101 protein-coding genes and 8 pseudogenes (2 of these 109 cut by a window edge) are annotated in these 115,343 nt (G+C 58.0%); 40 read left to right on the top strand and 69 right to left on the bottom strand.

From position 1 onward, the window contains the following. Window positions 1–607: the end of an extracellular solute-binding protein gene (locus FJW03_RS00800; RefSeq protein WP_140762434.1), read on the top strand. It extends 659 nt beyond the left edge of the window; 607 of the gene's 1,266 nt are visible here — the last part of the coding sequence; its start codon lies beyond the left edge, outside the window; its stop codon occupies window positions 605–607. Window positions 608–659: 52 nt separating this feature from the next. Next, window positions 660–1,745 carry a PLP-dependent aminotransferase family protein gene (locus FJW03_RS00795; RefSeq protein WP_226890542.1) on the top strand — a complete coding sequence of 362 codons (1,086 nt, stop codon included), beginning with the start codon at window positions 660–662 and terminating at the stop codon, window positions 1,743–1,745. A gap of 313 nt (window positions 1,746–2,058) precedes the next feature. Here FJW03_RS00795 and FJW03_RS00790 read toward each other — a convergent pair whose 3' ends face one another. Together FJW03_RS00790 and FJW03_RS00785 are read right to left on the bottom strand one after the other, a co-directional pair. Further along, window positions 2,059–3,381, bottom strand: coding sequence for a M24 family metallopeptidase (locus FJW03_RS00790; protein WP_140762428.1), 1,323 nt, complete (start codon window positions 3,379–3,381; stop codon window positions 2,059–2,061). 65 nt (window positions 3,382–3,446) lie between these two features. Then, a complete protein-coding gene (locus tag FJW03_RS00785; RefSeq protein ID WP_181173210.1) occupies window positions 3,447–4,664 on the bottom strand; it encodes an extracellular solute-binding protein in 1,218 nt (405 codons plus the stop codon). 245 nt (window positions 4,665–4,909) lie between these two features. On the opposite strand from FJW03_RS00785, the gene FJW03_RS00780 reads away from it, so the two are divergent. Continuing rightward, window positions 4,910–5,668 carry a GntR family transcriptional regulator gene (locus FJW03_RS00780; protein WP_226890734.1) on the top strand — a complete coding sequence of 253 codons (759 nt, stop codon included), beginning with the start codon at window positions 4,910–4,912 and terminating at the stop codon, window positions 5,666–5,668. Here FJW03_RS00780 and FJW03_RS29995 read toward each other — a convergent pair. The 3 genes from FJW03_RS29995 to FJW03_RS00770 all read right to left on the bottom strand — a co-directional run bounded on the left by FJW03_RS29995 (window position 5,665) and on the right by FJW03_RS00770 (window position 8,333). After that, the gene (locus tag FJW03_RS29995) at window positions 5,665–5,892 is read right to left on the bottom strand and encodes a hypothetical protein (RefSeq protein WP_264296536.1); all 228 of its coding nucleotides are present in this window, start codon (window positions 5,890–5,892) and stop codon (window positions 5,665–5,667) included. The two genes, FJW03_RS00780 and FJW03_RS29995, sit on opposite strands and share 4 nt — an antisense overlap. After that, window positions 5,825–7,282 carry an ABC transporter transmembrane domain-containing protein gene (locus FJW03_RS00775; protein ID WP_264296507.1) on the bottom strand — a complete coding sequence of 486 codons (1,458 nt, stop codon included), beginning with the start codon at window positions 7,280–7,282 and terminating at the stop codon, window positions 5,825–5,827. Before FJW03_RS00775 ends, FJW03_RS29995 begins: the two co-directional genes overlap by 68 nt. A gap of 451 nt (window positions 7,283–7,733) precedes the next feature. Then, the gene (locus FJW03_RS00770) at window positions 7,734–8,333 is read right to left on the bottom strand and encodes a hypothetical protein (RefSeq protein WP_226890541.1); all 600 of its coding nucleotides are present in this window, start codon (window positions 8,331–8,333) and stop codon (window positions 7,734–7,736) included. 449 nt (window positions 8,334–8,782) lie between these two features. Between FJW03_RS00770 and FJW03_RS00765 the strand changes: the two genes are divergently transcribed. Then, the gene (locus FJW03_RS00765) at window positions 8,783–9,097 is read left to right on the top strand and encodes a hypothetical protein (RefSeq protein ID WP_319022899.1); all 315 of its coding nucleotides are present in this window, start codon (window positions 8,783–8,785) and stop codon (window positions 9,095–9,097) included. Between the two features lie 457 nt (window positions 9,098–9,554). Here FJW03_RS00765 and FJW03_RS00760 read toward each other — a convergent pair whose 3' ends face one another. The 7 genes from FJW03_RS00760 to lysA form a co-directional block, all read right to left on the bottom strand. Next, window positions 9,555–9,761, bottom strand: a complete 207-nt coding sequence (locus FJW03_RS00760) for a hypothetical protein (RefSeq protein ID WP_140762415.1) — start codon at window positions 9,759–9,761, stop codon at window positions 9,555–9,557. 325 nt (window positions 9,762–10,086) lie between these two features. Further along, entirely contained in the window at window positions 10,087–11,157 is a 1,071-nt protein-coding gene (locus FJW03_RS00755; RefSeq protein WP_140762412.1) for an ABC transporter ATP-binding protein, read from the bottom strand. 16 nt (window positions 11,158–11,173) lie between these two features. Continuing rightward, window positions 11,174–13,012, bottom strand: coding sequence for an ABC transporter permease subunit (locus FJW03_RS00750; RefSeq protein ID WP_226890540.1), 1,839 nt, complete (start codon window positions 13,010–13,012; stop codon window positions 11,174–11,176). Window positions 13,013–13,045: 33 nt separating this feature from the next. Continuing rightward, entirely contained in the window at window positions 13,046–14,035 is a 990-nt protein-coding gene (locus FJW03_RS00745; RefSeq protein ID WP_140762409.1) for a succinylglutamate desuccinylase/aspartoacylase family protein, read from the bottom strand. 90 nt (window positions 14,036–14,125) lie between these two features. Continuing rightward, on the bottom strand, window positions 14,126–15,229 hold the full coding sequence (locus FJW03_RS00740) for a polyamine ABC transporter substrate-binding protein (RefSeq protein ID WP_140762406.1): 1,104 nt from the start codon (window positions 15,227–15,229) through the stop codon (window positions 14,126–14,128). Window positions 15,230–15,321: 92 nt separating this feature from the next. Next, on the bottom strand, window positions 15,322–16,215 hold the full coding sequence (gene dapF / locus FJW03_RS00735) for a diaminopimelate epimerase (RefSeq protein ID WP_140762403.1): 894 nt from the start codon (window positions 16,213–16,215) through the stop codon (window positions 15,322–15,324). Continuing rightward, window positions 16,215–17,576, bottom strand: coding sequence for a diaminopimelate decarboxylase (lysA, locus tag FJW03_RS00730; protein WP_226890539.1), 1,362 nt, complete (start codon window positions 17,574–17,576; stop codon window positions 16,215–16,217). Before lysA ends, dapF begins: the two co-directional genes overlap by 1 nt. Before the next feature lie 126 nt (window positions 17,577–17,702). Here lysA and FJW03_RS00725 point away from each other — a divergent pair, with 126 nt between their 5' ends. Continuing rightward, window positions 17,703–18,629, top strand: a complete 927-nt coding sequence (locus FJW03_RS00725) for a LysR family transcriptional regulator (RefSeq protein ID WP_140762400.1) — start codon at window positions 17,703–17,705, stop codon at window positions 18,627–18,629. Window positions 18,630–18,736: 107 nt separating this feature from the next. Here the strand turns inward: FJW03_RS00725 and FJW03_RS00720 are convergent, their stop codons facing one another. Beyond that, window positions 18,737–19,132 (bottom strand): DUF3085 domain-containing protein, encoded by a 396-nt coding sequence (locus tag FJW03_RS00720; RefSeq protein WP_140762397.1) that lies wholly within the window; start codon window positions 19,130–19,132, stop codon window positions 18,737–18,739. A 991-nt stretch (window positions 19,133–20,123) separates the two neighbouring features. After that, window positions 20,124–20,828 carry a GntR family transcriptional regulator gene (locus FJW03_RS00715; RefSeq protein WP_181173208.1) on the bottom strand — a complete coding sequence of 235 codons (705 nt, stop codon included), beginning with the start codon at window positions 20,826–20,828 and terminating at the stop codon, window positions 20,124–20,126. Between the two features lie 112 nt (window positions 20,829–20,940). Between FJW03_RS00715 and FJW03_RS00710 the strand changes: the two genes are divergently transcribed. The 4 genes from FJW03_RS00710 to phnE all read left to right on the top strand — a co-directional run bounded on the left by FJW03_RS00710 (window position 20,941) and on the right by phnE (window position 24,856). Next, complete coding sequence (locus FJW03_RS00710) at window positions 20,941–22,125, top strand: NAD(P)/FAD-dependent oxidoreductase (protein WP_181173207.1); 1,185 nt, start codon at window positions 20,941–20,943, stop codon at window positions 22,123–22,125. Window positions 22,126–22,250: 125 nt separating this feature from the next. Next, entirely contained in the window at window positions 22,251–23,066 is an 816-nt protein-coding gene (phnC, locus tag FJW03_RS00705; RefSeq protein WP_140762388.1) for a phosphonate ABC transporter ATP-binding protein, read from the top strand. A gap of 12 nt (window positions 23,067–23,078) precedes the next feature. Then, complete coding sequence (phnD, locus tag FJW03_RS00700; protein ID WP_140762385.1) at window positions 23,079–23,975, top strand: phosphate/phosphite/phosphonate ABC transporter substrate-binding protein; 897 nt, start codon at window positions 23,079–23,081, stop codon at window positions 23,973–23,975. 47 nt (window positions 23,976–24,022) lie between these two features. Further along, window positions 24,023–24,856 carry a phosphonate ABC transporter, permease protein PhnE gene (gene phnE, locus FJW03_RS00695; protein WP_181173206.1) on the top strand — a complete coding sequence of 278 codons (834 nt, stop codon included), beginning with the start codon at window positions 24,023–24,025 and terminating at the stop codon, window positions 24,854–24,856. 453 nt (window positions 24,857–25,309) lie between these two features. Here phnE and FJW03_RS00690 read toward each other — a convergent pair whose 3' ends face one another. From FJW03_RS00690 to ehuB (FJW03_RS00670), 5 genes are all read right to left on the bottom strand, one after another. Continuing rightward, a complete protein-coding gene (locus FJW03_RS00690) occupies window positions 25,310–27,118 on the bottom strand; it encodes a phospholipase D-like domain-containing protein (protein ID WP_226890538.1) in 1,809 nt (602 codons plus the stop codon). A gap of 767 nt (window positions 27,119–27,885) precedes the next feature. Further along, complete coding sequence (locus FJW03_RS00685; protein WP_140762378.1) at window positions 27,886–29,154, bottom strand: NAD(P)/FAD-dependent oxidoreductase; 1,269 nt, start codon at window positions 29,152–29,154, stop codon at window positions 27,886–27,888. 355 nt (window positions 29,155–29,509) lie between these two features. Continuing rightward, window positions 29,510–30,697 (bottom strand): trans-sulfuration enzyme family protein, encoded by a 1,188-nt coding sequence (locus FJW03_RS00680; protein ID WP_140762375.1) that lies wholly within the window; start codon window positions 30,695–30,697, stop codon window positions 29,510–29,512. A gap of 68 nt (window positions 30,698–30,765) precedes the next feature. After that, entirely contained in the window at window positions 30,766–32,226 is a 1,461-nt protein-coding gene (locus FJW03_RS00675) for an MmgE/PrpD family protein (RefSeq protein WP_140762372.1), read from the bottom strand. A 393-nt stretch (window positions 32,227–32,619) separates the two neighbouring features. Then, window positions 32,620–33,477 carry an ectoine/hydroxyectoine ABC transporter substrate-binding protein EhuB gene (gene ehuB / locus FJW03_RS00670; RefSeq protein WP_181173205.1) on the bottom strand — a complete coding sequence of 286 codons (858 nt, stop codon included), beginning with the start codon at window positions 33,475–33,477 and terminating at the stop codon, window positions 32,620–32,622. A gap of 336 nt (window positions 33,478–33,813) precedes the next feature. On the opposite strand from ehuB (FJW03_RS00670), the gene FJW03_RS00665 reads away from it, so the two are divergent. Further along, a complete protein-coding gene (locus tag FJW03_RS00665) occupies window positions 33,814–34,980 on the top strand; it encodes a M24 family metallopeptidase (protein WP_210240580.1) in 1,167 nt (388 codons plus the stop codon). Window positions 34,981–35,227: 247 nt separating this feature from the next. Further along, complete coding sequence (locus tag FJW03_RS00660; RefSeq protein ID WP_140762366.1) at window positions 35,228–36,235, top strand: succinylglutamate desuccinylase/aspartoacylase family protein; 1,008 nt, start codon at window positions 35,228–35,230, stop codon at window positions 36,233–36,235. A 352-nt stretch (window positions 36,236–36,587) separates the two neighbouring features. Here the strand turns inward: FJW03_RS00660 and FJW03_RS00655 are convergent, their stop codons facing one another. The 5 genes from FJW03_RS00655 to ehuB (FJW03_RS00635) all read right to left on the bottom strand — a co-directional run bounded on the left by FJW03_RS00655 (window position 36,588) and on the right by ehuB (FJW03_RS00635) (window position 41,283). Further along, window positions 36,588–37,988, bottom strand: a complete 1,401-nt coding sequence (locus tag FJW03_RS00655; protein ID WP_140762363.1) for a cysteine desulfurase-like protein — start codon at window positions 37,986–37,988, stop codon at window positions 36,588–36,590. Window positions 37,989–38,230: 242 nt separating this feature from the next. Next, window positions 38,231–38,968, bottom strand: coding sequence for an amino acid ABC transporter ATP-binding protein (locus tag FJW03_RS00650; RefSeq protein ID WP_140762742.1), 738 nt, complete (start codon window positions 38,966–38,968; stop codon window positions 38,231–38,233). 75 nt (window positions 38,969–39,043) lie between these two features. Further along, a complete protein-coding gene (locus tag FJW03_RS00645; protein ID WP_140762360.1) occupies window positions 39,044–39,706 on the bottom strand; it encodes an amino acid ABC transporter permease in 663 nt (220 codons plus the stop codon). Continuing rightward, entirely contained in the window at window positions 39,696–40,355 is a 660-nt protein-coding gene (locus tag FJW03_RS00640; protein WP_140762357.1) for an amino acid ABC transporter permease, read from the bottom strand. The genes FJW03_RS00645 and FJW03_RS00640 overlap by 11 nt, the downstream gene beginning before the upstream one ends. A gap of 31 nt (window positions 40,356–40,386) precedes the next feature. Next, complete coding sequence (gene ehuB, locus FJW03_RS00635; RefSeq protein WP_140762354.1) at window positions 40,387–41,283, bottom strand: ectoine/hydroxyectoine ABC transporter substrate-binding protein EhuB; 897 nt, start codon at window positions 41,281–41,283, stop codon at window positions 40,387–40,389. 154 nt (window positions 41,284–41,437) lie between these two features. On the opposite strand from ehuB (FJW03_RS00635), the gene FJW03_RS00630 reads away from it, so the two are divergent. The 3 genes and pseudogenes from FJW03_RS00630 (at window position 41,438) to FJW03_RS00625 (ending at window position 42,860) form a co-directional block, all read left to right on the top strand. After that, a complete protein-coding gene (locus tag FJW03_RS00630; protein ID WP_140762351.1) occupies window positions 41,438–42,178 on the top strand; it encodes a GntR family transcriptional regulator in 741 nt (246 codons plus the stop codon). A gap of 289 nt (window positions 42,179–42,467) precedes the next feature. Next, window positions 42,468–42,545: pseudogene (locus tag FJW03_RS30290) on the top strand (helix-turn-helix domain-containing protein); the annotation flags it as partial. Window positions 42,546–42,599: 54 nt separating this feature from the next. Then, window positions 42,600–42,860, top strand: a complete 261-nt coding sequence (locus tag FJW03_RS00625; RefSeq protein ID WP_413466452.1) for a LysR substrate-binding domain-containing protein — start codon at window positions 42,600–42,602, stop codon at window positions 42,858–42,860. Between the two features lie 124 nt (window positions 42,861–42,984). Here the strand turns inward: FJW03_RS00625 and FJW03_RS00620 are convergent, their stop codons facing one another. The 9 genes and pseudogenes from FJW03_RS00620 to FJW03_RS00580 form a co-directional block, all read right to left on the bottom strand. Next, window positions 42,985–43,419 carry a PIN domain-containing protein gene (locus FJW03_RS00620; protein WP_140762348.1) on the bottom strand — a complete coding sequence of 145 codons (435 nt, stop codon included), beginning with the start codon at window positions 43,417–43,419 and terminating at the stop codon, window positions 42,985–42,987. Beyond that, window positions 43,416–43,718, bottom strand: coding sequence for a hypothetical protein (locus FJW03_RS00615; protein ID WP_140762345.1), 303 nt, complete (start codon window positions 43,716–43,718; stop codon window positions 43,416–43,418). Before FJW03_RS00615 ends, FJW03_RS00620 begins: the two co-directional genes overlap by 4 nt. 544 nt (window positions 43,719–44,262) lie before the next feature. Next, the gene (locus FJW03_RS00610) at window positions 44,263–44,565 is read right to left on the bottom strand and encodes a DUF982 domain-containing protein (protein WP_140762342.1); all 303 of its coding nucleotides are present in this window, start codon (window positions 44,563–44,565) and stop codon (window positions 44,263–44,265) included. A gap of 339 nt (window positions 44,566–44,904) precedes the next feature. Then, window positions 44,905–45,585 (bottom strand): transposase, encoded by a 681-nt coding sequence (locus tag FJW03_RS00605; protein WP_181173204.1) that lies wholly within the window; start codon window positions 45,583–45,585, stop codon window positions 44,905–44,907. A gap of 526 nt (window positions 45,586–46,111) precedes the next feature. Next, complete coding sequence (locus FJW03_RS00600; RefSeq protein ID WP_140762340.1) at window positions 46,112–46,579, bottom strand: DUF2285 domain-containing protein; 468 nt, start codon at window positions 46,577–46,579, stop codon at window positions 46,112–46,114. A 157-nt stretch (window positions 46,580–46,736) separates the two neighbouring features. After that, window positions 46,737–46,913 (bottom strand): annotated as a pseudogene (locus FJW03_RS30285) (transcriptional regulator domain-containing protein); the annotation flags it as partial. Between the two features lie 106 nt (window positions 46,914–47,019). Beyond that, a complete protein-coding gene (locus tag FJW03_RS00590; protein WP_181173203.1) occupies window positions 47,020–47,586 on the bottom strand; it encodes an acyl-homoserine-lactone synthase in 567 nt (188 codons plus the stop codon). Between the two features lie 90 nt (window positions 47,587–47,676). Continuing rightward, window positions 47,677–48,396 (bottom strand): helix-turn-helix transcriptional regulator, encoded by a 720-nt coding sequence (locus FJW03_RS00585; protein WP_140762334.1) that lies wholly within the window; start codon window positions 48,394–48,396, stop codon window positions 47,677–47,679. A 168-nt stretch (window positions 48,397–48,564) separates the two neighbouring features. Continuing rightward, window positions 48,565–48,849 carry a hypothetical protein gene (locus FJW03_RS00580; RefSeq protein ID WP_140762331.1) on the bottom strand — a complete coding sequence of 95 codons (285 nt, stop codon included), beginning with the start codon at window positions 48,847–48,849 and terminating at the stop codon, window positions 48,565–48,567. A gap of 404 nt (window positions 48,850–49,253) precedes the next feature. Between FJW03_RS00580 and FJW03_RS00575 the strand changes: the two genes are divergently transcribed. The 6 genes from FJW03_RS00575 to FJW03_RS00550 all read left to right on the top strand — a co-directional run bounded on the left by FJW03_RS00575 (window position 49,254) and on the right by FJW03_RS00550 (window position 55,962). Beyond that, the gene (locus FJW03_RS00575) at window positions 49,254–49,955 is read left to right on the top strand and encodes a response regulator transcription factor (protein WP_140762327.1); all 702 of its coding nucleotides are present in this window, start codon (window positions 49,254–49,256) and stop codon (window positions 49,953–49,955) included. Between the two features lie 308 nt (window positions 49,956–50,263). Continuing rightward, entirely contained in the window at window positions 50,264–51,523 is a 1,260-nt protein-coding gene (locus tag FJW03_RS00570; RefSeq protein ID WP_140762324.1) for an aminotransferase class I/II-fold pyridoxal phosphate-dependent enzyme, read from the top strand. A 121-nt stretch (window positions 51,524–51,644) separates the two neighbouring features. Then, on the top strand, window positions 51,645–52,982 hold the full coding sequence (locus FJW03_RS00565) for an aspartate aminotransferase family protein (protein ID WP_140762321.1): 1,338 nt from the start codon (window positions 51,645–51,647) through the stop codon (window positions 52,980–52,982). Window positions 52,983–52,999: 17 nt separating this feature from the next. Further along, on the top strand, window positions 53,000–53,917 hold the full coding sequence (locus tag FJW03_RS00560; RefSeq protein WP_140762318.1) for a DMT family transporter: 918 nt from the start codon (window positions 53,000–53,002) through the stop codon (window positions 53,915–53,917). Window positions 53,918–53,939: 22 nt separating this feature from the next. Beyond that, on the top strand, window positions 53,940–54,503 hold the full coding sequence (locus FJW03_RS00555) for a GNAT family N-acetyltransferase (RefSeq protein WP_140762315.1): 564 nt from the start codon (window positions 53,940–53,942) through the stop codon (window positions 54,501–54,503). 46 nt (window positions 54,504–54,549) lie between these two features. After that, window positions 54,550–55,962, top strand: a complete 1,413-nt coding sequence (locus FJW03_RS00550) for an amidohydrolase family protein (RefSeq protein ID WP_181173202.1) — start codon at window positions 54,550–54,552, stop codon at window positions 55,960–55,962. Here FJW03_RS00550 and FJW03_RS30280 read toward each other — a convergent pair. Beyond that, a complete protein-coding gene (locus tag FJW03_RS30280; protein ID WP_413466524.1) occupies window positions 55,918–56,253 on the bottom strand; it encodes a hypothetical protein in 336 nt (111 codons plus the stop codon). The genes FJW03_RS00550 and FJW03_RS30280 overlap by 45 nt on opposite strands. A gap of 287 nt (window positions 56,254–56,540) precedes the next feature. Here FJW03_RS30280 and FJW03_RS00545 point away from each other — a divergent pair, with 287 nt between their 5' ends. Together FJW03_RS00545 and FJW03_RS00540 are read left to right on the top strand one after the other, a co-directional pair. Then, complete coding sequence (locus tag FJW03_RS00545) at window positions 56,541–56,852, top strand: DUF1778 domain-containing protein (protein WP_140762309.1); 312 nt, start codon at window positions 56,541–56,543, stop codon at window positions 56,850–56,852. A gap of 2 nt (window positions 56,853–56,854) precedes the next feature. Then, window positions 56,855–57,379: a GNAT family N-acetyltransferase gene (locus FJW03_RS00540; protein WP_140762306.1), complete on the top strand. Its 525-nt coding sequence runs from the start codon at window positions 56,855–56,857 to the stop codon at window positions 57,377–57,379. A 74-nt stretch (window positions 57,380–57,453) separates the two neighbouring features. Here the strand turns inward: FJW03_RS00540 and FJW03_RS00535 are convergent, their stop codons facing one another. From FJW03_RS00535 to FJW03_RS00500, 8 genes are all read right to left on the bottom strand, one after another. Next, the gene (locus FJW03_RS00535; RefSeq protein WP_140762303.1) at window positions 57,454–57,657 is read right to left on the bottom strand and encodes a zincin-like metallopeptidase domain-containing protein; all 204 of its coding nucleotides are present in this window, start codon (window positions 57,655–57,657) and stop codon (window positions 57,454–57,456) included. Between the two features lie 513 nt (window positions 57,658–58,170). Continuing rightward, a complete protein-coding gene (locus tag FJW03_RS00530; RefSeq protein WP_140762300.1) occupies window positions 58,171–58,761 on the bottom strand; it encodes a type II toxin-antitoxin system VapC family toxin in 591 nt (196 codons plus the stop codon). After that, complete coding sequence (locus tag FJW03_RS00525) at window positions 58,751–59,047, bottom strand: hypothetical protein (RefSeq protein ID WP_140762297.1); 297 nt, start codon at window positions 59,045–59,047, stop codon at window positions 58,751–58,753. The genes FJW03_RS00530 and FJW03_RS00525 overlap by 11 nt, the downstream gene beginning before the upstream one ends. Before the next feature lie 213 nt (window positions 59,048–59,260). Further along, window positions 59,261–60,667, bottom strand: coding sequence for an amidohydrolase family protein (locus tag FJW03_RS00520; protein ID WP_140762294.1), 1,407 nt, complete (start codon window positions 60,665–60,667; stop codon window positions 59,261–59,263). 50 nt (window positions 60,668–60,717) lie between these two features. Beyond that, window positions 60,718–61,497 (bottom strand): SDR family NAD(P)-dependent oxidoreductase, encoded by a 780-nt coding sequence (locus FJW03_RS00515; RefSeq protein ID WP_140762290.1) that lies wholly within the window; start codon window positions 61,495–61,497, stop codon window positions 60,718–60,720. Continuing rightward, window positions 61,497–63,236 carry an acetolactate synthase catalytic subunit gene (locus FJW03_RS00510; RefSeq protein WP_140762287.1) on the bottom strand — a complete coding sequence of 580 codons (1,740 nt, stop codon included), beginning with the start codon at window positions 63,234–63,236 and terminating at the stop codon, window positions 61,497–61,499. Before FJW03_RS00510 ends, FJW03_RS00515 begins: the two co-directional genes overlap by 1 nt. Beyond that, complete coding sequence (locus tag FJW03_RS00505; protein WP_413466451.1) at window positions 63,236–64,606, bottom strand: aspartate aminotransferase family protein; 1,371 nt, start codon at window positions 64,604–64,606, stop codon at window positions 63,236–63,238. The genes FJW03_RS00510 and FJW03_RS00505 overlap by 1 nt, the downstream gene beginning before the upstream one ends. A 97-nt stretch (window positions 64,607–64,703) precedes the next feature. Continuing rightward, the gene (locus tag FJW03_RS00500) at window positions 64,704–65,381 is read right to left on the bottom strand and encodes a GntR family transcriptional regulator (RefSeq protein WP_140762724.1); all 678 of its coding nucleotides are present in this window, start codon (window positions 65,379–65,381) and stop codon (window positions 64,704–64,706) included. 302 nt (window positions 65,382–65,683) lie between these two features. On the opposite strand from FJW03_RS00500, the gene FJW03_RS00495 reads away from it, so the two are divergent. The 5 genes from FJW03_RS00495 to FJW03_RS00475 all read left to right on the top strand — a co-directional run bounded on the left by FJW03_RS00495 (window position 65,684) and on the right by FJW03_RS00475 (window position 71,355). Then, entirely contained in the window at window positions 65,684–66,784 is a 1,101-nt protein-coding gene (locus tag FJW03_RS00495) for an ABC transporter substrate-binding protein (RefSeq protein WP_181173200.1), read from the top strand. A gap of 111 nt (window positions 66,785–66,895) precedes the next feature. Continuing rightward, window positions 66,896–67,999, top strand: coding sequence for an ABC transporter ATP-binding protein (locus FJW03_RS00490; protein WP_413466450.1), 1,104 nt, complete (start codon window positions 66,896–66,898; stop codon window positions 67,997–67,999). Between the two features lie 2 nt (window positions 68,000–68,001). Beyond that, window positions 68,002–68,892: an ABC transporter permease gene (locus tag FJW03_RS00485; RefSeq protein WP_140762280.1), complete on the top strand. Its 891-nt coding sequence runs from the start codon at window positions 68,002–68,004 to the stop codon at window positions 68,890–68,892. A 28-nt stretch (window positions 68,893–68,920) separates the two neighbouring features. Beyond that, the gene (locus FJW03_RS00480; RefSeq protein ID WP_226890731.1) at window positions 68,921–69,736 is read left to right on the top strand and encodes an ABC transporter permease; all 816 of its coding nucleotides are present in this window, start codon (window positions 68,921–68,923) and stop codon (window positions 69,734–69,736) included. 44 nt (window positions 69,737–69,780) lie between these two features. After that, window positions 69,781–71,355, top strand: a complete 1,575-nt coding sequence (locus FJW03_RS00475) for a M81 family metallopeptidase (protein ID WP_181173199.1) — start codon at window positions 69,781–69,783, stop codon at window positions 71,353–71,355. A 26-nt stretch (window positions 71,356–71,381) separates the two neighbouring features. Here FJW03_RS00475 and FJW03_RS00470 read toward each other — a convergent pair. Beyond that, window positions 71,382–72,291 (bottom strand): annotated as a pseudogene (locus FJW03_RS00470) (nucleotidyltransferase and HEPN domain-containing protein). 383 nt (window positions 72,292–72,674) lie between these two features. On the opposite strand from FJW03_RS00470, the gene FJW03_RS00465 reads away from it, so the two are divergent. Continuing rightward, a complete protein-coding gene (locus tag FJW03_RS00465) occupies window positions 72,675–73,376 on the top strand; it encodes a response regulator transcription factor (protein WP_226890537.1) in 702 nt (233 codons plus the stop codon). On the opposite strand, the gene FJW03_RS00460 is transcribed toward FJW03_RS00465, so the two are convergent. The 5 genes from FJW03_RS00460 to FJW03_RS00440 form a co-directional block, all read right to left on the bottom strand. Then, the gene (locus tag FJW03_RS00460; protein ID WP_140767463.1) at window positions 73,357–73,614 is read right to left on the bottom strand and encodes a hypothetical protein; all 258 of its coding nucleotides are present in this window, start codon (window positions 73,612–73,614) and stop codon (window positions 73,357–73,359) included. The two genes, FJW03_RS00465 and FJW03_RS00460, sit on opposite strands and share 20 nt — an antisense overlap. Before the next feature lie 279 nt (window positions 73,615–73,893). Next, window positions 73,894–75,072, bottom strand: coding sequence for a M24 family metallopeptidase (locus FJW03_RS00455; RefSeq protein ID WP_140767464.1), 1,179 nt, complete (start codon window positions 75,070–75,072; stop codon window positions 73,894–73,896). 489 nt (window positions 75,073–75,561) lie between these two features. Beyond that, window positions 75,562–77,013 (bottom strand): M20/M25/M40 family metallo-hydrolase, encoded by a 1,452-nt coding sequence (locus tag FJW03_RS00450; protein ID WP_140767465.1) that lies wholly within the window; start codon window positions 77,011–77,013, stop codon window positions 75,562–75,564. Window positions 77,014–77,024: 11 nt separating this feature from the next. After that, window positions 77,025–77,399: a hypothetical protein gene (locus tag FJW03_RS00445; RefSeq protein WP_140767466.1), complete on the bottom strand. Its 375-nt coding sequence runs from the start codon at window positions 77,397–77,399 to the stop codon at window positions 77,025–77,027. Between the two features lie 2 nt (window positions 77,400–77,401). Next, window positions 77,402–78,766, bottom strand: a complete 1,365-nt coding sequence (locus FJW03_RS00440) for an acyclic terpene utilization AtuA family protein (RefSeq protein WP_140767467.1) — start codon at window positions 78,764–78,766, stop codon at window positions 77,402–77,404. Between the two features lie 156 nt (window positions 78,767–78,922). Between FJW03_RS00440 and FJW03_RS00435 the strand changes: the two genes are divergently transcribed. The 4 genes and pseudogenes from FJW03_RS00435 (at window position 78,923) to tnpC (ending at window position 82,669) form a co-directional block, all read left to right on the top strand. After that, window positions 78,923–79,858: a LysR family transcriptional regulator gene (locus tag FJW03_RS00435; RefSeq protein WP_140767468.1), complete on the top strand. Its 936-nt coding sequence runs from the start codon at window positions 78,923–78,925 to the stop codon at window positions 79,856–79,858. Window positions 79,859–80,208: 350 nt separating this feature from the next. Then, on the top strand, window positions 80,209–80,697 hold the full coding sequence (tnpA, locus tag FJW03_RS00430; protein WP_319022897.1) for an IS66-like element accessory protein TnpA: 489 nt from the start codon (window positions 80,209–80,211) through the stop codon (window positions 80,695–80,697). Next, window positions 80,694–81,050: an IS66 family insertion sequence element accessory protein TnpB gene (tnpB, locus tag FJW03_RS00425; RefSeq protein WP_127242249.1), complete on the top strand. Its 357-nt coding sequence runs from the start codon at window positions 80,694–80,696 to the stop codon at window positions 81,048–81,050. Before tnpA ends, tnpB begins: the two co-directional genes overlap by 4 nt. A 69-nt stretch (window positions 81,051–81,119) precedes the next feature. Continuing rightward, window positions 81,120–82,669, top strand: a pseudogene (gene tnpC, locus FJW03_RS00420) (IS66 family transposase). A gap of 57 nt (window positions 82,670–82,726) precedes the next feature. On the opposite strand, the gene FJW03_RS00415 reads toward tnpC, so the two are convergent. The 8 genes from FJW03_RS00415 to FJW03_RS00380 form a co-directional block, all read right to left on the bottom strand. Further along, a complete protein-coding gene (locus FJW03_RS00415; protein ID WP_140767521.1) occupies window positions 82,727–83,089 on the bottom strand; it encodes a hypothetical protein in 363 nt (120 codons plus the stop codon). A gap of 100 nt (window positions 83,090–83,189) precedes the next feature. Beyond that, the gene (locus FJW03_RS00410; RefSeq protein WP_226890536.1) at window positions 83,190–83,486 is read right to left on the bottom strand and encodes a hypothetical protein; all 297 of its coding nucleotides are present in this window, start codon (window positions 83,484–83,486) and stop codon (window positions 83,190–83,192) included. Between the two features lie 440 nt (window positions 83,487–83,926). After that, window positions 83,927–85,498, bottom strand: a complete 1,572-nt coding sequence (locus FJW03_RS00405; protein WP_226890535.1) for a M24 family metallopeptidase — start codon at window positions 85,496–85,498, stop codon at window positions 83,927–83,929. A 674-nt stretch (window positions 85,499–86,172) separates the two neighbouring features. Continuing rightward, a complete protein-coding gene (locus tag FJW03_RS00400; RefSeq protein WP_140767246.1) occupies window positions 86,173–87,060 on the bottom strand; it encodes a polysaccharide deacetylase family protein in 888 nt (295 codons plus the stop codon). Between the two features lie 175 nt (window positions 87,061–87,235). Beyond that, entirely contained in the window at window positions 87,236–88,327 is a 1,092-nt protein-coding gene (locus FJW03_RS00395; RefSeq protein WP_226890534.1) for an ABC transporter ATP-binding protein, read from the bottom strand. 21 nt (window positions 88,328–88,348) lie between these two features. Next, a complete protein-coding gene (locus FJW03_RS00390) occupies window positions 88,349–90,121 on the bottom strand; it encodes an ABC transporter permease subunit (RefSeq protein WP_140767245.1) in 1,773 nt (590 codons plus the stop codon). Further along, entirely contained in the window at window positions 90,106–91,269 is a 1,164-nt protein-coding gene (locus FJW03_RS00385) for an ABC transporter substrate-binding protein (RefSeq protein ID WP_140767244.1), read from the bottom strand. The genes FJW03_RS00390 and FJW03_RS00385 overlap by 16 nt, the downstream gene beginning before the upstream one ends. Before the next feature lie 244 nt (window positions 91,270–91,513). Next, entirely contained in the window at window positions 91,514–92,596 is a 1,083-nt protein-coding gene (locus tag FJW03_RS00380; protein WP_140767243.1) for an ABC transporter substrate-binding protein, read from the bottom strand. 1,313 nt (window positions 92,597–93,909) lie between these two features. Between FJW03_RS00380 and FJW03_RS00375 the strand changes: the two genes are divergently transcribed. Together FJW03_RS00375 and FJW03_RS00370 are read left to right on the top strand one after the other, a co-directional pair. Further along, a complete protein-coding gene (locus FJW03_RS00375; RefSeq protein ID WP_140767242.1) occupies window positions 93,910–94,701 on the top strand; it encodes an IclR family transcriptional regulator in 792 nt (263 codons plus the stop codon). A 548-nt stretch (window positions 94,702–95,249) separates the two neighbouring features. Beyond that, window positions 95,250–95,568: pseudogene (locus tag FJW03_RS00370) on the top strand (IS110 family transposase); the annotation flags it as partial. A 369-nt stretch (window positions 95,569–95,937) separates the two neighbouring features. Here FJW03_RS00370 and FJW03_RS00360 read toward each other — a convergent pair. The 6 genes from FJW03_RS00360 to FJW03_RS00335 all read right to left on the bottom strand — a co-directional run bounded on the left by FJW03_RS00360 (window position 95,938) and on the right by FJW03_RS00335 (window position 100,617). Next, on the bottom strand, window positions 95,938–97,113 hold the full coding sequence (locus FJW03_RS00360; protein WP_140767241.1) for a M24 family metallopeptidase: 1,176 nt from the start codon (window positions 97,111–97,113) through the stop codon (window positions 95,938–95,940). Window positions 97,114–97,223: 110 nt separating this feature from the next. Then, entirely contained in the window at window positions 97,224–97,547 is a 324-nt protein-coding gene (locus tag FJW03_RS00355; protein WP_264296535.1) for a M20/M25/M40 family metallo-hydrolase, read from the bottom strand. Between the two features lie 4 nt (window positions 97,548–97,551). Next, window positions 97,552–97,767 carry an aldolase/citrate lyase family protein gene (locus FJW03_RS30275; protein ID WP_413466449.1) on the bottom strand — a complete coding sequence of 72 codons (216 nt, stop codon included), beginning with the start codon at window positions 97,765–97,767 and terminating at the stop codon, window positions 97,552–97,554. Then, entirely contained in the window at window positions 97,768–98,232 is a 465-nt protein-coding gene (locus tag FJW03_RS00345; protein ID WP_140767239.1) for a MaoC family dehydratase, read from the bottom strand. Between the two features lie 9 nt (window positions 98,233–98,241). Beyond that, a complete protein-coding gene (locus FJW03_RS00340; RefSeq protein WP_140767238.1) occupies window positions 98,242–99,408 on the bottom strand; it encodes an acyl-CoA dehydrogenase family protein in 1,167 nt (388 codons plus the stop codon). A gap of 6 nt (window positions 99,409–99,414) precedes the next feature. Further along, window positions 99,415–100,617, bottom strand: a complete 1,203-nt coding sequence (locus tag FJW03_RS00335) for a CaiB/BaiF CoA transferase family protein (RefSeq protein WP_140767237.1) — start codon at window positions 100,615–100,617, stop codon at window positions 99,415–99,417. A gap of 153 nt (window positions 100,618–100,770) precedes the next feature. On the opposite strand from FJW03_RS00335, the pseudogene FJW03_RS30270 reads away from it, so the two are divergent. Both FJW03_RS30270 and FJW03_RS00325 read left to right on the top strand, forming a co-directional pair. Next, window positions 100,771–100,869: pseudogene (locus tag FJW03_RS30270) on the top strand (IclR family transcriptional regulator); the annotation flags it as partial. Then, entirely contained in the window at window positions 100,869–101,558 is a 690-nt protein-coding gene (locus FJW03_RS00325) for an IclR family transcriptional regulator (RefSeq protein WP_226890746.1), read from the top strand. The pseudogene FJW03_RS30270 and the gene FJW03_RS00325, both read left to right, overlap by 1 nt. A 140-nt stretch (window positions 101,559–101,698) precedes the next feature. Here FJW03_RS00325 and FJW03_RS00320 read toward each other — a convergent pair whose 3' ends face one another. Then, window positions 101,699–102,607 (bottom strand): nucleotidyltransferase and HEPN domain-containing protein, encoded by a 909-nt coding sequence (locus FJW03_RS00320; protein WP_226890729.1) that lies wholly within the window; start codon window positions 102,605–102,607, stop codon window positions 101,699–101,701. Between the two features lie 381 nt (window positions 102,608–102,988). Here FJW03_RS00320 and FJW03_RS00315 point away from each other — a divergent pair, with 381 nt between their 5' ends. Next, window positions 102,989–103,690 (top strand): response regulator transcription factor, encoded by a 702-nt coding sequence (locus tag FJW03_RS00315; protein WP_140767232.1) that lies wholly within the window; start codon window positions 102,989–102,991, stop codon window positions 103,688–103,690. A gap of 154 nt (window positions 103,691–103,844) precedes the next feature. On the opposite strand, the gene FJW03_RS00310 is transcribed toward FJW03_RS00315, so the two are convergent. The 5 genes from FJW03_RS00310 to FJW03_RS00290 all read right to left on the bottom strand — a co-directional run bounded on the left by FJW03_RS00310 (window position 103,845) and on the right by FJW03_RS00290 (window position 110,635). Further along, entirely contained in the window at window positions 103,845–105,491 is a 1,647-nt protein-coding gene (locus FJW03_RS00310) for an MFS transporter (protein ID WP_140767231.1), read from the bottom strand. A 245-nt stretch (window positions 105,492–105,736) separates the two neighbouring features. Further along, window positions 105,737–105,847 carry a hypothetical protein gene (locus FJW03_RS00305; RefSeq protein ID WP_226890728.1) on the bottom strand — a complete coding sequence of 37 codons (111 nt, stop codon included), beginning with the start codon at window positions 105,845–105,847 and terminating at the stop codon, window positions 105,737–105,739. Window positions 105,848–106,121: 274 nt separating this feature from the next. Then, the gene (locus tag FJW03_RS00300; RefSeq protein WP_140767234.1) at window positions 106,122–107,477 is read right to left on the bottom strand and encodes a Glu/Leu/Phe/Val family dehydrogenase; all 1,356 of its coding nucleotides are present in this window, start codon (window positions 107,475–107,477) and stop codon (window positions 106,122–106,124) included. A gap of 151 nt (window positions 107,478–107,628) precedes the next feature. Next, complete coding sequence (locus FJW03_RS00295) at window positions 107,629–109,044, bottom strand: aldehyde dehydrogenase family protein (protein ID WP_140767229.1); 1,416 nt, start codon at window positions 109,042–109,044, stop codon at window positions 107,629–107,631. Window positions 109,045–109,210: 166 nt separating this feature from the next. Next, window positions 109,211–110,635 (bottom strand): aspartate aminotransferase family protein, encoded by a 1,425-nt coding sequence (locus FJW03_RS00290; RefSeq protein ID WP_226890533.1) that lies wholly within the window; start codon window positions 110,633–110,635, stop codon window positions 109,211–109,213. Window positions 110,636–112,256: 1,621 nt separating this feature from the next. Here FJW03_RS00290 and FJW03_RS00285 point away from each other — a divergent pair. After that, window positions 112,257–113,282 (top strand): NAD(P)-dependent oxidoreductase, encoded by a 1,026-nt coding sequence (locus FJW03_RS00285; protein WP_140767226.1) that lies wholly within the window; start codon window positions 112,257–112,259, stop codon window positions 113,280–113,282. 362 nt (window positions 113,283–113,644) lie between these two features. Here FJW03_RS00285 and FJW03_RS00280 read toward each other — a convergent pair. Then, a pseudogene (locus FJW03_RS00280) lies at window positions 113,645–114,363 on the bottom strand (transposase); the annotation flags it as partial. Between the two features lie 7 nt (window positions 114,364–114,370). Between FJW03_RS00280 and FJW03_RS00275 the strand changes: the two are divergent. Continuing rightward, window positions 114,371–114,586, top strand: a pseudogene (locus tag FJW03_RS00275) (IS256 family transposase); the annotation flags it as partial. 293 nt (window positions 114,587–114,879) lie between these two features. Then, window positions 114,880–115,343 carry the start of a M24 family metallopeptidase gene (locus FJW03_RS00270; protein WP_140767233.1) on the top strand. Its footprint extends 637 nt past the window's final position, so 464 of the gene's 1,101 nt are visible here — the first part of the coding sequence; the start codon lies at window positions 114,880–114,882; the stop codon falls past the right edge of the window.

Raw genomic sequence — 115,343 nt, 5'->3', positions numbered from 1 at the left:
GAAACTGCTGATCGACAATCGCGATGGCGGGTGGACGATGGACATGCTGCGCAAGTTCGGGGAAGCGGGTCAGTTGGACATGTCGCGTGACAATGCCCGCCAGGCTTTCGTAGCCGGCACGCTCGGCATCTATCAGAATACCAGCAGCAATCTCGGCAATTTCGACAAGTCGATCGGCGATCGCTTCGCCTATGCAATGGTTCCGGTGCCTCTCTATGAGGGCGGGCGGGCGCCGGCGGCCGGCAACGGCATGGTGATGTTCAGCAAGAAGGACGACCAACGCGATGCCGCCTGGAAATATATTAAGTTCGCCTCCGGCCCGAAGGGGCAGGCGATCATGGCCAAGATGAGCGGCTACGTGCCAGTGAACGACCGGGTGCTGGAGAACGCCGAAATGAAAGCGTTTTACGCCTCGCACCCGAATTATGCGGTAGCGCTCACGCAAATCAAGGACCTCACCGGCTGGTACCTTTTCCCTGGCGAAAACGGCGCGAAGGCCAACGAGGCCTTGACGGTTGCCATGGGCGCTGTCGTGACGCTGAAGAAGACGCCAGACGAAGCACTCTCGGACGTCACCACCCATATTCGCAAGCTGATCGGCATCTGAATGATCGGAGCGGCGGGGGCCCAAATCCGCTGCCGCTCAATTGAACATCATGATGACCATTGACCTGACCCGTACGGTCGCACCAAGGACTCCCCTCCTCCAATCGATCGTATCCGAGGCACTCGGCCGTCTGATGCGAAGAAAGGATCTCGCCGAGGCCCTGCGCCTTCACCATTTCCACGGGACGGACAGCGAGCGCGATATCGCTGCTCGCTGGGTCGGGCGACGCCTCGACTTGCTTTCACCGGAAAGGCTGCTTCTGACGAGCGGAACGCAGATCACGTTACAGATCCTGTTCGCAGCCCTGGCGACGGAAGGCCGGCCGATCTTGTCGGAGGCCCTGTCCTACACGCCTGTGGAACAAATCAGCTCCCGCCTCGATCTGAGGAATATCGGCGTGAGCATTGATGATGAGGGGCTAATCCCCGAGGCGTTCAACGACGCTTGCCGCCGCCATGGACCTGCGCTTGTTTATTGCAATCCAACACTCCACAACCCGACCACCTCTGTCATGCCACTGGAGCGGAGGCAGGCGATCGCCGAAATCGCCCGCCGTCACAATGTGACAATCATCGAAGACGACGTCCATGGAATGCTCGACGATGTGGGCCTGCCCCCGCTCTCCGCGCTTGCGCCGGAACGCTCGTGGTATCTGCAGACGCTCAGCAAGACAGTCGGCCTCGGCCTGCGGGAAACCATTCTGGTGTGTCCAGATCCGGTTGCCGCACAGAAGCTGATCGCCTCCGCGCCCGTTTTTTCCGGCTGGTTCGTTCCCGCTCTTTCGGCCATGCTGCTCGCAGATCTCATGGAAGGTGGAGAGATCGACCTGATCGTGCGCGACGTGGGCGAAGAAATTCGCCGCCGCCAGTATATCGCCGCGTCCATACTGGGGCACGTGCCAGGTCTCAGGACAAAGCGCACCGCAATGAACGTCTGGCTGCCACTCTCCCCTGGCCGGTCGATGGACGACGTCGTGCTTCAAGCCGAGAAGCATGGCGTGTGCATTCGCCACAGCCGCTTCTATGCTACGCGCGATCGTCCTGTCCTGCCTCATGCTGTCAGGCTATCCGTTACTGCGCCGGACAGTTCCGAGGACCTGGCTCGTGGCCTTGAGATCGTCAAGGGTCTGTGCGGGTAGGCGGCGCCTGCGGGGGGATCGGCAAAGGGGTCGTTCCAGGCCGATGCCGCACCGGAGGCGACGTCGAGCCGCCCGTGGTCACTCTGGGCTAACCCGGAGCACCGCGAGTCCCCATCGCAGGTCGGCAGCCGCAAATCCGTGCTGCTGCGCTAATAGGCGGTGAGGAACGCGGGCCATGGACGGTTTAGAAACGTCCAACAATCCTGTCTCTCAACATCTTTGGTTTTGTCATCGTTCTTCTTTCCCTGATCTTTTCGGTCGCTTGGGACCAGGCGCAGTCCGCTTGATATGTAAGGGCCGCACCGGAGCTCGATTAGCCGCAGAAGTCAGGATCGTAAAGCGAGGACGAAAGCCGTTCCGGGCCATTGGCTCTGATGACAAGCTGATGCTCCAGCTTGACACCCTCCCCTCCGCTCTTCAGTCCGGCGAAGGTGCCCACGCACAGAACCATACCTTCTTCGACGTGTCCCTGATGGATCGATCCGCTGGCAAAGCCAGGTCGGCGTCCGATCGCGGGATATTCGCCCGTGCTCATTCCGTTGCCGTGCGAAACGCGGTGCCACTGGTGGTATTCATCGGGAAGATGGCATGCCTTTTCGATGATCTCGGAAAAGGAGACACCGACCTGAAGCAGCTCCGTGTTGAACATGATCTGATCAAGGGCTCGCCGGTACAGGTCCTTCTGCGTTGCATCGGGCTGCCTCCCGCAGACGAAGGCCCGAGAAAGATCTGCACCATAACCGAGCGGGCCGATGAGATCGCAGTCAAACGTCACCATTTCGCCTGCCTGGATTTCCTTGTGGCTTGCCTCCTGATGCCAGGGGTTTGTCCTTGGGCCGGAGGTGAGCAGGCGGGTCTCGATGTATTCTCCCCCCAGTTCGATATTGGTCTGATGAAACACGGACCATAGAGACAGCTCGCTGATCCCGGGCCGCAGTTCCTGCCTGATGCGTCCTATCCCCGCCTCGCAGACGTCGATCGCCATTCGCGTCGCCGTCACCTCGTCTTCCGACTTGATGCTACGCGCATGCTCCATAAGTTTCTGCGCGTCGTCGGTAGGCATCAGACCGCTCTCTTCGAGCGCGATCAGGCCTTGTTGATCAATACGATCAATGCTGATACGTGCCCGGGAGCGCGCCACGATTTCCGCCACCTCGCCCGCGAAGCTTCTGACGTGGGTCGCGGCTTCCGGTCCTGCGTAGTAGAAGAACCACGGTTGAGCTGTCCGCACCTCGTCGACGATCGGCAGGCCGGCGGCATGATGGACCCGGCGGCCCATCTCGAACAGGATGACGCGGCCCGTGCGTAGGACGAGACAATACCGGCCAGGGTGGCGCATCGTCCAAATCTGCATGTTCCGGGCACCGGTCGCGTAGCGGATGTTGACGGGATCGAAGAGCAGAACCGCGTCGCAATCTGTGGCGTCCATGGCTGCCTGGATTCGGGCGATGCGATAGCGGTGGAGTCGCTCGACATCCAGCTCGTAACTCTTCTCCGCGAGACCGTACTTTTTCAGAACGCTCGCGGGAGGAAAGGCATCGGCGACAGAGGACGACCCAGCTTCCAAGGTCCAAGCGGTATTGTTTTTATAATCGACCTCTGGCCGACCTGCTTCGACAAGCGCATCGTGCGACATTCAGTATTCCTACAATGTTCAGGATGGAGAGCGGTTCAGCGAACGCTCCCGGAGATATCGGCGGTTCACTCGATCAGAGCGCGAGTATCCTTCGCCATGCCAGCCAAAGCGACATCGGGAGCCAGCACGCCAGTGTAGACCTTCTGCATATAGTCGATAATGAGTTGATGAATCTTCAGACCGTTCGGACCGGGAAAGCTTGGCCAAGCAGTTGCGTTCTTCACGCTTTGCGCCGCGACTTTCAGTTCCGGGCGCTGGTCGTAATAGTCGCCGAGCTTGTCGGCTTGCTTCATCGCCGTTTCGTTGAACGGTAGGAAGCCCGTCATCCTGCCGACGTCGGTCTGGCCGTCGACTGACGCGGCATATTTCATGTAATCCCATGCGAGCTTCTGCTTTCCGCTATCCTTGGCAGTCAGAACGCCCGCCATTCCAGAGGCAGGAACCTTGCCATCGCTGGATATCGGGAACGGAACCACCAGCAGGTCGAACTTCCCGTTAGCCGCCCTCTTGTATGCGGCAAGGCCGCTCGAGGAGTCGACAAGGATGCCCAAAGTTCCAGCATTGAAGGATTGCCGCTGCTGGGCTTTCGTAAGGTCTATATGAGCGCGGGCTGCACCGATATCGGCGACGATTTGAAGCGCTCTGAGACCAGCATCGGAATCGAAAGCGATATCCTTCCCGTCCGGGGTGAGGATCTTGCCACCCTGGCTTAAGACCAGCGTCATGAAGCTCCAGCTCGACGACGCCTCGTAGTTCAACGCGATACCGCCACTTTGACTGTGGATCCTTTTAGCCAAGGCAATAATTTCCGGCCAAGTTGTAGGAAGATGGCCGGGATCGCCGCCGGCCTGCTCGACCAGCTTCTTGTTGAAGATGACAACCATGTAGGACGCGCTAAAGGGAATGCCGTAGGACACGCCTTTGCATTTGGCGACATCCAGTGCGGAATCCGGCATTCCGAGTGTCTTCCAGTCTGGATCCGCATTAATGATCGGGTCGAGTGGCCTGGGAATACCGCGTTCTGCGAGGAAGCAGATATCCGAGATGCCGTAGTAGCCGACATCCGGAAGGATGCCGATGATGGACCCGCGCAGGGTCGATGCCATGGCATCGGGATACTCGAGCGTCGGCTCGAACTTTACGCTCACGCTCGAATGCTTGCCTTCGAAGTCCTTCTTGAAGGCATCGTGCACCGGAACCATGAGGTTCGAAGCGGAGTAGAGGATCTTCAAGTCCTCGGAATGAGCTTGGGAGGTGATGCCCAGCGCCAGCGGCACTGCCATGAGCGCGCCGACCAGCCGACTTTTCCTAGATGATAAGTGTCTCATTCGATGACCTCCGGTTCAACAAGGGACATGTGGGCGAACGCCGGCGATGAAGCCTCTGAACCGAATTCATCCGCTTTCATAGTCGTCTGGTGATGCGGACGAATATATGAATGGATCTTTCTTGTCACGTGATATTTTTGTGACGTACAAGCGTGATCAGGACCTGGGCCCTTGTTTCAGATGGAAAGCTGACGAATGCGATGAACGTTAGACCGGGTGAGACTGGGGTAACTCTGTGGAGAGAAGTGTACGAAAGGCTCGCACGGGAGATTCGGGGCGGAGCATTTGCGCCTGGCCAGCAACTCCCTCCGGATACCGAGCTCGCCAAGGACTATGGTGTTGCGCGACAGACGATGCGTCGTGCGCTGAGCGCTCTTCGGAATCAGGGCATGCTCCGCATCGAGCAGGGCAGAGGTACTTTCGTCACCGATCAACCATTGGCCTTTCGGATCGGTGGCACGATCTTCCTCGATCAAAACCTGCGCGCCCTCAACATTCTAGGCAGACGTCGAATTCTCGGGATTGAATTGAGCACAGCGTCTTCCGACGTCGCCAGAAAGCTTGGAGTGGGAACCGGCGATTCCATAACCGGCGTTCGTGTGAAAGCCACGGCTGACGGGCAGGACATCGGCGTTGGAGAGAATGTCTTCGCTGTCTCGAGTTTTCCGGATTTAACACAGATATGCGAAGAGCTGTTTCAAACTCAGGCGCACCTTTCGTTCCCGGAGCTGATCAAGAACTGCGGCAGAAAAGGCCTTCACAGGGCAACCATCCGGATCGGGGCCAGGCCACCGACCTTGTATGAAGAGCAGTCCTTGAACATCGACCGGACTGAGTACGTGATAGAGACAATTTCGTCGATCGTGGATGGCGACAAGTCGCCATGCTTCCTCTCTTTCATGAGCTACCCGAGCAGCCGAGTGTGCTTCCATCTCGACGAGGAAATATCGCTAATTTAGGTGCAGTCCCGGCCTCTGGAGCCGGCCAGACCACCGCCAATGAGGTCGATAATCTTATCGGCCTGGGTAATCACACTTCGCCGATGGGTGATCGCGAGTACCGTCACATCCGTGGCGAGCAAGCGGATATGCTCCATTATGTCGCGCTCGGTCGCCTCATCGAGTGCCGAGCTGGCCTCGTCGAGAAAAAGGATCGCTGGATCGCCGTAGAGTGCGCGGGCAATGGCGATGCGCTGACGCTCGCCCCCCCGACAGCTTCAGGCACCGTTCGCCCACCGTCGTCTCGAAGCCTCCGGGCAAGGCTTCGATGAAGGACAGTAGCGCCGCCTTCTCGGCGGCCCGGCGCAGGCGCATCTCATCGCGCGGACGGCCGAGCAGGATGTTGTCGGCCAGGTTTTCGTTGAGCGGCACGGCGTCCTGCGGCACGACCGCGACCGCGCTGTACCAGTCAGGCCGGCCAATCGTCGCAAGATCGACGCCGTCGACAAGGATACGGCCCTGAGCAAGCTCGGCCGACTTGAGGGCCAACTTGAAGAGGGTCGACTTGCCAGAGCCCGTCTCGCCGACGAGGAAGGTGACGCCGCCGCGCTCGGCCGTAAAGTCGATAGCCGCTACGCCACGCCCGTTGGCATAGTTGTAACTAACACCCTCAAAGACGATGCGCCCCTCGCTCGGCATGAAGGTCGGCGCATGCAAGACCTGCCGCTCCTCGGGCGCCGCCCACATGGCTGCGAGCGGGACAAGCGCCGCCCGCGAGCGTGCAACGTCGTCGATGGCGTGGGCGATCATCTCGAAGGGCATGTTGAGCTGCAGCAGCAGTGTGTTGAACAGCACGACATCGCCGATCGTCAGCGTCCCGGCCCCATAGCGCGGCAAGAGCAGCAGGAACGTGACTGCGAACTGGACGGAGAGACCCAAGCCCAGCACCGCGATGTACGCGACGCGCTGCAGCACATAGGCGCGCCAGTTATCACGCACCTCCTCGGCTTTCGCCGTAAAGCGCCGGCTCATCCAGCCATGGCTGCCGAAATGCCTGAGCGTTTCCATGGCGTTCATGGCGTTGCCAACAAAGCGGGCATTCTCCTGCCCGGCCTCGATAGCCTTGTCGAGGAAGACCCGGGCGCGACGAGCGGAGATCAGCGAGAGCGTGACGGCGGCAACGCCATAAATCACGACGATCGCCGCGACCTCGGCATTGATCAGCGTGCCGAGGGTAGCGAGCGTAAGCAGGATCTGCGTTGCGCCGGGGATAAAGACGATAAGTCCGAGTTGCACCAGCGTCGTCAACGCGCTGCGGCCGCGCTGGCTCGCATTCTGGATCTCCGCCGGGTTGTGTTCGACGAAGAAGGTGCTGGTCTTCTTCAGGATGCGTTCAAAGAAGCGCGTGCCGTTGATGAATCCGAGATTCTCCGCGCTCATGAGGGAGAGGTACTGCACCATGTGCTGCAGCGCCGAGGACAGCCCCAAGAGCACGGCATAGGCCACGAAGCCCCAGGCGAGCACCGTCGGGAAGCTGTCCTGCGGCAAGCGGTCGATCAGGCGCGAGAAAAGAAGGGGAGCGGCGATGCTTGCAACACTGGAGAGCAAGACGACGACCGTGACGACGAGCAGCATCCAGCGGTCTGACTTCCAGTAGGCACGCAGGATCTCGGAGATCGGAGCGAGAATGGCACGTTTTGTCATCGGTCAGCACGAACCCGATTTAAGTACAGCCAGGGTCTCGGCCGCGGAACAATGCGGGTCTGGCATCCTTGTTGGGAGGAGACTGTGCTCTCCAGGCACGGCGACCCGTCGACAGAGAGCAGTCAAGTTGATGATTCGGATTGTGACCCGCGTTTGTGTCAGTTGTCAGGTGTCCCTTGTCTATCCGGGCGTCGCCGTATCCGCGATTGCGGCAATCGGCCTCTCAGCACTCGCTCGCATTTGTTCATCCATTTCCAAGCTCCAGCCCGTCAAAGCAGGCCGATATCCCGAACAACATATCCACCCGATCCGGAGCAATTATCGAGTGCGCGGAACTTTTGTTCCTGGCGGTACACAAAAGGCGGCAGCGCGGACTGCCGTTTCAGAGCCCAGGTGAGGCAACAAGTCGAGATGCCAATTCTCTTGCCAGACGGTCGGCGCCTTTAAAGTCGGTGACATCAACCACCTCAATCTTGTTTCTGACGGCAGTTTCAGCCAGGGCTTCATTTTCGCGGACGGACCGTTCCGTGAACTTGTCTATTGCGACTTTGATGGTGTCGTTCTGCTGCGAATGGTTGCTGCCCGTTCGGATGCGCTCCCGCAGGGAATTGGGTTCGACGTGCAGACACACAGCCAAGGCTTCTCCGATCTGCCAGTCGCCAAGGTATTCCGGGCGAAGAGCGGCCCCTTCTAATATGAAGCCTTCACCCGTTTCCCGCACTGCCTCTATTTTAGCACCGATGAGAGGGCGCATGTTCTCATGGTGCACCTGTAGGAACCAGTGAATAGCATCATCCGACATACGATGATAAAATTCGAGAACGGCATCCGGCACACCCGTCCAAGGCCGACCGGGGTGACGTCCCAGCATGTCGGTCGAAATAACAGGGCATCTGATGGCGCTGCCAATGTTATTGGCACATGTCGACTTTCCAACGTGCGACGTGCCGATTAGAAGTAAGCCGTTTGATCCGGATGTCATGGATTATCGTCTCTCTTGAATAAATTAGGCTTGGGTAATCATCGGTTCTTGTCGACGGCAGCGGCGGATGACAGCCGAGGTGTTGCTTGCTTCAGCCACGGACACTTATCAGCAAAGCTGGCAGGCGGATCGGCCCTTCCGATCTGGTTAGCCTTCAATGTTGCGATGCATACGCTGTCCGGAGTCTTCCCCGGGTCCAAAGGAGATGATTGAAACGGCGACTACCGCAGAGGACGGCGCGCTGCAACTATCGGATACGCTTTCGCTGATAGTCGCCCCAGCTAATTCGTGGACCGCTCACGCTGACAGCTTCTGGACTCATCTGGAGACAGCGCTGGCGGTCGAGATCACGGCCAGTGATTCAAGCCGGGCAAACGCTAACTAACATGTAAGTGCACAGGTTACGCAAGGGCCTAGATTCGACCAAATTGAGCGTCAGCGGAACTGCAATGCCGAAGCAACAGGGAGAAATTTCTACGATGACAGGCAATATTCGGCTCATGAAAGCAGACGACATCCCCGCGTTCGTCGCCCAGGTCATCGCTGCCCGCTGCGACATCTGCGCTATTGGCCACTATGGCTATGTGCTCGGCGAGCCCCGTGAGACGGGTGCGGCAGAGGACGAACTCAGGCGCATAAACGAAGAGTTTGGTGACCGTGATTACCTGCTTCCAGAGATCGTCACCTATCTGCGCTCACTCGGTCGATATCTGGACCCCGGCTCGCCGGCCACGCATTGGACCGAGAATCGGAGAATACAGTAGCTGGGGGTTCGTCCGACCTGCATAGTACCACAATGACAATCCGAGAAGTGTTGGCGGTTTTCATGCTGATAGGAGGCAATTGATATTCCACCAAAAACATCGGATTTGACCTACGGCAAATTCGATCGCATTCCTTTGGAGTAAGCTACTCACACCTTGAATATTGAAGGAGTGTGGCTTTATTAACCTTCCATTTGCTTTCCGCTAGGGAGCGGACCAGGACATTCGGGCTGAAGGAGGAGCCAGGCTGGACCGGGCGGGAGGTGGCCTTGCAGGCAGCGATTCTGCTTGTCCTTGGCGACTACAGTCGCCGATCCGCCGTTTCGACCAATCAAGTGATCCAGACGGTGAGGCAACAGTTGGCTGACTGTGAGGCCCGAGATCAGGAACTCGCGAGTTTGATCAGAGAGGCAGCATTGCTGCTCGAGCTGATCCCGGTATTCGATCCGGGACGCGTTTACAGATGATCGAATTGCCGCAGACCGATGCGAGCGCCGCGTTTCACGACCAGACGGTAACCGGAAAATTGAACAAGTGATGATGCCAGCCGGGCGAGCGTTTCGCCAGAGATTGCAGACTTCACGACAAGCTCGCCAGCCTTCAGGGCGGCGGAGCCGATTTCGAAGCGGCCGAGAATGCCAATGCTCCAGTGGGATCCAGTCACCGAAGGTATTGGGCCAGCTGTGCTGCATGCGGCACGCTCGAGACAATGATGTTTGAGCTTTCCATCACGGGGCGAGCAGAACCGTGCAGCTCTGTTTGAAATCCCATGGCATGAGCACAGGACTTTTGCGCGATCGGCTTGCGTCGCATGAAGGCATGAATTAGGGACCAGCGGAGACAGCTTTCGAAACAGCTGCAGACGCGTAAGCTTACACTCCGCACGCGACGAAGCGCATACTGCCTGAGTGTTTGTGACATGGCCGGCAGCGCAAGCGGAATGGGGGCGGCCCACGCATCTAAAACGTCGATCGTGCCTTCCCTGGCCTTCAGTTCAAGACGATGCAGTTGTCGGCTTTCCAAGAAACGGTAACCGGTGTTCCGCCCGCAAAATGGGCCTGCCCGCGATTCTGCTGCTTGACGGTGATGATCTCCTCTCCACAGCGGATGGCGTAGCGTGTCATTTCGCCCAGGAAGAGCGCATCCTCGACGATGCCTTCGAGAGCATTCTCAACGTCGGAGGTCGCACCGCGCGGGTCGATGTCTACATGCTCCGGTCGCACAAACAGCCATCCCGCTTGGCCTCTCGTCTGGCCGGATAGGCGCGCCACCCCTGGGGCACGCTCGGCGATGGTCACCTTGCCTGCACCGTTCTCAACGCGTTCGATACGGCAGGGTAGAAGGTTGGACTCGCCGACGAATGACGCGACGAACCGATCCTGCGGGCTGTAGTAGAGGCTCCGGCTGTCGGCGACCTGGACGAGCCTGCCTTCGTTGATGATGGCAATCCGGTCGGACATGATGAGCGCTTCGTCCTGGTCATGGGTGACGAAGACCACGGTGATGTTCAGCTCCTTCTGGATTCGCATGATCTCGATCTTCATATGTTCGCGCAGGTTGCGGTCGAGAGCGCCCAGCGGCTCGTCCATGAGCAGAACGCTTGGATTGAAGACGATGGCACGAGCGAGGGCGATGCGCTGTTGTTGCCCACCGGACAGCTGATTGGGGTAGCGGTCGCGATACTCTGCCATCTTGACCAGCCGCAGTGCGCGCTGGACCTTCTCCTCACTTTCCGCCCGCGCGACCTTGCGCACCGTCAGGGGGAAGGCAACGTTCTCGGCCACCGTCATATGCGGAAAGAGCGCATAGTTCTGGAAGACCATGCCGATGCCGCGCTCATAGGGAGGCACATCGACGATCGAGCGCATTCCGAGCAATATGTCACCGGAACTGACCGTTTCGAACCCCGCAATCATTTTCAGCGCCGTCGTTTTACCCGAACCGGACGGCCCGAGGAAGGTTACGAACTCGCCCGGCTCGATATAGAGATCGAAGTCCCGCACGACGTGGAGCGCGCCGTAAAATTTCTGTATGCTTTTCATTTCAAGGCTGGTGGACATTGTTATCTCCAATCGCTCACTCGCTGACGCTAGCCGATGTCCGCTTCTCATGCCGTACCCTGATCCACTGCGCCAGCAAGATCGCCACAGTCACGAGCAGGACAATGAAGGTCGAAGCGGTGCTGAGCAGCGGGTCAATCTGGTACTTGATATCGCCCCAGAACTTGATCGGCAGTGTCGGCGTCTGCCGCCCGATCAAGAAGATGGCGACCAGCAACTCATCGAACGAGGTCAGAAAAGCAAGAAGACCTGCGGTAAGGAGTGCCGGCTTCAGGATTGGCAATGTCACGAGGCGGAGCACCTGCAGCGGACGCGCGCCGTGGATGGCAGCCGCCTTTTCCAGCGACTGGTCGAAGCCGCGCAATGCCGCGGCCATGATCACGATGACATAGGGTACGGACAGAAGGACATGCCCGATCACCAGCCCGGCGAAGCTGCCAAGCAGATGAACGTGCGCCTCGAAGACATAGAGCGATGTCGCGATAATGACCACAGGCACCATGAGAGGTGCCAGCGAGAAGAGGAAGAGCGCTCGCTTGATGGGCAGCGTGGTGCGCACCAGCCAGAAGGCCCCCATCGTGCCGATGAGAGTCGCAAAAGCGGCGGCAGTGATCCCGAGCTTCATCGAAAAGAGGAAGGCTGCATGCCAGTCGGTCGCGTTCGCCAGCTTCACCCACCATTGCAGCGATAGGCCTGGAGGGGGAAAGACCACGAATTGCGACGAGCTGAACGAAAGGAGGACCACGACGATCAGGGGCGCCGTCAAAAATACGATCACTCCTATCGTATAGGCCCAGAGCCAGCGCGATTTGTGGGTTAGAAGCGGTTTGGTCGCCGCATGAACCAGCGTTTCGATAGCGCTAAGGACCGGATTCAAGGTCCGTTTGGCCCCCGACACCAGGCGGGATTTTGCGCGTGGCTTTCGGTTCGACAATTCGGCAGTCGCGGAAGACCAGATCATCTCGAGAGGAATGAACAGGCTTGCAAGGAAAAGAATGCCGATCGTGACGAGAAGAAGCAAGATCGACGACGCGTAGCTGAGCTCGAAATTCAACAGCGTCGTCATCTGCGTGACGATCAGCTGAGATATCATTGTATCACTGGGGCCCCCGAGAAGGGCCGGCGTGATATAGAATCCAATTGCAACGATGAAGATAAGGATCCCCGCGGAGAAAACCCCCGGAAGTGACATTGGGAAATAGACCCGCAGGAACGCTTGGACCGGCCTTGCGCCAAGAATCTGCGCCGCGCGCGCGAAATCGTGGTTGATCCGCACCATTGACGAATACATCGTGAAAATCGCCATGGGGATGAACACATGCACCATCCCGATCACGACGGCGAAAGTGGTGTTGAGGAGTGGCAAGGGCTCGCGGATTAGGCCGAGCCAGATGAGCGAATTGTTGATTGGCCCCTGGCGGCCGAGGATGATGATCCAGGCATAGGTCCGGATCAGAAAGGCCGTGAACAGCGGAATGAGAATGAAGACGGTCACAGTCGACAACGCGCGAGACCTTATCTGCGTCAACAGATAGGCAACCGGATAGCCTGCCGCCAGAGAAAGGACGGTCACGATCAGCCCGATCCTGAGCGTGTAAAGCAGGATCTTCAAGTTGAGTTCATCGGAGACTATGCCCGCGTAATGCGCAAAGGTCAGCTTGGTGCCTTCGATGCTGCCCCACACGATGATCGACAATGGAATGAGGAGGAAACCGACCAGAAGGATGATGAGCGGCCCGGCAACAATGGCGCCACGGATCCAGTGATTGGCCAAGAGCCGGTTCATGTAATCATGCCTCTTGGCCACTCTTTCCACGGTGTAAGCGGCAGCTCTTCGTGCGTCCAGCAGCGTCATATTAATCGCGTTCCTTCGCTGCGTGCTCTATGCCTAAAGCGGCTTTTCCGCGACTGCAACAGCAAGCACCGGAGCACTTTTCGGAATCGACGGATGCGTTATGCGCCACAGAAGGAGGCCCTCTTCAGGTGCGCCAATCTCGACCAGCGTCTCGCCGAACAAATCGCGCATGGTGCCGAGGCGCTGGCCCTTCTTGATCCTCTCGCCCGGCTCGACCTCGGCATGGAACTCACCGTCCACCGGGCAGTCGACCCAGAGGTAGTCATCGCATTGTACACGGGCGTTTCGGAACGGGGCCACGGGCGTATCGAGGATCCCGAGCGTGCGGGCGATGTTGAGCACACCCTCGACGTGGAAGCAGATCGCTCCCTCGTCCAAAAGCCCGTTCGAACCCGCTTCGGACATCAAGGCAAGCCGGCCGTGCCGGGCAAAACCGGTGGGAGGCCGGCCAGGCTTCTCCATATGGGCCGCCGGCAGCCCCATCACGATGTCGGCATCGAAGCACATCGCAACACGCCGCCCCAGCGCGTCGAGTTCGGCGTTTTGCGTATGCTGGAAAATGGAAAACCTCGCCACGTTCTCCCGCAGGTCTCCGCCATGCAGGTCCACATAGCAGTCGGTGCCGGCGCACCATTCGTTCATGATCGCGTCGCACAGCGCCTCGGAGAACGTTCCGTCGCTCTTGCCGGGAAAGGTGAAGTTGATGTTCTTATCATCGATCGGGCAGACATATTCGGAGTATTTGTACATCGCGGGCTGATTGATCAGGGGAATGATCGAGACGGATCCCTTGATCGTTTCCGGATCGAACAACCGTTGCAGGCGCACGGCGGCTTCGATGCTGGAGACCTCGTTGACATGGACTCCGGCCGATACGCAGAGCCGGGGACCCGGCCTCGTGCCGCGGACCTCGCAAAGCGGCCAGCTGTAGCCGGAAAGTCGAGCGTTACCGAAGTGCAGATGCCCGCGGAAAATGCCTGGCTGCCCGTAGGCGCAGCTATTGTTTAAGGCAGTGACTTGCATCAATTTTTCCCTGTCGGCCGGTCGGCCGAGATTGTCCTCGCCAAGGCGGTCGCCGCGGGCACCGCATGGCCCCGCAGCGACTCTCGGTGTTCACTGCGACAGAAGCGCAACGCAGCGCTGGAGCGCAGCGTCGTAATTGGTTTGGCCGTCAGGCCGCTTCTCGCTCCACCATGCGTAGTTCTGGAACACCTGCTTCTTCACAAGTTCCGGCGCGCCCGGGAGAATTTGCGCGACGTCCTTGGGGATGACCTTGTAGGCCTCGTTGTTCACTGGGCCGTAAGAAATTGCCTCAGCAAACGCCGCCTGCGGCTCCGGACGAGAGATATAGGCAAGGAACTTGAATGCGTTTTCCTTGTTGGGCGTGTCCTTCATGACAATCCAATAGTCAAATTGAACCAAGGACTGGTCCCACGAAAACGCGAGCGGTGCGCCTTGCTTCTTCGCAGTATTGATCCGACCGTTATAAGCTGCCGCCAAATCAACCTCGCCGTCGATCAGGCTTTGCGGAGCGTCGGCGCCTGCCACCCACCAGCGCCCCACATCGGGCATCAACTGCTTGACCTTAGCGAAAGCACGGTCCATGTCGAGGGGATAGAGCTTATCCGGGGTGACGCCATCGCCAAGTAGGGCCCCCTCAAGCAAGCCGCCATCGAGAATTTTGTCGCATTTCGGCAACGCCCGCTTTCCAGGGAATTCCTTAACGTTGTAGAGATCCGCCCAGTCCTTCGGATGCTTCCCATCCTCCGGGTACTTCTTGGTGTTGTAGGCGACGCCAATAGAGTAGAGCAAAGAGCCAACGCCATACTCAGCCTTCATCTGCTCCGGCATGCCGGTCAGTGTTTCCTTGCCAAAGTAGCGGTAGTCAAACTTCTCGGCAGCGTCCTTGCCGACCCAAGCCGACAGTTCACCGCCGGGTATGTCGGTGATGTCGGCCGCGGGCTGCCCAAGCTTGACCGAGGCCAACAGTTTGGCGTGATCCTCAGGAACCAGCACCACTTTGATGCCAGTATCGCGCGTGAACGGATCAAAGAATGCTTTCTTCTGGGCCTCCTCCCAGGTTCCGCCGCCCGACGTGACGACGACTTCGCCTGTCCCCTTGAGGTTGTTTGGGACATCCTGCGCTTGCGCAGCACCTGGCAGTGCCGACACGAAGAGCGCAGCGCTGAATGCAAAAGAAATGGTCGTGGCTTGCATCGTTCATTCCCCTGTTTGTTGTGGTGGTGGCTCTCTAACGCCTGTATTCGGTACCGCGACGATCCGAGCCATGATCCGCGGCGCATTCGTGACTAGCGCTGCTTGCCTCCTTCTATGAATCCGTGGCAGCAAAACGCGACTGGTCCGGTCATGATGACCCGATCGTCGCCAAGAAGTTCGATTTCCAGCTTTCCGGCAGGAAGATGAACTGCGATGGACGTCGAGGTCACGAGACCTCGTTTGCGCGCCGCATATGCCGCGACACACGCACCGGTTCCGCATGCCGTCGTCAATATGCCGGGGCGTTCCCAGACCACGAGCCTGAGCGTCCGTTCGTCCAGGACCTCGGCCGCGCCTACGTTCGCGCCCTCAGGGAAGAGAGGATCATTTTGCACTGCGGGTGCATAGCGGGGCATGTCGATGTTATCGAGCCGATCTACGAAGAAAACGGCATGCGGGTTGCCGACATTGAGCGCGATCCCGTCCTTGAGTGGCCCGCTTTCCACCGGTAGGTGGTGCGTATTAGCCTCCCGGGATAAGGGAATCTTGCGCCAATCCATGCTGATCGGACCAAGCGTGACGCTGATCTCGCTCAGTCCGGCCCTACGGCATAGCAGGACATCGGCTGTGGTTTCTATCCTCACCTCGTCCTTGCCGGTCTCCTCGAGTAGCAGATAGGCCATGCAGCGTGTGGCATTGCCACAGGCCCCAACTTCCTGGCCGTCGATGTTGAAAATCCTCATCGCCGCGTAGGCGCCGGCGCTTAGTCCCTCACTCGACGGCCGCTCGATGGTCAGCAATTGCTCACCGCCAGGCCCGGTGTTAGCGCTGCATATGCGAATGACGTCTTCGACATCAAATCGCTTGTTACCGTCGCGCCGGTCGAGGATGACGAAATAGTTCTGAAGACCGTGCATCTTGACGAATGGCCAGTGCAGCGGGGTTTCAACCGATGCAGGTCGCGATAGAAATTCGATGTGTTTCATCACGCTGTCTGCCTAAATACGCGTTCGACGTCCTTTGCAGGCTCTGCACGAGGTATCTGCCACTCAGATCCCTCCTCCAGGGCTAGCATCGCCTCGATGGTTTGCCTGCGCCGAATAACCCGGAAACGATCGCCATCGACGAGGACTTCAGCCGCCAGATCGCGCGAATTATAGGTCGATGCCATGGAGGCGCCGTAGGCACCGGCGCAGCCAAACACGAGCCGGTCGCCCAACTGCAATGGCGGCAGGGCCGCATAGGTGCCGAAGACATCGGAACTCTCGCAAACTGGGCCCGCAATCTGATAGATGTGCGAGTTTACCTGGCGATCGTGTCTCAGGGGCAGAACAGGATGAACAGCGCCATAAAGCGCCGGCCGCATGAGGTCGTTCATGCCCGCATCGACAATCGCGGTGAGCCGATCGCCCGTTTCTTTGACGTAGAGGACTTCAGTCACGAGAACCCCTCCGGGCCCGACCAGCCAACGCCCTGGCTCAACAGTCAGTTCACATCCGATATCGCCGACTGTCTCACGGACGATTTCCGCGTATTCGCCGATCTCCCGACCTGCGTTTTGATCGTAAAGAATGCCGATCCCACCGCCAAGATCGAGACGATGCACGGGGAGCCCCCGGGATCGCAGGGACGCAACAAGATCTGCCATACGGGAATAGGCTTCCCGATAGGGGGTGAGATCCAGAATCTGTGAACCGATGTGGACGGCAAGCCCCACAACATCGAGTTCCGGCGCAGCAGCTGCCTTGGCGAAGAGAGCGGGTATCATCTCGATCGCAATGCCGAATTTGTCCTCCCTCCTCCCTGTGCTGATCTTAGAATGGGTGTGGGCATCGACGTCCGGATTAACTCGCAGCGCGACGGGCGCGCGCAGGTCGAGGGCGGCTGCTACGGAGATAACAACGTCGAGTTCCGCAGCGGATTCGACGTTGATCTGGTGGATCCCCACCTCCAGTGCGCGGGCGATCTCGGCCCGTTTCTTGCCGACGCCAGAGAATATAATCTTCGAAGCCGGCACACCTGCGGCGAGAGCGCGCTCGAGTTCGCCGCCCGATACGATGTCCATGCCGCTTCCCAATTCAGCTAGCAGGCCGAGAACGGACACATTGCAGTTCGCCTTTACGGCAAAGCAGACCGAAACGCCGATGGGGCTCAACGCGCGCGACAGGGTCCCGTATGCCTCTCTTATTGCGGCGGAGGAGTAGCAATAAAAGGGTGTTGCGACTGCCTGGGCAATCGCATCAACGCGAACGCCCTCAATATGAAGGACCTCATCGCGATAGACCAATGGGTCGCGCTCGCCGGTGCCGCCGTCCGGCTCAACCAGGGTCATCGAATGTTCGGCCATAAAAGGCTCCCATCGTCTCGCGGATGCGGTTTTGCGACTTCGAGGGATCATTCCAGAAATTTTTCAGACTGGAAAATACATTATTGCCATGCTTTAATTCATTTCTGATATGTTCGGGAAGGCAATATGCGGCTCAGCCAGCGCCAAATGGAAATCTTCAATGCCGTCATGGTCCACAAAAGCACGACAGCAGCGGCGGCCTCTCTAGCGACATCGCAACCGACCATCAGCCGCGAGTTACGCGAATTAGAACAGCATATCGGCTTCGATCTATTCAGTCGGTTCGGCAGGCGCTTGACCCCGACAAGTCAGGCGCAATTGCTCCACGCTGTAGTGGCGCGGTCATTTGTCGGCATGGATGAGATCGGCCGCGTAGCGGCGGCGATCAAGGGGTATGATGCCGCGCACCTGCGGATCGCGTGCATCCCTGCCTATGCGGAAGCGATTTTGCCTGTTGTAGCCAATCGCTTTTTGAAAAGCCGCCCGCAGGTCCACCTCTCCGTGCACTCACTCGAAGAAGTAGCGCTACGTCATGACCTCACGACGCAGCTTTTTGACATCGGGCTAACTGAAGGAAGCTATGACTACGACGAGGCCGCCACTGAGACGATCAACGTGGGCGAACTCGTGTGCGTGCTTCCTGCAGGACATCGCCTGACCTCGAAATCGGTCCTGGACCCGCAGGATTTCGAAGGGCTCGCTTTCGTTTACTTCTCCCAAGAGGATCCATATCGGCGCAAGCTCGACCAGATTTTCGATGCGGCGGGTATATCCCGCCGGTATTCAGTCGAGACCACCACTGCCACCGGCGTTTGCTCGATGGTTGCCGCCGGGGTTGGCGTTTCGATCGTCAACCCGTTAACGGCCGCACATTACGCGACCAGAGGGATCGTCCTGCGAAAGCTGAGCGTCCAGATCACCTATCAGCTGAATCTCTGGAGGCCTGCCAAGGCACTTCGATCCGCCCATGGTGACCAGTTTCTTCGAGTGTTGCATCAGGTCGCGGAAGAAATTAGGCAACGGTTGATCATATCACTGGCGCATCCGGCATGAGATAAGCTGTTTCAGCCGATCATCGCAAGCATTCGTGCGGACGCGGACGGTCTTGGCCTTGGCGGATGAGGATCGGTCGGAGCGAGCGTGATGATCAAAGGAAGAGATCAGCGCGCGATCAAAGACAGCCCGATGTCGGATCCGGCGAGCTGTACATTGAGGTGGGTTGCCCGGAAGTTGCGGTCGAAGAGCGGGATCAACCGCTCGGCCTCGATGAACTCCATACGGGCTGCCCCGCCGAAGTGACGGCGCTTATAGTCCCGCCAGTCGGGATTGCCAATCGGGTGGCATTGCTCCGAGTAGAACAGCGTGGGTGAACCCTCGGCGAGCTTGCCGTTGGACATAAGGTAGACACCCTCGTCATTGATGAGCCAGAGGCCGGGCCGGTCGCCCTCATTGCACCGCGTCCTGAAAAACGGATCGCGGAACCCGCCATTAGCGGCAGCATCGGCAATGCCGCGGTCGATAACTTTGCGGACACCAAGAATGGGAAAAGTGAACATAGACTTGACCGTCTTGAGAACGTGATGCCGACGGTTCCTTCCTGATCGTGGGCTTCCCGGAAACGTTTGGCATCCAATCGAACAATGGACGTTGCGGTCCTCAAGATGTGGAGCAGCAGGAGGAAAGGGATGGACTGCTTAGCCGTCCCTTCGGCAAAGAATTTGATGGACTTTCCGGTTTCCGACCGGATGTGGCGCACACCGGAACTGATTTGGGCCCCAAAAAGATTTTTTGCCGGTTGGCGGTTCCCTCAGGAAGTCTCGGCTGCACCATCAACGCCCCATTGGCGGCGGCCGTGAAAACAAACATCGGCTGCGAACCCTCTACACACGTATTACGAAGCATTCTTCACCTTGTAGGTGTCCTTCTCGTATAATTTGATGATTCGTCACAACTCGGATGAACTTAACCATGGCTATCCTTTCCAAAATTCTTGATCGCACAAAACACAAATGCAAGCCCCCCCAACACAAAGCACCTCGGTCACCCACCACTTTACCGGCTTCTCGCGGTCTTCTGCCCTCGTTCCGCTGTGACTCGGTAACATACACATGATGGACTGTTAATAGCTCGGTGCGATTAATTTATAATTCTCAGTAACTCTAGAGATGCCTAATAGAATTTGTTGATCGTTTCAAAGTTTGGCAGATGAGATATAATCACCGCATGGTACAAGTACGCATGTTGTTCCATGCGATCACATTCTTGTCTTGCACAGATTTTCCACGGCGCTGTTGAGTCGCTGCCCTCTGCGCAGGCAAGAAGTATCTACGAACGGGGTTCGCGCGATGCGTCTTCACTCATGCTACTCAATTCTCCCCGCCGGGAGGCCAAACTCTCCGAGGGTCGGCAGTGATGATAAGGTAGGGGTGCAGCAAGAGCACGAATTCACGGCGAGAGCCGGGCGCGTTGCGGGTCGCTGAGGAGCGCCGCAGCTCGGAGGACGAAGACAAGCGCGGCAGTCGATGAATGACCTGTCGACGCTAGGCGTCACCTTTCCAGAATAAGCCGCACGCGATTGGAAGCGAAACACAAAACTTCTACCCAGCTTGGCACTCCAGACTGATCGACAACCATGTTCTCTACTTCAGTGATTGGGCTGGTTCTCGGTTGCCGAAGAAGCCTAGCCTGCTCCGCGCTGGGCAAACGACTACCGATTTCCGTGTGTGTCCGGTGTTGCGTGGTCATCTCGTATAGCCTCAGCGCGGCGGAGAGCGATTGTTTCCGTTCGTAGGCGTCGCCGATGCCAGGGAAGCGAGCAGCAGACACAAAATTCGATGCCACAAGAAGAGGAAGTCCCTGTGCGAAGCTCACAACTTCAATGAGCGCAAGCTTCTCGGTCGGCTGCAAACCAAGCAGGCGCCCAATTCGGCCATTCGCATCGACGATCCCGTTTCGCACTGTCTCGCGAGCCTCATAAACGCCCAGGCCATCCAGCGTGTGAGAGAAGCGGCTGCCGCGGGAAAGTTCATAGGGATAAATCGCCTCCTGTACAAAACTGCCACGCCCGTGCTCGGTGCGCACAAACCCTTCTGTCTGTAGGGCCGCCAGTGCCCTTCTGACTGTCCCTCGCCCAACCCCAAAACGAGCGGCGAGCGCGCTTTCACTGGGCAACTGCATGCCCGGCTTGGCGACTCCACTTGCAATTTCTTCCTTGAGTGCTTGGCCTACTTTTTCGCGAGCAATGATCGTCAAAATGAAAATTTCCTCGAGGGATGGTCCGGAACCGGCCGAGCAGATCCGCCAATTGTCATGCCGGTGTTACAGTTTTCCCATACTTGTTCGAATATGTGAAGCAGGAGCGAATATGAAAATCGTCATCATCGGAGCCGGGATCGTTGGTGCGTCACTTGCGTATCATCTTAGCGGCAAAGGGGCAGACGTTGAAGTCATCGAGGCGGTGCGCCCAGGCTACGGCACGTCGACCTCCACATTCGCTTATCTCAATGCCGTACGGTTTTCCGGTCGCTATGCGATGCTGAGGCTTCGCGCGCTTCGCTATTGGCACGAGCTTGCTGGAAGACTTGGCGCTCGCGACATCGTCCATGGCGATGGCAGCATTTTTTATACGAACAACGAAGCTGATGCTGCTCAGTTGGAAAAGCACCTGGCCGCTTCATCGGAGGCCGGGCTCAGATACGAGCGCTGGACCGCGAAGCGGCTCATGACCGACTTGGAGCCCGACCTTATTTTCCCTGAGACGGACTATCCAATTGTCCGAATGCCAGAGGAAGGACGTCTTGAACCGGCTCCAATGATTGGACTGCTTCTGCGTGCTGCACAGGATCTCGGTGTCAAGGTATCGAGCGGCGAGCGAGTTCTGAATATCGAACACACGCCAACGACCGTCCGGGTTCTAACCTCCGGGCGGATCCTCGATGCGGACCAGGCCCTCGTCTGCAATGGGCCGGATTCGAAGGCCCTTCTGGACCAGATCGGGGTTTCGCTGCCAATCAATACACAGCCGGGCGTGACACTCGTTACACGACCGCTGCCGGTTCGCCTGAGACATGTCGTCTATGCTGGGCAGGTTCATTTCAAGCCAGAAGGTGGGGGGCGGATTCTGGCTGGCCGCACTGACTACCGCAAGGAAATACCAAGCGCAGCCGAGGCACAGAGCTATGCCCAAGAGACTGCCTTGCTTGTCAAGCCATGGATCCGAAATTTTGGCGAAAATGAAGTTGAAACCGTCCGTGTAGGAGTGCGCCCCATTCCTGGCGACGGGTTGCCGATTGTGGGCCGCATTCCGCAAATGCCGAACCTCTCTATCGCTGTCATGCACAGCGGGATCTCCCTTAGCGGCTTGGTCGGCAAGCTGCTCGCTGGCGAAATAATCGATGGGAACGACAATCCGGACCTAGCTGACTACCGCCCGCAGCGTTTCCTGGATGGCGCCGTACAACTCCGTGACGAGTTTGCACCCTGGGGGCCAGGAGATCAGGTGAGGGCTTCTCCCCCGAAAAACGATGCTACCGCAACGGGACACGTCTGATGGCTTCACGGCCTAGCGGGACGCCTATCGCGCCGGACGATCATCTGCCTGCTCGAGAAGGGCTGCGACATGGTCGACCTATCTCTGCGGCCTCCCAATCAGACGAAAACGCGAAGGGAGCAATAATGAGCGCGGGCCCGGATACATCGCGCAATTTCGCTATCCGACTGCGTTCCGTGAGCCACCAATACCCGAATGGCCGACAGGCGCTCAGCAACGTAAGTTGCTCTTTCACCCAGCGCAATATCACCGCGCTGGTTGGCCCATCTGGCTCGGGTAAATCCACGCTACTGCGCTTGCTAAATGGGATGGTGCGAGCAAGCTCAGGCGAGGTTTGGGTGGGGTCGCTTGAATTGCGCCTGAGCGGAGAGCGTGAACTCCGTCAACTACGGCGCAACATTGGCATCATTTCTCAGCAATTCAACCTCGTCAAGCGTCTATCCGCGATCGAGAACGTTCTGCTCGGGCGCTTGGGCTTCAACTCCTGGCCCAGAACGGTGGTCGGTGCCCACCGCCGGGAAGATGTCGGACTGGCAATGCACTTGCTTGACAGGGTTGGCCTGTCCACGCAAGCCAAACAGCGTTGCGACACCCTTTCCGGCGGGCAGCAGCAGCGCATTGCCATCGCACGAGCATTGGCGCAACGGCCCAAGATAATGCTCGCGGACGAACCGATTTCGTCGCTTGACCCATCGAGTTCACAGCGTGTGATGGAGCTTCTTCGCGAAATCAACGACGTCGACAACATCCCAGTCATTGTCAACCTGCACTCCATCCAGGTCGTCAAGGACTACGCACATCGCGTGGTTGGCATTCGGGATGGCTCAATCGTGTTCGACCGCCCAACGGCTGAGCTGACAGCTGAGCTGGTCGATTCGCTCTATGGCCCATCTGCGAGTGATGATGGCCCGGCTCTCGTTTCGGCTTCACCAGTGTTCTGAAAGGATACCTCCATGCTTGCAACGTTGACACGGCGCGCCACCTTGTTCGGACTGGCCGTCATGAGTTCATTCGTGCTTGTTGAGCCAGGACTTGCTCAGGATCGCACAGGCTGGCCAAAAGAGCTTCGCTTTGCGATCGTTCCCAACGAGGGCGAAAAGGTGATCGACGCCTATACGAAGATTCTTGCACACGTTCAGAAGCAGATCGGAATTCCAATAACCACCTATAAGGTAACAGATGTCGCAGCCGTCATTGTCGCGATGGCAAATGGACAAGTCGACGCTGGTCGCATCGGTGCGGAGGCTTATGTCCTAGCCCAGAAGAATGCGGGTGCAGAAGCAATAGCCGTCGAATCGACCAAGGCTGGCGGTACGGGATATCGCGGGTCGCTTTGGGTGCGTGCCGATTCCGGCATAGAGAGCCTTGAGGCAGCTCGGGGCAAATCGCTTGCTTTCAGTGACCCGAACTCAACCAGTGGCTACCTCGTGGTGATGGATCATTTCATCAACAAACTGAATATACGGCCTGAAAACTACTTTTCGAAGGTCATTTTTGCGGGCGGGGCGCTACCCTCTATTGAAGCCTTGGTGAACGGGAAGGTCGATGTCGCGGCCTTCTCGGACACCTACAAGAGCGTCGCGGTTAAACAGGGCGTTGCCAAAGAGGCAGACCTACGCGCGGTCTGGACCTCGGAACTGATCCAGAATCCTCCCTACGTCCTTCGGGCGACGCTGCCGGCAAGCCTAAAGAAGGCGTATCAGGACGCGCTTGTAAGTTTTGCCGATCCGGTCGTTCTGGATGCGCTGCCCGGCGGCGTTGCGAAGATCGTGATCGCGACCGACAAAGACTACGATTCTACGCGAAAACTCGACGAGGTTAAAAGGACCCTCTCATCAATTAAAAAATGATTCTCCAAAGAAGAAAAAGAGATATGGCCGCACCATGGCATTCAAAGATGATGATGCTTGCAATGCAGGATCGACTCTCGTCAATGGTCGTCGATCGCCTTAGACGTGTTCCAACCCTTGGTTATGTATGGATCGTAGTGCTAGGATTGCTTGCCTGGTCATACGGGCAAGCGGAAATAGACATGGTCGGCTTGTTCTCTGGATTGGGGCAGGCGTGGAGATACATTTTCGGCTCACCTGACCGTCCAGGCTCGGGATACTTTCCCCCCAGTCTTGACCAACTTCCTGAGTATTTGGACGAGATGATTGTGACCGTGAAGATGGCGGTGTGGGGCACAGCGCTAAGCGTGCCGCCTGCACTGCTGCTGGCATTCCTTGCGGCTCGGAATGCTCAAAAGAGCTATGGAATATATCTGCTTGCACGCCGGACTCTCGATTTTCTTCGTTCGCTCAACGAGCTCATCATCGCCTTGATATTCGTTGCCGCCGTCGGCCTGGGTCCCTTTAGCGGTGTAATGGCCCTTGCTGTCGGAGGAATTGGCTCTCTCGGAAAGCTCTTGAGCGAAGCAATCGAAGGACTTGATATGGGGCAAGTTGAAGGTGTGCGCGCGACAGGTGCCAGCCCGCTGCAGGTCATCGTCAAAGGCTTTGGGCCGCAGCTTATGCCGTTGTTTACGTCGCTTGCGCTCTACCGCTTCGAGGCGAACGTGCGGGCCGCAAGCATTCTCGGACTGGTCGGCGCCGGCGGCATTGGATACTATCTGCAAGTGTCGATGCAGTCTTTCGAAAATCGCAACGTCTGCACCATTCTTATTGTGATCGTCGTATTCGTCGCGGTGATCGACAGCGCCTCGGCATCCATTCGAAAACGACTGGTATGATTTTCGACCTATCGCGGCCATGAAGATTGAATTTGAGGTGTCAGAAAACCGAAGCTTTCTCGTGCCCTGGACATCACTTGCTCCGCGTCCTCCGCGAACAGCCCGCCATGCGCCCAGCGAATCACTTTCTTATCAGGCCGAAACGCGGCTTGAGGAGGACGAAGACACCCTTTTTTTGGTCTTCGGTGAAACCGACGGACGCCTGACAATGCCGACGAGGCGCCGGTATCGCGTTGGTTCTCGTTAGCCTCGCATCTGGCGCCAAGGTGGGCTGCCCCAAATACGCGACGTCGCAGTTGTCTGGCGTCGGAATCCTGCGCCCGTGTCATTGGTGAAGACGACAGGCTTATGTCGGAACTTCAGGAACGACGGCCGTTGTGGGACCGGCCTGACAGGTCTGACCTGGACACCGGCCCCAGCTCGTTCAGCTCGCGCTTTCCGATCATCATGGCATCACTCCATGGCAGGGCCTGCCGCAAACATCTCGCGGTCGCGGCTGTGCAGGTCCTTAGGATCGAAATACTTGTCGGCCCATTTGCCGTCGGTGCCTAGGAACCACTCGGCTTGGACGGCAGCCGCGCGCTTGTCGGCGGGCGGCTCTTCGGTCTTGGCTTCCGCGCCTTTTCCTTTTGGCGCCTTGGCGGTCTGGTCCAGGAAATTGAAGTGGTCGATCAGCAGCACGGCCTCGATGGTGAAGGCGGTGACAATCTTGTCGTCGTGGATGCAGAGCAGATTATCACCGTTCACGTGCTCGGCGGCCAAGGCGAGGTTGGAAGAGCCGCAATAGACCACAGGGTCGTGCCCGCCAAACCCGCACACCACGAACTTGTGGTGGATCTGATGGGCTTCCGCCGAGAGGATATTGGGGACCTGATCGAAGGGCGGCGGTAGCTGGGTATATTTCGGTTTGCCCGTAACCAGCACCCCGTGCTTTTCGCCGACTGGATAGAACGCAATACCACTAGGGTTATCGGAGATGCCGTAGCTGAAGAGCCGCGTGTCTTCGTGCAGGGCGGTGAGCTTCTCGTAGACGGGATTGGGCGACGTGCTCGTGGTCGTCATCACGGCGAAGAAGACGTTGCCGCCCTTCTCTGCTTCAGAATCACATCGCTTGACGATCTCATCGAGGCGCGCAGCAGCGGCGTCCTGTGGTCGGGGTGAAAACGTCACGTCGAACGCTGGCACGCCGTCCTTGTTTGGGAATGAGAAGGTCCGATTGGCGAAGTTGCTCGCCGTGAACTTGGGCGCCTTCACGTCATCGTCCCACGCCTCCTGGAAGAGCCCGGCATAGAGGTGGGCGACGTCCGGGCTATCAAAGACGACAACATGGTTGGCGTTCACATAGAGGCCGGTCACCGAGAAGTTGGTCGAGCCGGTAAGAACGCTTTGCGCCTTCCCGCCTTTGTAGACGACGAAAACCTTGTCATGGGCATAGCGGCCGAACCGGCCGCGCTTGATGGCGTCGCGTCCCGCTGCCTTGATGAAGAGTTGCTCGAATTCGTCTTCCGGCTTGGGGTCGGCAGCATCGTGATGTAGGTCCGCATTGTCGAGGATGATCCGCACCTTACCCGCCTCGCCGAGCTTGAGAAGCAAGCGGACCACGTCGGGCTCGTTGAGGTCGTAGCAGAAAACATCGATCTTCGCATCGGCGGCCTTGTCGACGGCATTCAAGAGATCGAAGACCCGACTTCGCGCCGTGAAGCCCAGCCACTGATATTGCTGCTCGTAGGTATAAGGTTTGCCTTGCGGGTCTTTGCCTGCCTGCTTGCTCGTGTCGTAGTTCAGCGGGCCATTGGTGGGGCGGGTGGGAAGCTTCGGTCCGAAATGATGGACGAAGGCCTGGCTCTGCACGAAACCGCGTGTGAAGCCGAGGTTGACGGCGCCTTCATCGAACGGCTGCAGCAGTACGGTGACCTTGGCGCTTTGGGCCGGCTCCAGCGCGGTCATGTGCTGGTTGCCATCAAAATAGCGCGGAGTCACCGTGTAGGTGTAATCGCCGTAAGGTGGCTCCAGCCCCTGATGGTCGAGGCCGGGGACGTGGACCCAACGGAACTTGTGGATCGGTGCATTTGCTGTGGAATAGGCTGGCTCGCCCTGCAACTGCGCATGCGCGCTCGGGTCTTTGAACTGAAGGTCGTTCCAGAGGAAGTAGGGCTGCTTCCCCGGCGGCGTAACCTGAATAGTGAAGCCGGCAAGATTGTCTGGCTTTGACTTCAAGTTGAAGGCGAGCATGACCTTTGCGTCGCCCGGATAGCCCGCCAATGCAAATCCACCGTTAATGTCCTGGTACCTCGGCATAAACTCCCCCTGCTTCACGCATCGTTTATCAAATAGACATCGGCTTTGTGACATTCGGGTGAAATACCTAGGGGTAGCAGTCGTTTTTTGTTGTCTCGTGTTCGTTAGGCAACTACCGCGCATACGTGGCGTATTATGAGCGAACTAACGCCAACGATGCCACAATGACCTATCGACCTACTTCTTTCCGCTTGCGCAGGGGTGCCCCCGGTTAGAGCCATTGCAGCGGCGCTCGCGTGGACCGCTGGATCATTCTAACGGCACATCTCGCTATGCAGCGAGCTTGGGAATTGTCTGTTCAACCAATCGCAAGAATCGGGTGTTGCGAGCCCGCGCAACTAAAACTGCGCTCTCTGCAGCGGCCGCCAGCGCCAGAGGCCGCCTCACATCTCTGTTGCGCGGGCTCGCAGCCAACGATTCTTGCGATTGGTTGAGTCCGCTATTACGCGATTGGCAGCATAGCCCATCCCCTATCGATCGCTGAACAACACTATGATGCTCGCGAACTCCGGGTTTGTGTCGCGCGTCATAGCAAGAAACCGCCGGGCGCCCGATGCCCGCGCGGATGCGGGTTGCCGACGCGCAGAAATCGAAAGCGTTCCCCGAAATTACACCATCTGCGCGGACGCTATCTCGGAAGGGACAGACGCGATGAGCCGGGAAATCCGGGCCAGAGGGTGACATACGTGCCGTGCAAGCCGACCATCGCAGCAGCAGTGGCAACGCCGCCCTCAATGTCGATAGGCTGTGAGTGTATCGCGCATTTGATATGCGGTGTATGTGAGCTGTGCCGCCGCAAGACCGGCTATGCCGAACGTCCGGGTGAGGCCGAACATGGCAAAGCTATCCGGTATAGGCCTTCCCTCGGCTAGCGCGGCGGCGAGTAGCTCGCCTGCGACCGTTGTTGGCGCCAGCCCGTGCCCGCCAAACGCGATCGCATGCCAGATGCCGTCAGCATCGCGGCCAATTTGCGGCATCTTGTGGCGCGCATAACTCATCAAGCCGCCCCATGCGTACTGAATTTTGACGTCAGCAAGCTGCGGATATACGCGCACAAGATCTTTCTTGAGCAAACGCGCGATGGTTCTCGGATCGCGGTCGAGTACCGAAATCCGGCCACCCCAAAGAACTCGTGTATCCCGCAATGGGCGATAGTAGTCGAAGGCGAAACGTGTATCATAGACCGCATATGGCGCGTCGATTGCGTCGATGAGGTGAGCGCCAAGTGGTTCTGTTGCAACTACATAGGTGGCGATCGGAAGCACCGCGCGCTCAATGCGGGACAACAGCCCACGCGCGTAAGCACCGCCCGCGAACACCACATCTCTCGCCTGCACCGCGCCTTTGGGCGTCCGCACGACGTAACCCGCGCCGTCGCGCTCAATCGCGCGCGCGGGCGATTGCTCGAAGATGCTCACGCCGCCCTGTATGGCAGCTTTGGCGACACCCAGCGCGTACTTGAGCGGATGTAGGTGGAAAGCGTTGGGTTCGAAAAGGCCTCCGTGATAGCGCGCGGTCTTGAGCTGCGCACGCAGCTTCTCTGTCGCGACCGGCTCCCAATCGACATCAAATTCGCGTTTCATCAGCGCGCGCATGCGATCAAGCTGAGACCAATCGTCGAACCAGTTCGCGAGCATAACGCCGCGGTCAACGATGTCGCAATCGATACCGTAGCGGGCAATTCTCGTTCGGATCATATCGACGGCATCCATTGTGAGCCGATATAGGCGGCGGGCCTCGTCGCGCCCGAGTTTATGCAGCAAATCCGTGTTGCTCAGACTGTACCCGCCGAAGACGAACCCCCCGTTTCGGCCCGATGCACCAAAGCCGACCGTCTCGCTATCGAGCACCACGACGTTGCGCATGCCGCGTTCCACAAGTCCGAGCGCAGTGCACAGTCCGGCAAGACCGGCGCCAACAATGCAGACTTGCGCATCGAGCGTGCCAGTCAGTTGCCGGTAGGGCCGGCGGGAAACAGTGGCTTCATAGAAGTTCTGCATTTGAACCCTGGTTTGGAAATATCGAAAGCGTGGACCGCGTGGTTTCGGGCGAACGTGCACTCCAAGCCCTAGCCAGTCAAAAGACGACATCTCCGTCGTCACATTCTTCTTCCTGCAGTGACCCCACGGACGACATTAGATATCAGTCTCGGTGTGTTCTCCTGTTGTTGATCCGTCATTCGACCTCCCTTCAGCTCGATTTAGCCAACTCAGGATCTGAACTGCTCGCCATTATCCCGGCGGCGGCGAAAGCCCGCGACTTGCCGACACCCACATGGCCGCAATACCTTCTTCCCATCGAACACCTCCAGTTTGTGATATCCACCGGCGGAAAGCTGTGGAAATCAGCTCGGGATCAAAATTCACTGCGTCGCAGCAGTTCGAGAACCCGCTGCAGATCGGCCCAGAGGTCATCCGGGTCTTCCAGGCCGATGCTGATGCGCAGGTACGTGGTGGTTTTTCCGGAGGGAATGATATGGCGATCGTGAGCGATCACCATTGGAGCAATAATACTCCTCGTCCCGCCCCAGGAATTCCCGATGACGAATGTTTTCAGGCTATCCAACGCTTCGTCGACCGCCGCAGCGGAAACACCGTCCAGTCGCAGACTGAAAACGCCTGAACTGCCCTTGAAGTCGCGCTGCCACACGCTGTGACCGGGAAAATCGGATAGGCATGGATGCAGCACGGGAAAATCGCAATTCTCGGCCAGGCGACGAGCGAATTCCTCCGATGTCTCGCCGATATGCTTCAGACGCAGGCCCATGGTCTGAATGCCCCGCAGGGCAAGTGAGCACTCGTCTGGCGAGACGCCGACGCCCAAAGCGCTCAGCGTGCCTCGTATCCGCGTGTAGAGCTCCATATCCCGGAGGATGATTGCGCCCAGCAGGATGTCGGAATGGCCTCCAACATATTTGGTCAGCGCCTCGGCCACGATGTCGACACCCAGATCGAGCGGCTTACACAAAACACCGGTCGCCCAAGTGTTGTCACACCCTAGGTAGGCCCCCGCAGCCTTGCTTAAGCGGGAGATCGCTGGAATGTCGCAAATCTCCATACTGGTGGAGCCGGGCGACTCCAGCCAGACCAGCTTGGTGCGTCCCGGACGAAGCCGTGACTCCAGGTCTGTCAGCCGGGTCGGGTCAAAGAATTCGGTCTCAATGCCCTGGCCCGCTAGAATTTGCTGGGCAAAATCCTTGACCGGCGGATAAACGTTGTCGGTCACCAGCAGATGATCGCCATTTTTGAGCAACGACATCATAGCGACCGAGATCGCGGCCTGACCGGACGGCACGATGATTGTCCGTTCCGCCTTGTGCAGGGCGGACAATTGGCCTTCCAAGGTCCGAGTGGTTGGTGTCCCAGACAGCCCATAACTGTAGCCATCTGGAGACCGGAAGCCCCGGCTGCGGTAAGCGGCAGCGTCCGGAAACACGATCGTGGAGGCGCGATAGACGGGAACCGCAAGGCTGGCGAACCCCTCGAGAGATGTCTCCGGCGGGATAACGCAAAGTGTGTCGTCGAGTTCGGGGGTATTCCGCATCTTGTCTCCTGCAATTTCAGCTGAGAGGCCCTCACGCCTCTTTCCGGACGACTGGGCCTTAAACCGGTCTAAGCTGCGGGCACGCGCAAAAGCTCGCTGATTTCTCCTAGCGAGCTCAGCCGATCGACATTCATCAGCTTTTCGATGATCTGGGGCCCACGTTCCTCGAGTGAAGTCGCACGTACGTTGCGAAGAAATTTGTCTTCGATATCAGAATCGCGAAACGGTTTAGTGTAGTGCCCAGGAGGACAGTCGACCGTTATGCTGAACGACTGCGCAGCCTTCGTAAAAATTGACACCGAAGACTCGAGACTATGGCTGGTCCAATACGCCTTCTCGGCTCCTGGATCGACTTCGACGTCAATCTTGCTCATTAAGTCTGCTACGCGGGAACTTGTCCTTATCGCGGGTGAATACCATTCTCTTCCCGGCTGGATGGACAGCGCAGCCATTGCGGAAACGTATTCGACAGAAAACTGGCCATCAAGATCAGAAAGAGAATCCGAATAAGAAAACCACTCAGATACTTTTCGGGAACAGCCAACGAGGATTCTGTCGATTTGTCCCGGTTCGATGTTGTTGGTCCCTATTAGGGTGGACACTGCATGAATGGTTGAATGTAGCGCGTAACAGGCTGGATATCCCTTAAAGCAGGTCTCCCTCATTCTCCAAATTTCGTTCAGCTTGTCTGATAGTTGCGTTGGGTCGAACTGGTCCGATCCGATGATCGCCGCAAAGCCCCGCTTAGGATCACTCAATAGCGCGAAGGGACCGATGATATTTCGACGGGCGCAAAGTGCAGCATCGACGCCGCCTAGCGCCATCTGGCCATAGTTGGCTTTGAGAGCGTGCGCTGGCCGACCGTACTCGACATACCAAAGAGGAATGTTGGTGTTTGCAGCGGCATGGCCAAGGGCGGACCGAAACTGCTCTTCTGATCCGCCCGACACAACCATGGCTGCTGCACCGGCCGCCACCCCATGCCAGGCGTGATAGGATGCAAATCGACGGTATGCTTCTGGGCTCGCCCGTGTGGCATCATGGAGCCGAAGACCCGCTTCATACCCTGCCACGATTCCGGTGAGAAACTGCTTGGGCGGCGCTTCCAGGTGCTGCGCTACAGCCAGTGCTGCAGGTATAACAGTCGCGCTGGGATGACCTGAGGCGGTGTCCTCATAATCGAGCACGTCGGACAGCCAGCCGTTTACCTTGGCCGCGATGGAAGGGGCGAGCTGTACGGAGGTGCCAGGAACGCAGCAGCCGTTTGACTGAATGCCCGTGCCGTACGCGGCAAGGATCTTCTCTCCTAGAGGCGTGGCTGTCGCAGCAACGATGCAACCGATCGTATCGAGCGTCACGAGCTTTGCGAGGTGAAGAACATCGCTCGGAATCTTTTCATAACTCAGGTCAGTGAGAAAGCGCGCCAAAAGCCCCGCGTTGTCGTGCGTTGGGTCGCGGGGAAACAGGATATGCTCCACCGGAGAGGGTGTCTTGATTTGCTCGCGCATAACGATGGATTCGATTGACATTTTTCATTCCGCTTGTTGGTTGCTCCGGTAGAAGCAGAACCGAAATCGTCCGGCTGAAGCCGACGCGCATTGATGGGCGTTCATCCCAATCCATCTGCAGGTTGTGGGCGACCGAGTCACAGGCCTTCGCAAATGTCCTGATGCACGCAGTGCAACATTTCAAGCGGAGCGAATGGGATAGCGCGGTTCACACCACAGGATTTGGATAATCCTAAACAGTAGTTCTGTGGGCTTCCCACGTTGCCAAAGACAGTCCCAGTCGCTCCGCCCCTGCGATTAGCGGTAGCTGTCTTCGCAGACGTCCTTCGCGGCCACACCGTTCGGTTTGCGTCCTCTTGAGTCTTCTGCGCGAGCATATCGCCCCCTTCTCGGTTGGCTCTCTGGTCGGCTATTCTATTTGCAAAGGTCTGCCGCGGTCAGATCGGCAGGCGGCAGATCGGTTTCGGTGAAACCATAAGCCTTCACGATATCGAGGAGCTTGCCGCTCTCTCTCAGCTTCTTAAGCTGATCGTTGTACGCATCCCGAAAATCCGAATCTGCTTGGCGGAATGCCAATGCCGGGTAACCGTAAACAGTCTTGCCGTCAGCGCTCACGGGCTGGGTGAAAGGCAATGCACGTTCCACTTTGTCCGACGCAGGAGCCAGGGCGTTTACGGTAGCAGTCGTTTCGGCCATCGCGTCAACGCGTCCAGATAGCAATGCCGACAGCTCAGCGGTGGTGTCTGGAAACGCGAAAAGCCTGTTTTTTGGTATCCCGGCGTCGAGGGCAAACTGATACTCCACAGAGCCTTTGCCGGCGGAAAGGTTTACATCATTTTTCTGCGCAACGTCGGCATAGCTGTGGAGGGATTTGGGGTTGCCCTTCAACACCAGAAGCGCGTCGCCCATCCTTAAATCTGGGTTGCCGAAAGCTACTTGCTTGCAGCGCTCGGGCTTGATGTACAGGCCGGCTGCAATGACGTCGAACCGGCCGGCCTGAAGCCCGGGTATGAGAGCCCCGAAATCCGCCACGACAGCATCCACTTTGGCAATGCCGAGCGGCGCGAATGCTGCCTTCAGCACATCCACGGACTGCCCTTTTATCTCACCGTTGGCATCGACGAAGCCCCAAGGCGCCTGATTAAAAATTCCAACTGTTACTTGGCCGGTCTTCTGGGCTCGCGCCAGCGCCTCCTGGGCGTCTGCTGTTGAGGCTCCTCCTAGCGCGACTGCCAAGGCGGCAAACACCGCGAGTGTTCTCCCGATCGTCACTGATTTGTTCCTCCCTTTTAGTTGCCAAAGTAGTCGGCTACGGGTATATATCGTATAGTAGGTATATTAGGCATGTCAAGCGGGGGCGAGGAGAGGACAGAAGTGGCCAGCAGCGATCACCAGCAGGCGCGTAAACAGAGCAGGTATCGAGCCGGTCGGCCCTCACCGTGAACGCGATAGCGCCGAACACGCGCACGTACCGAGCGACTAGAAGCACCGGCGCGCGTATCGCAAATGCAAATCAAGTCAAGTTTCAAAGCCATGCATGCTGACGAACTCCGTGGCGCAATGCTTGACTCAGTCACGAAGCAAACAACTATCCATGGAGTAGAAAAAATGGCTGATAATATTCCCGCATGGCCTGAAGAATCTGAAGTGAGTTCCAGGATCACGCAGCTGAAACAAAACATGGTCCGGGCCGAACTGGATGCGCTCGTCATCACATCCCAGCATAATTTTGAATACTACACGGGATTTCGCACCCTGTTCTGGCTTTCCGATACACGGCCACTTCTGGCAATTGTTCGACTGGACAAGCCCGGAATTTCAATCCTGATAAATCGTGGCGAAAACGCCACGACGTACGCGGATGTGCATACAATTCCGTATCACGGCTTCACCGATGTCGCGCTGGATACCACAGCGAGATTCCTGAGCGATCTTCCAACCGGGTCAGCGATTGGCCTGGACTATGGTCGCGATATGAACGGCCGTGGATCGGTAGGTCTGCTTGAGTTTCTGCGGGGCGCACCACGCAACTTTCGGCTGTCAGATGCCGCAGATCTGATTTGGCTCCAGCGCCTCATTAAGAGCGGGCATGAACTGCATTCGAAGAGAACTGTGTGCAAAATTGCCACCGATGGGTTCTTTGGTGGGCTGGCGGATCTTCGACTTGGCTTGAGTGAGTATGAGTTTGGACAACTGCTCAAGCAGCGGATGATCGGTCTCGGTGCAGAAAGTGTCGATTGGCTTCCGGTCCGCTTCGGCCGCGAAGGCATGAACTATGCACAGCCGAACGCCGGCCAAAAGCTACAGCATGACGACTTTGTCTGGGTCGATATGGGTGTACGCAGAGCGGATCAGATCAGTGATCTAAATCGCGTGGCCAAGGTCGGCAAGCCCACCTCGGAACAAGAGGCGTGCTACGATTTTGTAAGGGGCGTCACTCTCCGGCTCGCTGAGGGCATCCGTCCAGGAATGACCGGCGACGATGCCTTTAAGCTGTTCGAAACGCTCTGGTCTGACGGAAAGCCCTCGCAACTCGGCAAGCTGGCCATCGCGGGGCGCGTCGGACACGGGTCGGGAATTGCGCTGACGGAACCACCGTCGCTTATGGCCGGGTCCGACGAGATCATCCAAGAAGACATGGTCTTGCATGTGGAACCGAAACTCGAGGCAGCCGGCGGAGTATTTCAAACCGAAGAGGTGTTCAGGGTTACGCCGAATGGTCCCGAGTTCCTAAGTACCGTTTCGCCCGCAAGGTTGCCGATGGTGGAACTCTAGACACCGCTCAAACCGCACCATGTGCACGTTCGTAGGTCGACGCTTTCGGCGAATCGGCGTCGACCTCCCATCCTGGAACAAAGGGCGTCTAATGTCGCGACAAAACTCTCATCTGACCAGCACGTCGACTGCGCGCGACTCACACAGGCTTACGAATGCGGGGCTCTGGAGCTCGACGTCGGAGACACTGCGTTCGGCATTGGCAGCGGTCCTCAGCGCCGTTCACAATCAAATCTGGTAAACTTCAATGAAAAATCCTGTTTGGACTACAATCGACTTCGACGCCCCTGGAATCCAAAGCGACTTCGCGCGCGTTCCACACTCTTCCGACACGTCCGCATACGGCTGGATTCCGGTACCAATGTTATGCCTCAATGGTGGCAGAGGCGGGCCGACGGCACTCTTCACCGCAGGCACCCATGGCGACGAATACGAAGGCCAGGTCGCACTTCGCAAGCTTGTGCACGATCTTGCAAAAACCAAGCTGCAGGGCCGCGTCATCATCCTGCCTGCTCTTAACCGACCCGCAGTTGCGGCCGGCCGCCGCAATTCTCCTCTCGATGGCGGCAACCTCAACCGAGTCTTCCCCGGAGATCTGCAAGGCGGCCCCACTGCTGTAATCGCACATTATGTGGCAACCGAACTGTTTCCGCTCGCCGATGTGATCATCGACTTGCATTCGGGTGGCAGTTCCTTGGACTACTTGCCTATGGCGCTTGCGCATCCGGGTCGAAACGAAACTGAAGCGGAAGCGGTCAGACGCCTGTTGACGAGTTTTGGTGCCCCTTACAGTGCACTGACGGACGGTGCAGGAGGAGGCGCAGGAGCTACGCTCTATGCCGCCGCGGAGCAGGCGGGGATTCCAGCCATAACCACCGAGCTCGGTAGTGGATCGACCTTGTCCGAGGCCGGCCTTGCAATTGCGGAGAGCGGCGTGCGCCGAGTGTTGCGTGATTATGGCATTGCGCCCGATTTCGACGCGCCAGAGGGGCGCACAATCCGATTTGCTCGGTTTCTCGGGCGCGGCGACACGATATATTCGCCCTGTGATGGTCTTTTTGAACCCTTCGTGAAACCGGGCGAGCAGGTTGCACCTGGACAGAAGGCTGGCGCAATTCATCGCCTCGATAACGCGCTGGCCCGTCCGATTGAGCTTGAATTCCCTTCATCCGGCATTGTCGCTTTTCGGCGCTTTCCCACGCTGACTTCAACGGGCGACGCGCTCTTCGGCCTGATGGTTGAGGCTCAGAACTAAGGCGCGAAGACAAGGTTACGTTGGCGGCTTCCTAAACAAGGCTTTGGCCAGGCGGGAGCCATTTGGGTCGAAAAGGGGGATCTTCGCCGCATAGCCGCGTAGTCCCCACATTGGTGACACCAGCAAGCAAACCGACGGCCACCGACCAAAGTTGATCAATGGCTTGGTCCACCTGGCCCGTTTCGACCCGGCCCTCGGTTACTCGCGCGGTGGACGATCAAGCCGATCTTCGGCACCTTGTCGCTGCTTCCCGTCCCCAAAATCTGGCCTCGATAAGTACGCCACCTGCGCCGACATCAGCTACGCGACTCGGCCCTTGAACGGGCGAGGACAAGTCTTCCTAATTTAGCCATCAGTCACCCAGGCGAGCTATAGCCTCCACGGCAAGGTCGACCTCTTGCAGGTTCGTGTAATGCGAAAGGCCGAGCCGCACCACGCCTCCCTTATCGCGCAGACCAAGCCGCCCCGAAGCCTCGTAAGCATAGAAGTCACCTGCCCAACCGAAGATATTTCGTTCGGCTAGGGCCTGCACGATTTCCTGAGGCGACCGCTTCGCTAACCTGAAGGAGAAGGTGGGGACACGGGCATTGAGCCTGTTACGGCTCCCGGTGCCATAAAGTTCAAAACCCGGCACGCCAACGATACCTGTCAAAAATCGGTCCATCAGCGTTGCTTCATAGGCCGTAGCCGCCTCAAGACCGGCCACGATGCGCTCCCTCAACGGCGCCAGCGCGGACACTCCGCCGAAGCACTCGCCGAGCCAGGCAATATGCTCGATGGCCGCCTGAGTTCCCGCCTGAGCCTCAAAGGAAGGAGTGCCGGGCGAAAGCCGAAAAGGCATGGCCCAAGAGGCGGGACGCACCTTGAGCGGCTTTAGGCGATCGCGCAATCCGGCAGTTACAAACATCATGCCCGCGTGCGGGCCGAAGAACTTATAGGCCGAGCAGGCCAGCAAATCGCAGCCGATCAAGGCAACATCCAGAGGCAGATGCGGCGTCGACTGGACTGCATCAACCATGGTTACGGCGCCGACTGCCTTCGCAGCCGCCACGATGCGGCAGACATCATTGACTGTGCCGAAGATGTTGCTGGCATGATTGCAAGCCACGAGCCTTGTGCGAGAATTGATAAGCCCATCCAGCGCCTCGTACCGGTACTCGAACGTCTCAGGATCGAAGTCGAGCCAGCGGATGGTAACGCCGCGCTCCTCTGCCGCGATCACCCACGGACCGACGTTGCCATCATGATCCATGCGCGTGAGCACGATCTCATCACCAGCCCTCCAGTCATGAGCGATCATGCGAGAAAAGTAAAAGATCAGAGAAGTGCTGTTGAGGCCGAAGACGATTTCGTCTGGCGAAGTCGCGCCGAGCAAGGCGGCGACAGCTGTGTGCGCGTCGCCCATGATACGGTCGCTCTCGTGAGAGGTGCGAAAGGCTCCGCCCTCGTTAGCGCAGCTTTTCAGCATCACCTCACTCATGCGTTCAATCACACGCGCAGCCACCTGGGAGCCGCCTGGCGCGTCGAGATAAACGCGCGGTATGCCCTCGTCGGCCAGCCTCAGCGCCGGAAAGGCGGCACGCACGACCTCGATATCCCATCCCTTTGCGATCATGGCATGCTCCTTCAGCCGCGTAGTGCCAGGTGGCCTGGCGTTCAATCCGTAGTTGTCGAAATCGACGCAGCACTTGCTGACCGCGTTGACCGGCCGCGCCAGCGCGAGAACCGTTCGAGGGAACTGGCCATTCCACACCTTCAAGTCCGCAGAGGCTGGTCCTCTCCAGTGGCAATGCGCACAACTGGCTGACACTCTCAGTTCCCGAGCACCGCGACCGCGTCAACCACGGCCTGGCGACCTCGGGGTGCGCAGCTATGGTCCGTGCCGACGCTGATCATCACAGGGGGAGAAGGCGATTTGCCACAACTGCCCGGTGGCCCCGGACCGAAACTCGCCTCCGTCTCACCTCTTCATCTTGTCAACTCTGTCGACCTCACCTAGTGCAACAGCTGACCCAGGAATTTCTTCGTCCGGGCCTGTTGGGGGTTGTCAAAAAATTGCCTTGGCGCGGCCTGCTCGATAATTTCGCCCGCGTCCATAAACACCACCCGGTCGGCGACTTCGCGCGCGAAGCCCATTTCGTGCGTTACGCAAACCATCGTCATGCCCTCCGAAGCAAGCTCTGTCATGACGTCGAGTACTTCCTTGACCATCTCCGGATCGAGTGCGGATGTTGGCTCATCGAAGAGCATAATCTTTGGTTTCATACAAAGCGCGCGAGCAATCGCCACACGTTGTTGCTGGCCGCCCGAGAGTTGACGAGGATATTTTGGAGCCTGCTCGGCGATACGAACCCTCTCAAGATTCTGCAGGGCGAGTTCCTCCGCTGCACTACATGTCATCTTTCGTGCGCGCCTCAGGGCTAGGGTACAGTTTTCCATTACGCTCAAATGCGGAAAAAGATTGAACTGCTGGAAAACCATTCCCGCCTCACGACGCACCTCCGACAACCCTTTCATTCCGGGGCGCAGTTCGATTCCGTTTACAACGATCCGACCTTTCTGATGCTCTTCCAATTGGTTGATGCACCGGATCAATGTCGACTTGCCCGAGCCCGACGGTCCACATACAACGACCCGTTCGCCAACCGCCACCTGCAGGTCGACGTCTCGTAGCGCCTGAAACGATCCGAACCACTTGGACACACCTTCGATCAGCACCGCGCTTTGTCGCAGGCTGCTGGTTGTGTTGCGTTCCTGGATTCCGAAAGCCAATTGTTCCTCCTTGTTTCCGTGATCTTCGCGGTCGTTCTAGTGGGACTGGGTCACTAGCCCCAGACGACGCTCAAGGCTTGCGACAAGCGCGGCCGCGAGTAGGGACAGGATCAGAAAGAGGATGCCGGCAACGAACATCGGCTCCGCGTAGCGATAGGTATCCGAGGCAACATCAAATGCACTCCCCAGCATTTCCGGCACAGCGATGACTGCCAGCAACGGCGTGGATTTGAGGATGCCGATAGAATAAGCGCCGAGCGGTGCCGCAATGTTGCGCAACATCTGAGGCGCAACGACGAAGAATACCGTGTCCCACCGGTTCAGGCCAAGACTTTTCGCCGCTTCACTTTGCCCGATGGGCACGGCGTCGATTCCGGCCTTGAAGACCTCCGATATATAGCCCGAGTAGTAAAAACTAAGCCCGAAAACGCCGACGAACAGTGCCGGCAGAACAATGCCGTATGAAGGGAGGACGAAGAAAAGAAAATATATCTGAACCAATGCCGGTATTGAGCGGATAGCATCCACTATGAATTGCGCGATCGGACGCACCAGCCGATGAGAGCGGCGCAGCATCTCCCACAAAAAGCCGAGAAGTGTCGCGCCAATGAAACTAAGGATCGCCACCAGAATGGTGTTCCAGATGCCCTCCAGGACCAGCGGAACGATTCGGACGGCGAATGCGACATCAAAGCTCATTGATGCGCCCTCCCGCCTTTCCGTGTGACGCGTCCAGGTAGCGGCCGAAGATTGTCACCGGGTAGCAGATCATGAGGTAGCAAAGCAGGAGGGCCGTATAAATGCCAGTAGGGTTGTAGCTCAACTGCGCGATTTCCTTTGCGCGAAATGTCATGTCCGTCAGTGTGATCAGCGAGACCAGTGCGGTGCCTTTGATCAACTGGATAACCTCGTTGACGAAGGTTGGGATCATCACCCTGATAGCCTGTGGCAGTTCGATCAACCGGAGCACGGTGAATCGGCTTAGTCCCAAAGCCAGGCCAGCTTCACACTGTCCGCGATCAAGCGCCTGCAGTGCCGCACGCACAGACTGGCTGGCATATGCTCCGGCATTCAGCCCAAGCACCATTGCGCCGACGCCAACAGCTGAGAGATGGATCCCGAACGCAGGCAGCGAGTAGTAGAAAGCGTAAAGCAGCACGATGACTGACGAGCTGCGCCAGAACTCGATGACGGCAGTGATGACCCAGCGATAGAAGCCTGAAGCAAAATGCTGGAGCACTCCTGCGACGAGGGCGAAAGGCACCGCGTACAGCAGCCCAAAGATGGTCACTTCAGCAGTAATGCCGAACCCATTGAAGATGCCCAACATGACATCGAGAAAGCTCATTCGCACTGCTCCCCGTTCGGCCACACCTCCCTTAACGGTAGTTGGCAGAGCATAGGCTCTTCGCCGTTACGTCAGGAGGGGCGAGCTCGGCATCCGTAAAGCCATATGCTTTGGCTACTTTCCTCACCGTCCCGTCGGCTTTCCGCTGCGCCAAACTCTCGTCATAGAGGTCTCGCAACGCAGCATCCTCCGGACGAAACTCGATTGCGGCGTAGTTGGCGGCTTCTCGGCCATTCGTCACAAACCCGGTGAACGGAAGCGCGCGCTCGAATTTTCCGCTGAGATTGGGATCCTTGAGCGCGGCGATCACGCTAACCGTTGACATTGTGTACGCGTCAATCCGGCCCGCCATCAGCGCGGCGTAAGCTGACTGGTCATCTTGAAACAACAGCATCTGGTCCTTTGGAATGCCGGCCTTAATGGCGTTTTCAGAATTGGTGCTGCCTCGGTCACCGCCCATGCGACGGGCTGGATCTTTGGCCATGTCCGCATAGCTGTGAATGTTGTGCGGATTGCCTGCGAGCACCAGCACGCCATCGCCGATCGCTATATCTGGGTTGCTGAAAATCACCTGCTCGCAGCGCAAGGGCGTGATCGCCATGCCAGACGCGATCGCGTCGATTCGCCTGGACAGCAGGCTAGGAATAAGCGCACCCCAATCCAGGACAACGAAGTCGACCTGCTTCACTCCAACAGGCCCAAGCACCGCCTTGATCATCTCGGGTTGAATGCCGGCCACCTTCTGGTCCTTGTCCACAAATCCCCAAGGCGCGTTGTTGCCGATGCCAATAGTGATCTTGCCGTCGTTGAGAACGCTGTCTTTGATCGACTGTGCTCTAGCGCCTGAAATGCTTGGATCGAACGGCGCTAAGACCAACGCCGTAATCGCCCCCAACACGGTTCGCCGACGGATAGCCGATTTCGTCATCTTTGTTCCTCCCTGGTTGACAACGGCGCACACATATACTAGGTATGCCAACTATGTCAAGTGGGCATGCAACCCTGCAGCAAATCGTTGAAATGCGGTGGAATTCGCCCTAGGCCGTGAGGAATGCTTGAACAGAAGCGAATGGAGAGTATTGATGGCTAACCCACAGCTGAGGACGTCATTGTCCCTGCATGAGACTGTGCGTGAAGAGATTCTAAAACGGATACAGAGCGGAATTTACCAGCCGGAAGCCCTCATCCCGTCCACTGCCATGTTCGGTGAGGAATTCGGCGTCAGCCACATTACTGTCAAACGCGCCTTACGCGACTTGCAAGCCGCGGGAGCCTTGGTCTCAGTCGCGGGCAAAGGCACCTATGTTAAGAAGCAGACGCGCGTTCTGCGAAAACTTGATGTTTTGATGCCCTCCTACGAGGGCGCAACGATTCAGCTCATGTCCATCACGCGGGAAAGGATATCTGATCCCACGATGCAAGCATTCGATCCTCCCGAAGAGGCGATGTTATGCGTGCGGAAGACGATCTTTGCCGACGGCGCACCCTTCATGTATGACGCCACATATCTTTCAGCAGACGTTGAAAGCGAGATAATCGAGGAGTTTGGCGAGCGTTTCGTGACGGATGCTCTACAACAGCACGCCATTCACATAGTGGATACTGACCTCATCATCGACGCGGCTCCTGCCGTGGGCAAGGTCGAGGAGATATTCGGAATACCAACCGGATATCCGATGCTCCGGCGTTACTACAAGTACACCACCACCGCCCCGACCATTACCATCTTCGGCGTTGTCCAGGCTCCATTCGACCGACTCGCTTGTACTGTAAGCATTCCTTCAGGTCCCAAGTTGGGGCAACGTGGGAAAATGAAGATGTGAAGCAGCCCCCCGGCTTCGCATTCTCGGCATTTTCCTAACCAAGAGGGATTGCGATTCGCGCCCTTTGTCGACATGAGCGAGGTCACTGCTCAAGCCATTTATATGAGATGGGAATGCGCGCTCGCTCACAGCGCGACCTCAGCCGTATCTCTGCATATTCTGTTGTCGTTCCGGTTCGTGACGGTGCTGGCAGATGTCTATCGAACTTCGAGATCTGAGATGGGCCATCGTGGTCGCCCAGCATCGCAGTTTGCGCCAGGCTGCGCAGGTGTAGAACACGCGTCAGCCAACGCTCAGCCGCATCCTACGCGATCTTGAACATCAGTTCGGCGCTCTCCTCTTTGATCGCACGAACGGCGGTACCCGCCCGACCGACGCACGCCTCGAGTTCCTGGAATCCGCACGGCGCATCCTTGAGGAGGTGGAGACCATCAGGAGTCGACTGACCGCGCGTCCGCGGGGTCAAAGCGGTCAACTGACAGTCGGCGTTCACGCGTCGCTTTCAGCCGGCAACTTTCGGGCAACTCTGATGGAGCATTGGCGCCGTTTTCCGGACATCGAACTGCGCATGGTCGACGGGTCGAGCGATCGTCTGATTTCTGCCCTTGCTGGTCCGGCAATCGATATCGCCTTCGTGACGGAAGAAAATCCGAGGTGGACTGACAAGTCGCTCCCGGTCTGAGCGAGCGTGTCGATCCAGCCATCGCAAAGGTGATAGGCGAACACGAGGCGTTCGAACTCGGCGCCGCTGAAATCCTCAAAGTGAACCGGCCGGACCGTTCGAGCTATCGTCACCTGTCTAGCTCCTAATTTCCAGAGCTTCGAAGTGGGTTGATGATCTGAACACCCTCGAAGTCCTTTTCATTGTCTGTCACGATGATGCAGTGGTTGGCCTCGGCGATCGCAGCGATGATGGTGTCGAGCGCGCTTCTGGGGCGTCCCTTTGCCTTCCCACCAGCCATGAGGCTGGCCCAGACGAGGCCAGCTTTCTCGTCAAACGACAGGACGCGACCGGCGAACAGCGCTTGCGGACCTTCAGGACCGGAGAACCAGGCTTCAAGGGTGCTGCGCTTCTTGCCTTTCGGTTTCTCCAAGATGCCTCGGCGGATTTCGGCGACGGTAAGCGAAGCAATGAAAAGGTCGTCGTCTTTCTGCGCGCCCATCCAAGCCAGCAGCGAGCCCGACGGTTCGGGCTTTATGACGTTGCTGATGATATTTGTATCAAGAAGGTAGCGCGTCACAGATCGACCTTACGCCCCTCTTCTCGCGGCCGGCTGAGGTCGAGATCCACGCCGACCAGAGGAGAGCGACGCAAGGCCGCGAGAATGCCGCCTGCTTTCGGAGGCTCACCCGCCACTGCCTGCTGGACGGTCCGCCGTAGCTGCCCGGCTTCCGGACCGTCCTCCGTCAATTTCCGGGCGAGGGATCGAAGCAAATCGCGGTCGGAGTCGAGCGCTTGAATCTCGAACCGCGCGATGCCACGTTCGGTCAGGCGGGATCGATAACTCTCGAGGGCTCTCTTCTGCGCACTGTTGCTCATCGCGTGCCTCCGTGCTATATCCAGATATATAGCCGTATTTCCTTTGAAGCGCAAGGCTGGGGGAATTGTTATCGGTCCCGGCAAATGAAGATGGCCTCTCCAAGGCATTTAGGATGCCGGGGGTTGTCACCGCGACAACACGCCCCTCTCCCAACAGGGGCGATCACAAAAATATTATTGCTACGACGACGGTCGACCCGTGCCCCGCTACTACGCCGCCAGCTGCCAGCATCCGCTCCGATACGCCGCAAGGCATTAATTTACCACACATTTCCACCGTGCCAACGCGTCGCCACTTGGCATCATTGTCTCGAAGCGGGGTATTCCGCGCGAGGACAAGGACGCGATCATGGCGCGACCGAGACGTACAACAGCCGAAAAGCTTCGTGTGGTCGCCGACGCGACCCGCGAACCGGCCCTGGCATCATCCGCGCACATTGCATCGGCGTGATTCACATGAATGCTTTGCATCGAGGACGGCTCGCCTGCCGACCGACGGTCTCCCCGAGCGGTTTTCCGGCCGGAAAAGCGTCCGCGCGTGGTCTTATAGCTGGACTTTTCCACTGCCGGCCTGGCACGCAGCGATCCATTGCATTGCAGAGGTTGAATCTTCCAATATCGCGACCCGTTTCGCAAAGCCTAGAAAGGCATTGCGTGCAGCGCTCAAGGGCTTGCGGCCATCGTGAGCCTCATAGCACGCCCTAAGGGCGGTCTCGTGTATCAAGTCTCTGCAAGCTTCCGGCCATTCATTGAGAAAATCGATCGCGTCCGCAACGCTGGCAATCTCTTGTATGATGTAGGTGGCTCGCTTCACGAAAATGGGGCTGCTGAAAGCCTCAACGCTCATTTGCTCCTCCCAACCTGCTGATCAAGCCGATCCACATGCATAAGGCCGCCGCATGTACGCGCCGACCGTCCCAGAATGTGTTGTCAGGGCGACGACACTTCAAGAGCGAGTAGCCGCGCGTGGCAATGCTCGGCACGTTGCTATGTCAATTTCGAGACATTCCAACACGACAGGCCCAGGGATGGCGCAGTTAAACCATTCAGGCGTATTTGCAGGCGACAGGACTGATGCTCCAGTTTAACGAATCGTGAGCCGACTTGGCTCAGAAGTCGCTATCGGCGTGGGGAAAGGAGCGATGTGGCGCCGCTCCTTTTCCAAGTCCGGAAAGTCGTGACCGCTTTACTGCAGGCCCAACCTCCTCTTCAGTTCCGCATTCTCCTTGCGCAGACGTTCCGCAAGCAGGTTCTTCAGCCGTTTATTTTCTTCCTCGAGCGCAAGAAGATCCTTGAGCTCACCGTTGCCTGGTGCAGGTACCGCGGCCTTTTTCTTCCATTGATAATAGGTCTGCTCCGATGTGCCGGCCTGCTTGACGGCGCTCTTGAGAGTGGCACCGCCGCTGATCAACTTTTCAATTTGACCGAGCTTTTGGGTGCGCTCCTCTTCGGAGTAGACCTTGCGGCCAGGCTGCACTGATGCCGGGACATTATTGGCCTCAGTTGACGCCGGGGCACCGTTCTTACGGGCAGATGTCCTGATCTCCGTCTTTGCCTTCCGCGGACGCTGCGATTTCGTCTTCGTGTCTGTTGTCTTGGCACCTTTCGTGGCGCTCTCTACTGGTTCAGCTTGCTCAGCATCAGCCATGAGATATTCCCCTTTTTCCTTTTGGACGTGTTCAGCATTAAGGTCCACGACGTCGGAGTCAATAAGGGGGCGATTTGGCGGATCTATCTCCTCGAACTGTCTTGTCGTGTCGGCGAAAGCTGCTGAGAGATCGACATCGGCCCAAATGGAACGGTCGCGTTTTTGATAGTTGCGCTTCTGTCTGACTTCCACAACGAACGGTCGGGTCTGCTGCCTCATTTTTTTCCTTGATCGTAAGCGAGCTGGAAGGATCCGCTGTTGAAGAGCGCTGTCTCGGCCAGACGGTTCCGGATTCGGCTCGGAGCTTTAGCGGAAGAGCGCTATTGCAGGCAAGAGCACTTCAATCGTTTGTAGCTGGACAGCTTCTCGATCACGATCGCATCCAGCTCGCCGCAAGATCGCACGGGAACAGCTGTGACGGCTATGAGGGTTTGTGGGACAGGCAACGGAGCCTACCGCCAATCGAGATGAGAAGCGGGGACATCCTATGAAGCTGCGGCTCTGCTCCCGCAGCCGTTAAACTGCGCCAACCTCGGCAAGGTCCCAAGTTTTTACATAAGAACTGAAGATTCGACAGCTCTCACCGATCCGGAGATCGAGCTGACCGTGTCCAATGAAGGAGCGCTCAGCTAGCTCGCTGATATCATCAATGCGCCGATCGGTGCGGTATATTGATAACAGTAAGGGACCACCGAATTTTCTCATCATCATCGATGATTCTGCTGGATTTCTTGCGGTTGACACCTCAAACAAGCAGCCCTCGATATCCTCCATTCATGAGCCAGTGGCCCCGCCCAATGGCACGGCGGATGCGGTCGCGCAAATGATCACCGGGATCGTTCCAGTCCGCCTGGACGCGGGCGTGGCCGAAGAGCGCCATGGCAATGTCGCGATGAGGCGCTCCTGCCAATGCGCCATCGAGCGCGCGGAGCGCGAAACTCATGCGTCGATTTCGCGGCTCGACGGGAAAGTATTTGGCCGCAAGCTTTCCCTTGGCATGAAGATGATTGAGACAAGCAAGCGCATTGAGCCGCTGCCTCGTCCATTCGGTCGGAAACACAGCCTCCGTCACCAACCGGGCCGGCTCCAACAAGCTGCCTTCGGTCAGCGCCAACTGCAACTGATACCCTTCCTGCTGCAGGAGTATGTGTTGATCGCCCCCTTCCCTTTCCACCAGGACGACCGCATGACAGGACAACGCGCCGAGATCCATCGACGTGGCTGCAGCCGTAGAGATTGCAGCCACGGGCAGCACGTGGGCACACTGGCAAGGAGACCAGAAGACGCATGCTTCTGCCGCAGCTGAGCTGGCGAAAGTGAAGGCCCCATTCGGCAAGTCCGGGAAAGCCGCTCGGCAAGGAGAGAACAGAAAGCTTTGGCGCCTTTCTTGCGTGGGTCACCTGTTCGAGGGCGACCATCAGATCGCTTACAAAGGCGGCATTGCGCCTGAGGAACTCCCATGCCCAACCGCGCCTGGTAAGGCGCGCCGTGTAGCGGTAAGCTTCGTCTTCAAGCCATGCGTTAGGTCCAGCTCCGAGAGGTGTCATTGCCCGTATCCACCGTGCTGGAAACCTGGAATTGTGATGGCCGCGGATTTGCCGAAAACGGACGGAATGTCCAAAGCACGCGCTTCGCCCGTCCGAGGAGCCAACGTTAGCTATCCCAGCCGATTGCCTGGCCCGGCGCCGGAGCGTGTTGAATGTCGATCCGCACTGCGGCCAGCTGCATGCTGGCGGCCTGGACAAACGGCCCAAGCACTCGGTAGCCGAAAGTCGCGGCGTCAAACCGCGGCAGCCAATCCGGCTCGATCACAGCGGTTAGACTGGTAATGCCCAGGAGCTTGCACACCCCGGGAACTGAGCCGATCAAGTGCCTGAAAAGCCCCGTCCCGCGATGATCCTTCCTTATGAAAAATCGTGACCATTCGTGGATCTCATGGCCGCGCGGCACCGGTCCGTCGACAAGATGCGAAAAATGATCTTGGAGAAGGTGAGGTTCACTCGTCGGCAGAAACCTGTACCCGCCGACAACATGACTATTGTCGATTGCGAGCACGTAAATGGTCTGCGGTGTATCATAGGCATCGATCTCGCGCTCGTCAGGTCGGGCGAGGGCACTCCAACCGCGTTCGCCGACGAAGATTTCGTGGCGAAGCCTGTAGTGCTCCTCCAGGAATTCCTGGTGGCTAGGGTCGGTGCTGCCGGTGATGAGACGAATCATTAATGCTGTCACTCCTGTTCGGAGCGACATTCTTGGGGGGACACTCGCGCCGGCTATGGCCAGCTTTGACCATTGACGGACAGCTTCCGTTCAGCCGGCGATCTCCATCGCCCTCAAGGCCTTGGCGACAGCTTGCGAGCGCGTGGCGGAGCCCGTCTTCCGTATAGCACCGGCGATATGCTTGTTCACCGTGGAGTCGGATATGCCGATGATCCGGGAGATTTCCCAGGCCGTCTTGCCCTCGGCCACCCAGGTTAACACTTCACGTTCGCGGTCTGAGAGCGTCAGACCTTTGGGGCGGCCATGATCGGCGAGCAGCTGAAGCCTGCTCGCAAAGGTTAAAGAAAGGACGTTGACGGGTTCGAGAGCATCCTTCTCCGTGATCGGCGCTTCACCTGCCAGCGAAATGCACCCGGCCAGCGCATTGCGGACTGGAACGGGCACACACACGCCAGCCTTCAGGCCGACGTCGGCGGCTTCCATCATGATGCGATCGCCGGCAGAGCCCGGCTCGGCGGCGTGTATGCAGGCTTCCTTCCAGGTGAAGGGTGCCCTATAGACAACGGAGGCAATCGCGACCGGATCGCGCCTGATATAATCGCGCGACACATAGTGCGACATCCAATCTTCAGGCCAGAAGCGCTCCAGAATCAAGTTTTCGAAACGCTGGCCTTGGCTTGGCAACCCCGTCACGATGAAGTGGCTGAACCCGAACTGGCGAATCGCCGCGCGATAAAGGGCGACGAGCGCTTCGACGGTGGTGGCGTTAGCCAACTGCAATGCATCCTGAAACACATGCGCGATATTCATTGCCGCCGCGCTCCCCTTGCGTGAATGCCACGGAAATGATGGGAGCTTACTGATCTGCCGAGCTCATTGAAAGTGGTTTTCAGCCCCGGAAGTTGCAACCCAAGCTAAAGCCGGAAAGTATTAGCGCTGCCGCAAGCTCAGAACGGCAGCGCTTTTTAGCCATTCCTTCTATTGTGCTACAACGCGAGCGGCTCCACATTGGTCAGCAGAGGGATCTTCTGACGGCTCCTGCCCATCCCGGCGTCTCAATTGCGAAAAGACGATAAACCAAAATCGAAAGTCGTCTTCGCGACCTGCATAGCGCGCGGTGAAGGCCGCCGATGCGGCCGCGAGCGATGCCTTTGCGCCATAAAGGGCAATTGCCGCGTCGACGGCCTCGGAAGGATTGGCGAAATGCCACAGTGTCAGCCGATTTCCGCCGGCCAGTATGTCTTCGCTATCGTGTTGTTCCACGCCAAAATCTCCCGCGGGTTGCGTCCGGCGCGGGGCTGATGGGCCATCAGACCGGACGTTGATCACCCACAGAAGTGAGCCACGGTCTCGGGCATCGCCCGGACGCAGTCGTGTCGTCCCTGGTCTTGCGGTTGAGGCGCGCGTCGAGCGCCTCTTGGCGTGAGACCGACTATGCCAGATCGATGCAGCAATGACAAATCGCTGGGCGCGTTCCAAACTCGGAAAACGCCTCCGCGAAGGTGGTAATTCTACTACCTATCCCGCTGAGATCGATTGCGGTAGCGGTGAGCATTGACATGTCAGCTTTGAGCTCGGAAACCGCCAGGTGCCAGAGTCCGGAGGAAGGACGACCGCGCGCTCGTATATCATAACCCGCTCGCGTTCGAACGGGAGCAGGGCTGCCGATGGAGCCAGTTGCAATTGTCTGCTCACAAGACGCAGAACTTTACATCATCCTCGAGTACATCCTTGGTGGGGACGGGTACAAAACCGTGCTCGCTGGCAACATCCACGAGGCCGAAGAACGGACGAGGGAAAAATCGCCTGCGGCGGTCATTCTGGACTGTCGTCCTGGCGGCCTTCCAGTCGCGACCTTGTGTGCCCGGCTGAAGCAAGATCCGGCGACCCGCGCTATTGTGCTTCTCGCACTGATCGCGCCTGGTGCGGAAGACCAGCATATCACCCTTTTGAAGGCGGGCGTCGACGATAGCCTGGTGCGGCCCCTGGTGCCGGCGAAGCTGCTTGCTTCCCTGCAATCCGATCGAAGGGCGGGCGCTCGCAGTAATGTTCACAGCCACCACATTCCTACCCTCGGCGACATGGAAATGCGCCCTGATAGTTTTCGCGTGCGGCGTGGCGAAAGGGAGATCCAACTCGGGGCGATAGAATTCCGCTTGTTGCGACATCTGCTTGAGAATCAAGGCCAAGTTTTCAGCCGCGAGAACCTGATTGCGATCGCGTGGCCCACCAACATCCACGTCGATACCCGCACGGTGGACGTTCATGTGAGCCGGCTGCGCAAGTCGCTGCTAACTCTCGGATCTCGTGTGGTCATTCGAACGGTCCGGTCCGCAGGCTACATGCTTGATGACGCGAGGGATTCCTAGGCGGCGGAACGGTCGTCACGTTAGACCATCGCGGGCACTGTAAGTCTGCGACGTGCGGCGAGTTCAACACGAGCAGAACCTTTCTCGTGCGAGGCCGGACCGCCTCACAAGCATGGGATCCGCCGAATCGACCTAAAAGAATGTGAATTCCTTCATCGTATCGTTAATAGACGTTTCAGAATCTTTTAACAACAATTCATGCACAGACAATATATCTTACGCTATACCTACTTCATATCTGGCATCCTTTCACTCGATCGCAACAATTGCCTTTGCCATCGACGATAATACTTTCGAAGGAGTCCTAAATGTCCACAGAAGTATCCGCAGGAAGCACTGTGGGCGCCACGCGTTTCCGCAACACCGCCTCGGTGATCGATCGCACGCGAACCTATTTCGAAGAGGCACATCGCCGCGGGCTCATGGCCGTCTATGGCCGCTCCATACAGGAAAGGGCAGTCACACTCACGGCAGGAGAGCGTGAAGGCAACACCATCACAGATTATGTTCGTTGCTCCTATCTTGGCCTGGATAACCATCCGGCTATCGTCGCCGGCGCGATTGCCGCAGTAGAACAATACCGATCACTTCACTGGTCCTGTGCGCGGACACGACTGAACTTCGGGATCATAGGCGATCTTGAGGATACGCTTACCCAGCTCTTTGGGGCGCGGGTGATTGTGTATTCAACGGTCATGGTTGCCAACATGGGGGCGCTGCCGATCATTGCTTCAGGACATCTAACGGATGGGCAGAGACCGGTCATGGTTTTCGATCGCCTCGCCCATGCCTCCCTAGCCTTTCACAAGCCAGTCGTGGCGCAGGAGACGCAAGTCGAGACAATTCCCCACAATGACCTCGATGCTCTTGAGCAGATTTGTTGCAAGCATCCAGTTGTCGCCTATGTGTGCGACGGCGTCTATTCCATGGGAGGCTTCGCGCCGATCCCAGGGCTTTTGCGATTGCAGGACAAGTACGGCCTTTTTCTCTACATCGACGACGCACACGGAATTTCACTGTTTGGCGACAATGGCGAAGGCTTCGCACGCTCACAACTGCCCCCTGAACTGGGCGGGCGCACAATCGTAGCGGCCTCGCTCGGCAAGGGCTTCGGCGCTTCGGGTGGCATGCTCCTGCTCGGGACGGCGCATCAGGAGGCGCTGTTTCGCTGCTACTCTCTTCCCCATGCGTTCTCGGCATCTCCCAACGTCGCAGCCATCGGCGCCGCCCTCGCCTCGGCGGACATTCATCAAACGAGCGAACTCAAGCTTCGCCAAGAGCGGCTGGCCGAGCGCATCGCCTTTTTCGACAAGCGAATCGAGACCGGTCAGCGGGGTGCCGCGCTGCCAATTCGCATGATCAAGGTGGGCGACGAATTCGCGGCCATCGACTTCGCAGAGCGACTGCTGGAAGGCGGCTTCTACACATCCGTGACGTTCTTTCCGACGGTGGCTCGCGGCCAAGCAGGCATACGCATCTGCCTGACCGCAAGCCATGACCTTTCGGACCTGGAGCGGCTGTGCTGCAAGATTATGAGCGACAAACAACAGACACTTACCTCGGCCTGAGCCACGAATGACATCGATGCTGAGGAAGCACCATGTCGGCTTCCGTCGCGGCTGGTCTGGCTGAGCTTTCGACTAGCGACGTCTCGTCCGGACCACACCGGGATTATTGGGATTTCAGACCATGACCAGCGATGATCAAATCAGCATCTCCAGCCTCGCACACGAGCGTGCGAAAAAAGTCATGCCTGGGGGCAACACGCGCAGCAGCGTCTATGAGGCGCCCTTTCCCCTTTATCTGAAATCCGGAAAGGGAGCGTTTGTAACCGACGTCGACGGGAACTCCTATCTGGATTTCCAAAACAATTTCACCGCCCTGATCCATGGTTATGACCACGCGGAAGTGAATTCGGCGCTCATCGGACAAGTCGGCCGGGGGCTCAGTTTCGCAAATCCCACTGAGAGCGAGATCGATCTGGCGGAGATCCTCTGCGACAGGGTGCCCTTCTTCGAGCAAATGCGCTTCACAAACACTGGATCGGAAGCGGTGATGATGGCCATCAAGGCTGCGCGCGCAATCACCAAGCGCCCGAAAATTGCAAAGTGCGAGGGCGCCTATCACGGCAACTACGACTATGTGGAAACAAGTTTCGATCCCATTCCCGCCGACTGGCAAACCGGGTCCGCGGAGGCGAAAGCCTACAACGATGGAACGCCGGCGTCAGTCTTGGCTGAGGTGGTCGTCATTCCCTTCAACGACGTTGTTGGGACAGAGCGGGTGCTGGAGCGGCATAAGCAGACGCTGGCGTGCGTCGTCATCGACCCCCTTCCATCGCGCGCCGGGTTGGTGCCGGTCGATCCCGAGTACCTGAGCTTCCTGCGCGAGTTCACAGCCCGCCATGGAATTCTGCTGATTTCGGATGAAGTCCTGAGTTTCCGGCTGAGCTATCGCGGCGCGATTTCCACCTATGGGATCGAACCGGACCTGTGCGCGTTCGGCAAGATCGTTGGCGGCGGACTGCCCATCGGGGCCGTTGCCGGGCGGGCTGAAACCATGCAGGTGTTTGATCCAAGCCGCGGCAAGCCGCCTGTCGCTCAGGCAGGGACCTTCACCGCCAATCCACTGAGCATGGTTGCGGGGGCTGCCGCCATGCGCGCCCTGACAGAAGTTGAAGTCGAGCGGCTCAACGCTCTCGGCGCGCGACTTCGGTGCGAACTTAACCGAGTACTCGCCGCCTCCGATATAAGAGGGAATGTCACCGGAGCCGGCTCCCTTTTCTGCGTTTTCATCAGCGACAGGGAAGTAAAAGATTACGCGAGTGCCTATCACGCCTGGCAGCAGAGGCAGCTCCTCTCCCGGTTGATGTCGCTTTGCCGCGACGAAGGAGTCCTCCTTTCGCGCATCGGCCTGGGTGCGCTTTCAACCCCCATGACGGAGACCGAGATCACCATGCTGGCCGTCCAGTTTGGTCGAGCTTTGGCCAGGCTTGCCGAGAAAACACCGTCCGCCGCTGTTGCGTGAGGCAGGAGAATGCTGCCATGAAGAGCGCCTCTGGTATCGTGAGCGATCGGTCACCGCTTCTTGCCTATCTCCTGCTCGCTGCCGTTTCAATCTGGTGGGCGGGCTCCTATCTTCTTATCAAGATTGCCGTTCTTGATGTGCCTCCGGCGACCCTTGCCACGGCGAGACTCCTCATCGCTTCCGCAGCGCTGCTCGTCTGGTTGAGGCTGACCAAAGTAGGTTTTCTTCCGCTCGATCTCAGCTCAGGGGTCCGGTACGTCCAAATAGCGCTGTTCGGCCACGCTCTGCCTCTTTATCTGATTGCATGGGCATCCGAGACCGTGCGAGTAAGCGAAATGGCGATCCTGGTCGCCACTACCCCTCTGTTCGCGGTGCTCTTTGCCCATTTCGCCCAGCGCGAGTGGCCGTCAAGGGGTACGGTCTTCGGTCTGTTGGTAGGCTTTGTTGGTCTTAGTGCACTTCTAGGCCATTCCGCAGGTTTCACGTTCCATGCGGGCCGAGGCACGGTACCGCTTTTGGCCCTTTTGGGAGCAGCCGCGAGCTATGCACTGTCCGGTCGCGCAGTGGCCCGGCTGCAGGACGCAAATGCGCTCGTGACTGGAACAGCGGTCATGATTTGCGCAATTCCGATGCTGCTGCCGCTAAGCCTTGCCTTCGAGCGACCCTGGACGATCGCCCCGAGTGCGCAGGCCCTCGCAGCCCTTCTGCTGCTGGGTGTCATGTCCACAGCAGTGGTCTACGTCGTCTACTATCGATTGATAGGGCTGAGCGGGCCAACCTTTGCCAGCATGCATCATTACCTCGTGCCGGCTCTAAGCATTATACTAAGCGCAGTATTTGCAAACGAAAGACTGACTTTAAGCCAGGTGACGCTCATCGCTCCGGTAGTCGCGAGCATTGTTATTGGCCGTGGATTGATATCCCGGAAGCTATGACAGGCCTTTAAGGAGAACGACGATGCTTGCTCTTGAAACGCCGCGACTTTTCATTCGTCCCCTGGCCATGTCGGACCTTGAGGACGTTCATCGCCTGCACACCGATCCCCTTGTCGTGCGAGCGCTGTTTTCCGGGGAGCCTCCGTCGCGCGAGGACACGCAGGAAAAGATGGAGCGATATGTCCGGGATTGGCGGCAGAACGGCTTTGGCTTTTTCGGTGTGTTGCTGAAAGGAAGCTCACAGGACAGAAGCGAGTTCGCGGGCCGCGCGGGCCTACGCTGCTTCGAGAATACGGCGGATGTCGAGTATGGCCTTTGCCTGTTCGGGCATGTTGCTGGCCGAGGGGTCGGTCCAGAACTCGGCGGGGCAATCCTGCGCTATGCCTTCGAGGACCTCCATCTGGAACGAGTGGTCGCGCTGATCCGGCCAGAGAACGAACGGGCTATTCGCGCGGCCGAAAAGATCGGATTCGCGCACGTCGAAGACAGACAATACGGCAACCGCATGAAGGGCTTCTACGAGGTGCGCCCGAGCCAGTGCGGCATCGATTGCCAAAGCGGCGGACCCAGAACAGATGCGTGTTAACGCGGGGCGCTCGATGGCTTTCAATTCCTCTAACACGGAGAGAACTATGAACATCTTGATGGAGGACAAAGGTATCCCAGACCACGAGAAACACCTTTGCGATCTCGTCGTTCACAACGCGCTGCTTCTGACGGTCGATGAAACAGACAAGGTGATTGCGAATGGCGCCATCGCGGTTCATGACGGATCAATTGTTGCCGTGGGGGCCACTCGGGACATCCTTTGCGGCTACAATTCCCGCCAAACCCTCGACGCCGGCGGAGGGATCGTGCATCCCGGCTTCATCGACGCCCACGTCCATATTTCCCAATACACCTCGCGTAGCGTCCTTTCCTCCATGCAGGGAACGCGTATCACAATGGGCGACTGGAAGAGCGCGCTGACTGCGGAAGATGAATATGCAAGCGCCGCCCTGGCGGCCGTCGATTATTTGAAGAGCGGCTACACTGGCTTCGTCGACCCGGGCACGATCTTTACGCCGGATGCGGTCGCCCCAGTCGCGGATGAATTCGGCATTCGCATCTGGCTCACCGATCCCTATGTCGCCGACGCCGGGCTCGAGCTCAAGAAGCACTTCCCAGAGCTTGTCAGCGATTCGTTTCTTGCGCTGTGGCCAAAAAATCGGGACGAAGCCTTCCGCCGCCTGGGCTCGCAGCTATTTCGCAACCAGAGCCAGAACAGCCTCGTCAGAGCCTTTGTCGGCTTATACGGCGAGGGTACCGACTCCGAAGAGCTATTTCGTGCCGCCTTCGAATTGGCCCGTGAGCATGGCGTTCAGATGCAGGAGCACCTGGGCTACGCACCTCTACTATACCGCCAGCGGGAATCGGCGCTCGGGGCCAGCCTGATGCAGCACATGAGCAATCAGGGGTTCCTCGACAGCCACGTCACGTTTGTGCACATGAATGCGGTTCATCCCGGCGACGTTCAACTCTTGGCAGCGCATGGCGTCGGCGTCGTTTGGTGCCCCTACGGGCAGTTGCAGATGCTTGGCCGCGGCGGCGCCGAAGGCCGAATGGTGGAGTTGCATCGTGCCGGCGTGAAGGTCGGCATCGCAAGCGACATTCCTCGCGCCGTTCACTTCAGTGCGCTCGGTACACTGGCTACCGTCACGGCGGCGGCAACGGGGTTGGCAGTTTCTGGTCTGGAGATCCTGCACATGCGCACACTTGGAGCCGCAGGAACCGTGGGCGCCGCGTCGGAGCTTGGCAGCCTCGAGATCGGCAAGAAAGCCGATTTCGTTGTCCGCCGGCCGGACGTGTCTGAAAACCTGGGGCGTGATCCGGCACTGGAATTCGCGGTCATCGCCGACGCCAGCACCATCGATTCCGTATTCGTTGATGGCAAGTGCGTGGTGAAGCATGGCGAAGTGCTGAAGGCCGACACGCTCGCCGTGGTTGCGCGCGCCCATCAATCAGTGCGAGGCCTTGCCGCCCGCCTGGACCTGACCCGTCACTGAATCTCGCTCAACGTCATGGTAGATCGTACATTCGACACACGAGGTCTGCGAGGGGCCCTCCCCAGGCGGTGTCACGAATGGCTGTTCAGCAAACTGAGCAGGCTCCGAGTGACAAGGCCGCTCTCGCCTGTTTTGTTCAACAAAACACACGACTTGGCTAACATCATGAGAGGAGGTAATATGGCGAAGACGCCGAGAATGCGGTCGTCGTCGACTGCTCCGCAACAGCGACACGCCGAGATCGTCAAGGTCAGCGATACGTCGGCTAATCGTCGATACCTGAACATCCAGAGCACGCCCCGCCTTGCGAAAGCTCCCACGCCCGGCCGCGGCCGGCGCGTTTCCTGTTCACCTTCGAGGAGATCGACGGCCGCTGGCTGATCGGAGGGCATCACTCCTCACGCCTTTCGGAGGGGCTTTGACCGCTCATATTAATTCCGAACATTTTTGCGCCGATGAGTTCCGGCGGGATGCGGAGAGAGGCTTTCTCGCTGAACTTCTCGGTCGTACCCTAGTATCCAGGGGCTTTTGATAATGCCGGCATTTGGCCGTACATTATACCGAACAGGAGAATGGCTATGGCTCAGGCACAAAGACAAGAGAGTGTCCCAGCAGCTCGCAGGCGAGGTGAGCGGCTTGAAGCCCGCGTGACGGCGGAACAGAAGGCTTTGATCGAACACGCCGCAGCTCTCGAAGGGCGCAGCATCACCGATTTCGTGCTGGCGAGCGTCCAGGACGCCGCGAAACGCGCCATTGCCGAGCATGAAGTAATCCAGCTCAGTGTCAGGGACTCCCAAGCGTTTGTGGAGGCGCTCCTCAATCCGCGCGAACCCGACAAGCGGATGCAGGAACGTGTGGCGAACTATAAGGCGCTGATCGGCGACCACTAGACGTGTGCGACACCGCAAGGCCTATCATTGAGCTTCTCGACACGACGCGGCAAGATCGTTCGGCGTTCTCTTGCGGCGTCGAGGCGCTAGATCGTTATCTACATTCGCAGGCTGGCCAGGATGCACGCCGACGCGTAGCGGCTTCCTATGTGCTGCTGGAGCCTCCCTGCCCCAACGTCGTCGGCTTCTACACACTTTCGAACATATCTATCCGGGCTACGGAACTGCCGGCGGCGTTTGTCAAGAAGCTGCCGCGCTATCCGGTCTTACCGGCCACGCTGCTCGGCCGGCTAGCGGTCGACGCGGGGCGGCGGGGCGGTGGATTTGGAACGGTTCTTCTTCTCGATGCCCTCCGACGTTGCCTTCGAAGTGAGACAGCCTCCCTGGCGGTCGTGGTAGACGCGAAGGATGATGCAGCGATCTCGTTTTGCGAGCGGCATGAGCTTCTTCGGATACCAAATCAGGCCAAGCGCCTCTTCAAGCCGATGGCAGAGATCGAAAAACTATTCGGAATGCCGGGATCATAAGGCTGGACTCTGATTTTAAATGACGCCTATCAGATCCAGCCTGATTTCGGCGCAAGGCGGGGTCTGGAGGCCGCTTACGCAGTCTCCTCTCGGGACGGTCGGGTGAAGGCGAGGATGTGGTCAGTGGCGGCGGATGCCGCCGAAGCTGCCGTGAAGATGGCCTTCTTGTCCTGTTTGAGGATCTTGACCCATTCGGCAATGTATTGCGCGTGGCCCAGACACGGCGTGGAAGCGAGCTTCATTTCAGCACAGCTGTAGGAAGCTGAAAGTTCCGCGATATATCCTGATGGTCAAGCAACAAAGATACTTGCGGAGCCGAAGCTGGCAACGTTAATCCATCAGCGCTTTGCGAAATCGATGGGTTGATACGGCGAACCTTCGGTTGATTCCGCTTGGAACCCAGAGGGCATCTTCGAATGTCTGAACGAGCCTCCAACCTTGGTCTTGCGGCAAGACGGCGTGCTCGAAGCGGAGCTTCTTCGTACGGCAGGTAACGCCCCGAGCTGAACGCTTTTACCAACGGCATGAACAAGCTCACAGGAACATCGATCCAGACATCAAGCTCGGCTTCTGACTGAGGTCAGTATTCGATGCTGAAGCAGCCCTTCGCTCGCTCCGTAGCTTTCCAACCAGAACACTTGCTCGCCGACCTGATGATCAGCTGCCTTTCGGGAACAAGGACAAGCTCGGCAGGCAAGCTCTCTTGCTGCAAATGATTGATGTTCGGTTAGCGCTCTCGTCTCTCAGCCTCCGGCGCATGAAGCATCGCTGAAGACTGTGTGAGCGCGAATTCATACGGATCGGGACGCTTCTGGAGTTCGGTACAGAACAATGCGTCCCGTCGGAACCAGTTGGGAAAGAAAGTCGAATTCCCGGATGTTTCCCGTAAGCACGCTCGCACCCAATTGCCGCGCCTGCAGGAAAACTAGAGCGTCGTTGACGAACTTGCGTTCATGACCTTCGCCTTTTGGCAAATTGCTCATTCGGAAAAGCAGGCCAGCGAGGATGCCGGCTTGCCCCCAGATTTCAGTATCGGGAGCATGAAGCCGATGCTCCGGTATATCCGCGAGCGTCCCGTGGATCGTTTTCAGAACGGTCTTCGTTGAGATATGCTTCGGATCCAGTCGACCGAATGCGTGTGTCAGCTCGGAAAGGCAAACAGCCGAGTGATGGCACAGCCGATAAGTCAGAAGCCTATCGACCTCCGCGGGCGATCGGCCCTGCAGAACATCCAGATAAACGGTGGTGTCCAGAAACAATGGACCGCCAATAGTCGGCTCGTCGTCAATCCATGGCAGATCGTCATCGGCCCGACGAGCGAGTGTCCCTTGGCGTCTGTGTGGTTTGAGTGATCGGAGGGTTTCGGCGAGATCAAATCCCAAGGTCGATGTCCGAGGGAATGCTACCCTTCCGCTTGACGAGACGAGCCCCGAAATCATCCTCCAGCGCCAACCGCGACAGCGCAAGCTCCAACAATTCGGTGTCCGAAGCGACGTGGGCGCGCTTTTTGGCCGCGTCGATCAGCTCCGACGGTACACGTCCCGACAAACGCGTATTTTTTGCAGTGCCAAGGAGGCCAACAGCCCTCGCCTGCTCGAGGACGAGCTTGTTGCGGGTCAACGCAACCTTTGCTTCGTTGTCCGTGGCAGAATGGATTTGAGCGCCCATGCCAAACTCCTATGTTGAACGTAACATAATTTACGTTCAACATAAATACAAGAGCACTTGAGGGAACGCCGCGGTCGTCGCGGACGCCAGCATCGTAGACTCCGTGTTCGTTGCCGAGAAGTGCGTGGTAGGCCTCAGGACGCCCGCCCTGGTTGCGCGCCCCCATCAGTTGGTGCGTAGCCTCGCCGCCGGCCTGCACCTTGGTTGACCAGCTCAGGCGCGAAGGCCTATCCTAGACGCAAGCGCGCGCGCCGACCGGTGGGCTCCGGCAATGACGGCGCGCTCATCCAAGTAGACGACCCGACCGCTTTTGACGACCTGGCGGCCGCCCACGAACACCGCCTCCACAGCATTGCGGCCGCCGATCACTCCCAGTTCGAGCCCCGGATCGAAGCCGAAATTCACCGAGGCGCTCGGGCACCGCACCACGAAATCAGCGCGCTTGCCGATTTCGAGGCTTCCAAGCTCACTGTCGGCGCCGATGGTTGCCGCGGCGCCGATTGTGCGCATGCGCAGAATTTCGCGCGGCGTTGCCGGCTGGCCCGACGCTGCTGACGCAGACGCGGCCAAGGTGCCAAGCGCGTCGAAATCCGCAACGCGGGGAATGTCGCTTGCGATGCCGACACCCACTCCCGATCGGTGGAGGTCTACCATGCGCGCCTGCGCACCCGGCTGACCGAGCATCTGCAATTGGCCCCAGGGACACCAGACCACGCGCACGCCATGCTTCGCCAGAAGGGAAATTTCGTCTTCGCGCACCAAATTCATGTGAACGAAGGTGACATTGGGATCCAGAAAGCCGCGTTCCTCGAACCAGCTTAGCAGTGGCTGGCCCAGCGTCCTCTCCCGCTTGAGCTGAAAGGCCGGAAGATATCCCAGATGCTCTTGCAACCGCACACCGTGATCTCGGGCCAGGTTCAGCGCGGCTTCGTAGAGTTCGGATGAATCGGTCGCCTCGCCATAGAGTCCGATAAAGGCTTTCACCAGGCTGTCCTGGTTCCTGTTGCGGAAAAGCTGGGACCCCAGTCGCTTTAGCGCTTCATCGGTATTTCGCGGCCAGCGGGCGAGAAAACTCTCACTGACGAGCTCGGGTAAATTCGCTGCCAGCGCCTCACCGCCATCGGCTACATAAGGGTCGGTGAGCCAGATGCGAATGCCGGCTTGATCCGCGACGGCCGCGACCGCGTCCGGCGCAAAGATCGTGCCGGGATCGACAAAACCCGTATAGCCGCACTGCAGGTAGTCCAGAGCAGCCAAAAGGGCGCTAGCGTGCTCGTCCTCCGGCGTCAGCTCGCCTTTCCAGTGCCCCATGGTTACGGATGTTCCTTCCATCAAGGGCAAGACGCTACGCGCCGTGTACTGGGAAACATGAACGTGCGCGTCGATGAACCCCGGATGGATGATACCGCCGACCGCATCAAACAATTGATCTGAGGTGTAGCAGGCGAAGATCTTCTCCTGCTGGTCAAGCGCGATAATGCGTCCATTTCGGATGGCAAGAGCGCCGCCCGCGACGACGCGGCTATCGGCGTCCACCGTAAGGATCGCGCCATTGTGGACAATGAGGTCACAGTGTTGCGACCTGTTCGATGCCAGGGAGGTGGCTGTTGCAAAGGGCATGGCAAGGTTCCCTAAATAACGGTAGCGATGTAAAAGAAAGCGCTGAGGGACTATGGCGGCGTGAATTCACCACCGTTGATGTCGAGTACCGCGCCGTTCAGGAAGTCGGCATCGGGCGCCACCAAGAAAGCAACGGCTCGGGCGATGTCCTCTGCTCGACCCAGACGGCCGATGGGGATGCGCGCAAGACTCTCCTTGTTGACGAGCGTATCTGTCGGACCAGTCATTTCCGTGACGATGCGACCGGGAGTAATCGTGTTGGCCGTGATGCCGAACTGGGAGTATTCGCTGACGATTGACCGAGCGATACCGACGAGCCCGCTTTTGGACACGCTATAGGCCGCGCCGGCTATTCGGGGCATCGTTCGACCGGCCAGGGAACCAATGAAGACGATGCGCCCGTATCTTCGTTCGGCCATGGCAGGCAGAACGCATTGACAGCAAACCAGCGCACCGGTGAGATTGATCGCCAGCACTTCGTGCCAGTCGGCAAGGTCGATTTCTTGTAAGGGAACCCGTCCGCCGTTGCGTTTCGGCGAGAATCCAGCATTGCAAACGAGGATGGACGGCGCTGGCCAGTGCGCCTCAAGATCGCCGAAGAAGCGACGCACGGCCTCTGGGTCACGCAGGTCGACCGCTGCCGATCTTATTCGATCGCCCCCGTAGACCCCGGCCAGGGTGCGAGTTGCAGCCTCGACCCGTTCCGGCTGATGACTGAAGAAGGCGACACGATAACCTGCCCGCAGAAGCGCGTCGGCACTTGCAAGGCCGATGCCGCTCGAGCCGCCGGTGATCACCGCAACCGGTGTCTCCTCGCCCAGCTCGGTCATTAAGCATCCTCCGCCAGAGCAGGAGATGGTTCGCAGGAATCGAGCTTTCCATCATACAAAGACAACGGCGGATGGGCGTCGGGATCCGTCATGATATCGATCAACCAGGGCTCCTCCGAAGCAAGGGCTGTTTGAAGCGCAGGCAGAACCTCCTCCGCGTTCTCGACTCGGAAGGCTTTGCAACCACAAGCCCTGGCAAGGGCTGCATGGTCGACAGGCGCAAAATGGCAAGCGCTGGTGTATCGTCCAAACTTCACGGTTTCAGCGTCTTTTTGATATCCGAGAACGCCGTTGTTCAGGACGATGACGGTGACCGCGATGCCGAGGCGCACCATTGTTTCAAGTTCCGCCCATGAGTGAGCAAAGCCGCCATCGCCAACGAGGGCGACAACTGGAGCATCAGGGTTGGCCAGTTTGGCACCAATGGCCAGGGGTAGTCCCCAACCGAGACCGGCCAGGCCACGCGGAGTCAGGAAGCGCTGCCCCGCTTCAAGGGCCGTGAGTTGGCCGGCCACCCACATGGAAGAGTAGCTGGCATCGGCAACCACCGTCATGTTGGGCGCAAGCGAGCGCTGAAGATCGATCATGATGCGCTCGGGTCGAAGCACCGCCGGATGGCAGGCCAAGATCCTCCCGCGAGCGGCTTCGAAAGCAACCCGCATCTGCGCGATCTTTCGCTCCAATTGATCGCGTTGCACCAGGCGATGTGACAGGTCGTACTGACCCAGCGTCTCGGTGAGGGCTGTAATCGTTTCTGCTGCATCGCCGACAAGGCGCAGTGCCTCATAGTTGCGACCGATTTCCGTTGGGTCGACATCGACGTGGATGATCCGCGCTGACTGCGGAATGGAGCGCCAACTGTCCGTCCCGTTTTGATTGGTGCGCGTACCGACAAGCAGGATCACATCCGCTTCTTCCAGAAGCCGCCTTGAGTGGCGCCCCATCGATCCTGGGCCGGTGAGAGGACCAAGGACGCCGAGCGAAAGCGGATGCGTTTCATTAACCGCACCTTTGCCCATGGGCGTCGTCATCACCGGTAGGTGCGCCACTTCCTGCATGCGAGCAAGCGCCTGCGGTGCTCCAGTCGTCAGGGCCCCGCCGCCGGCCATGACGATCGGTTGGCGTGCCTGTGCCAGCAATTTGGCTGCAGCCGAGATTTCCCGGTCGCCCGGTCGCGATCTGTCAATTGGCCACGCTCCAAGCATCGCTGTGCGTGGATGCCGGGATTCGGGCACCTCCTCCCGCAACAAATCCGCCGGCAGCAATAGCACCGCGGGGCCGGGCCTACCGCTTCCTGCCGCGGTAAAGGCCGCGTCGACGTAGTCGTCCACGCGGTCCGCCGTGATGAGACGCCTGACCCATTTGGCGCAGGGTTGGAACAGGGCGATATGATCAAGCTCCTGGAAGGCATTGCGATCGAAGTGCGGTCTCTCCACCTCTTGGACCAGCGCTACGATCGGCACGCTGGCCTTCAGCGCTTCGGCCAACGGAGGAACCAGCAACGTTGCGGCCGGGCCGTTCTGAGCCGCAACGACGGAGGTGCGGCCAGATCGACGCGCATATCCATCCGCCATTGCGCCGCCCATATTCTCCTGGCGGTATGCAATCTGCCGTATGCCGATCGCTTCGGCTGCGAGAATGACCGCCGAGGGAAGGCTTTGTGCGAAAATGAGCTCGACGCCATGGCGCTTCAATGCCCGGGCGATACGCTCGGCGACGGTTTCGAGGGCCACGGACATCAGACTATCTCCTCAAGGAGGCCGGAGTGTTGCGCGAGGAATGCTTCAAAGACGCTTGCGATCGCATTGATCTCCGGTTCGCCCATGGGTGTCGAAAGACATGCCGCGGCACCGCTGGGCAGAATGATTCCATGGCGGGCAAAAAACCGGGACAACTGCTTGTTGAAATTCGCTTCCGCTGAGCTGCAATAGGCTTCGCGAAACTCCCGCGGAGGCGTCGGTTTTGGATGGATCCGGAACAGCGAAGCAGCCCCAGTTATGCTGAGCGGTGCGTTCGCACGCGAGATCGCGCTCACCAAGAGCTTGCACAGATTGCTTCCCAGCGTTTCAAGCCGTGCAAAGGCGGCCTGATCAAGCGACGCCATCGCAGCGTAGCCGGCCACCATTGAGATCGGATTTGCCGAAAAGGTTCCTCCTTGCGAAAGCAGTGGACGACCGCGGCAGGCGTCAAACACGGCCATGATCTCACCCGATCCGCCAACCGCGCCAATCGGAAACCCGCCTCCAATAATCTTGCCCAACGCAAACAGATCCGGCTCAAGACCATAGCGTGCCGAAGCGCCGCAATAATCCTGACGAAAATTGAGGACCTCGTCGCTAATGACGAGGATCCCATGCTTGCGTGCCGTTTCCTGCAACGCAGAAAGGAACTCAGGCTCTGGCGCGACCAGACCGGCACGGCTGGGCATGGGATCGATAAGTATGGCTGCGATCTCGCCGGCGCGCCGGCTCAAGAGTTCGCGCGCTCCCATCGGATCGTTGAACCGAAGCACCACCACCTCATCCAGTACCGAGGCCGGCACGCCGTGGTAATACGGAGTCGCAGCAGGCTGATCCGGCGGACCCCAGTTTTCCGGCGTACTTGCCTGCGCCACTTCCGCCCAATCATAGGCGCCGTGATAGGCGCCTTCTATCTTGGCGATACAGGTCCTGCCCGTGAAGGCACGAGCCGCTTTGACGGCGAACATGACGGCTTCCGTGCCTGTATTGACAAAGCGAATGCGCTCAAGCCTTGGCACGCGTTCGCACAACAGCGAGGCAAGTTCGACCTCCGCCTCCGTAGGGTTGGCAAAGCAGCTGCCATTCCTCATTTGCCTCTCGACGGCGGCAATCACGGGTTCGAACGCGTGTCCGTGAATGAGCGTGGTGAAATTTGCGTTGAGGTCGAGAAAGCGCCTCCCATCGACGTCGACAACATAAGCACCCTCCCCACGCAAAACGTAGCGAGGGGCTGGGTCCCGGTCGATCGTGACGCGCGTCGTTCCATCGGGAAAGACAGAACAGGCGCGTTCAAACAACGCTTGCGAGCGCTGTCCCGCCGAGAATTCGGCTGGTTGAGAATTTTGCAAATGGTCTGGAATCGGGATCACGCCTCACCTCCATGATTGTGGCCGCGACTGCGCGCACCACCAAGGCACAAAATGAGGGAAAACAGATTTTGATATTTGATGCAACAAAAATCCGAGCTCAGCCGGTTCTTGTGTCTTCCCGATTTCCGAGGATCAGGGCCGAGAGGCGACGATAACCGCTGCGAATATCGTTTTCGACCGCAGCTCGGACAGCGGCCGCATCGCGATCTTGGAGCCCGCGTAAGGCCCACAAATGGTTGGAAACACCCGTTCGCGACAGCGCGAATTCCGGGTAGAGGTCATTGAAAGCCGGCCCCATGCGAAGCCATTGGGACTCAATGATCGATACCAGTTGACGCATGCCCGCGCGGCGATAAATCAGGAAATGAAAGTCCCTGTTGGCATCGAGCACGTCACTGTAGCGGCCCTCGTCGAGTCCGCGATTGATGCGCTCCTGCAAGCGTTCCAGTTCATCGATTTCCTCTTTGGTCACCCTGCTGGCGGCCTGCTCGGCAGCCAACCCTTCCAGCGCAAGGCGTATGGCCGTGATCTCTTCGAGGTCGGGCAAGGTGAGAACCGGAACGATCACGGTCTTGGGACCCGTATTGACCAACCCCCCCTCGCCGATCAGCCGTGTGATGGCATCGCGCGCAGGCGTCGTACTGACCTCAAGGGCCTGGGCGACAGATCGAAGAGTAAGCTTGGTGCCAGGCCGCAGCGCTCCGCGTATGAGCGAATCTTTCAGGGTCAGGTAGGCGCTCTCACCAAGGCTGCGATGCCTATCAATCGGCGCCATGTCACTGGGCAGCGCTTTATCCCTCTGTTTTGGCGTAGCAAACATCAATGGTCCCACTTTCGGCAGCCGAGCCTGAGGCCGGTCACCCCCGGGGCTCGAATCGCAGCTTTCATAAGCATCAGCTTATTGCCGCAGCTGCGCTGCCGCCAGAAATTTTCCCGATAACCGGGCACCGGCATCTTGACGCGAATATTAAAGTTTTGTTACACCAAATTTCATACTTCATAATCGGGTAACAGACGCAAGCTTGCTGACTGGAGGAGGAGATCGTGATCCATGGGACGTTGATGAGCAGACGCGGAATGCTCAAGCTTTCCGCAGGAGCCGTCTCCGGCATCGGAAACCTCGTTGCGTTGTCCAACAATGCCACCGCGGCTCCGCTCGATAAGCTCGTGGAGCGGGCGCGCCAGGCTGGCGAGCGAGAAGTGGTCGTGGCGGGTGGCACCGGCGCGTACGGCGATCTTGTGAAGAAGTACTTTTATGCGCCGTTTACCGAGGCAACCGGAATAGAGGTGGTTGCGGCTGGCGGAGGTTATGGCGAGAAGCTGGCCAAGTTCAAGGCGATGGCATCGGTTGGACGGGTTGAATGGGACGTCATTACTCTTTCGATCGACTCCCTCACCCCGGACATCGCGAACCTTCTCGACGATCTGGGCGATTGCGCGAACCTACCGGACGTCGGCTCTCGGGGGGTTGACGGCTCTTGTCTGGGCCATGGTGTCCTGTTTGATATCGGAGGCGGTGTCCTTGCCTTCGACAAGCGCAGTTTTCCAGATGGCCATTCTCAGCCGGCGAGTTGGGCGGACTTTTGGGATGTAAAGACCTTTCCCGGACCGAGGGCGCTGCCGAACGTCGGTAATCCATGGTGGAACTTGATTGCAGCGCTCGAGGCCGATGGCGTGAGCCGCGATCAATTGTTCCCGCTGGATGTTGATCGCGCCTTCCGTAAGCTCGACGAGATCAAACCCGATGTGACGGTATGGTGGAAGAGCGGCGATCAGAGCCAGCAGCTCTTCCGCACTGGCGAAGTGGTCATGGCCATGTTGTTTTCCGGTCGCGCCTTCCGGTTGCGTGCCGAGAAGATACCGCTCGGAATCAGCTGGCAGGGAGCCCCCCTCGATGCTGCGTTCTGGGCGGTGACCAAGGGCGCACAACACCCGAATGCCGCGCTTGCGCTCCTCGACTTCATCTATACGCGCCCGGAGGCACACGCCGCGTTCGCGAACGAATCGTTTGGATCGACCGCCCAGCGCGAAGCAATCAAGTTCCTGCCGCAGGATGCCCGGGCATCAAGTGTCATTCAACCCGATAACTGGTCTCAGATTGTCCAAATCAACCGTGACTGGCTGGCAGCGAACCGGGACGCGATTCTGGAACGCTGGAGCACATGGCTTGCGAGCTGAACGCTGCGCACCTGGTTGCTCGCGGCAAAGTCTCCAATGCCGCAAAGGGTCTTCGCACTATCGGGTATCGCAAGGTCGCTGATCACAGGAACCAACGGAGGTAGGCAGGCAGTGGATGGCATGAATGTATCGGTGCGGGGACTGGGAAAGCGTTACGGTTTGGTTCGGGCTGTCGAGGAGGTCACGCTAGACGTTCGTCCCGGCGAGTTCCTTTCGCTTCTCGGGCCATCAGGGTCAGGCAAGACGACTCTCATGATGATGATTGCCGGCTTCGAGATGCCTAGCTCGGGCGACATCCGGATTGGCGATCGGGATGTGACCTACGTCGCTCCGAACCGGCGCAATGTTGGCATGGTGTTTCAGCGCTATGCTCTGTTTCCCCACATGACAGTTGCCGACAACATCGCGTTCCCGCTGCGCATGCGTAAAGTCCCAAAGGCCGATGCAGCGCGCCGCGTCGCCGACGCCTTGGCTCTGGTACAGCTTGAGGGCTACGGGAAACGCCTGCCGAGGGAACTGTCTGGCGGGCAGCAGCAACGCGTTGCAGTGGCGCGAGCACTTGTGTTCGAGCCGCCCGTGCTGCTCATGGACGAGCCACTGGGCGCGCTCGACAAGAAGCTCCGTGAGCAAATGCAAATCGAGATAAAGCGCCTGCAGCAGCGGCTGGGTGTAACCGTTATCTACGTCACGCACGACCAGGAAGAAGCGCTTACCATGTCGGACCGGATCGCGGTGATGCGCGACGGCTCTTTGGAGCAGATAGGCTCCCCTACCGAGCTTTACGACACGCCTGCCACACCATTCGTCGCCGATTTCGTCGGCAAGACGAACTTCCTGGAAGGCGAATGCCGCAATTGCACTGGAACCGGTCTCGAGATCGGGTTTGGTAAAAGCGGGTTCATTCAAATAGCTCAGCGCCCCCCTGCTCCGAAAACTCGCCCGAAGCCCGGCGATCGCCTGCGTTTGGCTGTGCGCCCTGAGCAGATACGGATGCTCCGCCCGGGTGAAACAGACGGCCCGACCCTTGAAGGCGTTGTCGAAGCCGTCATTTTCGTCGGGTCGTTTCGCACGTTCCTTGTCCGGCTTGCGGGCGGAGAACTCCTCCATGTCCAGGTCCATATGGACCGCGACATTTCGCATCCATTGGAAGGAGATCGCGTCAGCCTGGCGATACCAAGCCAGGCAGTGCACTTTTTCCCTGAGGCGAGGTGCTGACGATGTCTGCTACCCCGGTCACGAAACGCTCCTTTTTTCGCAGCGGTCCAACATCGTCGAGAGAGTATGGACCGACGCTGTCGCTTCTTCTCGTAACACCGCTTCTTCTGCTCCTGTTGGGTGGATTTCTCTATCCGGTTGGAAGGCTTTTTTGGGGTAGCGTCTTTGCGCCAGAGGCAACGCCCAAACATTACCTGCGCATCCTGCAGGAACCCTTATATTTCCTCATTCTGTGGCGGACGTTCGAGATCGCCTTCATCGTCACCGTTCTGGCCTTCCTGCTCGGCTATCCCGTCGCTCTGGCCATGTCACGGGTCTCCGGGCGTGCAGCAATGCTGATCGGTGCCTGCGTGCTCATCCCCTTGTGGACGAGTGTTCTCGTCCGCTCCTACGCATGGATTGTGCTGCTCCAGCGCAACGGGGTCATCAACAACACCCTTCATGAGGCTGGGTTGATCGAGACGCCATTAAAGCTCCTCTATACGCAAGGTGCCGTGGTCGTGGCGATGACGCAGGTTTTGCTGCCCTTCATGGTCTTGCCGATCTATTCGGTGGTCCATAGCATCCCGGACGATCTTACCAGAGCGGCTCGTAACCTCGGCGCGGGCGGCCTCCAGGCCTTTCTTCACATTACGCTGCCGCTCAGTCTGCCTGGCGTCGCGGCCGGTGTGCTCATCACATTCATTTTGTCGCTCGGGTTCTACGTCACGCCGGCGCTCGTCGGCGGGCCCAGCACGCTGATGATGTCGACCTTGATCGGTCAGCAGACGACGGAGCTGCTTAACTGGCCATTCGCGGGCGCGTTGTCCGCCGTCCTGCTGATCGCGACACTTTTGCTTGTCATCGTCTTCCGGCGCGCGCTTGCACTCAACAAGGGGTTCAAACTTGGTTGACGCTGACTTCGTTCTTGCCGAACGCCAAATTCGAGAAAAGCGCCGCATCGGCAATGGTCTGGCTGGGCTGCTTGCCGCGCTCATGATCGGGCTGATCCTGTTCTTCCTTCTCCTGCCGACACTCATCGTCATCCCAATGTCGCTCGGCACCTCACCCTATATCGAGTTCCCGCCGCAGGGCCTGACCTTCAGGTGGTACGAGCAGTATTTCAGCGATCCGGACTGGATGGCAGCGACCTGGTTCAGCATTCGCATTGCCGTAGCCACGACATTCTCGGCAACGGTCATCGGCACGCTTGCCGCTGTCGCCCTGGTCCGGGGCCGCTTGCCGGGGAAAGAGTTCCTGCAGGCGCTGACGCTGGCTCCGCTGATTGTCCCCCATATTGTCATCGCGGTGGCGCTCTATCTCTTTTTCGCGCCCCTTGGCCTGGTGGGGAGCTTCTATGGGTTTGTTATCGCTCATTCGATGCTCGCGGTCCCCTATGTGGTGATCACGGTGAGTGCAGCCCTGCAGCGCTTCGATGCGAACCTCGAACTTGCAGCGCTCAACTGCGGCGCCACGCGGATACAGGCCTTCTTTCACATCGTGCTGCCGAACATCATGCCTGGCGTTGCCGCGGGCGCGGTATTCGCCTTCCTCGCCTCATTCGACGAGGCGACGGTTGCCTTCTTCCTTTCGGGCATGGAGGGCAAGACGATCACGCGCAAAATGTTCGAAGACATCGATTTCAATCTGACGCCTGTCATCGCGGCCGTTTCGACTGTTCTGACGCTAGTCTCGCTGATCCTCATGAGCACGATCGAAATTGCGCGGCGGCGAAGTGAACCTGGTCGCCAGGGATGAAGCCTGGGCGCGGTTGGCTTCTGGCGTCGAGAAGGAGACAAATTGTGCACGCAGCCATGCCATCACGCGGGGCCGAACCAAAGCACCGGCCCGACGCGAGACCCTCGACACATCGACGGATCCTTGTCGGGCGCCTGTTTCATGAGTCGCACAGTTTCAGCCCGCAGATCACTTCGGGTGAGGCGTTCGAAATCAAGAATGGCGAAGACTTGCTCGCTCACGCACGGTGTTCGGGTACGACCCTTGGCGGCATCGTCAAGCGGGCAGCGGAGTTTGGCCACGAGGTGGTGCCTACCGTTTCGGCAGTGGCTCCTCCTGGCGGCCTGGTGGATCATCACTTCTACGTTCAACTCCGGGACGCGTTGATAGCTCTGGCTTGCCAGGAACGATATGACGCCATCGCCCTGGAATTGCACGGTGCAATGGCGACGACCGAGCTGCCGGACGCCGACGGCGATCTTCTTGTTCGCTTGCGCGAGGCGGTTGGCCCGGATGTCCCGATTGGCATCGGTCTTGACCTGCACGCCCATGTCACGCAGAGCATGCTGCGTTCGGTCGATATCTGTATTGCGTGCAAGGAGAACCCGCATTCCGATGTGGTTTCGTGCGGCGAGCGTGTCGTCGAATGCCTCGCGGCCGTGCTGGACGGAACGCTCAAACCGGTCCTCACCATGGCCAAGGTGCCTATGATCCTGCCGGGCGCCGCGGAGACGGGCGCGGGGCCCCTCGCCGAACTCCACGCGCGTGCGCGGGCCATCGCCATGGCCCATCCGGAGATCTGGGACATATCTCTGTTCAACGTCTATCCGTACACGGATGACGAGGATATGGGGCAAGCAGCGGTCGTGCTGACGCATGGTCCGAGCCGGCTTGCACAACGAGCGGCAATGGAGTTCGTCCGGGATTTCTGGGCCTGGCGCGAACGTTTCCGCGATAATTTTTCCACAATCGACGAGGCGCTTGATCTCGTTGCGCGAGAGTCTGGTCGGCGCCCGTACATCCTCGCCGACATGGGCGATCGGGTTCTGGCCGGGGCGCCCGGCGACAGCACGGCCATCATCAAACATGCGCTGGTTCGGGGCGACCGCCTTCGTGGCGCTATTCCGGTTACGGATCCCACAAGCGTGGAAGCCGCCGCACAGGCCGGCATTGGCGCTCGCGTAACGCTTGGCATCGGCGGACGCTTGACGCCAGGTTTCGCGCCCCTAACGGTCTCCGGCGTCGTGGCGGCAATCAGCGAGGGTCGCTTTGTGATAAAAGGGCCGTTCGGCGCCGGTGAAGAAACCTCCCTTGGCCGCTCCGCGGTGTTGGTTGTCGATGACCGGCTGAGCATCATGCTGACGAGCAAGCCGGGCTTCACGCACGATCCGGCGGCTTTTGCGAGCCAAGGCATCGATGTGGCGAGCCAGGATTTCGTCGTTGTGAAATCTGGCTATCACTTCAAACTGAATTTCGCGAGGATCGGCACGCCGCTCGGTGTCGCGACGCCTGGGATCGGCTACTACACGCCCGGACTGCTGCACTGGAAGAGAGCGCGATTCTGGCCGGAACACCTCGTGCCCGAGCCTGAGATCAGAGCTGTCGCGTACGGCAAGTCCGTTAAGACGCCGGCGGCTTGAGCCACGTCACAGTACGGCCCAATTCTTCAGCCGCCCGCGGCTTCCTTCAACCGCGCCAGATGAGCACGGCAGATTTTCTTCGACAAGTTCATGGAGCGTGGCGGTACGCTCGCCGAGCCAGACAAGGGCTTCCTCGCTGATTTCATAATGCTTTGAATACCGTGCTTTGACATAGGCCTCATTCAGCGTGTTGAACCAGGCACGGTAGCGCTGTTGGTCGCGTGGCCAGGCTTCGGCAAGCCGCCGGTCTTGCTCCTCTGCCAAGGCACGCAGGAAGGACAGCTTGTGCGAGGGCGGGCTGTAGTTTGTCAGCACCAACAGAAGTGCTGCGTAGTTATTCTCAATCGCCTGATGCAGCTGGAAGGATGCGTTTTTCAGGCGTCCTTTCTCCAACGCAAAACGAAAGGCGTCAAAGAAATCCCGTGCGCCAGGTATGCGATCGTCGAAATACTCTACGGCAAACTTATAAGCTGCCGCGGGCGTTATCGCCTTCGGCTCAGCCAATGGCTCGTCATCGAGCTCGTAAAGCACGATGCCATCGCGGCGGATGTCGGTGAAGAAATACTGCCCCTCGCGCAGTGCCGTGTTTACCTCGCGCCGTGAATGCACGATGAAGTTTGTCGGCGTGTTCACACCCCGGTCGCGATCAAGACGATCCTTTGCCTTGTACCAATAGTCGAAATCGGCAAGCTTGCGATTATTCACCACGATCAGCAGGTCGTAGTCCGACCGATAACCCTTCATCGTATGCGGCTCGTCGACCCAGTCGCCGCGGGCGTAGGAGCCGAACAGGATCGTCTTGAGGATACGACCCTTCTTCTTGAATTCGGTCGAACCGTCTGCCAGCGCATCGTCGAACTCCTCATGGAGGATATCCATGATGCGGCGCAGCTCGCGCTGCTTCTTCTCCGGCAAATGTTCGATGCTGGTCTTCATCATCGACGCTGAAATCCTCAGATTGACTGTCATCGAGGGATGGCGTCCACGATCCCTTTCCCCGCAGTGCTAGCGGAAGGTCGCAGGCTTCGGCAATGGGTACTTTCACCACCGACGTTGCCCGATTTGCGCAGTGCTTTACAGCCCTTGCTCGCTGAAACACACAGCTCAGAACCGCGCCGCCAGTTATCTCCCCATGGGCTTGCCCCCGCAGGGAGTTTGTTTCGCGAGCATATAGGATTATACGGCAACCTGGAATTGCCAAACGGTGGAACCGGCCGATAGCATTGGCATGTGGAACTAATTCGGCATAAGGGCAATGGGAAGGTTCCGAGATGGGGCGCGATCGGAAACCGACACAGGTGTTGAGGCAGGGCGCGCCGATGAAGCCACTGGTCCTGATCTGCTCTGAGGACGCCGACTTCTACCTAGTCTTCGGCCACATCCTGGAGGAGGCCGGCTTCGTAAGCGAGCTGGCCGGCGGCATCGAGGAAGCCATCCAACTGGCGAGCGAACGGGAGCCGCATGCCGTCGTCCTCGACTGCCAGCCGTCGGGTGCGAGCGGGCCAGAGATTTGCGCCCGGCTCAAGGGCGATCCGCGGAGCCGATCCCTGGCCATCGTTGCCCTGATCGCGCCCGGTGCCGAGAACCAGCACCTCGGCCTGCTGAAGGCCGGGATCAATGAAAGCTTCCTGCGGCCTTTCGCGCCGGCCAAGCTACTCACCTATCTGCGGGGCAAGCTGTCGGGAGCACCGGCGGTTTCCAATGAGGAGGATAATCAGTCGCTGATCTGCGGCGACCTCAAGATACGGCTCGCAAGCCATAAGGTGCGTTGGAGCGGCCAGCAGCTGCATCTCGGCCCGATCGAGTTCAACCTGTTGCGCTATCTGGTCGAGAACCGCGGCAAGGTGTGCAGCCGCGACGAACTCATCCAAGCGGCCTGGCCCGACAATCACCATGTCGACACACGCACCGTTGACGTCCATGTCAGTCGCCTCAGAAAGACGATGAAGACGATCTCTCGGCGCAACGTCATCCGCACCATACGCTCAGCAGGCTACGCCCTCAACGAGCACGATCAATGAGCGGCAGCGGCATCAACACACGTGCTTCCCAGCGCATTTCCGCGATCGGACGGCGCGCGAGGTTTTCATATCTGCCGCGGAACACCTCCAGGGCATACGTCTCGGCCCTATAGCGTATCGAGTTGAAGCTTAGCGAGCCCACTCTGTTCCTTTTTGCGTCAGGTCCTACTTCATGGCGCAGCTGATCGCCCTGACCTGCTTGAACGCCACCGCGAAAATAGGGATCGTCCTCATTCATTGTAAACATCCGACCGAGAGCTTGCCATAAACGCGACGGAAGCTGGAAGTCCGAGAAGAGATTCGCCGGTCGGTTAGCCTCATGGAATACGACAACGAGTAATTCGCCATCTTCATGAGGATGGACTTCGCTTGGAGGCTGGCTGCGGGGAAAGCGGCGGCGCGTAGAACGGCAATCCGCGATCAAGGGAGGAGGATGCCGAGCGAGCGAAGAAGGTTAGCTTCCATTTTGAAACCGAGGACAACAAAGGATTACTACCGGGGCAACAGCATCGGTCCGCTACTTGACGAACAGCTTACGCGGTATCTCCGTCAGCGGCTCATGTCCCTGCTCGGTAACCACGAAAGACTGTGTGATGGTGATTCCAGTGTCCTTTAACCACAGGCCCGACATCATATGGAAACACATCCCCGGCTTGAGGACGGTTGTGTCGCCCCTTCTCAAGCTGGCCGTGCGATCCTGCATTGAGGGAGGAAAGCCCACACCGATCGGATAGCCGACTCGCGCTTCTTTCTCGATCCCATACTTTGCGAGCTTCCTGCTAAAGGCAGTGCTAACTTCCTCAGCAGTCGCGCCCGGACGAGCTGTTTCCAGCCCTGTGTTCAGTGCCTCCACAACAATCTCGGAAAGCTTTTCGTATTCAGCGGTCGGCTTGCCTACCGAAACCGTGCGGGCGAGATTGACTTGATAGCGGTATCGATTCGCAAAAAGTTCAAGATTTACGATTGTCGAAGGTGGGAGGGGATCATCGGTCCAGTCGGCATGCGGTGCGACTTGACGAGGTCCGATGCAAAGAAAAGGCGGTGTGGATGCATATGATCCGCCGAACTCGGACGTTCCGGAAATCTGCTGGTGATAAACTGCTGCAGCGATGTCGCATTCGCGCACCCCGGGCTCGATCACTTGGATAGCACGGCACATCATTGCGTCCGCTATGCCACCGGCTTGGCGCATAATCGCCACCTCGGCCGGGCTCTTCACAATCCGAATCCAGTTTATGATCAGGTCGGCGTCTACGATTTTGGCATTGGGAAGCGCCTTGACCAAGTCGGCATGGGCACGGGCTGAATAATAAAATCCTCCAAACTCCACGCCTATTGTGGGTTTTTCACCAGCAACTTCTTTTACAACATCGGCCATGAAGTCGAACGCTGATAGCGTCGCGGACGCTACATATTGGTCCGGATAGGCCCTGATATTGGTTTCAGCAAGATAGGTCGTCATGGTCGCCGAAACGCGGTCCATGAAGCGCCCTACCCACATCGGCTCGTCACGGTCCAGACATACAATCACCATTTGCGGCGTATAAAATGAGTAAGCGGAGTAGCCGGTGAGATAGTTCTGGTTCGCCGGCTCCACAACGAGGAGGACATCGAGCCCTCGATTGGACATCTCCCGCTTTACCGCTGACAGACGTGTTGCAAATTCCACCTTATCGAAGTGAAGTTGCTTTTTCATGCTGGCACTTCCTTGAGTGTTGTTTTACATTATGGCTTTGGCGTTTTTGGCGCAGAGGGATAAGCGTCTGGATCTCCGCCACTGCCTCGCTGTTAAAAGTCGGCCCGCAACTTGAGGCCAAGGTCTCGCCGGTGGGTCGCCGGCCTCCCCGTTGGGAGGGTGAGAAAGCCTGACCGCCAAACCTGAGGCTAAAGTGGGTTGAGTGCTGAGGGGGCATTGTTGGCGCAAAGGACCTCAAGGCTGCTTCATAGCGGCAGCGTGGAGTGCCATGATGAGGCCGCTGCCGTCCTTGTCGCCTTGGGTCCTAACCAGACCACACATGACTCTCGTGTTCTTCAAACCTCAATTCCGTTAGCTGTCTCTCTAGCGCCGGCTTTTCGCTGGCCGCGGCGAGGCTGATGGGCAGTAGCCGGCTGAGAAGACAGTGCAAGAGGGTGACCACTCCCATGGGCCGAGTTGGTGCAATCGTCTTTCCGACCGCTCGCCCACCTACCCGTGCGAGGTGTCGCCATGAGGGGACTGAGGGGGAGCCGCCTCGATTGCCATCTGCCGGAATTGCTCAAGGTCGAATTTGCCGAGTTCTTCAAGCAGCCTCGGCCACGAAGTCAGTCCCTCCGCCAAGGACTTAACATAGAAGAACTCGTTGGGAGCATGAACATCTTCATCTGGTAGGTTGAAGCCGAACATGAGTGTCTGCACTCCTAGTAATTCGTGAAATATCGTCGTGATCGGTACAGTGGCGCCCAAACGTACGAGGACCGGCTCCAACTTGGCGGTCTGGAGCAGAACTTTCTTCGCCGCGACGACCAATGGATGTGTTTTTCGCAAGCTGAAAGCCGGAGTGCCCGTATTTGGATCTATGATTGAAAGACGTACCCCGAGGGGCGAGCAGACATTCCGCAGGTGCGCTTTTACCGCTTCAAGTGCTTGATGAGGATCCTGCCCCGGCGGGATACGCAGCGAAAGCTTGGCATGGGCGGTGTTCGGAATGATCGTCTTGCTACCAGGGCCGACATAGCCCCCCCAAATCCCATTGACGTCCAATGCCGGTCGCAAGGTGAGCTGCTCGCGCACTGAATATCCGGTTTCGCCAAAACCTTGCGCACCGACCTCCCTTAGGAACTCGGCTTCATTGAACGGTAGCATGGCAATTTGCAACCGCTCTTCCTCCGACAATGGCGGGACGCCCGCCATCAACACTGGAATGGCGATAGCGCCCCGCTCATCATGCAGCGACGCAATGATGCGAGCCATCTCATGGATGGCATTTCGAACTGTGCCGCCATACCTTCCTGAATGAAGATCCTTGTCAGCTGTGTGAATGGAAAATTCCAGTTCCCCCAGCCCGCGACAGCCCACGTTAATCGTTGGGAAGTGAGCACTGGCCCGCCCACCATCGGCCGAAATCATCGCTTCAGCTTGCAGCAATTCTTTGTGCTGCAATACAATGTTGCGCAGGCTCGGGCTGCCGCTCTCTTCCTCACCCTCCAAGAAGATCTTGATATTGACCGGACACGAACCTCTTAAACTCAGAAAGGCAGCGACCGTCGCGAGCGCGATAACAGTTGAACCTTTTACATCCGAGGCGCCTCGAGCGTAGATGCGCCCGTCACGTATTGTGGGCTCGAAAGGCGGAGTCACCCACGCTTCAATCGGATCTGGGGGCATCACGTCGTAGTGGCCGTAGATGAGCACCGTGGGCTTGCCTGATGCACCGTTCCAGGCTCCGAATACCGCGGGATGGCCGCCACCATCCAACAGTTGAACCTCACTGAGCCCCATCCGGTTCAACCAATCCAACAGGAACTCTTGCGCCCTTCGCATTCCCTGGCAGAACGCCGGATCGGTACTTACACTTGGCATCCGCAGGAAATTGAAGAGCTCGCGCATTATTTCATCTTGGCGGTCCAGCAGGTCCTCAACGATAGCATCTACATGCATGGACAATTCCTTCAGATCGCCAGTTGAACTTTACGGCCCTCGACAAATGCACGCAGGGCGGGAGACTCTTCGAGAGAAGCGGACAGAAGCAGGTAGGACAGTGTTTTGCCGTGTCCATCCAAGCCGAGACTTACGTTCACTCCTCCCTCGAGAACGCCGTCGAGAACGAAGTTGAAAGCGCTTAACTTGGGAAGCTCGTAGCGGACGACGGATGACGGGTTTCGGTGCCGAAAGACCCCACGAACAAACTCGGCGCTAAGCGGCTCGCGCAACGCTCCGAAGAGTTCGGTGTCGTTGCAAAAGACACCGATATTAAGGCGATTTCCTTTGTCACCCGATCGGGCATGCACAAGGTCGTAGAGCCTGTATCGTCTAGCTGTCGTCATGGTCAGGCGTCCCGAAAGATCACATGGTGGTTGACGCGCTCGCGCTCCACGAAGCATGAGCCGCTCGCCAATCGAGGGGTCAGATGTGCCCGAACCCCTCCGCCGCCCGCCGGTCCGGCGCAATACAACGCGCCGACCTCGTCCAATAGCAACTGACCGACTTTTCGATCTTCTGTCATCGCCGCGAACCTAAGTCGAATATCTTCGGAGCCGCACATGACGCCGTTCACGGAAAACGGACTGCGCTCATTTGACCCGAACACGCTCTGCTGCCCAATGGCATCGACCCGCACCTTCAGCCCTGGGGCAAATCTCGCCATCCGCCGCAGTATGGTCTCGGCGGCCAGTTTGGCGCGCCCTAAGGCGTTTGGTCCGGCATAGGAAATCTCGGCCTCCGCTAATTGCCCGCCATCGAGGCAGACCGTGACCTTCAATTTGTTGGGACGTGGGCTGCCTTTCGCGCCGCTTACCTGAACCCGGTGTGCTCCCAAGTCGACAAGCTCGACATCAGTGATATCGAGAATAACGTCCGGCGTAAAATAGGCGGCTGGATCGTGAATCTCATAGAGAAGCTGTTCAGTGACGGTTCGCCGATCGATCAATCCGCCGGTACCGTCCGGCTTTGTTATTTCGAACACACCATTTGATGCTACCTTCACAACAGGATAGCCTATCGCATCCATCGTCGGCACGTCTTTACAACCTGGGTCAGCAAAGTACCCCCCCGATACTTGAGGTCCGCATTCCAGGAGGTGTCCGGCTAAGGTGCCGGCGGCAAGCTTGTCCCAATCGTTCCACGCCCAACCGAAAGCATGAATCAAAGGACCAAGAGCCAAGGCCGGGTCAGCTACCCGTCCCGTGACGACTATGTCAGCTCCGCCGTCGAGCGCCTCAACAATGGCGGCCGCTCCCAGATATACGTTAGCAGCTACGAGTTGGGTCTTCGGCACACCATTGTCCAAGTCAATGGCAGCCAAGTCTGCGTCGGTAATCTGATCAAGTAGATTGTCTCCCGAAACGCAAGCGATACGCAATGCGCCACAGCCGTCTTCGGCCATCCAACCGGCGATTGCATCCATGGCCGCATGCGGATTTGCTGCCCCGAAGTTGCCGACGATCTTTATTCCATTGCGAGCACAGTCGCGTAGCGCGGGTCGTAAAAGCCGCTCGAGCGACGGCACCGCGCCTGCCGAAGGCACGATTTGCTTCTGCTTCTGGGCAAGAGCAAGCGTACGTTCAGCAAGAGTCTCGTAAATTAGAAACCGGGGCCCGTCGCTGCGCGAAAGCAAGTCTATCAAAGGGCCCGACGAGTCGGATCTGTCGCCGGCAAACCCAGCGGCGGCACCAATTAGGACGGGCTTTGACAAGAAAACCTCCGATAATATTGCCGCCTGATCCTCGCTCCCCAGCGCGGAAATACACAGTGGCTTACGGGGCCAAGGGCAAAAATGTCAAATAATGCCGGCACATCCTTTCATAGCATCGACCTATGATGTAGGCTTTGCTCGTTCGAGCAGGTCACTATGAATCTCACTATCCGACAACTTGAGATCTTGGCTGCGGTAGGCGATGCGATGAGCTTCACCGCCGCTGCCGAGGCGCTTGGGATTTCCCAGCCGGCAGTAAGTGAGACCATCCGCCGAGTCGAGGTCGAGCTCGGAATGCCTGTCATCGACCGCACAACCCGCAAGATGAAGCTGACGCCCGAGGGTCAACACATCATTGCAACCGCGCGCGAGGCAGTGCGATACCTACATCACTCACTTGGAACGATTAGCGATCATCTCATTGGCCAGCGTAACCGAATTGCGATTTCGGCGCTTCCGTCAGCCGTTTGCTCCTTATTGTCCGACTATTTGCCTCTATTCCTGGAGGCTCATCCCAACGTCGACGTCAATATCTACGATGTTGCCCAGGGCGAAGCCTTGACGATGCTCAATGACGGCATTGTTGACGCCGCCCTCCTAAGCCGGCCGGAAGATATGACCGGACTCGAGTTTCACCTTGTCTTCCAGGACGCTCTACACGCGGTCTGCCACCGCGGACATCCCCTCGCTCGCATGCCGAAAGTGACCTGGCACGAGTTTCAAGATTGGCCCTTCATCGCCATTTCCCGGAGTTCTTCGGTTCGCCAATTGACCGATGCAGGCTTTCTCCAGGCAGGCATCTCGGTGGATGCGGCATTCGAAGTTCGCCAGATACCATCGGCGAGCGCGCTTGCATCGGCCGGGCTGGGAATCACCATATTGCCGTCAATGACCTTGTCTATGGTCAGTAAGGATAAACTGAGTATGATTCCGCTGGTCGAGCCCGTTATCACACGTCAAATAGGCTTCGTGTTTCGCAAGGAGAGGCTACAATCACCGACTATGAGCAAGCTGATCCAATTCATTAGTGATCGAGCTTCGAGCGAACTGCGAACCCCAGATAAGAAGGTCGCGCTCAGACTAAAGCGGTAGATGACACGCCAGGTTTGACGCAGGCCCGCCACACGGGAACGGAAACGTAGCAATCGCTTTGGCAACCGCACGATCTTGCCGCAGCCTTGCGTTTACGTGCAATCGTTTCGGTGTCGGATATCAGCCGGCGCTAAGCCACAGAAGCCATAGTGGCCTTGCACAAACCGGCGATGTCATAGACCGGCAGGTTTGTCTGCTGACGGATTGCGGGCGCTACGCTTGGGAAGGCCGCACATTCCAATAGGATGATTGCGATTTTCGGATGCGTGCCTCTCAGTCGCTCGATACAGGACGCAACATCCGCCTCAAGACTTGAAACGTAAGCGGTGTTCTGACAGCACCTTTCGCACATGACCGGAAGGAACGATGTTCGAAGCCCTCGAGGGCTTCGACACATGACGATTTCAGAGCTTACGCTTAAGTCCAGGGATGAAGAGCCGGTTCGTCGGCTTGAGATCTTCACTGGCGCCGGTCGGCGGCGAGAATGGCTGCCGGATGAGAAGGCGCGGATCGTGGCGGAAAGCTACGAGGTTGGCGAGACCGTGAGCGCGGTGGCCAGGCGCTATGCCTTGTCTCCGCAGCAACTGTTCGCGTGGCGTCGGGCCGCTCGTCAGCCGTTGACGGCGTCGGCACCTGAACCGCTCTTTGTTCCGGCGGTGGTGACGGCGCCGGCTCCGGAACCCGCGCCGACGCGTCCAGCGCAGCCGCGGAAGCGGAAGGCGACCCGAGATGCTGGCGTGATCGAGCTTGAGATTGACGGCATCGCCATGCGGGTCGGCCGGGGAGCCGACGCCAAGACGGTTGCGGCGGTGATCCGTGCACTGAAGGCAACCTCGTGATCGGGCCGACGGGCGCCGTCAAGGTCATGGTGGCAACGAAGCCGGTAGACTTCCGCAAGGGTGCGGAGGGGCTGGCTGCGTTGGTGCGCGAGACGATGGGCGCCGATCCGTTCAGCGGTGCAGTCTACGTGTTCCGGGCGAAACGAACGGATCGGATCAAGCTGATCTTCTGGGACGGCACCGGCGTCTGCCTCTATGCGAAGCGGCTGGAGGATGGCGAGTTCCGTTGGCCGAAAGTGCAGGATGGCGTGATGCGGCTGACGGCCGCTCAGTTGTCGGCGCTGCTTGAAGGGCTTGATTGGCGGCGGGTTCATGAAGCCCGCCGGACGCGCGCTCCGGCGCAGGCGGGTTGATCCGCGACCAAGTGAATCAGCCTGGATTCCGCTGTCGCCCGGAACTGGCGAATATGGTCTGATCCGATCATGGCGATGACAGCGGACCAGCTTCCCGACGATCCGGATGTGCTGAAGGCGATGGTCCTGGCGCGCGATGTCGAGAATGCTCGCCTGACCCAGATCATCAAGGAATTGCAGCGTCACCGCTTCGGCCGCCGGGCCGAGAGCCTGCCCGAAGATCAACTGCTGCTTGGCCTTGAGGAGGCCGAACAGATCGAGGCGGCAGGCGAGGAAGAGGCCGAGCGTGCCGATCCTGCCACGCGCAGGGAGCGCACCGCAAAGCGGCGGGCGAACCGGGGTGCGCTGCCGGCGCATCTGCCTCGCATCGAGATGGTCGTCGACATCGAGGACCATGCCTGCCCATGCTGCCGCGACGGACTTCATCGGATCGGCGAAGACGTTAGCGAACGGCTCGACATCGTGCCGGCGCAACTGCGCGTGATCGTCGTACGGCGGCCCAAATATATGCCTGTCGTGCCTGCGAGGACGTGGTCGTGCAGGCTCCGGCGCCCGCCCGGCTGATCGAAGGCGGTCTGCCGACCGAGGCCACCGTCGCGCAGGTTCTGGTCTCCAAATATGCCGATCACCTGCCGCTCTATCGCCAGGCGCAGATCTACGCCCGGCAGGGCATCAATCTGGATCGCTCCACCCTCGGCGACTGGGTCGGCCGCGCCGCCTGGCATCTGCGTCCGGTCCACGAGCGGCTGCTGGAGAAGCTGAAAGCCTCGCCGAAGCTCTTTGCCGACGAGACCACGGCGCCGGTGCTGGATCCCGGCCGCGGCAAGACCAAGACCGGGCAGCTCTGGGCCTACGCTCGCGACGATCGGCCATGGCAGGGGAGCGACCCACCTGGCGTCGCTTATGTCTATGCGCCGGACCGCAAGGCCGAGCGACCGATCGCCCATCTGGCGGGCTTCACCGGAATCCTGCAGGTCGACGGCTATGGCGGCTATCGCGTGCTCGCCGACAAGAGCGGCGCAACGCTCGCCTTCTGCTGGGCACACGTGCGCCGGCGCTTCTACGAACTCGCCGCAGCCGGCCCAGCGCCGATCGCCAGCGAGGCGCTCCGGCGCATCGCAGAGCTCTATCGCGTGGAGGACGACATCCGCCGCCAGCCAGCAGACGCCCGTCGTGCTGTGCGCCAGGAAAGGAGCCGGCCGATCCTGGTCGAGTTCGAGCCGTGGCTGCGCGAGAAGCTCGGCCTGATCAGCCAGAAGACCAAGCTCGCCGAGGCAATCCGCTATACGCTGTCACGCTGGGAGGGACTCACCCGCTTCCTCGACGACGGACGCATCGAGATCGACTCTAATACCGTCGAGCGGTCGATCCGCCCGATCGCGCTCAACCGAAAGAACGCCCTCTTCGCCGGATCGGACGGTGGTGCCGAGCACTGGGCCGTCGTCGCCTCGCTCATCGAAACGTGCAAGCTCAATAGAGTCGAGCCACTTGCCTACCTCGCGGACGTGCTCGCCAGGATCGTCAGCGGACATCCCAACAGCCAGATCGACGAACTTCTGCCCTGGGCCTATTCCAACCGCGCCCTCGCACCGAGAGCTTTGCACAGCAAGGTTCAGTGAAAGTACGACGCGATCCTAAGTAAACGGCTATGCCCAAGCAATTTTGAAAGGGCGCAGTTAGTCATTGCTACCTGTGGCTTCGCGGACATCATCCCTGAGAGCGGACATGAACTCGTCTGCCTTCCGCACAGCAAGCCCCGCTGCCATTCGCTGCCCATCGGCCCAGATAGCTTGAAGCGCCGGATCCTTAAAGACATCGGCAGTGTCTGCCTGCTTCAGTATCTGGGCGCTCCGGCTATGGACGATTGCGACAGCGCGCTCAGCGTCCTCCATCCCAAAGTCATTGCCTCTTATCCGACCAAAGGGCTTCTGGTCCGCTTCCGGAAGCTCATGCCCGGTAACCAGGTTGAATGCCTCGTCCAGCCTGTCGGCTACGCACACGTCGCCTCGTTCAATTCTGAGTTTCGTTTCGACTTTCATAGAGCTCTCCTCGTTGTCTGGTCCCATTATACCCTTCGGCACTCATGATGTTGAACGACGCGTTGAGCTTTTTTAGACGCGGGTGCGTTCCAGACGACGCTTACCTTGAAACATCGATAGGCGGCACTGGACGTTTCAATTCGTCATGCCAGAATTTGCCGCCTTCGATGCCTCCGATCACCACTCTCGCTCGATCGCCCGGGTCATCAATCTGAAGAAGCTCCTCGCCGCAATGGCGGGAATCATAGGTCAGAACCGCGATCTTGCCGGGTGAAGGCAACTGCCGGAGCAATGCCGGCAACAGGAGCAGGCTCGACATTACCACGGGTACATTCACCGATGCGGCTACTGCACGCTGATAACGAATGGAGAAGCCGCAATTGGAGCTAATTGCCACGGCCCCTCGCTCGATCAGGCGCCTGGCTGACGTCTACCCAAGCTCCCGCAACTGTTTCGTAGATGACAGGGAAGTCAAAGGTGGCTGAGTGGCGGAGAGAGCCGAGCGGCGGTGGGGCGATGACACCTACGGCCGGCAACCCCCGCTCAAGCATTAGCACGCCGAGAGGTGTTGATTTAACGACCACGCGAAACTCTCCTTCATATCATAAACCGCGCCGAGTCGCAGTCAGACCAGCAGACGCCATGAGAAGTCGCGGTTGCACGTACGAGCTACACCGAATGGTGCGGCATAGTATCAGCCTACGTTGTAGAACTAGCTGACCCGCATCCGTTTCTGCTTTGACTCCTGAGCACCGCTACCAGTTACCAGTACTAGCCGGCTTCAAAAAGAATTCCGCCGGTTAGCTGGGTCTCCAAACAAATCCTCTGTCTTCGGAGCTATTTAACGAAAAGCTTGCGCGGAATCGACGACAGGGGTTCGTGCCCGTCGTCAGCTACGGCAAAAGACTGCGTGATCGTTATGCCGACATCGTCAAGCCACAGGCCGGGCATCATGTGGAAGCACATCCCCGACTTGAGGACAGTTTCATCCCCCTTGCGCAGGCTAGCCGTGCGCTCTACGGCCCCCGGCGGATATCCTAGTCCGATCGAATAGCCGAGACGCGCTTCCTTTTCCAATCCATGCCGGGCGAGGCTCTGCCGGAAGACGCCCTCCACTTCTGCGCAGGTGCGGCCAGGCCGTACACTGTCAAGAGCGGCGTTCAAGGCTTCCACCATAATCTCGGAAAGATTCTGGTACGCGGGAGTGGGCTTTCCGAGCGATATCGAGCGACTTAGGTTCACCTGGTAACGGTGCCGGTTTCCAAAGAGCTCAAGATTGATAATCGTTGAAGCCGGCAGGGGCTTGTCGGTCCAGGCGGCATGGGGCGCAACTGCTCTTTCACCAACGCACAGAAAGGGTGGAGAGCACATATAGGCCCCGCCAAATTCCGGCGTGCCCGCCGCCATCTGGTGATAGACAGCCGCTGCGACATCGCATTCGCGCACGCCTGGCGCAATTGTATCGATGGCGCGCTCCATCATGGCATCCGCAATCTTGCCGGCTTGGCGCATAAGGGCGATCTCGGCTGGGCTTTTTACCACTCGGATCCAATTCACAAGCAAATCGGCATCTACGAATTCCGCATGCGGCAAAGCTCGCATAAGATCGGAGTGAGCCCGCGCGGAGTAATAGTAGCCGCCCATCTCGGCGCCAATTCGCGCTTTCTCACCACCGATCTGCTTTACCGTTTCCGCCATGACGTCGTAGGCCGAGAAGGTAGCCGACTGTACATATTTGTCGGGATATGACCTCACATTATCATCTGCGAGATAGGTGGTCATCACCGCGGACACTCGATCCATGAAGCGGCCGATCCAGATCGGCTCGTCACCATTGAGCGAAACAATTACGAATTGCGGCACATAGTATGAATAGGCGTCGTAGCCGGTGAGATAGTTCATGTTTGGCGGTTCCGAGATGAGCAGTACGTCAATACCCCGTCTCGCCATCTCGTCTTTCACCGCAGCCAATCGGGCCAAAAACTCGGTTCGCTCAAAAAGCTGCTGCTTTTCCATGATGGTTCCTTCAGTTTCGATTGATCCGTGTTTGAACGGACCGCGGTTGACGCCAACATCGTTTTCGATAGTGATTTCAGTTCCGAACGGCCTCGATTGTATCTGTAAGCGGCCTAGGGTCGCTCTGGCTTGTGGCGCAAGAGCCGGCCGTAGAACCCTGCGATTGGCCGGCCGCTTCGAATGACGGTGTTCTATAGGGTAGAGCCGCAACTCGGTTATTTGATTTTCCTCAAAGCTGCTCGCGACTACAACGCTCTCATCGAAGACCGGATCTGAGAATCCGAGACGAGTTTCGTATCCTCCAGCGGTCACTAAGACATCTGTACGTGCCCGTGGATTCTTACCGTGCTCGGCAAACAGATCCACGCCGACAGAGGCCGGGAGATCCTCCATGATGACATTCCCCAAGCTGCCAGGGTCGGCCCTTAGACCTCGCAACTGGTGCGGACCACACCCGACAAATGCGCCGGCCCCTGAATGGACAAAGCTTCGTTCGTAGTTGGACCGCTCCTGATTCGGCTTGGTGACCATAGCCTTTTCAGCAAGACAACAACTGACGACGTCGCGCCATCGAAGCGCTGTTTATTTTCTTTCAAGGAACGTCGATTTCGTCCCTTTGAAACAAGAAGCGGCCATGCTCACAGAAAGTCAAATAATGTACACAGATCATTTCATAAGGCTTGCCTATGAAATGGATTTGCCGCGGGGAAATCAGCCCACAAGCCTGGGGCCTAGTTATGACACTCTTGAAAGTGACCCCCGCCCACTGATCAAAGTTTTCGATCTGCCTGACTTTTCTGTGCCCGCTCCTCCTCGGAGTAACCCTTACAGCAAAGCCACACGAAACCTGGCGCCTTGGCCTCAGTCGGTGGTGCGACGCCATTCTTGCGAGCAGATGCCCTGTGCCCCTGTGCCCCGGTTTTGCGTAAGCTTCGGAATACGGCGTGGTGGTAGTAGCCGGAATGAATGAATCGAAATCTACTTTTTCTTGGCCCCCAACCGGAACCGCGCAGGATCTCCGCCGGATGAGCCTCCAACGAAACCCGACGCTCATTTATGAGAGCGTGTTAGCGTTGCGAAATCGTACCGTCCTCGCTTTGGCGCAAAAACGGGGAAATGCGCGGTTCCCCACTTGCCTTGTTCGCGACATGGAGCCATGTAGTCGCAACATCGCGGCTTTGTGCAAACCAGATGCTGTTGTGCCTCCTGATATATGAAATGAAGTCGCGCAGCATGCGGATGCGGGACGGGCGGCCGATCACTTGCGGATGCATGACCAGATCGAAATAGCCCCCTGATAAATAGGCCTCATCGAACTCCGCTTTCCAAATCGAAAGTATGTGATCGTTTGTAAGGATTGGGCGGTGAGCCTTGCCGCTGGTAAGCAGGTACTGAGCGTCGTCCATGCTCCAGTGCCAAGGCAACTCAACGATAGCAGGAGATCCATCTTCCAAGAAATGCCGGTAAGGTTCGATGTCATCGAGCATGCTACTGTCGTAAATGAAACCCCGTTCGGTCAAAAGGCGGATCATGTTCGGGCTCGTTTCTCCTGACGGTGCGCGATAACCAACTGGAGAAACACCGGTTACACGCTTGATGGCGTCAATGCCCTTTTGGAGCTCCTCCAGTTCCATTTCGGGATCTTTTGGATCAACCGCCTTATGCAGATAACCATGGTTTGCGATTTCGTGGCCAGCCTTCACGATCGTCTCGACCACCCGGGTTCTGTTGTCCACGACCCAGCCGGGCACGAAGAACGTGGCTGGTAACCCTTCATCGGCAAGGACCTCGAGAACCTTTGGGACGCCCACTTTAGCACCGTAGGTGCCTTGCGAGAGCGTACCGGGGCGATCGACATTGGCCGGATCACGCGCGAGCCACAACGTTTCAGCGTCGAAATCGAAAGTGAGAGTGACAGCAACCTTGGCACCATTTGGCCATGCGGTATTTGGCAAGTTTTGTCTCCATGTTTGTGTCGGCTAGTACTTTACCTATAACCTCGTGGAATAGAGAGCCGGCTTACCAGCAAGATCATTTTACTTTCAGCTATTTTACTGCCCGTAAACGTGAGATTGATTCACCGCTGGTGTGCCACCCTTTTCCCGCAGTGCGGCCAGCCACAGACACCCGCTATTGGGTAAGAATCGTAGCATCGGTCGACGCCCACTTTAAAGTGCAGCTCGATCCCACAGAAGGAAGTTGTTTGCCTGACTGGTTGAGTAGTTTCGACGTTATCCGCAGCCCACCAGTCGTCACACATTCGACGACCGTCGCGTCACCAAGGTACGTGATAGAAGCGACGGTGCCCACGAGATCGGCTGTCGTATCGATAGTGGTAATATGGAAAAGAATATTTTCCGGCCTAATACAAAGTGTAGCTTGCGTGTCCCCCCGCTCCCAGATGGGGGCCTTGAGATGCTCTCCGCTTGGACCGTGGGCCAAGCCGTTTTTGAGCGTCACCGGGATCAAGTTCGTTTCACCTACGAAGCTTGCGACAAAGAGTTCTGCAGGCCGGCTGTACATGTCGCGCGGTGGGGCAACCTGCCTGATGCGGCCCTCGTGCATGACGGCAACCCGATCCGACATGGCCAGCGCCTCCTCTTGGTCGTGGGTGACGTAAATCATTGTCTTCCCGACCTCATTGTGAAGCGCCTTGATTTCTGCTCTCAGATGTTGGCGAAGCTTCTTGTCAAGGGCTCCAAGCGGTTCATCCAGAAGCAAGACCGGCGGATCGAAAACCAGCGCCCGAGCGATGGCAACGCGCTGTTGCTGGCCACCAGACATCTGGTGCGGGTATCGATCCGCCAGTGAACGAAGCTGCACCTGCTCGAGGACTCGATTGACACGGCTTGCTATATCTGCCCTGGCCGTACGGCGCATGCGAAGCGGATAAGCAACGTTCTCAGCAACCGTCATATGAGGGAATAGCGCGTAGTTCTGAAAGATGATTCCGAATTCGCGTCGATGTGTGGGGACCCGGGTTATATCCCTCCCGTCCAGCAGGATTCGGCCCGTGTCGGGGGTCGCAAACCCGGCAATCATCATCAGCGTGGTCGTCTTGCCGGACCCACTCGGACCAAGAAGGGACAGGAATTCGCCCGGAGAGACCTCCAAACAAACGTTATCAACCGCAAGTGCGCTGCCATACCGCTTGCTCAGATCCCGCAGTGTGATTCCGCCGATCATTACTTCGGCAGCGTTACGTATGGTCTTAAGCATCATACCTCTATCGTGATTGAGACTTCAGTGCGGACGTCTGATTTTGCTGCGCCTCACTAAGGCGCTGACTATGACGATAGTCGCGGCAAACACCATCTGCAGCGTCGCCACAGCCGATATAGTGGGATTGATGTCTTGCTTTATTCCGTCCCACATACGCATCGGCAATGTGGTCACCTTGCCGATGCCAAGGAAGAGCACGTATACGACGTCATCGAACGAGGTTAGAAAGGCAAAAAAAACGGCAACCATCACAGCCGGCATTAGCAGGGGAGCAGTGATCGTCCACAAGGTTGCCACAGGTCCGGCGCCAAGACTGCGAGCTGCTCGTTCGTACGCCGGATTGAGATCGCGCAGATTGGCTACCACGACAAGCACGACGAAGGGGATGGCATAGACCGCGTGACCGAGTGCTAGGCCGAACTCGGTGCCCTGAAGGCCGACTTGCACCAGCACGAAGTATGTCGCAACCGCCACCACTACTGTCGGCATGATGATGGGCGAAAGCACAAGCGCCACAACTAGGCCCCGAGCAGGGATGCGACCGCGAGAGAGGCCGAAGGCGAGCATCGTCCCAAGCCCGGCCGCGATTCCAGCTGCCATCAAGGCGACGCGGATGCTTGTGCGTGTAGCTCGAATCCATTGAGCATCCGAGAAATAGGCTTCGTAGTTGCGCGGCGAATAGCCCGGCACAGGAAACACGAAATAGGGCGAGGAACTGAAGGACAAGTAAGCCACAATAAGAACCGGCAGCAAGAGAAGCACTGCCAGCAAGCATGCCAGTATCGGAACACCGCGCCCGCCCAACGACGGGAGCCAGCGGTCGAGCGTATTTGCTGCTGAACCCACATGCATCAACCAGCGAGTTCGCGTCTGGCGGCGTAGGGAAACATTTGCCCCAACTTTGTCATCGGCGAACCCCAGGAGTTGCTCAATGGGAAAGAACCGCGAGCCGATCCACAATATGGCCAACACGACAACGAGCAGCACCATAGACAGCGCAGAGCCGAAGTTCCAATTGAGCTGGTTTACGACCTGAGTGTTGATCTCCATTGTGATGGTGAGATCCGACAAGCCACCGAGTAGGGCCGGCGTGATGTAGAAGCCCAGGCAATAGATAAAAACAAGCAGCACTCCAGCAATAATACCCGGCAGGCTGAGTGGTAAAAAAATCGTCAAAAAGGCAGCCAAAGGGCTTGCACCGTTTGCCCTCGCAGCACGCACTAACCTTTCGTCGATGCCGGACATTACGGTCAACATTGGCAGAACCATGAGTGGAATGACGATATGTGTCATGCCGATGATTACGCCGGTTCGGTTGTAAAGCATGGTAAGTGGGTGAGAGATCAGCCCGCTCGAGAGTAGTATCTCATTGATGACGCCTACGCGTCCGAGAAGAACCATCCAAGCGAAAGTCCGCGCAAGAACGCTGGTGAAATAGGGAAGAATCACCGCTATGAGCAGGAAGGTGCGGAGCGTCGCGCCGCTCATCCTAAGAGTGTAGGCGATAGGATAGCCGAGCACTAACGCAATTGCAGTCACCGAGACGCTGATCTCTAGAGTATTGCGGAGCACGTAAAGGTAAGCCGGGCTTTCACCTATGCGTAGGAAATTGACCAGCGTCCATTCTGGCATGCCGAGCGATAGCAACAGCAGGCCGATAAGGGGCACGACAAAGAGGATGGCGAGGTAAAGGCCTCCAGGCAAAAGAAGTAGCGCCCAGCCTGTAGGGCCTGCCGAAGTCCGTGAGGACTCCGGCATGACCTTTCGTACGAAGGGGATCAACTTGCTCGCCATGCCAGCCAGCGCTCCTGGAGATGATCGATATTCTTCTTGCCGTCGGAACGGGTTGCAGCGAGCCACTCGTAGTCTTCGAGGACCACTTTAGATCCATTTTCCGGATTAATGTTGACCAGGGCAGCTAGCTCAGGGGGCAAATGCCCCAGCTGGTTCACATTGGGGCCGGGATACCCTGTTCCAAGCGTGAACTCTGCTGCGTTCTTGGCCCGGTTCACGAAGGCTATGAATTTTTGGGCGTTGTCGGTATTCGGACCACCCTTGAGTACCACCCAAAAATTGTAGTTACCGTACGCACCATCCCAAGCGATCCGGATCGGCGCCCGGTTGAGAATGGAGGAGATCGCACGGCCATCGAACGCGCTCGTCATGACATACTCGCCATTAATGAGAAGCTGGGGCGATTCACCACCTGCGGTCCACCACTTAGTTACATATGGTTTGATCTCGTCGAGCTTCTTCAACGCCCGGTCGACTTTGTCGTCCGTTAGCGGCCAGATGTCCTGGTTTGCCACACCGTCGGCCGACAACGCACACTGGAGGGTGTACTGTGGAACAAAGGAATAAAGCCCACGCGGGCCAGGAAACGCCTCAATATTCCAGAAATCTGCCCAGGTCTTGGGTCCTTTATCTCCAAAGACGCGCTCATCAAAAGCCAACAACATAACGGCTTCGAACGCGGCCACGGCATCTTGGAGCCTAGTCTTTTCCGGCACGCCCGCCAGCGATTCCGCGTCCCACAGGCTGTAGTCGATGGGCTCAAAAATCCCTGCTTTGTGCATATCTGGATAGTTGAAGGTCTGGATGAAAGCAGTATCCCAATCGATGCGGCCAGCCTGGTGCATCGCCTGAACCTGAGGCTCGGCATTATCGGCAGTTACATCCACGACCGTAATGCCGGTAGCCTGCGTGAAAGGCTCGAATACGCGTTTGCGCATGCCGTCGGTGAAGGAGCCGCCATATGAATACACAACTACCTGGCCACTGCCGGTGAGCTTTTCTTGGGCAAAGGCGCTGGTTGCCCGCGCCACTGCCGGAATTGACATCGCGGCGGCGGCGGCCTGTAAGACGGTCCGGCGGTTTATTCCCGAGCGGGTAAATTTTGGAATCAACGAACTAGCCATAGCAACACCTCTCTTGGTTTTCATTCCCCACCGCTAAATGCCAGTCGTCGTCCCCTCAGAGTCCCGGACCAACTGTGGCAGCCAGCATTTATTCGCTTCACCGGTCTTGGAACACGAGGACATCTGACGCCGAAAATCGGGCATGCACGAATTGCCCGGGGACAAACCGCGGCACCCGAGCGACATTCTTGCTGATTGCCAACAACCGACTTTTCCCAGGAAATTCGATGCGCCTTTGCGCCCCGATTTGGAAGTACAGTAATTGCAGCTAGAGCAGAGGCACGACCTCCTGCTCCCAGCGTTTCATCCAAACATCGTTCTGGGTCGATAGGTAAGACCAATCCGGAATAAAGGCGTATCGGTCCATCTCATCGTTGTTAAACACCATGGGCTTGATTTCGTCGGGTACTGTCGACTTCGTATTGACGGGGATACCCGCGATGTCCCGATTGAACTCCGCATTGTTCTCCGGACTGATCGAAAAGTTTACGAACTGGAAAGCCGAGTCAGTGTGACCGCCCTTCAACACACACCATCCTTCCTGAAAGATAAATGACCGAAATCCCGATGCCGGATCCATCTTTGTAAGATACCGTATCTTGAAATTACGCGCCTGTTCGATAACAGCCGAGCCAGTCTGAAAACTAATACATGTTTCTCCTGAACTGATAGAATTCGTAACATCGTTGTCAGCCGTTGCAACCCGGCCGATGTTTCCACTTCGAGCCAACGCTTTTACGAACTCCCATGCTGGTTCTAAATTTCTCTCGTCTCCACCCTTATAGAGAGCAAGAGAAACCATCTGAAGATTAGAATTTATTGAAGGGGCGGGAAAACAGAGTTTACCTTTGAGCCGGGGATCAAGAAGATCATCAAGCTTCGTCACTTCGAATGGAATAGCGTCTTGCCTATAGTACCAGAACATCGACGTTATTGTCCGCGGAACGCTGATGATGTTCCCTGCACCGTCCTTCACCAGCAACTTCGGCGGGATGTCGGCAAGGTTCGGGACCCTTTCCAGCGTGACCGGCTCTGCCCAGCCCTCCCGGGCCACTGCTTGCCACAGCGGATCCCAGCCCGCCAAGAGATCGATACCAGTATGCGGCCAAGTGGCCTTGATCTTGGGCAGAATGGCCATGGCCCCGCTTGCGTGCAATTGCCAGTTTACCTGCACATCCGATTGCTTTTCCGCAATCTTCTTTATCGCATCAATGTAATGCCCGCCCCATTCAATTGCGGTAATCGTACCATCAGCACGAGACTTCGTAATGCCGGCAAATGGCATACCGGCAGCCATAACTCCAACTGAAGCTGCGATCTTCAGAATTTCGCGGCGCGACGGCATAAACATAAACGTGTTCCCTTTTTCTTTGTTTTCTTTTTGAGATCAGTGAAGAACGTTACGAACTACGATTTAACCTGACAGAACGGATCTCTCCTCTCCTAATGGGTTCTTGCAATGCAGCTGCCGGTTTTCTCGTTCCCGAGCGCTCGTCAATGCACCTACGCTCTCTCGCAACGGGCTCGATCCGGCTTATCTATTTCGTCTATATATAAAGACATATCGATCAACCTCCGGAACAACATTAGCAGGCAAGCTGGTGTTGTCAACCGCCTCATTTAGCAGCCAGATCGGGTGGGCGTCACAAGTTCGAATCGCTAGGCAGATAGACTGGTGTGGAGGGGAGTTGACGCTGGCGTATGGAAACGAGGGGTAGATGCGCGCCCCCTTTCCGTCTCCACAAAAATCGTTTGCCAAGGCGGGTCACGGTCGCTCCGCGAGGAATTCGGCGCGACTAAAATAGCAAACGTCGCTCAAAACGCTTTGCGCCCGCTAATTATCCGTGAAGCCATGGTAGATACGGAAGCTCAGGATAGGCTTCAATTATGGCCTCCAAATTGCTGCCGCCGACTGATCTTTAGCTCGCCGGACGACTGCGCTAAGCAGCCAAAGGCATGACAGCCGAGCGCCACGGTGGCAGATGCCGTCTGCAGGCAACTCTCACGAGAGTGGTCGTCCACATGCTCATTGTTCGTTCTCCCTTTATTTTTGAACCAAGCGGAGCGGATAAGCTTAGGTTTGCGGATAAGCTTAGGTTTCTGTTTATAGAAATAGTTGCAGTGCTATTCAACAAAGTAAAATAGTGGATATAGATACATTTATAACGTCAGCCTATGATATTAGGCCGAGAAGACCCGACCCTCGCATGTCTCGAAGTGAGCCCTCCCCAGGTTATTATTAGCCCAGAAGATCCACAGCCCCGTGACGTCTGGCAAGCCACGCTGCCCGCCCAGCCTCGCCTGCCAGACCCTTTGTCAGACGCGCAATGCCGAAGCGTCAGCCAGAAGTTAAACTCGACAGGTGACCAAGTATTATTGGTGCACCTGGCATCTAAGGCCATGGAGGCGTGCATCCCTACAAGAATGCTAATAGGGGCTATAAATCGCGCATGTTCTAGCCGTCGCGCCGGTACGGTACCGCTCCACCCAAAGTGGCGCATAGCTTGCCACACCCCTCAGGCGTGAGGACGCGGAGCCTATGCGACTCCATAGGACGACTATCCATATTTATGGACAAAATAAACAAAAACTGAGATAGGAGTTTCTGTAGGGAATCCGATCGTGTAGATTGCACGCGAACGACGAGGTGAGAAGGAAGGTACAGTGACGGTCAAGCAGATTGAAAATGCCATCGCTCTTCTGGAGTATTTCGCCGACAGAAAGAGGCCAGCTACCATGGCCGATGTGGCGGAACATTTCGGCTGGCCGCGATCGAGCACGTTTCACATACTCACAACGCTTGCCCGCATCGGGTATCTCTATGAACCTCGCATCCGTGAAGGCTTCTATCCTACGCCGCGATGGCTGCAACTCGTGAGCGCGATTGCGGAGGCGGAGCCAATACCGGAAGGTCTTTTGCGGATCATGCGGGGGTTGGCCGACCGGACGGGGGAGACAGTCTGGATTTCGGCAGCAAGTGGGCAGTATGCCGTCTTCTTAGACGTGATCGAGTCAGAAGCGCCTGTGCGCTATGCAGCGAAACCAGGTAAGCGCGTTCCTATTCATTTGACGGCGTCGGGGCTTGCCCTTCTGTCCCAATTAGACGAACGCGATCGTGAAATCATTCTTCGTAAAGCCACATTTGAGGACCGCGGGCCTAATGCACCTACAAACTTGGACGAAGTGAGAGCGGAATTGACGGCTGGAAGGCAGCGGGGATGGTTTCGGTCTGCTTCATATTATTCCCCGGATTTGGGAGGCGTTTCGGTCCCCGTTATGCTCAGCGATCGACTTTTCGCTATGACAATTGCAGGGCCGCTTTTCCGCGTCGAAGCCCTTTTCGATCGCTTTGCTTCCGCTATATATGAAACCATCGCGACAGAGTACGGTAGCGACTGCAGCAACACCACATTGGAGAACGTTAGACAGTCGGGGGACGCTAAAAGGAACCCATGATGATTAGGGTGATTTGTGCAGAACCTTAAGTATAGATATATTGTTTCCGAGAAGAGACGGCGTTGAACTCATCGAGCCAGATTTTGGCGTAACGATTTTTCCGTGAGCTGGTAATTCAGTTAATTCAACCGGTCCAGGCCTTGGACTTATGTTCTCATCGACCTTTTCCGGCATATCGACAGAGTTACATGGTGCCTGCTTCATCAGGCGGATCCAAGCTTATGCTTAGGTTAGTTGCCGAGTGAGCCAGAACGGGTGCCAAAGGCGGCATGGCAGCCGGGCATTGGAAAACGCCCAGCAGTATCCCCTTGATATCGACCGCAAGCGCTCGCTATCAAGTCTTCCTCACATGTCGTACACATGTCGTAGTGTCGGGGCACTGGCCGCTGCTCGGCAAAGCCGGGAGATATAGCGGATGCATCTGGCGGCATCGGAAACGCACTCGTGTTGCAGTTCAAGGCGAAATATCGCGAGGCCAACCGAAGCCAGCCGATTTGACACTGAACCGCTACGCAAGGTCGAGGCCCTGGGGGGGTGATGTCATCCGGCAGATCGGGCTTGAGGTCGGACTGTTATCGCAGTGGCTGCATGCCAGGCTTATTGGCGCCGGCCGCGATGTAGTTTTGCTGGAGACGCGGCACGTGAAGGCTGCGCTTTCGGCGATGACGGTGAAGACCGACCGGAAAGATGCACGCGGGATCGCCTTAGCTGCTGCGGATGGGATGGTACCGCCCGGTTCATGCCAAATCGATGACTTGCAGGGATAGCCGAGCACTTCTTGTTGGACGCAAGCTTCTGCAAGGCAAGCTTCTCGACGTCGAACTAAGCATCCGCGGGACCCTGCGCGGTTACGCGCTGAAGGTCGGTTGCGCCAAAAGGAACGCGATGCCGCTGGACGGTCAAGTTCACCAAGGCAAAGCCCCAAGAGGATGGCACGGTGCCAGCCGTTGATCTGGCCATCCCAGCCTTCGGTTACAAGAACCATTTCTCTATAGATCGGCGTTTCTGGCCGATCTGGCGCAGCGTGGCCCCGTCATGCGCTCGAATGTTATCCTTCAAAACAGAAAGAATTACCCGCAAACCCATCCGCCAAATACCTTTTCAGCGGCTTCGTTCAATCCCGAATCCTTTAAGCCGCGACATGCTTCAGCCTATCCTTCACCGAAACAAACGCCTCGTCCCGGTAATGATTTTCGGTCCGTTGGAGCCGAACCGGGTTAGAGTTCTGCAGGAGGGCTACTTCACGTAGAGCCGCCGCGGGAGCGACGTCAGCGCCTCATACCCGTTGTCTGTCACCACAAAGGACTGCGTGATCGTGACACCGTCCTTCTCCAACCAAAGCCCCGACATCATATGGAAGCACATGCCTGGCTGCAGGACAGTTTTGTCGCCCATTCGCAAACTCACGGTCTTCTCACCTACGGCAGGGGGATAGCCAACGCCGATGGAGTAACCAAGGCGGGATTCCTTCTTGATGCCGTGTTTACTCAGAATCGACGAGAAAGCCGCAGTGACCTCCTCGGACGTTGTGCCCGGACGAACTGCATCAAGACCTCCATTGAGAGCGTCGACCACCACATCCGCGAGCTTGTGGTATGCTGGTTTCGGTTCGCCGACGTGTATCGTTCGCGCGAGATTGACCTGATACCGATTGCGGTTTCCGAAGAGCTCGAGGTTTACTATCGTCGAAGAGGGAAGTCGCGCATCCGTCCATGCAGCGTGGGGCGCGAGGGCGCGGTCGCCGATGCAAAGGAACGGTGGCGAACAAGGGTACGTGCCACCGTATTCAGGCGTGCCCGCCATCATCTGGTGATACACTTCCGCCGCGATGTCGCATTCTCTCACACCCGGCTCTATGAACGCGATCGCGCGCTCCATCATCACGTCGGTTATTTTTCCGGCCTCTCGCATTACGGCTATCTCCGCCGGGCTTTTCACAAGACGTATCCAGTTCACCAGCAAGTTCGCGTTCTCAAACTTGGCGTTCGGCAGCGCATTGAGGAGATCGGCATGGGCCTGTGCCGAATAGAAGTAACCGCTCATCTCGACAGCGATCCTCGGGCTGTCACCGGCGATTTCCTTCACGACCTCCGCGACGTAATCATAGGGACTTAGTGCGGAGTGCACGTATGCGTCCGGGAAGGAACGGATATTTTCCTCTGAGAGGTGTGTCGTCATCGAGGCCGAGATGCGGTCCATACCCCGGCCGATCCAGATAGGCTCGGGGTGGTCCGTAGTCACGACGACCATCTGCGGGATGTAAAGTGAGTAGGCGTCGTACCCCGTCAAGTAGTTGATGTGCGGAGGTTCCGAAATCAGAAGGACGTCGAGCCCACGCTTGGACATTTCGTTCTTCACAGCGACAAGTCGAGCCGCATACTCAGCGGTCTCGAAAAGTACGGTCTTTTCCATTGCGGCAATTCCTCCAGGAGTTTGTAAAATTCGGTGAGGCCGAACGTCTTGAAAGGACGGTAACGGCCGGATGTTCTGTGCATTGAGAGTAGGCTTGGCCGAGTTGATCCTCAGGCCGACAACGCTTTCTCCGCGAGCGTAACCCAGTAACCGATACCATAAGGTATGGCGTCGTCATTGAAGTCGTATGCAGGGTTATGTACTCCTGCCGAAGCACCATTCCCGATAAAGATGTAAGCGCCGGGTCGCGCCTCCAGCATGTGTGCGAAATCCTCCGCTCCCATCCGGACTTTCAGTTTATCGTCGATGGATCCAGTTCCAGCTAAGGTTCGTACGGCTTCGATCGCCAAGTCAGTTTCCTCGGAATGATTGAAAGTGACGGGGTTGTATCGGTCGTATCGGACCTCTGCTTCGGCGCCGAATGCTTCAGCTATGCCCTTAGCCGTCTTCGCAATCTGCTGTTCGGCGAAGTCCCGCAGGCTGGAAGAAAGGGTCCTGACCGTGCAGCATCGAAACGGCAGTCTGCCGCGCCCCGGCTTTCGAAGAAGCGGCCACCGAGTCTTCGAGGTCGATGACCAACGCGTCGGCGTCGCCGGAGGAGGCTTTTTCGAATTTTCGAAGGCTGTCGCCGGGAACGAAGAGGAAGCTACGCATCTACGCTTCTCCCGTTACGGGCTTCCGGCGCATCAGCGCCGTGCGCCGACACGTGGCTACCAGCGTTCCGTCCTGCCTGAAGCACAGATGCTCGAACTCCACCAGTCCGGCATCAGGGCGGGATTTGCTTTCACGCACGGAGAGTACTGCCGTTTCCGCCCGCAGCGTGTCGCCGTGGAAGACCGGGTTAGGGAACCGGACTTCGGACATTCCGAGATTGCCGATCGTCGTGCCCAATGTCGTATCCTGAACGGACAGGCCCACCATGATCGATAAGGTGAACATGGAATTGAACAGGCGCTGACCCCATTCCGTGCTGCTCGCGAAGTGGGCATCCACGTGAAGCGGTTGGGGGTTCATGGACATGAGGCTGAACATGGTGTTGTCCGCCTCCGACACTGTGCGTGTCAGCTCATGCCGGAACTTCCGGCCCAGGCTGAACTCTTCAAAGAATAGACCCGGCATCCCACCACCTCAGTACGATTTCGGGAGGCCCAGCACCTTCTCCGCTATGAAGCAGAGGGCAAGCTGTGGCGAAACGGGTGCAATTCTCGGGATAAGGCTTTCTCGGAGGTAACGCTCGACGTGGTATTCCTTCGCATAGCCAAAACCGCCATGGGTCATGACGGCTGTCTGACATGCCTGGAAACCCGCCTCGCCAGCCAGGTACTTCGCAATATTGGCAGATGCTCCGCAGGGAAGTCCGTTATCATATTCCCAAGCGGCCTTGACGGTCGCCAACCACGCTGCTTCGAGGTTTGCATGGCAAACCGCAAGCGGATGCTGAATCGCTTGGTTCTTCCCGATGGGCCTGTTGAAAACGACACGCTCCCGAGCATATTCGGTCGCCTTCCGGAGTGCTGCGAAGCCTAGTCCGACGGCTTCTGCCGCGATCAGCACGCGCTCCGGGTTCATTCCATGAAGGATGTATTCGAAGCCCTTTCCTTCGTCCCCGATACGGTCTGACTCGGGTATCTCGAAATCTTCGAAGAAGAGCTCGTTGGAATCTACGGCCTTCCGGCCCATCTTTTCGATTTCTGCCACCCGGATGCGATCGCGATCGAAACGCGTGTAGAAGAGCGAAAGCCCGTCTGTCGGCTTTTTCACCTGATCCAGTGGCGTAGTGCGGGCCAGCAGCAGGATATTGTCCGCGACTTGAGCGGTCGAAATCCAGACTTTTTGTCCGTTGACGACGTAACGGTCGCCGCGCTTGTCGGCACGAAGCTTCAACTGGGTCGTATTCAGCCCGGTGTTCGGCTCCGTAACGGCGAAGCAGGCTTTCTCGCGGCCCTCAGCGATGGGCCGGATCATCCGTTGTTTCTGCTCCTCTGAGCCGAATACCGCGACGGGGTTGAGTCCAAAGATGTTGATATGGACCGTGGACGCGCCGGATAGTCCTGCTCCGGATTCGGAGATGGTCCGCATCATTATCGCCGCCTCTGTTATGCCGAGGCCCGACCCTCCGTAGGTTTGATTGGTGCAGATGCCCAACCAGCCTTCCTGAGCCATTGCGTCATAGAAGTCCGACGGAAACCCGCCATGGCGGTCACGTTCCAGCCAGTAAGCATCGTCAAAACGGCGGCACAGCTTCGCGACGGCTTCTAAGACTGACTGTTGGTCTTCGCTAACCCTAAAGTCCATAAATACTCACCCCTCGGCGGCCACTCGAAGCGCGCCGGACGCCCTCATGTTATTGATCTCTTCCGGATTGAATCCGGCTTCGGTAAGGATCTCGACGCCATGCTCGCCGAGACGGGGAGCCAGTCTGGTGATTTCGGTGGTGCTCCTGGAAAAGCGGGCAGGAACCGCCATGCTGAGAAGTTTTCCTTCGCTTGGGTGCTCCACTGCCCGGAAAAAACCGGTTGCGCTAAGGTGCTCGTCCTCGAGTATCGATTCGAAAGAGTGCATCGGCATGGCTGGGACATCCGCTTCCTGGAAGAGGCGAAGCCACTCTGACGTCGTCCTGGTCAGCATGATGCGTCCCAATTCGGCGTAGACTTTGTCGATGTTCGCCATACGTGCACTGAACGTGGCGAACTTTGGATCGTTCACCGGGATGTCTTCTCTCCCGATCGCCTTGAAGAAGCGGTTCCAATGCCCGTCATTATAGACGAGAGCGCAGATGTAGCCGTCGCTTGTCTGATAGGGTCGACGATCAGGCGAGAGGTGTCGGGAGTATCCGCCCTTGTCTAGAGGCGGATCGAACGTCAGCCCGCCTAGATGGTCACCCATCATCAAGGCCACGGTGGTCTCGAACATCGGGATTTCGATTTTCTGGCCGAGGCCGGACGAATGGCGTTCGACGATAGCAGCTAGGATAGCATTGACCGATGCGATTCCTACAAACCTGTCTGCGATGGCTGACGGGACATACGCTGGACGTATCCCAGCCCTTAGAAACCCGAACGCTATGCCAGCTCCGCCTTGAATAAGGTCGTCGTAAGCCGGACGGTCAGCGTAGGGACCTTCCAAATCGAAACCCACGAGCGCAGCGTAGATGACCCTCGGGTTCACCCGCTGGAACTCTGCGTAGGAAAGCCCGAGCCGAGCCATCGCGCGTGGCCGGACGTTAGTTACCACTACATCTGCCGACTCCGCGAGCTTGAGGAGCGCATCACGACCCTCTGGGGTCTTGAGGTCGATGCAAATGCTGCGTTTCGATCTGTTCGTGTTGAGAAATAGAGGACCCATTCCCGGGTTTCTGGCCGGACCGATCTGACGGATTACGTCTCCCTCCAGAGACTCGACCTTGAGCACTTCGGCACCAAAGTCACCGAGTGTTTGGGTCGCGAACGGCCCCATTAGTACCGACGTGAGATCGATGACGCGAATTCCGTTCAGAGGTCCCATAATTCCGTCTTAATTTGTTTTCATATATGGACGTTTAATCTATTTATGGGAACAACATAGCGGCTAACTGCCGTTTGTCAAATAGGACTTTGCGCAAAATGATCGCTATGCCATGGCAGATCGCGGCAGGATGTGAGGAGATCGGGGGACCAGATGACCATCAAGCAGATCGAAAACTCTCTGGCGCTTCTCGAATATTTCGCGGAGCGCAAGCGGCCAGCTCCCTTGGCGAACGTGGTTGATCATTTCGGATGGCCGCGATCGAGCGCGTTCCACATTCTTACCACTTTAGCGAAGGCAGGTTATCTCTACGAACCGCGGTCAGACAGGGCTTCTACCCGACTCCTAAATGGCATCAGCTTGCCACTTCCATTTTGGAAGCTGAACCGCTTCCTGGCTGGATGTCCCGGGCGGTGAAGCTGCTTGCCGCAAACACTGGCGAAACGGTTTGGATCTCGGCTGCCAGCGGACAATACGCAATAGTTCTCGACGTCATGGAATCAGAAGCGCCCGTTCGGTATGCCGCGCCGGCCGGAAAACGGGTCCTGACTGCTTCCGGTCAGGCCTTGCTTTCTCAGTTCAGCCTCAAGGATCGGGATATCCTCCTCCGGAAAGCAACGTTCGATGAGCGCGGTCCTCGTGCGGCGCGGACAGTCGAAGAAGTCGTCCAGCAGATCGATGCTGGGCTGGAGCGGGGATGGTTTTGGTCCGCTTCTTGCCATACTCCTGACTTGGGTGGCGTGGCCATCCCCATGATAGCAAATGAACGTGTCGACGCGCTGACGGTCGCAGGCCCCCTGTACAGGGTCGAAGTGCTGTTCGAATCCTTCGCCGCTGCGATTTACGATGTCCTTGTTAGGGAGCATGACTGCGAGCAGAACAAGGTTTCCTGGCCGCGGGCATTCCCGCTTCTGGAAGCATTTCAGCGCCCCGCAACGTAATTCGGATCATATGCCGGCTACGTTGAAATAGTTTTAAGTATCGAAACACCTCATACCGAGCCTGAGATCAGGGCTGTCGCGTATGGCAAGTCCGTCAAGACGCCGGCTGATTGAGCCACGTCAGAGTACGGCTCAATTCTTCAGCCGCCCGCGGCTTCCTTTAACCGCGCCAGATGAGCACGGCAGATTTCTTCGACAAGTTCATGGAGCTCGGCGGTACGCTCGCCGAGCCAGACAAGGGCTTCCTCGCTGATTTCATAATGCTTTGAATACCGTGCTTTGACATAGGCCTCATTCAGCGTGTTGAACCAGGCACGGTAGCGCTGTTGGTCGCGTGGCCAGGCTTCGGCAAGCCGCCGGTCTTGCTCCTCTGCCAAGGCACGCAGGAAGGACAGCTTGTGCGAGGGCGGGCTGTAGTTTGTCAGCACCAACAGAAGTGCTGCGTAGTTATTCTCAATCGCCTGATGCAGCTGGAAGGATGCGTTTTTCAGGCGTCCTTTCTCCAACGCAAAACGAAAGGCGTCAAAGAAATCCCGTGCGCCAGGTATGCGATCGTCGAAATACTCTACGGCAAACTTATAAGCTGCCGCGGGCGTTATCGCCTTCGGCTCAGCCAATGGCTCGTCATCGAGCTCGTAAAGCACGATGCCATCGCGGCGGATGTCGGTGAAGAAATACTGCCCCTCGCGCAGTGCCGTGTTTACCTCGCGCCGTGAATGCACGATGAAGTTTGTCGGCGTGTTCACACCCCGGTCGCGATCAAGACGATCCTTTGCCTTGTACCAATAGTCGAAATCGGCAAGCTTGCGATTATTCACCACGATCAGCAGGTCGTAGTCCGACCGATAACCCTTCATCGTATGCGGCTCGTCGACCCAGTCGCCGCGGGCGTAGGAGCCGAACAGGATCGTCTTGAGGATACGACCCTTCTTCTTGAATTCGGTCGAACCGTCTGCCAGCGCATCGTCGAACTCCTCATGGAGGATATCCATGATGCGGCGCAGCTCGCGCTGCTTCTTCTCCGGCAAATGTTCGATGCTGGTCTTCATCATCGACGCTGAAATCCTCAGATTGACTGTCATCGAGGGATGGCGTCCACGATCCCTTTCCCCGCAGTGCTAGCGGAAGGTCGCAGGCTTCGGCAATGGGTACTTTCACCACCGACGTTGCCCGATTTGCGCAGTGCTTTACAGCCCTTGCCCGCTGAAACACACAGCTCAGAACCGCGCCGCCAGTTATCTCCCCATGGGCTTGCCCCCGCAGGGAGTTTGTTTCGCGAGCATATAGGATTATACGGCAACCTGGAATTGCCAAACGGTGGAACCGGCCGCTAGCATTGGCATGTGGAACTCATTTGGCATAGGGCGATCGGAAGATGTTCCGAAAGGAACGCGACCGGAAACCGACACAGGTGTTGAGGCAGGGCGCTTATGAAGCCACTGGTCCTGATCTGCTCGAAGGAGGCCGACTTCTATCTGGTCTTCGGTCACATCCTGGAGGAGGCCGGCTTCGCAAGCGAGCTGGCCGGCTGCGTCGACGAAGCGGTCCAACTGGCGAGCGAACGGGGGCCGCACGCCGTCGTCCTCGACTGCCAGCCAGCGGACGCCGCCTGGGACGCGGTCTGCGGCCGACTCAAGGGCGATCCGCGGAGTCGCGCCCTGCCCGTCATCGCCTTGATAGCGCCCGGCGCCGAGAACCAGCACCTCGGGCTGCTGAAGGCCGGGATCGACGAAATCTTCGTGCGGCCCTTTGCGCCGGCCAAGCTGCTTACCTATCTGCGGGCCAAGTTGTCGCGAGCACCGACGGGTTCTGATGGCGAGGATGACCCGTCGCTGATCTGCGGCGATCTTAAAATCCGTCTCGCCAGCCATAAGGTGCGTTGGAGCGGACAGCAGCTGCATCTGGGCCCGATCGAGTTCAATCTGTTGCGCTATCTGGTCGAGAACCGCGGCAAGGTATGCAGCCGCGACGAACTCATCCGAGCGGCCTGGTCCGACAACCACCATGTCGACACACGCACCGTCGACGTCCATGTCAGCCGCCTTAGAAAGACGATGAAGACGGTCTCTCCCCGCAACGTCATCCGCACCATACGCTCAGCGGGCTACGCCCTCGATGAGCATGATCAATGAGCGGCAGCGGCAGCAGCAAGGCATAACGGCCGAGGCGTTGACAGCACCGGCCCTTCGGCGCCGGACGGCGCCATTTCGGAGTGAACCGCTATCGAGAGCATTTCACGCTGCATTGCTGCCGGACCGGGTGCGGGCGGATCAACCCGTGATGGGATCACCTCTGTGGAACGATAGGCATCGGTGGTCCAGGTTTGCGGACAGGTTCGGTCGGCCGTTCGATCAGGATGCTCGTTTTCGGTGGGTTCGCGTCTGCAGGCATTAACTGCAGGAGTTCTTCATCCAACTGCTTGTCGGCGGCCGTCCGGCGATGATTGAGGCGAAGGTAGTCCGTCCAGGTCGGCGTGCGGTATATCTCTATCCATCGAGACGGTTGCTGAACATCGCAGTTCAGCGACCAGTGGCGCGCGCCAACCCGGCTTTGCGCGTGTCTGCGCTCGCGCATGATGTCCAGAAAGCGTTCGGCGTTCTGGCGTGAAATCGTATATTCGGTCGTCACCACGATGGGGCCGCTTCTCGGCTTAAGATCCAGCGCGACCGCTGGCGGCGCGAAGTTTCCCGCAGGTTCCAGTTCCGATTCCAGTCGGTCGCAGATCGGCAGCTTCAGCCCGACGGCGGCGACAACCAATGTGGTGACTGCCGATGCGATGAGTGCGGACGTGAGCGAATAATTCTCGGTAACCGTTCCCCAAAGCCAGCTGCCGCCGGCAAGACCGCCATAGGTGAATGCACTGTAGATGGAGATCGTGCGCCCCACGATCCATCGTGGGCTTGCCAGCTGTACATTGATGCCGAGCCCGGACCAGGCCGTCACCCAGCCGGCCCCCCCGAAAGCAAGCGCGACCGTTGCAATGGCAAGCGCGGACGTCAGGGCCAGAGAGAATTCGCATGACGCGCACGCCAGGCAGGCGAGAATGAACAACCGCTCTTGCGCAAGCGTCCGCCTCAGCGATGTGTTGGTGATCCCGGCGAGAAGGGCGCCTCCGCCGAAGCCCGCCATCAGGATACCGTAGTCGATGGGGCCCCCCTTCAGGTGATCGCGCGCAACAAGAGGCAGGAGCGCCAGCATCGACGTGCTTGCAAGCCCAAACAGCGTCCCGCGTGCAATTGTTGCCTTGATTTGAGAGGATATGGCAGTAAAGCGCAGGCCGTCATGGATCGCTGTCATCAACCTCTCGCGGGGCAGCGGAGAGGATGGCACTTTCCATTTGTTACGCCACAGCGCAGTTAGCGGAGCGACAAAGCCGAGGGTGGTCAGAGCAAAGGTGACCACCGGTCCGAAGGCTGCGACGATGATCCCGCCAAGCGCCGGGCCGACGCTCCGGACTGTGTTGAAACTGACAGCACTCAGCGTGATCGCTGACGGTAGGTAGCGACGTTCCAGAATATCGCCGATAGATGCCCGCCAGGCCGGATCGCTGAGAGCAATGCCGCAGCCGTCGAGAAAACTGAACGCAAGGATGGTCCAGGGATCGGCTACGCCGAGCACCATGAGGATCGTCAGCATCGCCGAAGCCGTCATCATGAGGCCGCGACCGACGATCATGACCGTGCGCCGGCTGAAATTGTCGGCGATCGCCCCGACGAAGATCGCAAGGAGAAATGACGGTAAGGTGGAGGAGGCCTGGACGAGCGCGACCATCACGTCAGAGGTGGAGATCGTCGCCATCAGCCAGCTGAGTGCGACCGTCTGCATCAGCCAGCCTAGGCTCGATACTTGCGACGCGAGCCAAATCGAGCGGAAGGTCGGGTTCTTCAGCGGCGCCAGCAATGACGTCGCCGCGCTTTCCTCGTTCGGCGGCATTTCGGCTCACTCGTTCAGGCTGGTCGCGTCAATGGCTGTCGCATGGGCGGATTCGGTCCAGAGAATATGGCGCGCCGGCTCGACTGGCGCCTTCGACTCTGTGCGGAACCGGCTCATTCGGGCATTCTGCCATGTGTCTGGTGCCCAGCAAGATCATCTCGTCATACGGCATGTTGTGAATGGTCCCTAGTTAGCGTGTCGGAACAGGTGGTGCCCGCCGACAGTCGTAGAAACCGCGTCCGACCTTACGGCCGAGCCAGCCCGCCTCGGGGTTTGCGGACGTCATAAAGCATGAGATCGTAGCTGACGAGCGCCGCCACATAGGCAATATCGCTTCCCATCTGGCCCGATCCGATGACACCGACTTTGGTAAATGGCGGCCGTCATGTCGCAATCCTTCCCCGGTTCAGAAACGTTGCTTCTGTCATCAAAGTGCTCGTTGCGGCATAGATCGGCCCCTTCCTCGGTCTTCACGATTTCAGGCCCCTGCCCCTTATGGAACTTTCTCCATAGGTGAGGATCGGCTGCCGCCGAAACGAGTTCGACGGCAGCCACGGCGCCTTGGGAGGCCGAACAAGCAATCTACATTTCCGTCATCGTCTTACCGCGTGAAGCCATGTCTCGTTCCAGCTAGATCCCGATCGCCTCATAAGCGTCGGCGACTTGCCGAATAGAGGCGACATAGGCGGCAGTCCTATAATCTCCCAGTTCAGGCTGGTCTTCGAGGAGGTTTGATATGCGACTCCAGGTGCTGCGCATGACATCTTCAAGACCCGAGCGGACAAGATCGAGCTCGCCGCCGCCTTCAAGAAACTCCCCGCGCATGTCCGCCGGAAACTCCTGACCGGTCATTCTTTCGAGCGCCGTGGCTATTGCAAGATTACGCCGCTCGCGTCGGCGCCGTTCCATCAGACCGAAGGGAATATGCGTGAGATTCTTGACCCACTCGAAGTAGCTGACAACAACGCCGCCGGCATTGACGTAAAGGTCTGGAAGGATTGTTATTCCCCGGCAGCGAAGGGCCTTATCCGCTTCAAATGTAATTGGTCCGTTTGCCGCCTCCACGACGAGGTGCGCCTTTATGCCCCCCGCATTGCCGGAATTGATGGCGTTTTCCATGGCCGCGGGAATGAGAACATCGCACGACTGCTCGATGCCCGTCATGTCGGCCGCAAAAGATTGGGCGCCGGGAAAGCCGAGAACGCTGCCGGTCTTGAGTTGGTGTTGCTTCAACGCCTGGATTGAAAGACCCGCGGGATTTGCCACATATCCATCGCGCTCCGTGACGATAATTACACGACCGCCGTCTTCTTCCGACAGAAACTTCGCCGCATGGTAACCGACATTTCCGAAGCCCTGAACGATCACCGACGCATCCCGAAGATCTCGTCGACCGTTCAGGCCGCGCGTGCGTGCATCGCGGAGATAGCTTTGGATGGCGAACTGAACGCCCCTGCCCGTGGCCTCCGTTCGTCCGGCAATCCCCCCTTTGGACAGCGGCTTTCCCGTAACACAGGCCCGCGCATTGATGACGTCCGTCGGATTGGCGCGACGGAACTCGTCCATCATCCACGCCATCTCCCGTTCACCCGTACCGATGTCCGGTGCAGGAACGTTGACTCCCGGGCCGATTAAACCCCGTTTGTTGAGCTCCTGTGTAAAGCGACGGGTGATGCGCTCAAGTTCCTGCGGTGTCCATTCCCGCGGATCGATCTTGAGCGCTCCTTTCGAACCGCCAAACGGCACGTCCACAAGTGAGCATTTGAGCGTCATCAATGCCGCAAGTGCTTCCACTTCCTCGGCCTCGGCGTTGGCAGCATAGCGAATGCCGCCTTTCACCGGTTCGCAATGTTCACTGTGAACGGATCTCCACCCAATAAAGCTGTGCATACGCCCCCTCAGCCTCACGCCAAATCGGACCGTGTAAGTCGAGTTGCATTGGATGATGCGCTCCGCCAGGCCCTCCGGCAGATCGAGGAATGACATGGCATGACGAAAGTTTTGATCGACGCTCTCAAGAAAGCTGGCGGAACCGACGTGCACCCTTGTCTCCATCGCTCAACACTGCTCCATTCGAAATACGCCACCGCACAGTTCAGACATTCGCAATCAGATTGACGGTTTGGGTGAATTTCGTTCAGCCTTTATCCCTATTGATGCAAACGACCTTGGGCTGGGTCATTTCCTCATAGGCAAACCGGACCCCTTCCCTTCCCATGCTGCCGTATTTGAAGCCGCCGAAGGGCATGGCATCGAAGCGGTAATCGGACGAGTCATTGATCATTACTCCGCCGGCTTCGATCCTGCCTGCGGCCTCAAGGGCGACAAAGAGATTATTGGTGAAGATGGCAGCATGCAGGCTGTATTCCGGATCGTTAGCCATGTTGATTGCTTCGTCGAGCGAACTAAACGGAGCGAGCATAACGACTGGCGCAAACACCTCCTCGTGCCAAAGCCCGCAGGTCGGTGGCGTCGCTTCGAGCACAGTGGGATAATAGAGAGCCCCCTCGCGTCGATGTCCGCATAGCAATCTCGCTCCAACGTCGAGCGCAGCATTGACCGCTGCCTCAGCGCGTTCCGCCGCCTGCTTCGAGATCATCGGGCCGACGTCGGTGTCTTGCTGAGACGGCTCACCGGCCTTCAGCTTCTTCGTTGCCGCGACAAAAGCGTCGCGGAACCGCTCATAAAGTCCGGCTTGAACCAAAATACGCTGTGCTCCGATGCAGTTCTGGCCCGCCGCCCAGAACGCACCGGAGACGCAAGCCTCGACCGCTTTGTCGAAATCGCAATCATCCATCACGATGACGGGCGCGTTGCCGCCGAGCTCCATCGCCAGTTTCTTCAGCCCTGCCGTGCGGCTGATGGCCTCCCCTGTGGCAAAGCCTCCAGTGAACGACACCATCCGCACCTCGCGTGCGGAGACCAGGGCCTTACCGAGATCCGGCCCGCCGATCGCAACTGTGATGACCTCTTGCGGTAATCCTGCCTCGATCAGCGCACCGACTAGGTTGATCGCCGAAAGAGGAGTCAGTTCGGAAGGCTTTAGAAGCACCGAATTGCCCCCCGCAATGGCGGGTCCGAGTTTGTGAGCCACGAGGTTCAGCGGGTCGTTATAAGGGGTAATGGCTGTGATGATGCCAAGCGGTTCGCGTGTAAACCAGCCTTGGCGATTTTCCGATCCTGCATAGGCATCGAATGGCACGATCTCTCCGGCGTTTCGCTTTGCTTCTTCGGCGGAGAGCCTCAGCGTGTTGACGCAGCGAAACACTTCCTTTCGGGCCTGCACTATTGTCTTTCCGGCTTCGAGTACGATCGTTCTCGCGAACGCATCCCTCCGGCTTTCAACGATCCGGGCTGCCGTTTCGAGGATGCTCGCGCGCCGATGCCGTGGGAGGTCGCGAGAAAGCTCGGCACCTTGACGGGCGCGTGCAACAAGTTCGTTGATCTTGCTTGCATCGGTCACGTCGACCGAGCCGATGAGAGACCCATCATATGGATTGTCCACTGAGATTGTGTCCACCCCTATTGCGACGCGAAGTTTGGTAGCGCTCATTCGGCTTCCTGTTGGAGGTTTCGCACCGCGCCCATTGCTGCGGAGACAGAGTTGTCATTGACAGCGCAGCTCGTTTCTCTGCACTGTAGTCCGATTGCTTGTTGCATCCCGCTCAGGTGCCGGTTGTCTTTCGCATGACAGGACTTCTCCGGCTGCCGATGTTGACTCAGACCTTCTGCCCCTCGCGGACGAGTTCGTCCATGACGCAGCGAACCGCGCTTTCAGCGATGGAAACGATCTCATCGACTTCGGCCCTGGTGGTAACGAGCGGCGGAGCGAAGCCAAGAATATCACCATGCGGCATGGCGCGGGCAATCAGGCCACGATCACGGGCCGCCTTGGAGACACGAGCACCGACCTTCAGAGAAGGATCAAATCGCTTCTTCTTATCCCGGTCGGCGACGAACTCGATTGCACCCATCAAACCCACGCCGCGCACTTCGCCAACGATCGGCAGTTGCGCAAACTTCTCCTTGAGTTGGGTCTGGAAGTAAGCACCGACCTCGCGCGCGTTCCCTGGTAGGTTTTCCTTTTCGACAATATCGAGCACAGCATTTGCAGCAGCTGCACCAATCGGATGTCCGGAATAGGTATAGCCGTGCGAGAACGCACCGACCTTGTCGGCCCCGTCCTCAAGCACCTTGTAAACCTTCTCGCCCACGAGTGCTCCAGAAAGCGGGAAATACGCGGAGGTCAGGCCTTTGGCCACTGTGATCAGATCGGGTTCGATGCCATAATGCTCCGATCCGAACATCGAGCCGGTGCGGCCGAAGCCGGTGATCACTTCATCGGCGATGAGCAGAACGTCATGCTTCCGCAGAACGGCCTGGATCGCCTTCCAGTAACCTTCCGGCGGAGGCGTGATGCCGCCGGTGCCGAGAACCGGTTCGGCGATGAAGGCGCCGACATTGTCGGGACCGAGACGTTCGATCAGCGCATCGAGTTCGGCAGCACGGCGCGAGGAGAATTCGCGTTCGGTCTCGCCCGGACTGGCGCCCCAGTAGTGGTGTGGCACGCCGGTGTGAACGACATGCGGCAGCGGGAGGTCCATATGGTCGTGATAGAAGCTCATGCCGGTCATTGAACCGGAGATCACGCTGCAGCCATGATAACCGCGCTCACGCGAGATGATCTTCTTCTTCGCCGGCTTGCCCCGGAGATTGTTGTAGTACCAGACGAGCTTGGCCTGCGTTTCGTTAGCGTCGGAACCGGACATACCATAGAACACCTTGCTCATCTTGCCGGGCGCCATCTTAACGAGCCGGTCCGACAGGATCGCGAGCTCGTCGGTCGTGTGGGCAGCATAGGAATGATAGTAGGCGAGACGATAAGCTTGGCGTGAGATCGCTTCGGCAACTTCGGTTCGGCCGTAGCCAACGTTGACACAGTAGAGCCCGGCGAAGCCATCAATCAACTGATTGCCGTAGGCGTCCTGAATCCGTATTCCCTTGCCGGTCTCGACGATCGTCGGCTCGCCAAGCTTTCCGGTCGCAAAATCTTTTAGTTGCGTAAAGGGATGCAGGACGGAGTTCCTGTCCTTTGTGCTGATTTTTTCAATATCGATTGTAGACATTTTGCTTCCTTTTCCCATCGACTAACTGAAAAAATACGCCCGGGCCAATTTCCGGTTTGGATCCTTTGACAGTCGTGCCGATCGCGAGTTTTTTGGACTGAGTGTCAGTCGAGATTTCGATCACGCGGTTCGGCCCGCGCTGGTGACTGCAGAGTGGTGAATAGACCAGTGCGGTTGAGCTTTTTAGTGCCAAGGCGGCATTCCCCTTGTACTAAGGCAACCGATTTGTGTTTGAGGCAGCATTGTAGGAGGGCTCGGCCGCCAGAAATATGCTGATTTTGGTACTTGAGCGCCTTTTTTCCGCTTTGTTGGGGCGAAAGTCGGTGAATGCATGCGACCACTCGAATCCTAGAGGGCGTACCGCCAAACTTCTGCTAGCCGTATACCGGTCCCAATCCCGGCAGAAGGTTGCAGCAAACTTCGGAGACTGTTCGCCCGGTCGACTGAGCACGTGCGGAATGGCACCACATCCGAGGGTGCGAAAACACCGGCTCCTTGGGACAGTCCAAGCGTCTTGGCGCATATCATCAAACAGAATTTTAAGCCGAAGGAAGTCCCATGGTCGAGATGCAATCCATAGCCAATCGGTTCATTCGACGCTTCGGCCCCTTGCCAGCCACGATCGGCAATCACGCCATAACATTGCCATCATTCACGGCGAGCGGCGGCTCACCTATCGTGAACCGCACGCCTTGATGTACGGGGTCGGGAAGGGTCTGCAGCGAGATGGCATCGAGCCTCAGCAGGCGATCGCAGCGTGCGCCCAGAGCTCGATCGAATATGCGGCGGTCTTCATGGGTTCGCTTCGCGCCTGGCTTGGCCGCCCTCCTCCACGCCCGAGAGCCTGGCCACCATAATCGCCGACAGCGGTGCTCGTTTGTTGTTTCTTGACCGGACGACGGCCCAGGGGGGTGTTTCGGACAGGATTGGTGCGCGGCCTATCGCCGTCGACGACTCCACGGCCGGCGAAGCCTTCGAGAACTTGCCTGCCGCCAGCCGGGTCACACCCGGATCCGGTGGAGATTCGGCCCGATTGGCCATTCAACATCATTTATTCCTCCGGGGGGCCGAAGGGCATCGTTCAGTCGCACGTCATGCGTTGGCACATCCGCTGCGGGAGTGGGCATCCGAGACGGTAACCATAGTCTCTGTCCTGCTCTGTTCCAATACCAGGCTGCCAGCCTGATCCCGACCCTGGCCGGCGGTGGAACCGCAGTCCTGTTTGGAAAAGTTCGACGTAGTCCGCTTCCTTGAACAGGCTCAGTCACACGACGAGACACGGAGCATCTTCGAAAATGGTCCGGTTGCGAGACAGTGCGTCACGCAGAAGTCGCCGACGCCGGACCATCGTGGCGTCTGATCGGAACTGGCCTTTTTCAATAGCTAGCTAAAAGCCAGCCTTATGTTGTTGATGTTGATGCGATTACCGCACTTTGCGAGCGGCTCTAAGCAATATCCCTTTGGTGAGGGCCGGGTTAACTACCACGGATGCCTTGGCCGCAGCATTTCTGCGATTAGACGGCATAAGAAGCAGCAAAAGGGCGAACAAAAGAGGCTACAGTCCCGCGCCAACCAAGTCAGCCTAGGCCATGGAGCGCCTCTGAGTCTGGGAAAACCTCTAATCGGGAGAAACGAAGCGATGAAAGTTCTTTGCCTGTGGTATGCTACAAAAGATGAGATTAATTATATCAAAAGCGCCCTTCCCACTGGGACAGAGGTCGTAGCGCCAAAGGGAGAATATCTGTCTCGCTTTGATTGTGCTTATTCGGATGTGAAGCATTTGGCCCCGGACGCCGACGCAATCATAGCGTTGAGCGTTTCGGACGGCGTTCTGGAAATCGCGGATAAGCTGAAGGTGTTTTCGTGGCTGCATTCTGGAGTTGATGACCTACGGCAAATGGGGGCGCTCAGTTTATTTAAGCAACGCGGTATAAAGCTTGGCAATATTCGTGGCGCCAATGCGATTGCCGTTGCTGAGCAGGCGATGATGTTCGTGCTTGCTTTGGCGAAGAAGACCCTTCTCAAGGATCAAGCGTCGCGCGCCCGTGAGCGTCTCTTCCCTCTTTATGCGGATGAACATCGATCCGCCATGTTACATGGTCGCACTCTTGGAGTAATTGGCGTCGGCGAGATCGGGAGCCGTATCGCCAAACACGCAAAGGGCTTTGATATGCAAGTGCTCGGTGTCCGCCGCAACAAAGAGCGGCCGGCAGAAAACGTGGATGCAATTTATGGCATGGACGAGTTGCATTCGATGCTGGCGAAGTGCGACTATGTCGTTCTGGCGATGCCCAATACACGCGAGACCAATCAGTTTTTCGGTAAGGCGGAACTAGCGGCTATGAAGCCATCAGCCTTTCTGATCAACATTTCGCGTGGAATGTTGATCCAAGAAAAACCTCTTTATGAGGCACTTACGTCTGATCGTTTGCGCGGCTTCGCGGCGGATGTCTGGTGGAGTTATGGGTTTGGGAGAGCCTTTCCGGCTGGCGGATGGTCGCGCCTGGGAGTTAACAAACTGCCGAATGTGGTTGGCTCCGACGACCAAGCCGCAAATGCCGATGACGTCTTGGCCAGGAATATTGAGTTAGGAACTCAGAATTTGGCAGAGTTTGCAGCAGGCACGCCAATGAAGCGGGAAGTTAATCTCGATTTGGGTTACTAAAAATAGTAGAGGAGCGCTGACTGCTGCCTCTTACCGGTCCAGTGGAAGCATAGGCGACTTGAAAGTTATGGAACCGGATGGGCGCGGCCGCGCCCATCCGTCCAGATTGTCTAATGAAATGCATGGTACATCCCTCAGAAAATCGTAAAGCTTTTGCGTGGCTTGGATCGGTGGCTCGGGGGCGCAGCGAATGATCAACTTTTGATTGGTTTCTTCGGGAGCGGGACCCTGAAGTAGTTGCGCATTGCCGGGCGAAGGGGGCATCCACCGCATCGGTTCAGCAATTTCGGCAAGGCCGGCTTTGAGAAGAGTCCCAGTCAGGCACGGTGACGATCCGAGCTGCCGCGGTCCTTATCGGAGGCTTACTTACAACCGTTGGGTTGGACTCTAGCACTACTTTGGCAGATTCCTAGCGGAGAGGGTTCTGCGGCAGTGGGGACAACGGATTGGGGGCGGTGAGGATGGCTTGCCTGACGGCGGGTAGGCTCGGTTGGGGCGGCGGGCTGAGGATTCTTTTTTCCCCCTCCCGCTTGTTTGAGGCGGCGAGATTGCAGGAAGGCGTAGGCGATCATCGTCATCAGCGCGTGCCGGTGCAGGCCCGTCCATGAGCGCCCCTCGAAATGGTCGAGGCCAAGTTCCTCCTTGAGCTGCTGATGCGCCTATTCGCCTTGATGGCGCCTGCGATCTGCTTGAGCGGGGTGTCGGCGGGCAAGTTGGAGAGGTAGTATTTGCGCTCGTCGGTCGAGCGGGGCTCGCCGATCACCCACACCTCCTCGCCGGGCAGGTGCTGAGCGCCCATGTCGCGGATGCGCTGGGGTGGACCGTCTGCAACCCGGACACGGATAGCGGCGAAGCGCGCCGAGAGGCGGCCTTTGGTGCCACGGCACCAACTGACCGTCCGCCGTTGGGCTTTCTCCAGCATCGCCTGTGCGGTCATCGACTTCACGTCGGGGATATGCCGCCGGCGCGGGCGGCCGCGTCCGGCAACAGGGAAGATCATCGCCACGTCGGCGGCATAGACCTTTTGCTTGAATGGGATGCCGACAGCCCAGGTAAGGCTGCGCTCGGTGAGCGCCTGCCGGAGCGATGAGCGAGTCTTCGCCACCGTCCGGCACCGAACCGTGGGTACCAAGGGAAATCTGTCGCGCAGAACCGCACGTCTCATGGTCTTCAAGCTGGTCATGAGCGCTGCCAAGACCTGGCGAAGGCTGAAAGGAGAAAGCCAGTTGCCAATGGTCATCGCCGGCGTCAAGTTCATCGACGGCGTCGCCGTCAATGCGGCACAGGATTACCGCGCCGCCTGACGGCCTCATCACCCAATTCCGTCCATAGCTCGCTCAACACGCGAGGCTGCCCAACATCCTTTAGAGGTAACAACAGACGTTGATCGCGACGTTATCCGTTGCCGACTGCCTCAAAATTGCAGAAATTCAGCTCCCATTCTTATCTAGAGTATGCCTCCAGAGGTCCCCCGCCTTAAGTGCTCCAGTGGCGCTCACCGCTGTTAGTGAGCGCTGCGGCTAACTGCTCGTTACGCGCGAGGAAAGTCATAAACACAGTGAATTCCGTGATACCACGATCGGGTTTGCCATTCACCATGGGAGAGTATAGCTCACGCCAAAAGCGTGTATTGGATACCGCGAACAATGCAGGCATCGATGCCACAATGATTGCCGCGCATGGCCACCTCCGATATCTCACGGGATATCATGGCGGAGGTGGCTATTTCGGGCCGTTCGTCCTCATTCTAACGCCCGGCCACGCACCAGTGTACCTGGCTCGAGAGTACGAGGTGCAGTCAGTTCGCGACGAAAGTTGTGTCGGCGAGCTCGATGGCTATGCGCATTTGCATGAATTTGCCAGCGTCTGCGCAGATCGACTTCGAAAGCTTGGGTTGCATAACAAAAGAGCAGGTATGGAGCTTGGGTGTTGGAATTTGGCCCGAGCCGATGTGATGGCGCTTCAAGCCGAGCTTCTTGAGCTCGAAGTCGTCGACGCTAACAAGATTATAGCCCGGGTGTCTGCGGTAACAGCCGACGTCGAACTTAAGGCCATGCGCGA

It is taken from the genome of Mesorhizobium sp. B4-1-4 (assembly GCF_006439395.2).
GTDB lineage: Bacteria > Pseudomonadota > Alphaproteobacteria > Rhizobiales > Rhizobiaceae > Mesorhizobium.
The sequence above is the reverse complement of the archived record's forward strand: the minus strand, read 5'-3'. Positions and strand labels throughout refer to the sequence as shown.

Coding starts and splice junctions, on each gene's coding strand:
- tnpA (WP_319022897.1), top strand. CDS start 80,209: ATGACCGGAAGGAACGATGTTCGAAGCCCTCGAGGGCTTCGACACATG.
- FJW03_RS00310 (WP_140767231.1), bottom strand. CDS start 105,491: ATGCCGCCGAACGAGGAAAGCGCGGCGACGTCATTGCTGGCGCCGCTG.
- FJW03_RS00565 (WP_140762321.1), top strand. CDS start 51,645: ATGACCAGCGATGATCAAATCAGCATCTCCAGCCTCGCACACGAGCGT.
- FJW03_RS00515 (WP_140762290.1), bottom strand. CDS start 61,497: ATGACCGAGCTGGGCGAGGAGACACCGGTTGCGGTGATCACCGGCGGC.
- lysA (WP_226890539.1), bottom strand. CDS start 17,576: ATGGCCGAACATTCGATGACCCTGGTTGAGCCGGACGGCGGCACCGGC.
- FJW03_RS00610 (WP_140762342.1), bottom strand. CDS start 44,565: ATGAGCGTTGAGGCTTTCAGCAGCCCCATTTTCGTGAAGCGAGCCACC.
- ehuB (WP_140762354.1), bottom strand. CDS start 41,283: ATGACGAAATCGGCTATCCGTCGGCGAACCGTGTTGGGGGCGATTACG.
- FJW03_RS00770 (WP_226890541.1), bottom strand. CDS start 8,333: ATGACATCCGGATCAAACGGCTTACTTCTAATCGGCACGTCGCACGTT.
- FJW03_RS00345 (WP_140767239.1), bottom strand. CDS start 98,232: ATGCCGGGTCTATTCTTTGAAGAGTTCAGCCTGGGCCGGAAGTTCCGG.
- FJW03_RS00780 (WP_226890734.1), top strand. CDS start 4,910: ATGAACGTTAGACCGGGTGAGACTGGGGTAACTCTGTGGAGAGAAGTG.
- FJW03_RS00775 (WP_264296507.1), bottom strand. CDS start 7,282: ATGCTGCTCGTCGTCACGGTCGTCGTCTTGCTCTCCAGTGTTGCAAGC.
- FJW03_RS00335 (WP_140767237.1), bottom strand. CDS start 100,617: ATGGGACCTCTGAACGGAATTCGCGTCATCGATCTCACGTCGGTACTA.
- FJW03_RS00500 (WP_140762724.1), bottom strand. CDS start 65,381: ATGGCGCCGATTGATAGGCATCGCAGCCTTGGTGAGAGCGCCTACCTG.
- FJW03_RS00790 (WP_140762428.1), bottom strand. CDS start 3,381: ATGTCGCACGATGCGCTTGTCGAAGCAGGTCGGCCAGAGGTCGATTAT.
- phnC (WP_140762388.1), top strand. CDS start 22,251: ATGAGCGCGGGCCCGGATACATCGCGCAATTTCGCTATCCGACTGCGT.
- FJW03_RS00435 (WP_140767468.1), top strand. CDS start 78,923: ATGAATCTCACTATCCGACAACTTGAGATCTTGGCTGCGGTAGGCGAT.
- FJW03_RS00325 (WP_226890746.1), top strand. CDS start 100,869: ATGGCCGCGATCGAGCGCGTTCCACATTCTTACCACTTTAGCGAAGGC.
- FJW03_RS00465 (WP_226890537.1), top strand. CDS start 72,675: ATGAAGCCACTGGTCCTGATCTGCTCTGAGGACGCCGACTTCTACCTA.
- FJW03_RS00660 (WP_140762366.1), top strand. CDS start 35,228: ATGAAAAATCCTGTTTGGACTACAATCGACTTCGACGCCCCTGGAATC.
- phnD (WP_140762385.1), top strand. CDS start 23,079: ATGCTTGCAACGTTGACACGGCGCGCCACCTTGTTCGGACTGGCCGTC.
- FJW03_RS00485 (WP_140762280.1), top strand. CDS start 68,002: ATGTCTGCTACCCCGGTCACGAAACGCTCCTTTTTTCGCAGCGGTCCA.
- FJW03_RS00740 (WP_140762406.1), bottom strand. CDS start 15,229: ATGCAAGCCACGACCATTTCTTTTGCATTCAGCGCTGCGCTCTTCGTG.
- FJW03_RS00665 (WP_210240580.1), top strand. CDS start 33,814: ATGGCTGATAATATTCCCGCATGGCCTGAAGAATCTGAAGTGAGTTCC.
- FJW03_RS00575 (WP_140762327.1), top strand. CDS start 49,254: ATGGAGCCAGTTGCAATTGTCTGCTCACAAGACGCAGAACTTTACATC.
- FJW03_RS00520 (WP_140762294.1), bottom strand. CDS start 60,667: ATGCCCTTTGCAACAGCCACCTCCCTGGCATCGAACAGGTCGCAACAC.
- FJW03_RS00405 (WP_226890535.1), bottom strand. CDS start 85,498: ATGGAGGATCTCCCGGCCTCTGTCGGCGTGGATCTGTTTGCCGAGCAC.
- FJW03_RS00615 (WP_140762345.1), bottom strand. CDS start 43,718: ATGAGCAACAGTGCGCAGAAGAGAGCCCTCGAGAGTTATCGATCCCGC.
- FJW03_RS00320 (WP_226890729.1), bottom strand. CDS start 102,607: ATGAAGACCAGCATCGAACATTTGCCGGAGAAGAAGCAGCGCGAGCTG.
- phnE (WP_181173206.1), top strand. CDS start 24,023: ATGATGATGCTTGCAATGCAGGATCGACTCTCGTCAATGGTCGTCGAT.
- FJW03_RS00640 (WP_140762357.1), bottom strand. CDS start 40,355: ATGAGCTTTCTCGATGTCATGTTGGGCATCTTCAATGGGTTCGGCATT.
- FJW03_RS00750 (WP_226890540.1), bottom strand. CDS start 13,012: ATGACGCTGCTGGACGCACGAAGAGCTGCCGCTTACACCGTGGAAAGA.
- FJW03_RS00455 (WP_140767464.1), bottom strand. CDS start 75,072: ATGAAAAAGCAACTTCACTTCGATAAGGTGGAATTTGCAACACGTCTG.
- FJW03_RS00745 (WP_140762409.1), bottom strand. CDS start 14,035: ATGCAAGTCACTGCCTTAAACAATAGCTGCGCCTACGGGCAGCCAGGC.
- FJW03_RS00555 (WP_140762315.1), top strand. CDS start 53,940: ATGCTTGCTCTTGAAACGCCGCGACTTTTCATTCGTCCCCTGGCCATG.
- FJW03_RS00300 (WP_140767234.1), bottom strand. CDS start 107,477: ATGTCATTCCTCGATCTGCCGGAGGGCCTGGCGGAGCGCATCATCCAA.
- FJW03_RS00315 (WP_140767232.1), top strand. CDS start 102,989: ATGAAGCCACTGGTCCTGATCTGCTCGAAGGAGGCCGACTTCTATCTG.
- FJW03_RS00600 (WP_140762340.1), bottom strand. CDS start 46,579: ATGGATCTCGGCGCGTTGTCCTGTCATGCGGTCGTCCTGGTGGAAAGG.
- FJW03_RS00525 (WP_140762297.1), bottom strand. CDS start 59,047: ATGGGCGCTCAAATCCATTCTGCCACGGACAACGAAGCAAAGGTTGCG.
- FJW03_RS00710 (WP_181173207.1), top strand. CDS start 20,941: ATGAAAATCGTCATCATCGGAGCCGGGATCGTTGGTGCGTCACTTGCG.
- FJW03_RS30275 (WP_413466449.1), bottom strand. CDS start 97,767: ATGCGTAGCTTCCTCTTCGTTCCCGGCGACAGCCTTCGAAAATTCGAA.
- FJW03_RS00290 (WP_226890533.1), bottom strand. CDS start 110,635: ATGGGAAAAGGAAGCAAAATGTCTACAATCGATATTGAAAAAATCAGC.
- FJW03_RS00585 (WP_140762334.1), bottom strand. CDS start 48,396: ATGAATATCGCGCATGTGTTTCAGGATGCATTGCAGTTGGCTAACGCC.
- FJW03_RS00755 (WP_140762412.1), bottom strand. CDS start 11,157: ATGTCCACCAGCCTTGAAATGAAAAGCATACAGAAATTTTACGGCGCG.
- FJW03_RS00765 (WP_319022899.1), top strand. CDS start 8,783: ATGCCGAAGCAACAGGGAGAAATTTCTACGATGACAGGCAATATTCGG.
- FJW03_RS00720 (WP_140762397.1), bottom strand. CDS start 19,132: ATGTTCACTTTTCCCATTCTTGGTGTCCGCAAAGTTATCGACCGCGGC.
- FJW03_RS00385 (WP_140767244.1), bottom strand. CDS start 91,269: ATGAAAACCAAGAGAGGTGTTGCTATGGCTAGTTCGTTGATTCCAAAA.
- FJW03_RS00795 (WP_226890542.1), top strand. CDS start 660: ATGACCATTGACCTGACCCGTACGGTCGCACCAAGGACTCCCCTCCTC.
- FJW03_RS00605 (WP_181173204.1), bottom strand. CDS start 45,585: ATGAGGCAGCAGACCCGACCGTTCGTTGTGGAAGTCAGACAGAAGCGC.
- FJW03_RS00685 (WP_140762378.1), bottom strand. CDS start 29,154: ATGCAGAACTTCTATGAAGCCACTGTTTCCCGCCGGCCCTACCGGCAA.
- FJW03_RS00645 (WP_140762360.1), bottom strand. CDS start 39,706: ATGAGCTTTGATGTCGCATTCGCCGTCCGAATCGTTCCGCTGGTCCTG.
- FJW03_RS00785 (WP_181173210.1), bottom strand. CDS start 4,664: ATGGCAGTGCCGCTGGCGCTGGGCATCACCTCCCAAGCTCATTCCGAG.
- FJW03_RS00570 (WP_140762324.1), top strand. CDS start 50,264: ATGTCCACAGAAGTATCCGCAGGAAGCACTGTGGGCGCCACGCGTTTC.
- FJW03_RS00460 (WP_140767463.1), bottom strand. CDS start 73,614: ATGAATGAGGACGATCCCTATTTTCGCGGTGGCGTTCAAGCAGGTCAG.
- FJW03_RS00560 (WP_140762318.1), top strand. CDS start 53,000: ATGAAGAGCGCCTCTGGTATCGTGAGCGATCGGTCACCGCTTCTTGCC.
- FJW03_RS00510 (WP_140762287.1), bottom strand. CDS start 63,236: ATGTCCGTGGCCCTCGAAACCGTCGCCGAGCGTATCGCCCGGGCATTG.
- FJW03_RS00340 (WP_140767238.1), bottom strand. CDS start 99,408: ATGGACTTTAGGGTTAGCGAAGACCAACAGTCAGTCTTAGAAGCCGTC.
- FJW03_RS00725 (WP_140762400.1), top strand. CDS start 17,703: ATGCGGCTCAGCCAGCGCCAAATGGAAATCTTCAATGCCGTCATGGTC.
- FJW03_RS00415 (WP_140767521.1), bottom strand. CDS start 83,089: ATGAAAGTCGAAACGAAACTCAGAATTGAACGAGGCGACGTGTGCGTA.
- FJW03_RS00360 (WP_140767241.1), bottom strand. CDS start 97,113: ATGGAAAAGACCGTACTTTTCGAGACCGCTGAGTATGCGGCTCGACTT.
- FJW03_RS00675 (WP_140762372.1), bottom strand. CDS start 32,226: ATGTCAATCGAATCCATCGTTATGCGCGAGCAAATCAAGACACCCTCT.
- FJW03_RS00295 (WP_140767229.1), bottom strand. CDS start 109,044: ATGAGCGCTACCAAACTTCGCGTCGCAATAGGGGTGGACACAATCTCA.
- FJW03_RS00380 (WP_140767243.1), bottom strand. CDS start 92,596: ATGTTTATGCCGTCGCGCCGCGAAATTCTGAAGATCGCAGCTTCAGTT.
- dapF (WP_140762403.1), bottom strand. CDS start 16,215: ATGAAACACATCGAATTTCTATCGCGACCTGCATCGGTTGAAACCCCG.
- FJW03_RS00285 (WP_140767226.1), top strand. CDS start 112,257: ATGAAAGTTCTTTGCCTGTGGTATGCTACAAAAGATGAGATTAATTAT.
- FJW03_RS00395 (WP_226890534.1), bottom strand. CDS start 88,327: ATGATGCTTAAGACCATACGTAACGCTGCCGAAGTAATGATCGGCGGA.
- FJW03_RS00450 (WP_140767465.1), bottom strand. CDS start 77,013: ATGCATGTAGATGCTATCGTTGAGGACCTGCTGGACCGCCAAGATGAA.
- FJW03_RS00590 (WP_181173203.1), bottom strand. CDS start 47,586: ATGATTCGTCTCATCACCGGCAGCACCGACCCTAGCCACCAGGAATTC.
- FJW03_RS00495 (WP_181173200.1), top strand. CDS start 65,684: ATGCTCAAGCTTTCCGCAGGAGCCGTCTCCGGCATCGGAAACCTCGTT.
- FJW03_RS00680 (WP_140762375.1), bottom strand. CDS start 30,697: ATGCGGAATACCCCCGAACTCGACGACACACTTTGCGTTATCCCGCCG.
- FJW03_RS00630 (WP_140762351.1), top strand. CDS start 41,438: ATGGCTAACCCACAGCTGAGGACGTCATTGTCCCTGCATGAGACTGTG.
- FJW03_RS00550 (WP_181173202.1), top strand. CDS start 54,550: ATGAACATCTTGATGGAGGACAAAGGTATCCCAGACCACGAGAAACAC.
- FJW03_RS00390 (WP_140767245.1), bottom strand. CDS start 90,121: ATGGCGAGCAAGTTGATCCCCTTCGTACGAAAGGTCATGCCGGAGTCC.
- FJW03_RS00545 (WP_140762309.1), top strand. CDS start 56,541: ATGGCTCAGGCACAAAGACAAGAGAGTGTCCCAGCAGCTCGCAGGCGA.
- FJW03_RS00445 (WP_140767466.1), bottom strand. CDS start 77,399: ATGACGACAGCTAGACGATACAGGCTCTACGACCTTGTGCATGCCCGA.